Genomic DNA, 107,439 nt, shown 5'->3' with positions numbered 1-107,439 from the left:
ACGAGATCGGGGTGCGTCTGCACCCGAAGACGATCGTCGGTGACGCGAAGGCCAAGGTCGCTTCGGCCGTGGACCAGAGCGCCGGCCGGGCGTTCGTCGCGGTGAACCGGACGGTGTCGGACGTGAAGGCGCAGTTCGTGTCGGAGGACGGCGCTCCGCGTCTGGAGCGGCTCGTTCCGGTGGCGCTGGTGGCCGTGGGCCTGGTGGGCCTGCTCGCGGTGTCGGTGCGGCGCCGGCGGGGCTGACCGGGCTTTTCCCCCTCCTGCGTGCACCCGTGGTGCGGGCGGGTAGGTTCGTGGCGTGAGCGAGAACCCCACGCACGAGAAGTTGCCCATTCGGATGCTGCACGACCGGGTGCTTGTCCGGTCCGACTCTCCCGAGGGTGAGCGGCGTTCGGGCGGCGGCATTCTCATTCCGGCGACCGCCGCGGTCGGCAAGCGGCTCGCCTGGGCCGAGGTCGTCGCGGTCGGGCAGAACGTGCGGTCCGTGGTGTCGGGCGACCGGGTGTTGTACGACCCTGAGGACCGCGCCGAGGTCGAGGTGCGCGGCGTCCAGTACGTGTTGATGCGGGAGCGCGATCTGCATGCGGTCGCGTCCGAGCGGGTCTCGGACGACTCGACCGGTCTGTACTTGTAGGCAGTGGGCGCTGAGGCCCGGTGACGGAGGTCACCGGGCCTTTTGGCTGCCCTTTGCTATCGTGGAAGCACCCCCGACGAGACGCGCCGTACCGGGTTGTTCGCAAAGACGACGCATTCCCGATGTATCGCGGTTTTCGCGTTTTCGTTCCGGAGGTGCCGTCATGGCGTGGGTTCTGCTTGTGGTCGCCGGTCTGCTCGAAGTGGGCTGGTCGATCGGTATGAAGTACACCGAGGGTTTTACGAGGCTCTGGCCCAGTGTGTTCACGGGTGCGGGGATCGTGGTGAGCATGCTGTTGCTGTCGCATGCCGCGAAGACGCTGCCGATCGGTACGGCGTACGGCGTGTGGGTCGGTATCGGTGCGGCCGGTGCGGCTGTGGTCGGGATGGTGGCGCTGGGTGAGCCCGCCACTGCCGCCCGGATCTTCTTCGTCTGTCTGCTGCTGGTCGCCGTCGTGGGGCTGAAGGCGACCTCCGGGCACTGAGGCCGGGGCGGGTCAGTCGCCCCGCCCGCCGTCCAGCAGGCCTCCGGCGGGTTGGCCGTCGCCACCGTCCCCGCCCCCGGTGTCGGTGGCGCCGCCGGTGTCCGTCGTACCGCCGCCGGTGTCGGTGGTGCCCCCGGTGTCGGTGGTGGCGCCGGTAGTGGCCGTGGTGCCGCCGGTGTCGGTGGTGCCCCCGGTGTCGGTGGTGGCGCCGGTGGTGGCCGTGGTGCCGCCGGTGTCGGTGGTCCCGCCGTTCGTCCGGCCGCCGTTCGTCTGGCCGCCCTGGGCCTGGTCCCCGGTCCCGGTGCTGGGGTCGGGCTTGTCGCTCGGCGGGGGTTCGGGCGTGTCGGTGTCCTCCTCCTCGGGCGGCGCCACCGGCTCCTCGGAGCCTTCCTCCGTCTCCAGGTCGAACTCCTGGATCTCCTTGCCCTTGAGCGCGGCGGCCGTGAACTGGCCCCAGATCTCGGCGGGCGCGCCTCCGCCGTTGATGCGGGGCAGGCCGAGCGCTCCGTACAGCGGTTTCTGCACGCCGGTTTCCGGGTCCTGGCCCATTACCGCGACGACGGTCGCCAGGTCGGGCGTGTAGCCCGCGAACCAGGCGGCCTTGTCCTCCTCGGCGGTGCCGGTCTTGCCGGCGGCGGGGCGGCCCGCGGACTGGGCGGCGGTGCCGGTGCCGCTCTCGACGACGCTCTGCAGGATGGCGGTGGTGGTGTCGGCGGACTCGCGGCTCACGGTCTGCTTGGCGTCCTGCTTGGGCAGGCCGATGTTCTGCCCGTCCTTGGTGATCTTCTGGACCATCGTGTACGTGCCGTGTTCGCCGTGGTTGGCGAGGGTCGCGTAGGCCTCGGTCATGTCGAGGACGCTGGCGGTGGCGACGCCGAGTGCGATGGAGGGGTACGGGCTGAGGCCGGGGGTCTTGTCGGAGAGGCCGAGGTCGACGGCGGTCTGCCTGACCTTGGCGGGGCCAACGTCCTGGGCCATCTGCGCGTACACCGAGTTGATGGACTTGTCGGTGGCGGTGCGCACGGTGACGGAGCCGTACGAGCCGTCGTCCTCGTTCTCGGGGGCGTAGCCGGTCGGTCCGTCGGGGCCCTGCACCATCCGCTTGTTGGAGCCGTCATAGACGGTGTTGGGGGTGATCGTGCGGCCGTCCTGGGTGGTGGACTCGTTCTCGACGGCCGAGGTGAAGACGAAGGGCTTGAAGGTGGAGCCGACCTGGTAGTCGCGGCGGGTGGCGTTGTTGACGTACTGCTTGGTGTAGTCGATGCCGCCGTACATCGCGACGACCTTGCCGGTGGCGGGGTCGATGGAGGCGCCGCCGACGCGCACATTGCGGTCGGCCTTGCGGTCCTTGCTGGTCTCGGACATCACCTTGTCGTCGACGGCCTTGGCGAAGGCGGCCTGGTTCTTCCTGTCGAGGGTGGTGGTGATGCGGTAGCCGCCGCCGGCCAGGGTCTCCTCGTCGATGATTTCGCTGTTGGTGAGGTAGTCCTCGACGGCCTGCACGACGTAGCCGCGCTGCCCGGAGAGGCCGGAGGCGGGCTTGGCCTTCTGCGGCGGGGGGAACTTCGTCGTGGCGCGGGCGGCGGGGCTGAGCCACTTCTCCTTGACCATGCCGTCGAGTACGTAGTTCCAGCGGGCCAGTGCCTGGGGCTTGTTCTCGGGGTGGGTCGCCACGTCGTAGGCGCTGGGGGCGTTGAGCAGCGACGCGAGGTAGGCACCCTGCCCGGTGTCGATCTCGTCGACGTTCTTGCCGTAGTAGGCCTGGGCGGCGGCCTGGATGCCGTAGGCGTTGCGCCCGAAGTAGCTGGTGTTCAGATAGCCCTCCAGGATCTGCCTCTTGCTCTCCTCGCGGTTGAGCTTGATCGCGATGAAGAACTCCTTCACCTTGCGGGTGACGGTCTGTTCCTGGCCGAGGTAGTAGTTCTTGACGTACTGCTGGGTGATGGTGGAGCCGGACTGCTTGCCCTTGCCGGTGACGGTGTTCCAGGCGGCGCGGACCATGGCTTTGGGGTCGACGGCCCGCTCCGAGTAGAAGTCGCGGTCCTCGGCGGCCAGTACGGTCCGCTGGACCGTTTTGGGGATCTGGGCGAGCTTGACGTTCTGCCGGTTGACCTCGCCGTCGCGGGCGAGCTGGCTGCCGTCGGCGTAGAGGTAGACGTTGCTCTGGGCGACGGCCGCGCTGTTGGCGGGCGGGATGTCGACGAGGTTGTAGCCCGCCACGAAGCCGCCGCAGAGGATCAGGCCGAGCAGTACGAAGGCGCCGAGGAGGAAGCGCCAGGTGGGGACGAGTCGGCGCAGGCCGGTGCGTTTGGGGCGCTTCTTCTTGCCCTTCTTCCCCGTCGGCTGCTCCTGCTGCTCTTCGGGGCCGGGGGTGGGGCCGGTGGCGGGGGCGGAGGGATCCCGGGGTGCCCAGCCCTCGGGCTGCTGTGGCTCGTCGCTCATGTCTCTGGAGACTCCCTGGCCCCGGCCAGAGGTTCACTCTCCGGCATAACGGTGTCGTATCGGGCGATTCACGTGGTACGCCCATAAAACACTGTCGCACCGCAGCTCCCGGACGCGACCACAATCCGGTCGCGGCGGCCGACCCCCTTGGGCTAGGGTCATGCGCTTTGGTGCCTGGCGGGGACGACAAAGGGTGAGGGGGTCGACGTGCGCTTGTACGCGGTGGTCGCCGCGGGTGGATTCCGACGCCATGCGACGTACCGGGTGGCGACGGCGGCGGGGGTGTTCACCAACACCGTGTTCGGCTTCATTATGGCCTACACCTACACGGCCCTGTGGGACCAGCGTCCGCAGCTCGGTGGATACGACCTCTCGCAGGCCGTCACCTATGTGTGGCTGGGGCAGGCGCTGCTGATGACGGCCGCGATGATGGGCGGCGGGTTCGAGGACGAGCTGATCGAGCGGATCCGTACGGGGGACATCGCCATTGACCTCTACCGGCCCGTGGACCTTCAACTCTTCTGGCTGGCAGGTGACTTGGGTCGGGCCGCCTTCCACCTGGCGGGGCGCGGCATCGTGCCGATGGCCCTCGGCGCACTCGCCTTCGACCTGTCGCTGCCCGCGAACCCGCTCGTGTGGGTGGCCTTCCTGTTCGCCGTGCTGTTCGGTGTCGTCGTCAGCTTCGCCATCCGCTTCCTGGTGGCGCTCTCCGCGTTCTGGCTGCTCGACGGCGCGGGCGTCGCGCAGATGACGTTCATCGCGGGGCTCTTCTTCTCCGGCATGGTGCTGCCGCTCAATGTCTTCCCCGGTGCGCTGGGCGAGGTGGCGCGGGCCCTGCCGTGGTCCTCGCTGCTCCAGGTGCCCGCGGATGTTTTCCTCGGCAAGTACTCCGGGTGGGGTCTGGTGGGGGCGTATGCCTTCCAGATCGGCTGGGCGGCGGCGCTGCTCACCGCCGGGCGGCTGCTCCAGACGGTGGCGACGCGCAGGGTGGTGGTCCAGGGTGGCTGATTCGCAGGCGGGGCGGCTTCGGCCGGGGCTCCGGGCGTACGGGCTGATCGCGTCGATGTGGATCCGCTCGACGATGACGTACCGGGTGTCCTTCGTGATGACCACCCTCGGGAACTTCCTCGCCACCGGCCTCGACTTCGTCGGCGTTCTGCTGATGTTCTCCCAGGTGGACCGCCTCGGCGGCTACACGCTGCCCGAAGTGGCCTTCCTGTACGGGACGTCCGCGACCGCGTTCGGCCTCGCCGACCTGCTGATGGGGTCGATGGACCGGCTGGGGCGGCGGGTCCGCGACGGCACGCTGGACACCCTGCTGGTACGACCGGTGCCGGTCCTCGCGCAGATCGCGGCCGACCGCTTCGCGCTGCGCAGGCTGGGGCGGATCACCCAGGGCCTGCTGGTGCTCGGGTACGCGCTGGCCGTGCTGGACATCGCGTGGACGCCGCTGAAGGTGCTGATGCTGCCGTTGATGATCCTCAGCGGGGCGGCCATCTTCTCGGCGGTGTTCGTGGCCGGGGCGGCGTTCCAGTTCTGGGCGCAGGACGCCTCCGAGGTGCAGAACTCCTTCACGTACGGCGGCACTACGCTCCTGCAGTACCCGCCGTCCCTCTTCGCGAAGGACCTGGTGCGCGGGGTTACCTTCATCCTGCCGCTGGCCTTCGTCAACTGGCTGCCCGCGCTGTATGTGCTGGGGCGCGACTACCCGCTGGACCTGCCGGTCTGGCTTTCTTTCACGCCGCCGCTGGTCGCGGTGGCGTGCTGTGCGCTGGCCGGCGTCGCGTGGCGGGCGGGCCTTCGTTCGTACCGGAGCACGGGGAGCTGACATACATGGGCACGGACTTCATCGAGCTCGACGGCGTCGAGAAGGTCTTCGACGTACGGCGCAGGAAGGGCAGGCTGCGGCGCGAGAAGACGCGGGTGCGCGCGGTCGACGGGATCAGCTTCTCGGTGCCGCGCGGCGAGATGGTCGGCTACATCGGGCCCAACGGCGCCGGCAAGTCCACCACCATCAAGATGCTGACGGGCATCCTCACACCGAGCGGCGGCACGGTGCGGGTCGCGGGCATCGACCCGTCGCGCGAGCGCACCCGCCTCGCGCAGCGCATCGGCGTCGTCTTCGGGCAGCGCACGACGCTGTGGTGGGACCTGCCGCTGCGCGACTCGTACCGGCTGGTGCACCGCATGTACCGGATCCCGGACGTGCGGTTCAAGGAGAACATGGCGCGCTGCGTCGAACTCCTCGACCTGGGGGAGCTGTTGGACGTACCGGTACGGCAGCTCTCGCTCGGGCAGCGGATGCGCGGCGACATCGCGGCGGCGCTGCTGCACGACCCCGAGGTGCTGTATCTCGACGAGCCGACGATCGGCCTCGATGTCATCTCCAAGGCCAAGGTCCGTGATTTCCTGCGGGACTTGAACGCCAAGCGCGGCACGACGGTCCTGCTGACGACACATGATCTGACCGACATCGAGCAGCTGTGCAAGCGCGTGATGGTCATCGACCACGGGCGGCTCGTGTACGACGGCGCGCTCGCCGGGCTGCACGAGGTGGGGGAGAGCGAGCGCACCCTGGTGGTGGACCTGGAGCGCGAGCTGCCGCCGGTCACGGTGGACGGCGCCCGGGTGATCAGGGTGGAGGGGCCGCGCCAGTGGCTGGCGTTCCCCGCGTCGGTGTCGGCGGCCCCGCTGGTCGCCGCGGTGGCGGCGAGGTACCCGCTGGTGGACCTGTCGGTGCGGGAGCCGGACATCGAAGCGGTGATCGCGAAGATGTACGCGGACCGCTCGGCGCTGTGACCATGACTGTGACTGTGGCCACGCGGTGGCTACTGTGACCGTATGACGAGTGGGCTGCCAGAGATGCGCGCTTCCGACGAGGAGCGCGAACGATTCGCCGAGGTGCTGCGCGAGGCCGTCGCCGAAGGGCGCCTCGACATGGAGGAGTTCGGTCAGCGACTCGACGCGGTGTACAAGGCGCGCACCCAGGGCGAGCTGATCCCCCTGATCCGCGACCTGCCCGCGGCCGGCATGGCCCCCGCGGCGCCGCTCGCCGACCCGTCGGCGGGTACGCGGCGGTCCTGGCCCGCCCGGATCGGCGGCGCGCCCACCTCCAAGGGCGCCATCGCCGTCTGGGGCGGCTTCGGCCGCCGCGGCACCTGGACGGTGGGCCGCAAATTCACCGCGGTCACGCTGATGGGCGGCGGCGAGATCGATCTGCGCGAGGCGAATTTCGAGGACCGCGACATCGTGATCCGCTGCTTCGTCCTGATGGGCGGCGTGAGCGTGGTGGTGCCGCCCGGCGTCGAGGTGGACGTCAGGGGCTTTGGCCTGATGGGCGGCTTCGGCGACGCGACGACGGAATCGGCCGATGAGGTGGCCCCCGGCGCCCCGCGGGTGCGGGTCACGGGCTTCGCGATGATGGGCGGCGTCGGTGTCGAGCGCAGGCTGACGAAGGCGGCGCGCCAGCGGCTCAAGGAGCAGCGCAAACAGCAGAAGCTCGCGAGGAAGACCGACCGCGAGATCGGGAAGGGCGAGCGCAAGGAGCTCGGCTGAGCGGGATGCGTCGCCGGTGCGGGCAGGGCCCCCCGCCCGGGGTGCGTCAAGAGTTACCGGGAGCGGCGGAGGCGCGGCGGTGTTGCGTGAAGAGGGGGCGCCCCGCCCGGACCGCTCCCGCACCCGATCGGGTCGCCGTTCACGCGTCGGGCGAGGTCGGCGATGACGCGGCGTCACAGCTGCGCCGGGGCGGTGCTCCTGCTCAGTGTCGCCGGGTCGAAGGCCATGCCCATCCGGCGGTAGCCCGCGTCGCTCGGGTGCAGGTGGTCGCCCGAGTCGTACGCCGGGAGCAGGCGGTCGGGGGCGTACGGGTCGCGCAGGGCGCGGTCGAAGTCCACCACCGTGTCGAAGATGCCGCCCGCCCGGATCCGGTTGTTGACGGCGTCCCGCACCGCTTCGAGCTGGGGTGTGTGCACGCGGGTGCCCTCGAAGGGCATCAGGGTCGCGCCGACGACGCGCAGCCCACCGGCGCGTGCCTGCCGCGCCAGTTGTTCCAGGGCCTGGGTGATCCGGGCGGGGTCCGCCTCGTGCGGCGGGCGGAGTATGTCGTTGATGCCGAGGGCGATGACGACGGCCTTGGCGCCGGAGCGGGACAGGACGTCGCGGTCGAAGCGGGAGAGCGCGCTGGGGCCCGTACCGTCCATCAGCAGGCGGTTGCCGCTGATGCCCTGGTTGAGGACGCTGTAGCGGCCGTCCAGGCGGTCGGCGAGCACGTCCGTCCAGCGGCGGTTGGCGCCCGCGGTGGAGGTGACGCCGTCGGTGATCGAGTCGCCGATGACGACGACTGCGCCCTGAGCCTTGCCGCTGAGGACGTCGACGGCGGTGAGGTAGCGCCAGTACGGCGTCTGACCGGCGTGCAGGTCGCCGAGGACGTCCTGGGTGCGGTCGCCCTCCGCGATGTACGACGTCTGGCGGGCGCGCGGGTGGTGCGTGGCCGGGCCGCTGGGCGTGGGGGAGTACGTGGTGACCAGCAGGTCGGCGTCCGCGGGGACCCTCAGCGGTGCCGCGTCGCTCAGTGCCTGCCCGCCCGCCGGGATGATCACGGTGGGGGAGCCGCCGAAGAGCAGCCGGCGCATGGTGCCGGTCGCCGCGGTCGGGGCGCCGGGGGTGGCCGCGACGGCGATCGACGCGTGCGTGATGCGCAGCGGGCGGGTGCCGTAGAGGTTGGAGAGGGTGATGCGGGCGCTGGTGCCGCCGATGCTGGTGTGTACGACGTTACGGATGGAACGCCCGGGGAAGCCGTTCTCCGTGCCGGGTTCGGCGCTGGCGGGCGCGGTGGCCCAGGTGCCGATCCAGGTGCCCGAGTTGGCGGGCGCCGCCGAACGCAGCGGCGTACGGGGGCGGGGGTCCGCCTGGGTGTCCTTGCCGGCGCTACTCAGCGTCGCCCCGGCGAATATGGCCCCCGATACGAGGACCACCACCGCGGCGAGCGCGGCGAGCAAGGCATAACCGTTGCGCTTGGTCATGCTCGGTCTATCTCCTCGGGCGCAGGGAGCCCGAGGCTCCATTTGATCTCACTCCATGATGCGCCATTGCACCTTCTGTACAGACGCCGGGAACTTGAAGTGCGTTCCATGAGTAGGGCAGGTAAGCAAAATATGTACGAGTGGGCGCGCGCACGGCGGACGGGTGGGGCGGATGGATCGCAGTAAAGCGGAACTTGCGGATATATCGGGCATGGAAGGTGCGAACAACATCAACGACATGGCTGATATGGACGAAATGGCCGACATGAGCAATGCTGCCCGCCCCGCCGCTCCCTCACCCCTGCCCCCATTCGCCTACAGCGCGGCGGACGAGGAGAAGCGTCAGGGCGTACGCCGCATGAAGGCGATGGCCACCGGGCTGCTGGTGCTGGTCGCGGTCATCTACGTACTCGCGACCTGGGCGAAGAACGAGGGCGTCACAGGCTGGCCCGCCTATGTCGCCGCGGCGGCCGAGGCGGGCATGGTGGGCGCGCTCGCCGACTGGTTCGCCGTCACGGCGCTCTTCAAGCGGCCCATGGGCCTGCCCATCCCGCACACCGCGATCATCCCGAACAAGAAGGACCAGCTCGGCGCCACCCTCGGCTCCTTCGTCGGGGAGAACTTCCTCTCCGCGGACGTCGTACGGGCCCGCCTGCGCGGCATCGGAATCGGCGGCCGGGTGGGGGCCTGGCTCGCCGAGCCCGCGCACGCCGACCGCGTCACGGCCGAGCTCGCCACCGCCCTGCGGGGCGCCCTGACGGTCCTGCGGGACTCCGACGTGCAGGCGGTCGTCGGCGAGGCGATCACGCGCCGCGCGGACGCCGCGGAGATCGCCCCGGGCATCGGAAAGGCCCTGGACAAGGTCGTCGCCGACGGGGCGCACCACCGCGCCGTCGACCTGATCTGCAACCGTGCCCACAGCTGGCTGGTGCTGCACGGCGACTCGGTGATGGACGCGGTGCAGGGCGGGGCGCCGGGCTGGACGCCGCGCTTCGTGGACAAGAAGATCGGCGACCGCGTCTACAAGGAACTGCTGCGCTTCATCAGCGAGATGCGCGACATGCCGGCCCACCCGGCGCGCGGCGCGATCGACCGCTTCCTGATCGACTTCGCCGCCGACCTCCAGTCGGACACCGAAACCCGCGCGAAGGTGGAGCGCCTGAAGTCGGAGATCCTGGGCCGCGGCGAGGTCCAGGACGTCATCGCCTCGGCCTGGTCCTCCGTACGCGCCATGATCATCTCGGCGGCGGAGGACGAGCAGAGCGAACTGCGCCTGCGCGTCCGCGCCTCGCTGATCTCCCTGGGCGCGCGCCTGGCGACGGACGGCCGGCTCCAGGCGAAGCTGGAGGGCTGGGTGGAGGACGCCGCGGTGTACGTGGTGACGACGTACCGCGGCGAGATCACGTCCCTGATCAGCGACACGGTAGCGGGCTGGGACGCGGAGCAGACGTCGAAGAAGATCGAGGCGAACATCGGCCGGGACCTGCAGTTCATCCGAATCAACGGCACGGTGGTGGGCGCGCTGGCGGGCCTGCTGATCTACACGATCTCGCACGCCCTGGGCGGCTGACCCACGCCGCCCCCACACAGAGACTGGGCGCGCGACCGCTGTCTTCCTGTTACAGCGGTCGCACGCCCAGCCAGGGGGGAGTTGCACCCCTTAGTACGTACGGCGCGCGGCGGGCGTTCAACTGCCGTTGCGCGCAACGGGATTCGGCACCTTCTTGGCCGAGCGCGGGGTAGTGGCCCTCGCTAGCCGTGGCGTACTGCGCCCACCGCCGCACCGTGGCACGCCCCGACCGGGTGCTGTCCCTCGACGCGACGTCGCGACCCGTGACCACCGGCGTCCACCCCACCAACAGCCCGCCAACAGCCCCTCAGCAGCCCGCCTGCGATGGCGCGGCGGCGCGCGCCGCGATGTGGCGGGACCACTGTCTCACCGCACGGTCGGCCCGTGGTTCCGCCTTGGAGTAGAGGACGTAACCGTCCCCGTAACTGCCACCCAGGTAGTAGCTGATGACGTACTGCTTGCCGGGGCGCAGCAAGTGGTACGTATGAGTGGCGCCGGTGGTCGTGTAGGCCCCGGCCCGGTCGAGTCCGACGGACTGGCCCAGTTCCAGGGTCCGTCCGGGGGCGCCCTTGAGATTCTTGTCCACGCGCACGTGGACGGTCTGTACGCCGCCGGGCTCGTCCGCCTCCTCTTCGAGGAAGTCGCCCTCGCCGGTGACGGTGACCAGCGAGAGGTACGCGCTTTCGGTGGCGACGTACGCCGCCCTGGAAAAATCCGGCGCGCACAGGGCGTGGGTCTGCGGGCCGGGTGAGCCGTCGTGCCACAAGGTGTAGCCGCCCCAGCCGGCGCCGGCCAGCACCGCGAAGGCCATGCTTGCGGTCACAAGTGCGTGGATACGCTTCATTTCTTCTCTCAGCCCCAGAGCTTGCTGTAACTGGTCTTGTCCACAAAGGTGGGGGCCTGCAAGGGCGCTTGCCGGGGCTGGGTGGTCCGCATGACGGACCGCACGTTCCGGGACTTGTGACACAGCCCCAGAGCGTGCCCGAGTTCATGCACGGCCACGGCGCGCCGGGTGTCCCTCGTGTTGAACGGCGCCCTGCTCAGCTTCCTGGTGTTGAAGTAGATGTGGTCGGTGCCGTTGGTGTGCCTCCATGTGCCCAGCGTGTTGTCGCCCCGGTACCAGTCGCGCCATTCGAGGTCCTTGGACGAACGCGCGTTGTCGGGCGCGATCCTGATGCGCTGCAGGAGCCCCCTGTGCCGGTACCACTTCCGGTGTGCCCAGGCCCGGGCGTCGTTGTACCGGGTGCTGTCCCCCCACCGCAGTTCGCGCCCGTCCACGCTGGAGACCGATCTGCGCTCCGTTTTTCCGGACTCGACGCACCCTGCCGCCGCTGCCGATGCCGCCGCGGCGTCCGGGCGCTCGAAGGCGTGGGCGCCCAAGGCGCCCGCCGCGACGCTCCCGCAGGCGGCTGCGGCGCACGCCAGCCGGACCAGAGTCACGCGCATGGACATCCCCGTCCTGTCATGGCAACCCCAAGGTTTGTCATTCGCTGCATCACGACCGGACCGTAACAAAAACTGGGACAAATCAGACAGTAACGCCCGAGACGGTAAAGCAAGCTTTACATGGTGTCGCCTATCTCATACATTCGCGATGTCAAGGTTGCTTAACACGAGAGCAGGGAGCAGGGGAGCAGACATGGCCCTCGAAGAGAAACGGGCCTGGATCATGGCCGTGGTCGCGGTCGCCGGCTACGCGGCCTACCTCGTCCTCATCCTCGGACGGGCCGGAAGCACCCCGCTCACAGAGGTGTCGTACGCGTCGCCGCTGCTGTGGTGCGTGGGCGCCGCGATCGTGGCGGCGATCGTCCTCAACATCGCGGCGGCGGCGGCCTCGCCCGAGGACGCGGGCAAGAAGGACGTACGCGACCGGGAGATCAACCGGTTCGGCGAGTACGTCGGCCAGGCGTTCGTCGTCATCGGCGGTGTGGCCGCGCTCTGCATGGCGCTGGCCGAGCTGAGTTACTTCTGGATCGCCAATGTGATCTACCTGGCGTTCGTCCTGTCGTCGCTCCTCGCGTCCACCGCCAAGGTGTTCGCCTACCGCAGGGGTTTCCAGCCGTGGTGAAGCCGACCAGGGTCACCAACTCGATCCGCACCCTCCGTTTCACGCACGGCGAGATGACGCAGGCCGAACTGGGCGAGCGTGTCGGCGTATCCCGCCAGACGATCATCGCCATCGAGCAGGGCCGCTACTCACCGTCCCTGGAGATGGCGTTCCAGATCGCCCGCGCCTTCAGGGTCCCGCTGAACGACGTGTTCCAGTACCCGGCGGGAGACGGCGACGGAGCCGATGCCGCTTCCGGCGCCGGGGGGAAGCCATGAGGGCGATGGCCCAGCACGGGCACGGCTCCCCGGACGCCCTGGAGCTCCGGAGCGCGCCCACCCCGCTCGCCGCCCGGACGAGGCCCTGCCCCAGGTCCACACCGCGGCCCTGATAGAGCCCCGCGAGCGACCCCGGTTATCGACAGGACGTACCCGCAGAGCGAAACCCGGTCGGCGACACGCGACTTGGGGGAGACCAGCGCCCGGCGGAAGGTGGTCACCACAGACGCCGGGGTCGTGAGCGGGGTCGCCGGGAGCGGGTCGCGGGGCGTGAGCGGGGTCGCCGGGAGCGGGGTCCCAACGGCGGGGCGACTGCGGACGCAATCCTCCACCTGGGTCGAAGAACGGGCCCACGAACCGGATTTGACCCGTTGCTGCGGGCCGCCCCGGGTTGGGATGGGGCGGGTCGCGGTGGGTCGTGATCCCCGCCCGGATCGTCCCAAGCTCGTAACTGCGGGTGATTGGCGGCGGCTTGCGGCGTTCACCCGGCATGCGTACTCGTACTCTCGCGCACCGCCTCGCGAATCACCCGCTCGTACTCGCCCAGGACGGGCTCGCGACGACGGGCCAGCTCCTGGCCCTGGGTAGCCCGTGGCCCACGATCTCCAACCGCTGCCGCCCGGACGGCCCGTGGCAGCGCGTGCTGCCGCGCGTGGTCCTGCTCGGCCCCGGATCGCCGACACCCCGCCAGCGCCTGCGGGCGGCGCTTCTGTACGCGGGTGAGGACGCGCTGCTGACCGGTCGGGCGGCGCTCGCGCTGTACGCGGTACGGGCGACGCCGCCACTGGCGCGGGTGGGCCCGGTGGATGTGCTGGTCCCCAACGCGCAACGCCCGCGCGGTCATTCATACGTACGCGTCCAACGCACCCGCCGCCCGTCCCGCAGGCTCCCGGTGCAGGGCCTGCCGTGTGCCCCGCTGCTGCGCGCGGTCTCGTGCGCGGTGCCGCGCCTGACCGGCCCGAACGAGGTCACCGCGCTGCTGGTGGAGGTGGTGCAGCGGGGGCGTTGCACGGTGGACGAGGTGGTGGCGGAACTGCGCGCCGCGAAGCTGGGGAACGCGCCGGGGGTCGCGATGGCCATGGAGGCGCTGACCGCCGGCGTCCGCTCGATCGCGGAGGCACGGGCCCGCGAAGCCCTGCGCGCGGGCGGCATCCCGGACGCGCTGTGGAACCCGACGCTGCGCACGCCGACGGGCGAATTCCTGGCCCGCCCGGACGCGTACTGGCCCCGCGAAGGGGTGGCGCTGGAGGTCGACTCGGAGGAGTTCCACCTGGGCCCCGCCGAGTACCGCGCCACGCTGCGCCGCCGCCTGCGCCTGGAGGCGCACGGAGTGGAGGTGGTCAGCGTGGCCCCGGCCATCGTCCGCGACCACCCGGCGGAGCTGGTGGCGGCGGTCGCGGCGAAGCTCCGGCGATGCGCGGGGCGCGCGGAGCCCCCGGCGGTGGCGGTCGAGCGGTAGACCGGCCCCAGCCGGGTGCGCCCCGCTGGACGCGCTCGGCCCGGACGCGCTCGGCCCGGGACGGCCTCAGCCTGGATTCGCTCGGGCTGCCCCGGCCTCGGCCCGGCTGCCCCGGCCTCGGCCCGGACGCCCCGGCCTCGGACGGCATCAGCGCGTGCTGAAGTCCCCGTGCTGGACGGCCTGCAGGAATCCGACCCAGGCTGCGTGGGGGACGGCGAGGCGGGGGCCGCCGGGGTCCTTCGAGTCGCGGACGGCGGTACGGGTGGCGAGTGCGGCCACCTCGACGCATTCGGTGCCGCTGCCGCCGCTGTACGAGGACTTGATCCAACGTAGGCCTTCGTGACCCATCACAGCTCCTTGGACACCTGGTTCAGGAGTGCAGCCGTCGAGTCGACGCCGAGCGACTGCGCTTGTAGGTACTCGAACGCCAACTTATAGCGTTCGAGTTCCTCGGGCTTCTCCATGAAGAGCCCGCCGCCAATGATGTCGACGTAGACCACGTCGAGTTCGACTGTTTGACCTGCGAGGATCACGAAGCTTCCGACGGCTGCCGCGTGAGCTCCGCTCGCGAACGGCAGTATCTGGATGGTGATGTGGGGGCGCTCAGCCAGTGCCAGCAGGTGCCTCAACTGGTCTCGCATGACATGTAGGCCACCCACCATGCGGCGGATCACCGCCTCGTCCATGACGGCCCAGATGTGGGGCGGGTCTTGGCGCTCCAAGAGCTCCTGCCGTTTCATGCGGACGTCGACCATGTGTGCAATCTCTTGCTCGGTGCAGCGCATCTCAGAGGCACGATGCACGGCCTCGGCGTATGCCCGCGTCTGGAGCAGCCCAGGGACGTACATGCACGAGTAGTGGTCCTCGCGTACGACCTCGTCTTCGAGAGTCAGCATGAGATTCATCGAGTTGGGGATGGGGTCGGCGAGAGACCGCCACCACCCGCGGATCTTCGCGTCCTTGGCGAGCTCGACGAGTGTGCGGCGCTCCTGCTCCGAGGCGCCGTACTCACGACAAAGGGCCTCAACGGCGGGCCATTTGACGGACCCGTCTTTCGTCTCGTAACGGCTCAGGGTGGCTTTGGAGATGCTGACGAGGGCGCCGGCATCCTCTAGCGAGAGACCTTTCCGCTCACGCAGTCTGCGAAGGTCAGCCCCGAGCTGACGCCTGCGTGTGGTCGGTCCAACTGCCATGTCCGCGCTCCTCCATGTCGATCTATCAGAGCGTGCACGGAGCGTGCCCATGCAGACAAGACGGCGTGCGCTGGGGGCGCGTGCGAGTGCCTGCACTCCATCAACTCAGAGATGAGAGTTCCATATTGAGAGTCTCACTGTCACGCTGTGTGTGAGGTTCATTGCACGATGAGATCGCGTTACCAGCGAGGGTGAGGGCTGTCGCCATGGATGTACGTCAGTGCGAGGTTCAACGGAAGTCTTGGGAACTGCCCTTTCTGGCGGAGGCGAGAGAAGTCGCGGCTCTGAGGCGCGTTATGGCGTTGCGGTTGAGGCTCTGGGGGCTTCCGGAACTGACGGACGCCGCCCAGCTCTGTGTGACTGAACTGGTAACTAATGTGATCACCCACGTCGGCTATGAGACGCCGACGACGCTCGCCGTCTCCATGGCCGGAACACGCCTCCGGATCGAGGTCCGCGACCCGGATGCACGTGCGCTGCCCACACTGCTTGCTGCTCTGGACGGTGACGAAACAGGTAGAGGGATGGCGATCATCGATGCGATCACAGATCGCTGGGGCGTCATTCTGCACGTGGACTCCAAGGTGACGTGGTGCGAACTGCCCACGTCTCTGGCTACCGCGTCAGGTCACACAGGTGGGGATCGGGTGTCCACGGTCGAGGCATTGCTGGCTCGCTACTGCGAGATGGTGCACCCCCGTGCTTGCTCGACGGGCCCACTGGGAGTGGCTGTTGCGGAGGAAGTGGCAATCAATCTGATCGCCGACCTCCTCCACTGGCTTCGGGCGCATGGGTGCGATCCAGATCAGGCGCTGGACGGCGCTTGGACGCACTTTGAGGCTGCAGAAGGGGGACCAAGCTGAGTTCCATGCTGCAACCCGTCCGGGGCGAGCAATCGTTGGGTTCCCTGTTCCGGCCAGGGGGAGAGGGCGTAGGCGAGTCCAGTGCTGGCCCCTGGGTCTGAGCTAGGGGCGGTACGGCCCTCTGCGTTCGCTGGACGGCACTCAGTCCCCGGCTTGTGGGTGAGGATCGCTTGCAGGGACGGTTCTGCCTGCCATAGCTTCAGCGCATGGGGATGCGGGAGCTGTTGAGTGAGGTTGTTGGCTCGTACGGAGGCAGCGGGGGTGTCTCTGAGGGGCGCCGCTTTCTGGGGAGCCTGGAGAAGAGGGATGACCTGCCGATCCCACGGGGGCTTCGAGGTAAGGGCTTTGGGGGGATGGGGAACGCCGCAGCCGCGCCGTGGTTCGGAATATTCGATCCCCGCATCAACCTTGACCCCAAGGCTGGCATCTATCTTGCGTATATCTACAGTGCAGATCTAGAAACCGTGACGCTAACCTTGCAGCAGGGCACGACTCGCCTAAAAAGAGCCTTGGGGCGAGGGGATAGGTTTCGTAGTCACCTAGAGCGAGAGGCGAGTCTCCTGCGCGGACTGCTTCCGGCGCCCTCTATTTCCGGATGGGTTAATCGCCCTTCTTTTCGCAGCGATGTTGAACGGCCTAGAGACTATGAGGCTGCCAGCGTGATTTCCCGCTGCTATAGCTTGCCCGATCTTCCGCTTGAGGAGGTGATTCAGGATGACCTTACGCACGCTGTCTATCTACTGCAACAGGTCGACGCGTCCCAACGAGTGTGGGAAATGCGGAGTGACGAGAGTTTGCGTGGAATAAATTATGAACCAGGTATGCATGGTGCAGGAGAGTCGCTCTCTGGGTTCAAGCCGAAGGATAGTGGCGAGTACATAGCTAATATTGTGGCGCAGCAGCAGGTCAGGCGAAAGGATCACGAGGCTGTGGTGGCAGACTTCGCCCCTTATATTTTGGGTAGAGGGTACGTTGCGACGAATGAGCGGGTTCATCCTAGGGATCTGACGCTACGCCGCCACGGATCCGCATTCGCGCCGCGCGAGGAATGGTTGGTCGAGGTTAAGGTTGTAAAGAACGGGAATCCCACAAGTGCTGTAAGGCAAGCAGTGGGGCAACTTCGTGAATACAGTTATTTCCTCTATCGGGAACGTCAGATTGAGACTCCGCATCTGATTGGATTGTTCAGTGCGGAAATTGGTGTTTACTCCCAGTACTTGGAAGATCAAGGGATTGCCTCAATATGGCAAACCGGTGACACCTGGGAGGGCTCATCGACTGCGGCAAAATGGAACATGGTTGACTGACTAGTCTCTATGCTGAGTTCTGGATGGAGCTTGTGCGTAAGTTCCCAGGTTTATTTTTCACCCTTGACTTGGACCCTCCGCTATTCTTGCGGCCACTAGTTTGCGATCTACGGATAGCTAGGGTCCGAGCTTGGCGCGTCTATTGGCGTTCAAAGTGGCTCTACGGCCGCTGCACCCCATGGCACCCCCGATAAACCGTCCCCGACCCGCACCAGCAAGGCGAGTTGCGTGCCGGCGGCCAAGGCGTTGCTCGGCCTCGCGCTGCCAGTGTCGTGGCGTACTGGGGGAGCAGGGGCGCCTCCGCCGGGGATGACTGCTCCGAGGCTGCGAAGGCTTCGTAGGACGGGACCGTGCCCGTCACGATGCCCAGGTTCAGCGTGCCCGTCGATGCCAGGTCGCGCAGGGACGACTCGACCGCCGCCAGGTGTGCTTCGTGCGAGGGGTACTCCGATGCGAGCGCGGGGTACGCCGTGAGGAGTTCGCGCAGCTCCGGCTCCGGCCAGTGCAGCATCGCCACCGGGAACGGGCGGGAGAGTGCCGTGCGGTACGTGCCCAGCTCCACGCGGAGGCGGGCGATCTCCGCCTGGAGCTCCGCCGGGTTGTCCGAGCCCAGGGCCCAGAGTCGTTTCGGGTCGTGCAACTCGTCCAGGGCGATCGCGCCGGGGTGGACGATGTCGGCCTGGGTGTCCCACTCGTCGTGCGGCAGGCCCAGCAGGCGGCGTACCCGGTGGCGGCCGGCCAGCAGGGACTGGGCCGTGTACGGGACCTCCTCGGCGGGGTCGATCAGCAGGTCCACCGCCGTCGAGAAGCACTCGTGGGACGCCTGGAGTTCGTCGTGCGACTCCAGCGCCTCCGCGATGATCTCCCACGGCGCGGCCTCGCGCGGGGCCGCGGCGCGGATGCCGTCGATGATCGCGCGGGCCTCCGCTTCGTGGCCGTACTCCCAAAGATTCGCGGCCTTCAGTGCCTTGACCAGGTAGGGCTGCTCGGGGGTGGCCGCGAGGAGGTTGTCGTACAGGGTGGCCGCGCGGGAGCGGTCGCCGGACAGTTCCAGGTGGGCCGCGGCCTGCAGGAGCAACGGCTCCTGGTCCTCGGGGTACTGCGCCGCGGTGCGCAGCAGTCGCTCGGCTTCGGCGGCGTGCTCGGTGTGGTCTGCGTGATCGGCAGGCGTGTCGGGGCGCATGCTCCACACCGTACTGCTGTGCGGCATGCCTGCGAGAGAGCGCACAGCGTCACAGCGGTGAGGTGTTCTGGCCAGGGCAGGGAGATCGTCCGTGGTTGTCTCCCCCGGTTATGGAGAGTTGGCGTTGATGGGCTTATCGTGCGCGCCGTGCGGAAGCAGAGGCGGATTTCGGTTGTGGTGCGGCGCACCTCCAGGGGGCGCGTCGCCGCCGCGCGCGGGCTGTGGGCGGGTGCGGAGATCGCGGTGACCGTCGGAGTCGTCGTGCTGCTCCTCGTCGTACATCAACTGTGGTGGACCAACCGGCAGGCCCGTGACGCCGCCGAACACAAAGTCCAGGCTCTGGAGCGGGAGTGGGCCACGGGGCAGGGAGCAGGGAGTGGTGAGGGCAGTGGCCCCGCGCCGGGCCCCGCAGCGGACCCTCCGGCGGAGTCGGAGGCGGGGGCCGGTGGTGAGAAGCAGGGCGGGGGCGCGCCCGGTGCTCCGCGCGCTGCTCGGAAGCCTGCCGCGCCCCGGTGGGATCAGGCGTACGCCGTCCTCCGCATTCCCCGCCTCGATGTGACCGCTCCCGTCGCGCAGGGCATCAGTAAGGACGGCGTACTCGACAAGGGGTACGTCGGGCACTATCCGCAGACCGCCCAGCCGGGCCGCCCCGGGAACTTCGCGCTCGCCGGGCACCGCAACACGCACGGGGAGCCGTTCCGCCGCATCGACCGGCTGCGTGCCGGCGACGAGATCAAGGTCGAGACCAAGGACGCGGTCTATACGTACGCCGTCGGCAAGACCCTCGCGCAGACCACCGCCCGGGACAGCGGTGTCATCGCGAAAGTGCCGCGCAGCAATCTCAGCCCCGGCGTCGGGTACAGCGAGGCCGGGTACTACCTCACGCTCACCACCTGCACGCCCGAGTACACCTCCAAGTACCGGCTCGTGGTGTGGGCGACGATAACGTCGATGCGGCCGCGCTAGCGGGGCACGGGTGCCACGCTGGCGCGCAGCGGGTGTCCGTTATGGTCCTGACGTGCTCAGACACCGTCCTCATCTGCTGTGGCTGCTCGTTCCGTATGTGCTGTTCCTGGGGGCCCTTCCCCTGGTGAACCGGGTGCAGCCGGTACTTTTCGGGCTCCCGTTCCTCATCGTGTGGCTTCTCGGAGCGACCTTGCTGACCCCGGTCGCCGTGTGGCTCGCCCGGCGCGGGGACAAGAGGAGGGGCACCGCGTGAACGCCGTTGTCGCCACCTCGATCTTCGGTGTGTTCATGGTGGCCACCGTCGCCCTCGGGCTGTTCGCGGTACGCGGGCGCGGTGCCGGGGGCGGGCTCGCCGAGTGGTCCGTGGGCGGGCGCAGCCTCGGTGCCGTCTTCATCTGGGTGCTGATGGCCGGCGAGGGCTATACGAGTTTCAGCTACCTGGGCGCCGCCGGTTGGGGCTACAACTACGGGGCGCCGGTGCTGTACGTCGTCGCGTACATGTCCTGCGGATACGCCGTCGGGTACGTCGTGGGACCCATGCTCTGGGCGTACGCCCGCAAGCACGGCCTCGTCGGAATCACGGACATGATCGCCCACCGGTACGGGCGGCCTTGGCTCGGTGCGGTGGTCGCCGTCCTCGCGACGGTGTTCCTGCTGCCCTACATCCAGCTTCAGATCACGGGCATGGGCGTCGTCGTCTCGACGATCTCCTACGGCGCCGTCAGCCTCAACTGGGCCTATTTCATTGCCTTCGCCGTCACCACCGGGTTCGTCGTGGTCAGCGGGCTGCGCGGCAGCGCCTGGGTCTCGGTGCTGAAAGATGTGCTGGTCGTCGCGACGCTGGGCTTCCTCGCCCTGTACGTACCGTTCCACTACTTCGACGGGTACGGGCCCCTCCTCGACCGGATCGTCACCGAGAAGAGCGAGTGGCTGACCTTTCCCGGACACGGGGACAGCGGGTTCGGACAGGTCTGGTTCGTGACCACGTCCTTCTTGAACTCGCTGACCGTGGTGATCTTCCCGACCACCGTCGCCGGGTACCTAGGAGCCCGTAACGCGGACGCGCTGCGGCGCAACGCCGTCTGGCTGCCCGCGTACAACATCCTGCTCTTCGTACCGATGCTCCTCGGCATGGCGGCGCTGTTCGTCGTGCCGGGCCTGGTGGGCGCCGAGTCGAATCTGGCGCTGTTCAAGCTCGTCGTCGACTCGCTGCCGGCCTGGGCGGTGGGGATCATCGGGGTCGCGGCCGCGCTGTCGTCGATCGTCCCGATGGCCGTGTTCATGCTGGTCATCGGGACGATGTGGGGGCGCAGCGTGCTCTCGCTCGTACCGCGGTGGAGCGGCAACGCGCGCCAGAAGACCGCCTCGCAGGTGGTGGTGGTCGCGTCGGGCGCGCTGGCGCTGCTCATGACGTACACCGCGCCGAACACCCTCGTACGGCTGTCCCTCATCTCCTACGAGGGCATGGCCCAGCTGGTGCCGATGCTGCTGCTCGGTCTGGTGTGGCGGCGGCTGACGCTCGCGGGCGCGGTGAGTGGGCTCGTGGTGGGGGTGGGGGTGGTCTGCGCGCTGGTCTTCAGCGGGAACGATCCGGTGTGGGGGACGAACGCGGGGATCGTGGCGCTCGCGGGGAACCTGGTGGTCGCGTTGGGCGTCAGTAAGTACGGGCCCCGGGACCGCGACGAGCGGTCCGACGCGGAGGTGCTGGCATCGGATCCGGGACCTGACACCGACTTGGGTCACGCCCCGGGCGCGGCCTCCGCCGCGGGCGCGAAGGCCTGAAAGCGCCACAGCGTGAAGGTGCCACGGCCTAGAGATGCCACGGCGTGTGGGTGGCACGGCCTGAGGTGCCACGGCGTGCGGGTGTGACGGATCCCGCAGGGTCCGTTGTCGGTGGCGGGCGTTAGCATCGGAAGACAGTTGTACGAGTCGGGGCCGGCGAGACGGCCGTGACCCGAGACGGCCGCGACCCGAGGGCCGCGGCCGGCGAGACGGACGCACAGGAAAGGGGGAGGCATGATCGGCTGTTCCACGCGGGTACTGCGTCCCCTCGGGCTTGTGCTCTTCCTCCTCAGCGAGATCCTGCTCGTCGAGAACGGCAGCTTCTCCGCCGCCGTCGCGGTCGCCGCCACCGCCGCGGCCGGTTCCGCGCTCACCGCCTGCGCCATCATCACCGCGCGCCGCGTGCCCGCCGTCCCGCTCACCCGGGTCCGTACGGCGATACGCGACCGTGAGCTGCGCACCGCGTTCCTGCCCCAGCGAGATCCGGACGCGCGCGGGCGGACCAGGCCCCGAGCGCCGGGGCGTCGTCTTGCGACGACCGCGTAGGGGCGCGCAGCTCATCACCCTCCTTGACCTCCTCGCTCGTGTGGAGCCGGAGCCGGAGCGCGCGTAATCCCGTACGTCCGTACCGCCCCCTCGTGGGTCGTCATGCCGAGCTTTCTCTCTTCCGGCACGACGAGACCCCTCGGAGGGCTCCCCATGACCGTTTTCGCCAGCCTGGTCGAACATCTCGCCGATCTGCTCAACCCGCTCTTCCAGGCCTCCGCCATGGCCGCCGCGATCGTGCTCTTCACCGCGCTCGTACGGCTCGCCATCCACCCCCTGTCGCGGGCGACGGCCCGCGGCCAGAAGGCACGCACCAAGCTCGCGCCGCAGGTCGCCGAACTGCGCAACAAGCACAGCAAGAATCCGGAGCGCATGCAGAAGGCGATCATGGAACTGCACGCCGCCGAGAAGGTGTCGCCGCTGTCGGGATGCCTGCCCAGCCTCTTTCAGATCCCGGCGTTCTTCCTGATGTACCACCTCTTCTCGAACCAGCGGATCGGCGGCGAGCCGAACTCCCTCCTCAGCCACAAGCTCTTCGCCAGCCCGCTCGGTGACCGCTGGTCCGACGCGCTCGCGGACGGCGGGGTCTTCGGGTCGCACGGGCTCGTGTACGTCGGCCTGTTCGTGCTCGTCGCGGCGGTCGCCACCTTCAACTACCGGCGCACCAAGCTCCAGATGGCCGCCAACCCCGCTCTTCCCGCCGTGCAGGGCGGTCAGCAGCTGCCGGGCATGGGCGCGATGGCGACGATGACCAAGATCATGCCGCTGATGTCCTTCGCGACGCTCATCACGGTGGCCGTGGTGCCGTTGGCCGCCGCGCTGTACGTCGTCACCAGCACCACCTGGAGCGCGATCGAGCGGGCCTACCTGTACCGGGACATTCCGGTCGGCGGGGCCGCGCTTGCTACTGCCGCGTAACAGTCCAGTCCGTGAACGGGGTCTTGCGGACTGGACCTTGACCTTGGAGGATCAGCCAATCCTCCGATGGCCGCACTCCATCGGCCGGGGCCGGGCGCGACAACTCGACCACTCGACCAGAGGAGACTGACCATGAAGCTGCTGCGGGTAGGAACAGCGGGAGCCGAACGTCCGGCGCTGCTCGACGAGGACGGGACGCTCAGGGACCTGTCGGGCGTCGTCGCGGACATCGACGGCGGCCTGCTCGCCGACGAGGCCGCCCTCGGACGGGTCCGCGCGGCGGCTGCCGCGGGTGACCTGCCGGTGATCGACGCGGAAGGTACGCGGGTCGGGCCGCCGCTCGCCGGGATCGGCAAGATCGTATGTATCGGGCTGAACTACCACGACCACGCCGCCGAGACGGGCGCGGCGATTCCCGCCGAGCCCATCATCTTCTTCAAGGCCCCGGACACGGTGGTCGGCCCCAACGACACCGTGCTCGTACCGCGTGAGAGCGTCAAGACCGACTGGGAGGTCGAGCTCGCCGTCGTCATCGGGCGTACGGCCCGCTACCTGGAGTCGGCCGAGGACGGCCTCGCGCACGTCGCGGGGTACGCGGTCGCCCACGACGTCTCCGAGCGCGAGTTCCAGATCGAGCGCGGCGGGACCTGGGACAAGGGCAAGAACTGCGAGACGTTCAACCCGCTGGGCCCGTGGCTGGTGACGGCGGACGACGTGCCGGACCCGCAGACGCTCGGGCTGAAGCTCTGGGTCAACGGCGAGCTGCAGCAGAACGGCACGACCGCCGAGCAGATCTTCCCGGTGGGTGAGGTGGTCAGGTACGTCAGCCGCTTCATGACGCTCTACCCGGGCGACGTGATCAACACCGGTACGCCGGCGGGCGTCGCGATGGGCCGACCCGAGCCGAAGCCCTACCTGCGCTCCGGCGACGTGGTGGAGCTTGAGGTGGAGGGGCTGGGGCGGCAGCGCCAGGAGCTCAAGGACGCGTGATCGCCTCCCGGTGAGGGGCCGTGGGGCGCCGGCCCGAGGGCTGAGCGCCCGGCGGCTCCCCGGGTGGGCTTCCTGGTCCGCAGAGCTCCCGAGCCGCCGGCCCGGCCCCGCTGACCATGGGGCCGGGGTCGGCGGGGCAGTGGTCTGACGCCCGTTGGTGGCCCCGGGTGCCGGTGGGAGAGCCGGGGCGTGTCAGAGGGAGTGGTTCCGGTGCCCGCTTGGGCGTGTTGGCGGAGAGTTATCTCCCGCTTTTCCCATATTGCTACGTATGACAAAAAAGACTTCGCTGCGCGCCCGGCATCAGCTTCCGGTCCATCCCGGCCGGGGCGACCGTCCTGGTCAACCTCACCGGTGACAGCCGCACCATCAGTACGTACATTGGCGCCCTGCCGCAGGGGCTGGCGCGAGCGGCTGCTGTGGAACTTCCCCGACGCCGGTACGGTGCGGCTGGTCGGCAGCGGCCAGTTCCAGGGCAGCGTTCTGGTGGGCGAGCCGGGCAGTATGACGACGGTGACGTTGCCGGGCGTGAACGGCAGGCTGTTCACCGTGGGATCGCTGACCCATTCCTCCGCGGGCGGAGGCGGCCAGGAGATCCACGCGTACCCGTTCAACGGGGATCTGCCGGGCTGTGACGACGCCACGCCGACACCGACGGAGCCGACGCCCACGGAGCCCACCCTCACGGAGCCGACACCGACGGAGCCGACGCCGACCGGGCCCACCCCCACGGAGCCGACGCCGACCGAGCCCACCCCCACGGACTCCACCCCCGCCACATCCACCGGCGGCTCGACGGGTGGCTCCTACGGCGGTTCCACCGACGGCGGCGGTGAGCTGCCCGACACCGGTGCCGACGTCTCGGCCGACGAGCTCATCCTGCTGGGCGCCATCTCGGCCGCGCTCGTCGCGGCGGGCACCGGGATCGTGCTGGTCACCCGGCGCCGCCGCGCCACGGAGGACATGCGGTGAGCGTTACGCCGTCATGCGTTCCAGCGCCTTGACGACCAGGGCGTGGTCCTCGGCCTGGGGCAGGCCCGAGACCGTGACGACGCCGATGACCCCCGCGCCCTCGACCGTGATCGGGAACGCGCCGCCGTGCGCCGCGTACACGTCGGGGTCGAGGCGCGAGGAGTCCTCGAACGTCGTGCCTTTGGCGCGAAAACGGGTGCCGACCAGGAACGAGCTCTCCGCGTACCGCTCCACGACGCGACGCTTGCGCTCGATCCAGGCGTCGTTGTCGGCGCTCGACCCGGGCAGCGCGCAGTGGAAGAGCTGTTGCGCGCCACGCCGGATGTCGATCGCCACCGGAGCGTCGCGCTCGCGCGCCAGCTCCACGAGCAGGCTGCCCAGGGTCCAGGCGTCCTCGTGGGTGAAGCGGCTCAGAGTCAGCCGGCGCTGCTGCTCCACGAGTTCGGCCACGGAGGGGTTGGACGGGTCGGCGGGGCCGGACGTGCCGGGCGGGTTGCTCATGCGGAAGCCTCCGTGCTCGGCGTGTTCCGGGTGCTCTGGGTGTTCTCCGTGGGGATCTCCACGGAGACGCCCTCGCGGGCCGAGTGGCGCGCGGCCTCCAGGACGTCCAGCGCCGCGGCTGCCTGCTCGGCGGTGACCGGGGGAGCGGAGCCTTCGCGCAGGGCGGCGGTGACGGCCGCGTAGTACGCCGGGTAGTCGCCCGGCAGCGTCGGGACCGGGGTGCCGCCGCCGGTCAGTGGGGAGTCGCCCGCCCCCAAGTGGCCCCAGAGCGACTCCGGCTCCTCGCCCCAGTTCTCGTCGACGGCGGGGCGCCTGCCCTCGCGGAGCGCGGCCTCCTGCGGGTCGAGGCCGTACTTCACATAGCCCGCGCGCGAGCCGAGCACGCGGAAGCGCGGGCCGAGCTGGGCGGTGGTGGCGCTCGCGTACAGGTGGGAGCGGACGCCGTTCGCGTGCGTGATCGCGATGAACGTGTCGTCGTCGGCCTCGGCGCCCGGACGGCGCACATCGGCCTCGGCGTACACGCGGACCGCCGGGCCGAAGAGGACCAGCGCCTGGTCGACGACATGGCTGCCCAGGTCGTACAGCAGACCGCCGATCTCGGTCGGGTCGCCCGACTCGCGCCAGCCGCCCTTGGGTTGCGGGCGCCACCGCTCGAAGCGTGACTCGAAGCGCTGTACGTCGCCGAGCTCGCCGGCGGCGAGCAGCTGCTGGAGGGTGAGGAAGTCGTTGTCCCAGCGGCGGTTCTGGAAGACGGAGAGCAGCAGGCCGCGGTCCTTGGCGAGCGCGGCGAGCTCGCGGGCCTCGGCGGCGGTGCCGGCCAGCGGCTTGTCCACCACGACCGGCAGGCCCGCCTTGAGGGCTGCGGTCGCGATCGGGACATGGGTCTTGTTGGGGGACGCGATCACGACCAGGTCGAGCTCGTCCGCGCGGGTCCACAGCTCGTCGGGCGAGGCCACGAAGCGCACGTCGGGGAACTCGGTGTGGGCCTGGTCGCGCCGCCCGTCGTTCGAGGTGACGATCGTGTCGAGGGTGAGGCCCTCGGTGGCGGCGATGAGCGGGGCGTGGAAGACGGAGCCCGCGAGGCCGTAGCCCACGAGTGCGACGCGCAGCGGGGCGCGGGTTTCGGTGCCAGGAGCGATGCCGGTGCCAGTCATGCTCCCACTTAAACAACGCTGTTGCCAAAGGGCAAGCGCGGGAGACAATGGGGCGGTGAACAGGAGTAATACGGGCGTAAATCTGCCGGGGCTGCGCAGCCACAACGCGGCGCTGGTCCTCGACCTGCTGCGGGCGGCGGGACCCGACGGCATCAGCCGCCTTGAGCTGGCCGAACGCACCGGGCTCACGCCGCAGGCCGTCAGCAAGATCACCGCCCGGCTGCGGGCCGAGGGGCTGCTCGCGGAGGCGGGCCACCGCGCGTCGACGGGCGGCAAGCCGCGCACGGTGCTCCGGCTGGTGCCGGACGCGGGGTACGCCGTGGGCGTGCATCTGGACCGGGACGAGCTGATGTCGGTGCTGGTGGACCTGACCGGCGAGGTGGTGGCGGTGCGCCGGGCTCCGCTGGACTTCGGGGCGGGGGTGGAGGTGGTGGTCGAGGCGGTGGTGCGGGAGGTCGCGGCGCTGGGCTTCCCCCGGCTCGGCCCCACCCCTGAGCCGGTGCCGGCACCGGGGGCGGGAGGAGAAGTGGGGGCAGGCCTTCGGGCGCCCGGCGCCGGAGCAGGTGGCGCGACCCTCGCCCCGGCCGGGCCGGACGGCGCCGGGGTTACCGGGGCCGGCCCCGCCCCTGAGCCGGGGCCCGGTCGCGCTGCCAAGGCCCCCGAGCCCGTTGAGCCCAATCCCAATCCCGTCCCCGCCCCCACCTCCGCCCCTGGGAAGTTGCTCGGGGTCGGGGTGGCCGTTCCCGGGCCGCTTGATCATGGGCGGGGGGTGTTGCACCGCGTCACCGGGTTTCCGCAGTGGGACGGGGTGCGGCTGCGGGACGTGCTGGCCGAGCGGCTCGGGCTGGCCGTCGTGCTCGACAAGGACACCAACGCCGCCGCCCTCGGGCTCGCCCTGCGCGCCCGGCCCGCCGCCGGGGAGTCCTTCGCGTACCTCCATCTCGGTACGGGGCTCGGCGCCGGGCTCGTCCTCGGGGGTGCGCTCCATCGTGGTGCGCGCACCGGCGCGGGGGAGTTCGGGCACCAGACCGTGCAGCTGGACGGGCCCGTGTGCGGCTGCGGTGGGCGTGGTTGCATCGAGGCGCTCTGCCTCGCCGCCGTCGCCCGCGGCGACATCGCCGAAGCCGCGCGCGTCCTCGGGACCGGGGCGGCCAACCTCGTCGGCCTGCTCGACATCGACCGGGTGCTGCTCGGTGGCCGGGTCGTCGCCGCGCACGAGGGCGAATTCGTACAGGGCGTGGGCGACGTACTCGCCGAACTGGCCCGGCGCGAAGGCCGATCGGCGGTCGTGCCGGTGGTCGCCGCCGGTGATGGCGGTCGTGGAGTCGCTTACGGAGCGGCCCAGTTGGTTCTGGCTCCCCTCTTCGGCCGCGTGTGAGCCGACCGTGGGAGCCCCTGGGCCATCGGGTGGGTTTCTCCGGGCGGCCGGGGGTGCGTGGGCGTGGCGTCCCCCGGCCGGTCACGCGCGCGTGGCAGGGTCTCGGCCCATGACCGGGTGACACCGGCCGGCCCGCCCGACCGCTTCGCGATCTGAAAAGGCCTCACCATGCGACTGCGCAGCGCCCTTGTCCTCGGAGTCACGGCAGCCATGGCCGCCCCGGTGGCGGTCGCCGTCGCGGCGGATGCCCGGACGGCGGCCGGCAGCACGGCCTACGTGACGCAGAGACAGGCGCAGGCGCAGAGCCGAGCGGAAACCCAGAGCCAGGCGCAGGGCCGACTGCCGAGCCGAACGCGGACACAGGCCGAGGGGCGGACGCAGCCCCACCCCCAGCCGCAGCCCCAGCGCCCGCAGTGGCGTGTCCCGCCCGCCCCCTCCTGCGGCGATCCGTCCTCCGCCGGGTTCCCCATCGACACCCGCATCCACGGCGGGCCCGCCACCTACCGGCCCGGTCACGGCTTCGAGGCCTGGTACGTCGATCTGGCCAACACGACGACCCGGCCCTGCCGGAACATCCACCCCGTCGTCGTCCTCACCGACCGCGCCCGCACCCTCGACCCGGCCCAGATCCGGCTGGAGTTCCACGACCCGGCCGCGGACCGCTGGCACCCCGTCCGTTTTGAGAAGACCGACGAGGACGAGCTCGTCGGAGCCTTCGACGACGGCTTTCCCGGCTTCGCCGTCCCCGCGGGCAAGACCGTGCCCGTGAAGGTCAGGCTCGCCTTCACCGCCGACGCCCTCACCGGCCAGGTCGTCGCCAACGCCGCGACCGTCCAGCGGCAGGGCGACGACGGCGACTGGGTCGGCGAGTCGAACGACTACCGCTTCACCATGGCCGCCGCGATCGGTGACGAAAGCAGCAGCGCCGGTGACAGCGACACCGACAGCGGCAGCGGCAGAGACAGTCACAGCAACACCGACAGCGGCAGCGGCAGAAACAGTCACACCGACACCGACACCGACACCGACACCGACAGCGGCAGAGACAGTCACAGCAACAGCGACAGCGGCAGCGGCAGAAACAGTCACAGCGACAACAACCGCGGCGACGGCACCGGCTTCGCGCAGCCGCCCTCCTCGCTCGCCAAGACCGGCTCGGAGCATCTGCTCGGGCTCGGGGTCACCGCCGGCGTTCTCCTCCTCCTCGGCGGCGGTGCACTCGTGGTGGGGCGCAGGCGTTTCCGTACCGGGAGGTACTGAGCAGTCGCCCCGCCGCCCTCCGGAAAGCGGTGCCCGCGTCGCGCCGGCCGAGACACCGGCGGCGACGCGGGCACCGCTGCGTTCAGCGGGGGACCGGGGACGAGCGACATCGCGCGTTCACCCTGTCGTTCGTCTTCGTCTGCGAGCATCCATCCGTGGACTACCCGAACGCGCACGACCAGATCCCTGGCGCACCGATCCGCTCCGGCATCCCGGAGCACGGCCGCATTCCCAAGTACTACGTCGTCAAGGCGCATGTCGCGGCCCTGATAAGCGAGTTGGGCGAGGGCGGGCTGCTTCCCACCGAGCGGGACCTCGCCCTGCGGTACGAGGTCTCGCGCGAGACGGTCCGCCAGGCGCTGCGCGAGCTTCTCCTGGAGGGCCGGCTGCGGCGCCGCGGGCGCGGCACCGTCGTCGCCGGGCCCAAGCTCGAACAGCCCCTCGCGCTGGCCAGTTACACCGAGGGCGTACGCCGCCAGTCCCGCAGGCCGGGTCGCCATCTCATTGGTCTCGACCGCTTCCCCTGCCCCGAATCCCTGGCCGCCGAGGTCGGCGCCGAACCTGGCGAACCGGTCTGGCACCTGGAGCGTGTGCTGCTCGCGGACGACGAACGGGTCGGTCTGGAGAGCACGTATGTCGCGGTCTCCCGGGTGCCTCGCCTGGACACCGACTTCGAGCCCGACTCGTCCTTCTACGCGTACCTCCGCGACCGGGTCGGTGTGTCCTTCGGCGAAGCGGACGAGCGCATCGAGACGGTCCTCGCGACCCCCCGTGAGGCCCTTCTCATCGGCACTCCGCCGGCCCTGCCCATGCTGTTGATCCACCGGCTCTCGCGGGATCTCGCGGGCCGGCCGCTGGAACGGGTGCGCACGCTTTTCCGGGGCGATCGCTTCAGCTTCACCGTGCGGCTCGGCAACCAAGGGTAGGTCACGGAAACGTAACGGGTCTGGTCCATCATTGGGTGGCTGTTCACCTCGCCGTTGCTGCGCGGATCGTTGCGTGCCATTCGCCCCGAGGAGCGTTGCCGCCGTGAGAGTCATAGTTGTTGGAGCCGGCGTCGTGGGAACCATGCACGCCTGGCATGCGGTGGAACGCGGCCACGAGGTCGTACAGATCGAGCGCGAGAGCGAGGCGCGCGGCGCCTCCCTCCGCAACTTCGGCCAGATATGGGTCAGCGGGCGCGCGGGCGGTGAGGAGCTTCGGACCGCGCTGCGCGCCCGTGAGCTGTGGGAAGGCATCGGGGAGCGGGTGCCGGGCCTGGGCTTCCGGGCCATCGGTTCACTCACGCCCGTCCGCAACGAACTGGAACTGGCCGTCGCCGAGGCCGCGTTGAGCAGGGCGGACGCCGCCGACCGCGGGTACAAACTGCTGACGGCCGACGAGGCGCGGGGCATCAATCCGGCCCTGCGCGGCGAGTTCACCGCCGCGCTGTGGTGCGAGCGGGACGCGGCGGTCGAGCCGCGTACCGCTCAACTCGCCCTCAAGGAAGAGCTGCTGGCGTCCGGGCGGTACACCTACCTCGGTGGTCGCGAGGTCCGCGAAGTCGTGGGGGAGAACGCGGTCCGCGACGACCACGGCGACCTGCACACCGCGGATGCCGTGGTGCTCTGTCCGGGCGCCGCGCTCTCCGGCCTCGTCCGCGAGCTCGTGCCCGATCTGCCCGTGCGCCGCGTCCGCCTCCAGATGATGCAGACCGAGCCGCTCGGCGAGGCGCTCACCACCTCCGTCGCCGACGCGGACAGCTTCCGCTACTACCCGGCGTACGCGAGCGAGGCCCTCGACGCGCTCAACGCCGGACAGGACCAGACGCCGACGGCCGCCGCGCACAAGATGCAGCTGCTGATGGTGCAGCGACGCGACGGCGGACTGACGATCGGCGACACCCACGAGTACGAGCACCCCTTCGCCTTCGACGTCGTCGAGGAGCCGTACGAGCACCTCACCCGGGTCGTCGAGTCCTTCCTCGGCCGCCCGCTGCCGAAGATCAGGCACCGCTGGGCCGGGGTGTACGCGCAGTGCACCGACAAGAGCCGCGTCGTCCACCGCCAGCAGGTGCGCGACGGGGTGTGGCTGGTGACCGGGCCCGGCGGGCGCGGCATGACCTGCTCGCCGGCGATCGCCGAGACAACCGCGAACGAACTGGGCTGGTGACGCACATGAACCAAGCACGTCCGACGAACACGACCGGCACGGGCGACCGGATCGACCCGATCAAGCTGGTCGTCCTCGACATGGCGGGCACCACCGTCGCCGACGGCGGACTGGTCGAGCAGGCCTTCGACGTGGCCGCCCAGCGGCTCGGCGTCGAGCCCGGGTCGGCCGACCACGCCGAGAAGCTCACCTATGTACGCGCCACCATGGGCGAGTCCAAGATCTCCGTGTTCCGGCACCTGTTCGGCGACGAGATCCTGGCCCGCCGGGCCAACACCGCCTTCGAGGAGGCGTACGGCGAGCTCGTCGGCGCCGGACACATCGCGCCGCTGCCCGGCGCCCGCGAAGCCGTCGAGAAGCTGCGCGCCGAGGGTCGCACCGTCGCCCTGAGCACCGGGTTCGCCCGCGTCACGCAGGACGCGATCCTCGCCGCGCTCGGCTGGCAGGAGCTGGTCGAGCTGACGCTGTGCCCGGCCGACGCGGGGCGCGGGCGGCCGTACCCGGACATGGTGCTCGCCGCGTTCCTGCGGACCGGGGCGGCCGACGGGGTCCGGCAGATCGCGGTCGCCGGGGACACGTCGTACGACATGCTCAGCGGCGTACGCTCCGGCGCCGGCGTCGTCGCCGGGGTGCTGACGGGTGCGCACGACCGCGACCAGCTCGCGGCGCACGGCGCGACCCATGTGCTCGACTCCGTCGCCGAGCTGCCCGGGCTGCTGGCGCGGGAGGGCCGGTGACCAGCGGCATACGCTTCGACCGGGTGTCGGTCGCGTACGGCGCGAACACCGTCCTCGACTCCCTGGACCTCACGGTGGAGCCCGGCGAGGTGATGGCCCTGCTCGGTCCGTCCGGCTCGGGCAAGACCACCGCGCTGCGGGCCGTCGCCGGATTCGTCCGGCCCGTGTCCGGGCGGGTGTTCATCGGCGACCGCGATGTCACCGCCCTGCCGCCGCACCGGCGTGGCATCGGGATGGTCGTCCAGCAGTACGCGCTCTTCCCGCACTTGAGGGTCGAGGACAACGTCGCCTTCGGGCTGAAGGCGCAGAAGGTGCCCAGGGCGGAGATCCCGGCGCGGGTCGCCGAGGCGCTGGAGATGACCGGCATGGCCGCGTACGCCAAGCGGTATCCGCGTGAACTGTCCGGCGGCCAGCAGCAGCGCGTCGCCATTGCCCGCGCGCTGGCCATCAGGCCCGGCGTCCTGCTGCTCGACGAACCGCTCTCCGCGCTCGACGCGCAGCTCAGATCCGGCATGCTGGCCGAACTGGCCCGACTGCACCGGGAGTTGCCGGACGTTTCCATCCTCTATGTCACGCACGACCAGGTCGAGGCGCTGACCCTCGCGGACCGCATCGCCGTCATGGACAAGGCGCGGCTGCGGGACTGCGGGACTCCGCAGCAGCTGTACCGGCGCCCCACCACCGAGTTCACCGCGTCGTTCGTGGGCAACGCGAATCTGCTGCCGGTCACCGTCGGCGCGGGCAGTGTGAGCTTCGGTGGCCAGGACCTGTTGGTCGCCACCGACGAGGCGGCGCCGGGCGCCACGGCGACGCTGTGCGTCCGCCCGCACCTGGTCGGGCTCGGCGACGGCCCGAACGCGCTGCGGGGCACGATCACCGAGGTCCAGTGGCGCGGCGCCACCCACCGGCTGTACGTCGACGTGGCCGGCCACCGGCTGAAGGCGGACCTGCGGGAGCTGCGGGAGACGCCGGAGCTGGGCGCCGAGGTCACAGTGCACTTCGCGGCCGAGGACGCGGTGCTGCTGGGGGCGGGGGTCTCGGGTGGCTAGCACCGACGCGATGCGGTGGGTCCCCGGCGCCGCGCCGCCCACCGACTCCCCCGAGTCGGGACCCGCACGGGCCCCGCAGGACGCGAGCCGTGCGGGAACCGCCCTCGGGGGGCCGGGCGCCGACGAAGGCCCGCGCCGCCAACTTCGGCGCTGGGTATGGGCGTTGCCGCCCGTCGTCTTTCTCGCGCTCGTGTTCCTCTACCCCCTCGCCCTCGTCGTCCAGCAGTCCTTCACCCCCGACGAGGGCGGCGTCTCCGTCGAGCCGTACGCCGAGGTCTTCGCGTCCGAGGCGTTCCGCGACGCGCTCGCCACCACCGTGTGGCTCGCCGTCGGGGCGACCGTCGGGTGCCTGGTCCTCGGATTCGTACTCGCCCTCGTCATCGCGTTCGTGCCCTTCCCCGGCGGTAAGGCCGTCGCGAAGTTCATCGACGTCTTCCTGTCCTTCCCGTCCTTCCTCATCACTCTCGCCCTGCTGTTCATCTACGGCAGCGTCGGCATGGCCAACGGCGTCTGGACCGACGTCACCGGCGCGGCCGAAGGGCCCTTCCACTTCCTGACCACGCCCTGGGGTGTCCTGCTCGCCGAGATCACCTACTTCACGCCGTTCGTGATGCGTCCCCTGCTCGCCGCGTTCTCGCAGCTCGACACCGCGCAGCTGGAAGTCGCCTCGTCACTCGGCGCCAGGCCCGCCCGGATCATCCGCAAGGTGATCCTCCCCGAGGCGCTGCCCGCCCTCGCCGCGGGCGGCAGCCTCGTCCTCGTCCTGTGCCTCAACGAGTTCGGCATCGTGCTGTTCACCGGCGCCAAGGGGGTGACCACGCTGCCGATGCTCGTCTACGGCAAGGCGATCCTCGAATCCGACTACCCGGCCGCCTGCGTCGTCGCCGTCGTCAACATCGCGATCTCCGTGGGCCTCTACACCGTGTACAAGACCATCACCCGGCCATCAGAAGGGCGCCGTCGTGCTGGTGCATAGCCGAACGGGAAAGTGGGCGGCCCAGGCGCTGTTCCTCGTCCTCTTCCTCCCTCTCTTCGCGCTGCCTCTCCTCGTCATCGTCGCCGCGTCGTTCTCCACGAACTGGTCCGGCGCCTTCCCCTCGGGCCCGACCGCCGAGCACTACGCCTCGGCCGTGCGCGGCGACTCCCTCCAGGCGCTCACCACCAGCCTGGTCACCGCCGTCACCGCGAGCGTGCTCGCGCTGACCGTCGGCACCTGGGCCGCCCTCGCCGGCGCCGCGCTCAACAGGCGCGGGAAGCGGGCGCTGGACGCGCTGTTCATGCTGCCGGTGGCCGTGCCGTCCGTGGTCGTCGGCCTCGCGGTGCTCGTCGCGTTCTCGCAGCCGCCGGTGCTGCTCAACGGCACCCGCTGGATCGTGATCCTCGCGCACACCGTGCTGGTCACGGCGTTCGCCCACCAGTCGGTCTCGGCCGCCATCCTGCGTCTGGACCCGATGTACGAGAACGCCGCCGCGTCCCTGGGCGCGCGTCCCTCGTACGTGCTGCGCAAGGTGAAGCTGCCGCTCCTGCTGCCGTCGCTCAACGCCGCCGCCGGGCTCTGCTTCGCCCTGTCCATGGGCGAGTTGAGTGCCACGATGATGCTCTACCCGCCCGACTGGATGCCGCTGCCCGTGCAGATCTTCACGGCCACCGACCGCGGGTCCCTCTTCACCGGCTCCGCCGTCGCCGTGGTCCTGATGGCCACGACGCTGCTGGTGCTGCTCGCCGTGTCCCGGATCCGCACCAAAGCCTCTTACCGCTGACCACCGCTGGGAGTACGAAACGTTATGCGTCGCAACCTCAAGCCGATCGCCGCCGTCACCGGCAGCCTCGCCCTCGCCGCCTCACTCACCGCGTGCGGCGGATCCTCCGCCGCGTCCGACGAGAAGATCGTCACCGTCTACAGCGCCGACGGCCTCAAGGGCGAGAGCGGCGACGGCTGGTACGACCAGGTCTTCAAGGACTTCGAGAAGAAGACCGGCATCAAGGTGAAGTACGTGGAGGGCGGCTCCGGCGAGATGGTGCAGCGCGCCGTCCGCGAGAAGTCCAACATCCAGGCCGACGTGCTGGTCACCCTGCCGCCGTTCATCCAGCAGGCCGACGCGAAGGGCCTGCTCCGGGCGTACCGGCCCAAGGGCGCCGACCTCGTCGGGGCGGGCAACAAGGCCGCCGACGGGAAGTGGACCTCGGTCGTCAACAACTACTTCGGGTTCATCCACAACAAGAAGGAGCTCAAGGGGGACGCGCCCAAGACCTGGGAGCAGCTGCTGGACCCCGCCTACAAGGACAAGCTCCAGTACTCCACGCCCGGCGTCGCGGGCGACGGCACCGCCGTCGTCATCAAGGCCATGCACGACTTCGGCGGCAAGGAGCCGGCGATGGAGTACCTGAAGAAGCTCCAGGCCAACAACGTCGGCCCGTCCTCCTCCACCTCCAAGCTCGCGCCCAAGGTCGACAAGGGCGAGATCCTGGTCGCCAACGGCGACGTACAGATGAACTTCGCGCAGTCCAAGTCCATGCCGAACCTGGGCATCTGGTTCCCGGCGAAGGACGGCGCCAGGCCCACCACCTTCGCGTTGCCGTACGCCGCCGGTCTGGTCGACAAGGCCCCGCACACCGAGAACGGCAAGAAGCTCCTCGACTTCATGCTGACCGAGGGTGCGCAGCGGCAGGTGAGCGGGATCGGCGGCGGCTTCCCGGCCCGCACGGACATCAGGCCGACCGACGCCAACGCCATCGAACTGGCCAAGCTGATCAAGGGTGTTGAGATCTTCGAGCCGGACTGGAAGGACGTCGGCGCCAACCTCGACGACTACATCGACGCCTGGAAGTCGGCCACCGGCAGCTGACCGGTAACCGTTCGGCCAGGCTTGCCTGCGAGGGTCTGGACCGGACGCCGCTATCACGCGAAGGTAACGGGTCTGGTCCAGGCGCGCGTCGGTGCACGTCTTCGCACGTCGATGCCCGTCCCCCATCGCCCCACCCGACTGGAGAGTGACATGTCGTCAGGCATTTCCCGGCGCGCCCTGCTCATGGGCGCCGCCGCCACCGCCGTGGCAGCCGCGGCAGGCCCCCTCGCCACCGTCTCGCAGGCCGCGGCCAGGACCCCCAAGGTCCTGGTGATCGGCCTGGACGGCGCGATGATCAACAGAATCAAGGATGCCGACGCACCCCACCTCGACGCTCTGATGGCGAGCGGCGTCACCGCTCCCAGCAGCATCTACACCAACCCGATGGCCCCCACCTCGTCCGGGCCCGGCTGGTCCACGCTCATCACCGGGGTGTGGCCCGACAAGCACAAGGTCGTCAACAACGAGTTCACCGGACACAACCTCGCCCAGTACCCGGACTTCATGACCAGGATCGAAGCGGCGAAGCCGGCCCTGTCGACGTACGCCGTCGCCTCCTGGAACCCCGTCACCGACACGATCTTCTCCTCGAAGGTCGACACCCGGGTCTCCACGCCGGCCGCCGAGTACGACGCCGGAACCACCTCGCGCGCCGTCGCCCGGCTCAAGACCGCCGACCCCGACGCGGTCTTCGTGCACCTCGACAACGTCGACCACGCCGGGCACGCGTCGGGCGCCGCCAGTCAGGCGTACCTCGACGCGCTGCACGGGGTGGACACGCAGGTCGGCGCGATCGTCGCAGCCGTCAAGTCCCGTGCCACGTACGCCGCCGAGGACTGGCTCGTCATGATCACCGCCGACCACGGGCACACCGACGCGGGCGGCCACGGCGGCTCCTCCTGGTCCGAGCGACAGACCTTCCTCATCGCCTCCGGCGGCGGCCTGACCGCCGGAACCACCCGCCACGACGTCAAGATGCCCGACGTCGCCGCCTCCGCCCTCGCCCACCTCGGCATCGCCATCAGCCCCGCCTGGGGGCTCGACGGCCGCCCGGTCCAACAGCCCACCACCGACGCCTTCGACGCCCTGCGCGCCAAGCTCGGCAAGGCCGTCGACGAGACCGGCATCGGCTCCGACGTCATCGGCTTCACCCACACCCCGCCGCCCGGCTGGTCCGTCGACAACACGGCGATGGGCACGGGCGGCGTCACCGAGTGGCGCGGCTGGTCCTTCACCACCGACGAGTTCTGGACGAAGGCCCAGCGCGACCAGCAGCGCGAGCTCAACATCAGGGCCCGTGGCGTCTTCGCGGTCGCCGACGGCGACGAGTGGACCGACAAGGCCGTCACGGGCAGCTTCGACTCGACGCTCGTCAGCCCGGCCTTCCCGGTCACCGCGGGCGGCGCCGCGACCCTCACGTACACGACGTACTACCGGCACGAGTCCCCGCAGAAGGGCGAGGTGCTCGTCTCGTACGACGCGGGCACACCCGCGCCGGTGAAGACGTACACCGCCGACGCCCCGTCCAGGACCGAGACCATCGCTCTGCGGGTCCCGGCGGGCGCCTCCACGGCCCAGGTGCGCTTTCGGTACACCGGGGGCAACAACTGGTACTGGACCGTCGACGGGGTCAAGATCACATCGGGCTGATTAAGGTAGGGGCGCACGGACGGTGTGGTTCGGGCGCCCCTACTCAGCGTTATCGCGTACGGCAGGAGTCCGGCACATGGCAGAGCGCAAGCCGATCGAATCATGGCTCACCGACATGGACGGCGTTCTCATCCACGAGGGCACGCCCATCCCTGGCGCCGATGCCTTCATCAAGCGGCTGCGCGAGTCCGGCAGGCCGTTCCTGGTGCTCACCAACAACTCCATCTACACGGCCCGTGACCTGCACGCCCGGCTGGCCCGGATGGGCTTGGACGTGCCCGTCGAGAACATCTGGACCTCGGCGCTCGCCACCGCGCGGTTCCTGGACGACCAGCGGCCCGGCGGCACGGCGTACGTCATCGGTGAGGCCGGTCTGACGACCGCGCTGCACGACATCGGTTACGTCCTGACCGACCACGACCCGGACTACGTCGTCCTGGGCGAGACCCGGACCACCAAAACACACTTCGCCCTGACCTGCGGGTTGTCGCCCTCCGTGAGACCTAGACGACCAGCGAGTCACGAACACGGAAGGCCCTCCCAAGGTACCGGGAGGGCCTTCTCTGTATCTACCGGGAAGATCAGATGCGGTCGACGAGATCCGCGATCGAGTCGACGACAGTGGTAGGTCGGTACGGGTAGCGGTCGATGTCCTTCCGCCCCGTCAGCCCTGTGAGAACGAGGAAGGTCTCCATGCCGGCTTCCAGTCCGGCGAGAACGTCCGTGTCCATCCGGTCGCCGATCATCGCGCTCGTCTCCGAGTGCGCGCCGATCGCGTTCAGGCCGGTCCGCATCATCAGCGGGTTGGGCTTGCCAACGAAGTACGGCTTCTTGCCGGTCGCCTTCGTGATGAGCGCGGCCACCGCACCCGTGGCCGGAAGCGCACCCTCGGCGGACGGGCCGGTCTCGTCAGGGTTCGTGGCGATGAACCGAGCCCCGTTGTTGATCAGGCGGACGGCCTTCGTCATCGCCTCGAAGGAGTAGGTTCGCGTTTCGCCCAAGATCACGAAGTCGGGCTCGTGGTCAGTGAGGATGTAACCGATGTCGTGCAGGGCTGTGGTCAACCCGGCCTCGCCGATGACGTACGCGGTTCCGCCGGGGGCCTGGTTGTCCAGGAATCGCGCCGTCGCGAGGGCGGATGTCCAGATGTTCTCGACCGGCACTTCCAGGCCGATGCGCGTCAGTCGGGCGTGGAGGTCCCGCGCGGTGTAGATCGAGTTATTGGTCAGAACCAGGAAGGGCTTACCGGACTCGCGGAGCTTCTTCAGGAAGGCGTCTGCGCCGGGGATGGGCACGCCCTCGTGCATGAGCACGCCGTCCATGTCGGTGAGCCAGGATTCGATCGGCTTGCGCTCTGCCATGCGTCCGGACTCCTGCCGTAAAGGGGTATCTCGTCAGGCGATCATTTCACGCCGCACAGGCAATCGAACCTAGGGACCATCGACCCTTGACGATTGGTAGGTGCGTCCGATAAGCGGACACGGATACTCGGTAGTAGGTCACGGGCGTGTGGCCCACTTCACAGATTTAGGTGCATCCTAAACGATTAGGGCATAAATCGATCTTCGAACACATGATTGGATTTCCGGAAGTAAAGATTCCGTTAAAGGGGGGTCCGCCCATGAACCGACGCGACGAGGCGTCGAAGGATGAGATCAGCACTCATCCCATTGGGAAGCTCCTTGCCATACCCGTCCGGGGTAGGTCCGATCGGAAGCTCGCAATCGCAACGTGGTGTGTCCTCGCGGGCGTCACGTTCACGTGCCTCACCATGAGGATCAGCCTGCAAGATCGGGAGCCCGCTCCGAAGCCCAAGGAGAAGCCGCACGGCACGGAGGTCAACGACGCCTTCAAGGCCGCCCCGGAGGCGGGTTACTACCCGACGTACCTCGACGGCGGAGGCGGCATCGCAGGCGTCCCGCTAACGGAGGAGCAGCGCAAGGCGGTGATCCGTGAGGCGCAGCGACGCGGACTGTCGGCTGCGGATGCGTACGCGCTCGCCTATGGCGACGGAGCCGTAATCCACGTCCACCCAGACGGCACGGCGCATGTCCACACCGAGAAGGTCGTTGTTCCGGATGGCCCCGTCTATGCGAAGGCGGGGCGTGCCGAATCTGGCAGCGTCGCGGCGTCGAGCGGCGGGGCCGCCCAGGGCGTGAAGCCCGAGGGGGCGGCGTCGGGCCCGGAGAATGCGGAGGACGAGCCCGCCGGCACGGAGAAGGCGAAGAGCGGGAAGGTCAAGGACGAGAAGGCCGCCAAGAAGGAGAAGAAGGCTGGCAAGGGCACCCAAAGCCCGTCAGGCAGCGCCTCTCCCGCAGGCGAGGGGTACTACCCGACCACCGGCAAGAGTCTGTATGAAGAAGACGAAGGGGCTGGGCTGAAGACCGTCCTCCCGCCCGCGCTGGAGAAGGTGGTCGACGCGGCAGACGTCTTCACTGAGTGGCTCCGCGCTGCGTCTCCCGGCGAGGCCGTAGTGAGCGGGCCCGTACAGAGCGCCAGCCGCATGTCGCTCAAGATCGAGGCGCCGATGATGGCGGACCTCACGGTCACGACCACGATCGAGGCACCCCTCAGCGCAGAAGCCGCGGTGCAGCCGGTCGTGAGCACCGTCGTCACGGACACGGAGACTGGCGAGGTCTTGGCCGAACAGCGCCCAGAACGCTGCCCTAACGCCGATGCGGTATCCAGCTTGGCAATCGAGCAGGTCGTAGATGCGGTCACGGAAGCGCGCGAATAATTCCGCAGTGGTCATCCGTTCGTGTAGCTCAACCATGCATCGTCCGAGATGAATTGGCCCTAGACTCGTAGCCACTCCACCAGAACCCGAGAATGGATTCGCCCAGGATGGCTCAGGTCGCTCGGCAAGGCAGCAGGATCGTACGGATTAAGAATCCCACGGCTCCGAAACTGGCGCTCTCGCTTCGGTCGGCAGATATGCCCAGGGATAACCTTGAGGATGACGCGATCATCAAGGGGGTGCGCTACGACGGTACGCGCTTCATCGGCTTGGAGGTGGAGGCTCTTGAGGCTGAGGGGAGCGTCTTCGAGAACTCCCGCTTCACGGGAACTCGCCTGACCAGAAGCCAGTTCAGCGACTCGCAGTTCACAACTTGCGACTTCGCCGAGGTGACCGCGCAGGACGTGTCCTTGATCCGCTGCACCGTAAGCGGCAGCCGGATCACGGGCTCGTCATGGAAGTCGGGGACGTTCCGGGACGTGCGAATTGAGGGATGCGTGATTGCTCCTGCGATGTTCCGGCACATGAAGCTGTTCAGCGTCGTATTCAGCGACTGCAAGATGGTCGGCGCGGACTTTCAGTCGGCCCACATGCACAATGTGCGGTTCGAGAATTGCGACATGACCGGAACGCAATTCGCCAATGTGCAGATGGGCGCTGTTCGTTTCGAGAACAGCACCCTCATTGACGTTGGCGGCGCAGCGAGTTTGAAGGGGGCAACCGTTCAAGGCCCAGGGTCGATGGAGCTGGCCCTGAGCCTTGCGCGGGAGGCGGGGATCGTCTTCGAGCCGTAGCCCGTCAGGCGGCGATGCTGGGCCGGTAGCCCGCGTACTCCGGACTGGAGATCGCGCGGGCTACGAGGTCGAAGTCGATGCGCTCGCCGAACTCGCACAGCTCGTCGAGAAGCATCTGTCCGTACTCGTTGAAGTGCCGGCGCTGCTTCTTCAGGTCTTGGCAGGCGTCCCGGAGCGACTCGGTGTAGAGGTCGACCAGCATGGTCACGCCCTGATGGTTCTGCATGAACATCAGGGGGACCGTCACCACGGCGGCGTGGAACGCCTTGTCGAGCGGACGGCGCTGGCCGATCTTCACGGCCGACAGGGCGCGGTACTCGTCCGATTCGAGTTCGCTGGACGGGAGGTTGAAGGTGCCGTACACCTTGTCCCCCACGAAGAGGTTCAGGTGCATGCCCTCGTGCACGAGGCACATGGCGTAGTCGAGCAGGTCCCACTCCGGGCCGGGGCTCATGACGACGAGTCCGGGGACGTGAGAGGCCGAGCCGCCCCCGTCGACGCCGGAGTTGAGGATCACGAGGTCGGTGATCAGTAGGTCGACAATGCGGCGAAGGTCGGGGCTGATCTCCTGGATGAGATCCAAGGCCGCGGTGACCTGGTTGTCCCAGTCCTCACGTGTCGGTCCATCCGTGGGGCCGGCGCCCTTGAAGATGTGTTCGAAGATGCCGTTGGCGGTGCAGTACTTCGCCCAGGGCCCGTCCTCGTACGTGATCGAGATGCCCTCACCGTCCACCGGCATGGGGCGGAAGCTCGGGTCCGAGATGGCTGCGCGGTACGCCGCGTCGAGTCCTTCGGCGTCGGGGTACGCGTCCGTCACGGCGTGGATCAGGCGAGCGGTGTTCTCGTAGGTGTGGCCGATGTTCATGAAGTGCACGATGGGCCTCCTTTGGAAGTGACCAGGGGGCGTGCGCCCGGAACGGAAGACCGCTCCGGGCGCACTGAAGGGGGTCAGCGCGTCAGCGCATCGCGGGGGGTTAGGAGACCCAGCCGCCCATCATGCAGCTGTTGGCGTCCTCCTGGGACCGCTGGACGGACGCCTTCACGCTGGAGGCCAGCGCCTTCGGGTCCTCCGCGACGGCCGCCACGAGGCTGACCAGGGCGGTGCGGGGCATGGCCTGGGTCTCGGCCGGGTTGGCCTGGATCGGGCTCATGATGCTCCTCCTTGTTGGAGTTGAGTCGTGCCTGCACTTGCCAACCCACCTCGATCGGTCCGACGAGGACTGCCGGTCGCGGTGGGGTTCTGCCTCCGCCCCCGAGGATGTGCACTTGCGGGGGAGCCGTGCGGTGGGCACTCGGGGGCGGAAGATCATCGGTTGACGGCCCAGAAGGCCCAGCCCCAGAGCAGCGAGGTGGCGATCATCAGGGCCTGAAAGACCCACTGACGCCAACCGAGTGGCGGGCGACGGGCTTCGGCTCGGCGAGGATCGCCACTACCAGAGCGGCGCCCACTGCCAGCACGGTTAGGACGTAAGCCACCTGCTGGGCCTTCGGGCTCACGCGACATCGGCCCCGATGCCCTGGGCGTAGATCCACAGCAGGCGCCGAGTCACGGTGGCAACCTCGCGGAGGTAGCTGAAGGCACCGAATGCCGGCGTTGCGGCCGTGGGGCGCTGCGTGAGTTCCAGCAGGTTGTACGCCTTGCTGAACTGCTCCTGAACGACGGGGTCAGTATCGGCACCGAGTTCCTCGGCCAACAGGATGTTGAGGTGGCCGATGATGCGGGTCGTGGCGGCGTCGATCTCCACGCGAGTGGAGGTTCCCTGCCGCATCAACAGGGCCGTGTCGGTGCTGTCGGATACCACCTCGATGTCGATCGGCCTGCCGTCGATATCCGGGGTCTCGGGTTCTTCGGTCACGGTGGACACCACCACGCATCTCCCCTCGGTACCGCATGAGGTGCGGATTCCTTGGCTGCTCGGTTCGGAGCGAACGTAGAGCGGCGGCCGGTCAACTCTCAAGAAAATTGCGCCAGTTTGCGCGAACCGGGTTGACCCGCGTCGAACGGCAGCCCGAACATCGAGGTGTCGCGCAAACTCACGCAAGGCCGACGACAGGGGTCAGCTCATGAAGCTACGGTTCCTTGGTAAGAACTCCCAGGGCGGCGAGTGCCCAACCCTCTACGCCACCGACCGTGACACGTACCTCGTCCAGGGATGGAGGATCTTCGCGCAAGACCTGCTGATACAGCTCACCATTCCGGAAGGCGAGACGGCCGTCGAGGTACCGACCGAGCTGTTCGAGCACCTGGAGAAGGATGGGCTCCCTGCTGGGGAGTTCAGGCGCCTGGAGGACCCCCTCATGGTCCTCACGCCTGAGGGCACGTATGTAGTGCAAGGTCGCGAGGTCACCGATCCCGAGGCCCTGGCAGTGATGGAGATTCCTGACTACGAGACCGTGGTCGAGGTCCCCAAGGCCGCGATCACCGCCCTACTGGAGGGACCACGTGGAGCTGATCACCAGCGCCCAGCGCAACCAGCTCTTTGACCGCCTCACGCATGACGCCTTTCACCTGGAGCTGAGGGACGACTATTCGGTGCCCGGGGAAGGAGGCCCGTTCGAGCGCTGGAAGCGTGGCGAAGTGGACAACTCGTTCATGGAGCCGTGGACGGACCTCGTCACCCGGGTCACTGGCTCTGGGAAGACCATGCGAAGAGTTCGCGTCGTAAGGCAGCCGCACAGCCCGTACATCCAGTGGGAGTACGAAACCGCCCACGTAAATGAGGAAGCGGGCGAGGAAGTTCGCTGGCTCCCTCGCAATCAGCTCCCCGAGAAGATGGCCTTCCCCGTGGAGCGCAACGATTGGTGGCTGTTCGACGATCGAAGTGTGGCCGTGGGGCACTTCGACGACGAAGGCCGCTTTCTGGGCTCAGAGGTGATCGAAGATCCCTCGGTCGTGGCTGAGTGCGTTCGCGTCAGGGACCTGCTCTGGTCCCTGGCCATCCCTCACCGCGAGTACAAGCCCTGACCCATCAGTGAGCACACAAGCACAAGAAACGCGCGAGGTGCTGGGTGCTCGGCTGCGTGGATTCCGGAAGGACGCCGGATTCGCGAGCGGCCGGGCACTCGCTCGCGTCCTCGCCTGGCAGGAGTCAAAGGTCTCCCGCATCGAGAACGGCAAGCAGAACGTCAGCGATGACGACATCAGAGCCTGGTGCGAGGCGACCAATCAGCAAGGGCACATCCCAGATCTGATCGCCACCGTCCGTCACATCGACGAAATGTGGATGGAGTGGCGCCGCCTACTCAAGGAGGGAGCGGAAGGCCGGCAGAAGTCCGGTCTACAGGTCTACAGGAAGACGAAGCTCTTTCGTATCTGGCAGCCCACCGTCGTATGGGGGACCTTCCAGACCCCCGAGTACGCGGAAGCCGTCTTCCGGCAGGTGGTCAGCCTCTACGAGATCCCTGACGATGCCGAGGCTGCAACGGCCAAGCGGCTCGAACGGCAGCAGTATCTCTACCGAGGAGACCGCAAGTTCAACGTGATCCTCGGAGAGCAGGCTCTCTACTCCAACTTCGGCGGACCGGAGGTGATGAAGGGCCAGCTCGACCGACTGCTGACGATGATCCGGCTGGCTCGCGTAAGCGTCGGGATCATTCCGCGCTCGGCGCCTCTGCAAATTTGGCCGGGCAACGCATTCTCAATGTTCGACGACAAGCTCGTGCTCGTAGAGACGTACTCGGCAGAGCTGACCGTGACCCAGCCCGGAGAGATCGAGACTCATACCAAGACCTTCGCGTTGCTCAAGCAGTCCGCGGTATACGGAGGCGAGGTCCGAGATCTCATTTGGGCCGCGTTCCAGCACTTCGACCGGATGCCGACCGCCCAAGGAGGGTAAGACCATGATCGAGCCGAACTGGCGCACCAGCACTTACACCAGGTCCGATAGCTGCGTAGAGGTAGCCGACAACGACCCTGCCAAGGTGGTGGTCAGGGACACGAAGTGGCGCGACCGGGCGATCGTCGGTGTCGACCCGGCGGCATGGGCAGTGTTCGTTAGCTTCGTCAGGCAGCCGGGCTGAGGACAACGAGCAGGGGACCGGCCGCTCGGTCCCAGCCGCGTCCGGCCTCGACCGCTTCCTTGCCGGCACCTGCTATCCCGTCACGGACCGGAGCGAGGAACGTCTCGCGGAAGTGCGTCTGCGCGCCCTCGTTCATGCCGCTCGCCGAGACTGTGGCGCCGACCTCCCGGTCCAGTACCGATGCAGCCTCGGTGAAGTCGTCGCCGGTCCACTCGTCTACGTGCTCGGCGACCAGCGCCCACGTCATCTTGAACGTCATACAGGGCATCCTACCTGCGGAAACGCCAAATGGGCTCCCTCCCGGCAGCCCAACTGGCCATGAACTTACGGCAGTTCGCTCTCTTCGATGAGCCGCCCCCCGACAGCAACTCCGTCACGGACGAGGAGCGTCAGGGGGCGGGCGACATTCTCTTCGCTCAGCGCACCTTCGAAGTGGGGCTCACCGAACTCGCTCCGAAGATTGCCCTCGTCCGGGTAGCCCCAGGGGTACACCGGATTGTTGGTGGCGCGGATGCGGAGTTCGCCATCGGCGGTGAGGACGACATCGCCCGGCTTCCAGACGCCGCCGAGGCTGGTGATCTTGTGCACGCGATCCATGTGGACATCATGCACGTCCCCACTGACACTCCTCAGCGCACGGGACAGGCGCCGGTGGAGCACTCCTCGTCGGTCGAGTCCTCGACTCGGTAAAGCTCGTAGGCGTCGAACTCTTCACGGGTGATCCGCTCGTAAGGTGCCTGCGGTCGCGTGCCGTCAACCATGATCGTGGTGCCCTTCAGGTGGGGGAGCCACTTCTCGACTACGTCTGCTGTCTCGTCGAGGTCCAGGCCCTCGGGCACGTTCGCGGTAAACGACACGGCGTTGTCCGCGTACTCCGCCTGGTACATGGCCTGGAAGGCGAGCATGTTGTCGAGGGTCAGCTCGTCGGCGGACTCGACCAGGGAAGTCGGGTAGCCGCGCGCCTCCACCTCCGCGACGAGCTTGTCCAGCGTGGGGAAGGTGACGACCATCGTGTTCCCGGAGGCGTCGTACACACAGGGCTCGACCTCGTACCCCTCGGCCTTGAACTCCGCGACCCTCGCGGCCTGGGCCGGGTCGGCGACGGAGAAGCGGACGCGCCGCAGGAAGGTGCGGGCATAGACGGGGTGGATGCCCTCCGTCACTCCGGGGAGCTTCGCCACGGTGCCGGTAGGCGCCACGGTGGTGACCTTGACGGGCTCGGGTATCCGCAGCTCGAAGGCGTAGTCGCGGGCGGCCTGACGTACGGCGCGCTTCATCCGCCCGAGAAGGAGACGGAAGCGGGTGTGTGCCGGCGCTTCCGAGTAACGGATGCCCTGCTTGGCGAGGAAGCCCTGCACGCCCATGTGGCCCACACCAATGCGGCGCTGTGCGGCAAGGCGCTCGGCTTGTTCCGCGTCGTTCACGTCGCCGTACGTTGCGCGGACCAGAAAGCGGGCGATTAGCTCATGCGCCCGCTTCAGGCCGTTCTCGTCGTACGCCTCATGTCCGTCGATCACAAAGGCGTCGAGGTTGACGTGCCCGAGGTTGCAGTTCTCCCACGGCATGAGCGCGATCTCGCCGCACGGGTTCGTGGCGATGACCTCGTTCGGCTCGCCGACGTTCGACAGGTCGGAGTGCCAGTAGCCGGGCTCACCGTTGGCGAGCATCCCCTCGACGACCTTGCGGTGGACGAGGCGGGCCAGCTCGGCGCCGCCAGGACCGAAGTCGTCGAACCGCTCCCCGGAGAGGTACTCGACGAAGTCATTGTCGATCTCGACACTGATGTTGGTGGTCCAGTGCTGCGACGGGTCCTTCTTGCAGTCGAGGAAGTCCTCGATGTAAGGGTCTGCCCAGTGGCAGATCGCCATGCGGGCCGAGCGCCGGTTGCCTCCGGAGACGACGCACTCGGCGATGGCGTGGTCGATCTCCATCGCCTCGGTAGGCTTGAGGTGCCGCGTGTTCGTGCAGTCGAAGCACAGGCTCCCCGAGCAGTACCCGAAGCAGAACTCGCGGCGGGAGACGTTCGACAGGACGCGGCCGATCTCCTGCATCATGCGGCCGAACGGGGCCGGGCCGCTGGCGGCGCCGCCGAAGGTCTTCAGGCGGGCGCCCTTACCGCGAACACGCGACACGTCATAGACGCGGTCGGCGTGCTTCACCTCGTCATCGGTCATGAAGGTGTCGATCAGGTCCGTCATCGCGGAGGCCCAGCCCTCGCGGGAGTCCTCGACTTCGAAGGCTCCGGCCCAGTCGGAGTCGTAGGCGTCGGACAGGATGCCCGCGGCCGTCATGTCCTCGTAGTCGGGGTGCGACGGGTCGCACACGATGTGCACGGTCAGGGCCCGGCGGGGTGCGCCGTATGGCTCCAGATATTCGGAGCTGTAGTTCGCGCCGACGCCGCCCCCCTCCATGAGCCTCATGAAGCTGAACTCGAAGTGCCGGCTGAGCTTGTCGCCCCAGCCCGAGACGTGACAGTTGAAGAGGTACTGGCGGCCCTTGACGCCGCTCGCCCACAGGTGGCGGCCTGCGGGCAGGATCGCGAAGCGGTCCATGGCCGTGACCAGCTCGGCGTGCTCGGTCCGTACGTCGTCGCTCCAGTCCTCGGCGGGACCGTAGACGAGGGAGAGGTTCCCCTCGGCGACGCGGCGCACGGTCTCGGGCCAGGTCTCGCGGGAGCCGTCCGGCTTCGTGCGGCTGTAGGTCCGCTCGTAGACGGTCTGACCGGTGGGGCCGAAGGGCACAGCGGGGGTGGTGCTGATGGTGATGGGGGTCTCCTTTGAGATGGGGGTGTTGGTCACTGGATCGCGATGCCGAGACTGTCGAGGCGGGAGAGGATGAGCCGGGCGAGGGCGGACAGCATCTCGGCCTGCGAGGTTGACTGGGCCGTCAGCTTGTCGACCTGGCCCTTCACCTCCGCCTCGGTGTCGAGGGCCAGCGTCAGGTAGCTGTCGTTCGTGGAGACGTCTCCGGCGAGAAGGAGAGACAGGCCCGTGACCGTAATCTCCAGTGCAGTCCGGTTCTGCGTTTCGTCGATCTGGCGGTTCTCGTCCTCGTTGTACGGGCGGGAGACGACCGAGCCGTCCTCCTGGCGCTCGTAGTAGGTGCGGGTCTGGTCGTCCCAGAACTCGTAGTCGTTCGGCCCCATGCCGGGCGGAGGCTCGACGGCTGCCGGTCCCTCGGTCGGGTTCTCGCTCACGCTGCACACTCCAAGTCGTCGTAGCTGTCCACGTATTCAGTGCCATTGAGGTGGGCCGCGAGCTTGCCCACGGCCCTTTCGAGGCGGTACCGGACGGCGCGGTCGGTGACCGTCTCGCGGGCCGCTATCCGCCTGTCGTCCCAGTCGAGGGCGAACCGCATGAACACGGCCCGTCGCTCGACGCGGGACAGGGGAGCTGTCGTCCAGCCCGTTCGGATGTCGGCGAGGTGGGCGAACAAGGTCCCCGCGGACTTCTTGTCGACGGTCCCCTTCGGCATGTCCGCATCCGGGGCCGTGGGGGTGCGGATGCCGTACGCGGCTTCCACGTCCCACACGGCCGGAAGCAGGTGCTCGACGAGGCGCCGGTCGTACCCGCTCACACGCGCCCCCGCTCGGCCGCCTCGCAGGCCGCCTCGTAGGAGGTGTGGCGGATGCGCCGCTTGGCTTCCGTCTTCACCCGGTCGACCAGGTCCAGGACCAGGCGGTGATAGAGCACACCGAGGCCGAGCGAGGGATCGGCCAGGCACTCGTTCACCATGCCGGGCTTCGTCGCCAGGATGATGAGCGCCTCTTGCCGGGCGTCCTCGTACTCCATCGTCAGCGTGTCCTCGTAGCCGTCCGCGATACGACGGGCGGCACGGCCCGCGAGGGCCACCACGGCGGGCAGGTCGAGGACTCGCCAGTCGGCCGGGGCCGTCACCGGATCACTTCCTTGACCGGCACGGCCCCGTCCTTCGTGACCATGACCATCAGGCCCGGCGCCCCGCGCGTGCCCTTCAGGTGTCGCCACCACGTCGACTCGGACTCCATCGCCGGCACCTGGATGAACGTCCTCGGGCCGTCCGTGTCGACGAACTCGTGGTGCAGGTGACCGGCCAACAGCACGTCGGCCTGGTGCATCGCCGATGTCTTGTCGAACGCCTGGCCGCGCCACCACTCGAAGTGCTTGCCGGGCCGCCACTGGTGGCCGTGGGCGTGCGCGACGACTGTTCCCGAGCACTCGACGACGACGGTCAGTTCGTCCGTGTCCGGGACGTACACCTCGACGTGGGCGAACTCCTCGCCTGCCAGCGCCAGGGCCTCGCTCACCGAGATCAGGGCGTCCGTGTCGTGGCTGTCGTCGTAGCGGGTCGTTCCCTTTCCGCCCGGCCTCACTGCCTCGCCGTGATTGCCGGGCACGGCAACGACCGTCAGGCGACTTGCCATCGGTGCGAACCGGATGATCGCGTGTGCCATCAGCCGGCGGGTGAGGCGGATCTGTTCCGTGAGCGTGAGCTGAGTCCGCCACACGTTCGCGCCGCCCTGCGAGACGAAACCTTCGACGTGATCGCCGAGCCACGCCAGGTGGACGTGCTCGATGTCGAAGCGCTCCTGATACTCGGCGAGGCGATCGACTGCCTGGTCGATGCAGTGCATCGCCCGCGTGAGCGTTCCCGCGTAGCCGTCGCCGTCGATCTTGCCGAACTGCATGTCACCCAAGGCGACGATGAAGGCGAACTCGCCCTTCTCACCGCCCTGAACGAAACCGGGCGCCTGGTCGAAGAGGGCGAGAAGCTCGTCGATGTTCGGCCGCTCGACTACGGCCGGCACCTTGCGGCGGCCGAAGGAGAAGCGGGCGGAGACCCCCGGCTCACCGTTGGCCATGGTCCACTCGCTCGACCGGAAGCCGGTGACCTCCCACTCGGCAGGATCGAGCTGGTGAGCGCGGAGCAGGTCGGCCGCCGTCGACTCCGGGTCGATGCCCTCGGGGCCCCGGACGGTCACCTCGGCCGCGTCTCCCGACACCTCTATCTGACGGGTGAAGTCCTTGTCGGGGTCCGTCTGGCGTCCGGCGATGGCCGGTGCGGTCGGTGTCGCGAGAAGGTCGTTCAGCAGCTCAGTCTTGTTCAAACTTTACACTCCATCGCGAAGAGATCGGCGGTACGTGCGGATGGTGGATGCGCTCACGGTGTGCCCGTGCCGCCGCAGGACCAGGGCGAGGCGCTCGGCCGAGGAGCCGTCCAGCAGTCGGACGAGAACCGTCTCGCGCACGTCGGGCTCCAGCTCCTCATACAGGCGGGTGAGGGTCGGGCCAGGAGCTCCCGGCAGGGCCTCGCTCACTCGGTGCCCCCTTCCAGCTCGTCAGCTCGTGCGCGCAGGATCTTGACGGCCTCGTCCACCCCGAGCCCCGTGTAGAAGTCGACTCCCCACGGGTCCTTCGGCTCCCACGCGTCCAGCTCTGCGGCGGCCTGGCGGTAGTGCTCGGCACTCATCGCGGTGGCCGTCACTTGCCCTCCCGGTCGATCTGCGCGACAGCGGCCACGGCGAGCGAGCCCAGGCGGACAAGGCCACCGCGGATCTCTTCAGGCGTGCGCCCACCGAAGGCCGCGAAGGCAACCTCGATCGCCAGGCCATCGACGCCCAGCACCCCGACCTCCCCCCGGTCGGCGTTGATGATGGCCCACTCCTCGCCGCGCCTTCGGTAGGCGTCGATTCCCCGGTCCGGATGCACGCCGCCGACGAGATGGGCGGGCATCGGGCCCACGGTCTTCGCGGCTGCCTGCACCTCGGCCAGGACGGCAGCCAGCGGGTCGGCCGTTCGTGCCGGCGTCTTGCGAGGAGCGGTCTTCTTCGCGGTGGTCTGGGTCACTGTTCGTCCTCCTTGATCAGGCCGAGCAGGGCTTCGGCCCCCTCCTGCACGTAGGTCTCGGTCACGTCTCCGGCCCGCAGCCGCATCCCTTTCGCGGAACGCAGGGCCCGGCAGATGCGGGCGGTGAACTCGGCGCCGGCATCGTCGGGATCACCCCAGATCCGGACCCTGTTGAAGCCCGCGAGCATCCGCCTGTGGCGTCCCTGCCAGATGGAGGCGCCGGGGATGGCGACCGCGTGGAGGCCGAGCTTCTCCAGGATGATCCGGTCGAGTTCGCCCTCGGTCACCTCGATCACGCTGTCGGCCTTGTGGACGGAGCCGACGCCGTACATGCGCGGCGGGTCGTCCTTGATGGTGTTGTACTTGCCGTGGCCGAAGGTGCGGTGGTCGTGGTCTTGCAGGCAGCGGAACCGGATGGTCAGCGGGGCGTCGTTGCGGTCGAGGTAGGGGATGGAGAGCATTCCCCTGTACTTCTCGTGGCCGGGGAACGGGTGGTCACCCACGACGCCAAGCCGGTACGTAGCCGCCTCCTCGCGGCCGATTCCCCGGCCGAGGAGATACCTTGCGGCGTCCGCCGTAAGCGCTGCCTGATAGGTCGCGGTCGCTTCCTCCAGCATCTCGCGTTGCGAGGGAGAGAGAGGCCGCAAGGGCTCGCGCTCCGACAAAGTCTGTGCCTTCCTTTTCTATGATCAAAGTGAATGAGTCGCCGCCCCTGCTGCACGAGTGGCACTTCCAGAGCTGCCGGTCGGTGTTCCAGGAGAAGGACGGGGTCTGGTCGTCGTGGAACGGGCACGGGGCCATGCCCGTGGCGCGCTGGTCGTTGAAGTCGACGCCGTAGTGGTAGAGCACCGATTCGAGGGTCGGCTTCTCCTGGTCCTGGTCGTCGCTGTCGACACGGCCGAACCTCACGGCACCCGCCTGCCGACGAACCAACCCTTGTCGTCGTCGTATCCGAGTTCGTCGAGGCCCTGGCTGGTGGCCGTGCTCAGGTCGAACCGGCCCAACTCGACGATGAGCCGGTCGCGTTCGGCCTCTTCCTCGAACGTCACCGTGATCACGCGGTGTCCAGTCCGAAGTAGTTCTCGACCGTGGTCAGTACGAAGGCGTGGCGCCAGTTCTTGCCCCGGCGCTTGACGATGACGAGCGACTCCACGCGGGCCGGGTCGATGTCTCGGTGCTTGGCGAAGTTGAGGCGCTCGCGCTCGGCCTCGTCGAGGAAGGGGCCCGGCTCGAAGCGGGCGTTCTTCGTCTCGATGACCGTGAACAGACCGCCGTCCTCGCGGATGACGAGATCGCCTTCGTCCTCGGCGCCGGTCAGCCGCAGCCGCTCGACGTCCTCGCCCACAGACCGCAGGCCAGCGAGGAGTTCCGTCTCCCAGGCGGCACCCTTGCGCCGGTTGGCGCGGTTCCGTTCAGCGATCGTGGTCAATCTTTACACTCCCTGCTTCTGAAGGATGGCGGTCGGGGACCAGGGCTGTGCCGGCGGGGCTACCGGGGCGAGGCGTTCGAGCTTCGAGAACCGCGTTACCTCGGGGTGGCAGCGCATCGACGCGTAGCGCCTGGCTGTGGGGTCACAGGGCCCCATCCTTTGTTTGATCACTGCGACCCGGTACTCGTGCGAGTTCGGGTCCAGCGCCACGGAGAGGCTCAGCTCCGGTTTCTCTGACAACCCGCCCTTGACTTGATCGCGGGAAGGCGGTGCCCATGGGTCGGACTTGGCCTCCCACGATTTGTCGGAGGCGTGGTGCAGGACGATGACGGTCGCGCCGGTCGCGCGGGCCAGTTCGGTCAGGCCGCTCATCACGGCCATCTGCTCGGTGTAGTCCGACTCGGCGTTTTGGAAGTCCATCAGATTGTCGAAGACGAAGACGGCGGGGTAGTTGTCCCACAGCTCGACCCAGGCTTCGAGTTCCTCGTCGATCGCCTGCCACGTGATCGGCGAGCCGAACGAGAAGGTGAACGGCAGGCCCGACAGGGCGTTGAGGTACTCGACGCGGTGACGGCCGCCGGCACCCATGCCCGCTTCGACCATCTCGGTTGTGTCGCCGGTCATCATGGACGCCAGGCGGCTGCTCGCGGTGAAGGCCGACATGTCGGCGGAGAAGTACAGGGTCGGCAGGCCCATCTGTGCCGTCCAGTACAGGGCGAAGCCGCTCTTCTGCGTGCCGCTCCTGCCCGCGATCATGACCACCTCGCCATGACGCGGGCGGCATCCCATGCCGTACAGGGCCTCGAACGCCTCGACGCGCGGCAGTTCCTTGCCGGACTCGGCGTGCAGGGACAGCGACCTAGCGGGGGTCAGCACTGGGTATCTCCTCTCGGTAGACGACGCGGCGGATACCAACCGCCTCGATCAAGGTCAGGCAGGCCGGGCACGGCTTGCGGGTGACGTACAAGGTGGAGCCGGGAAGCTCCTTCGGGTCCGCGCGCTCGATCGCGTTCCTCTCCGCGTGGCTCGCGGCGCAGTTCGCATAGTCCGAGTCACGCGCACAGTCTTCGACGGACAGGCGGCCACGAGGGCAGTTGCCTGCCGTCGCGCAGCCGGGCACGCCCGCCGGCAAGCCGTTGTAGCCCGGCGACATGTCGCGCTTGTTGGCGTAGAGGACGACAGCTCCGACCTGGGCTCTCGTGCAGTCCGCACGTGTGGCCACGGCCTGAGCGATGCCCATCGCCCAGCAGTCCCAGGAGGGACGGTTCACGGGTCCTCCAGACCCGCGAGAGCGGGGGCCAGCCACGCGACCGGCCCCCAGCTCGTCGCGTGGATCAGTCGAAGGACGGGGCCTCGGCGACGGCGGCCTCGACGGCGGCCTCGCGCTGATCGGCGTAGTTGATGACCGCCTGGCGGGTGTTCGCGTCGGCGACGGGACGCCAGACCCATGCCGGGTACGCGCCCGGCCGCTTGGGCGGAATCTGGGCGAGGGTGACGATGGTCGCGCTGCCCACGAGCGCAGCGAGGTCGCGGGCGAGGAGGGTCTGCTCGATGCGCATCCCCTTGTTGATCTCGGGGCTCATGGCGTCGAGGGCGGCGCGGTCCTTGAAGACAGTCACGTCGCACAGGGCCGAGTCCTTCGGCCCGTTCGGGGTGGGGCGCTGGGCCTCGTAGGAGTTGACCTCGATCAGCAGGGCGGGGGCGTCCTTCACATCATTCGGCTTGAGCCAGCCGCCGCCAGCGGTCGCGATCTCGACGAGGTTCAGGGGCACTCGGTGTCTCCTTCAGTTCGGTAATAGGGGGTGGGCTCGGAGAGCCGGGGGGTGACGACCGCGCCCAGCGCGGACAGGGCCAGGACGAGGCAGAGGACGATGACGGGCATCGAGGCTCAGCCGGTCTTCAGGGCCCGGCCGCGGGCCTTGTAGGCGGTCATCACGGTGGGGTCAGCGAAGTGGGTCTGGTTCGCCGCCCACAGCTTTTGCAGGTCGGCCACGCTGGTCTGCTTCTCGATCTCGCCGAGAATCCAGGCGGAGCCGCTGCCGGTCTCGGGGTGTGACGGGGCGACCGAGGCAGCCGCCCAGGGATCGTCTGCGGGCGCCGCGCCTGCGGTGTCGTCCGGGATGATCCGGGCGTCGAGGATCGAGGCGATGTTTCCCTTGCCGTGGGCGAGGGTCGTTGCGTTGACAACGAGGTCGCTCAGCGAGAGATTTGTTACATCTTTACACTCGAACCCGAAGTAGTCGCAGAGCAGCTCGCGGACCTGCCTCACGGAGCCACGGAAGACTGCCCATGTGTCTTCGTAGCTTTTGCCATATTTGATGGTGATGCCGATCGATCCGTCCGGGAAGGACGTTACGAGTTCTGCCTGATCTGCCTTCACTTCACTCCCTCGGTTCTGGGTCAAACTTAACACTCGCGCCGGCGATTAGGCGACTCTCGAATTTGTGAGGCCGGTCACCCACGGGCGCATCGCGCCCTTCGTGCTGCGCATGGCGCGGATCTCGCGGGCGAGCTTGGCCGCAGCCCAGCCGACTTCGAGGTCCACCCAGTACAGGGTGCACTCGGCCGAACCCGCAGGCAGGTTGATGATGATGCCCCACTTCTGCGACACGTCGGGAAGGGCGTTGTACGCCTGCGCGGCTTCGTCCGCCGGCACCTCCCGCTTCTTCCAGGCGGCGAACGCCTTCTTGTCTGCGGGGTCCACGGGGAAGCGGCTGTAGTCGTACAGCTCGCCGCGTGAGTAGACGGCAAGCTGTGTCGCCATCTTGAGGCCGCCATACTGGACGCTGCCCGTCTTCAGGTCGCCGATGAAGCGGCCCTCGACCGGCTCGCCGTCCGGGCCCGGCCCCGCGTATTCGAGAAGCCGGTCGAACGTTCCGCCGGTGCCCAGCTCGGGCACGACGACGAACTCCTCTACCGCCTTCACATCGAACTCGACGGTTGCGCCCATGTAGGCGGCCATGTCGAGCTGGTCGCGTATGGCGGTGCCGGCGGGCAGCGGCTCGCCGCGGTCTACGTGCTCCGACAGGGTGTGAAGGTGCGTGCCCTTCTCCCGCTTGGCGTTCGCCCCGGAGATGTCCATGGCCTGATCGGCGAGGGTGTTAAGCCTGCGCTTGTCGTCGGGGTTCTCGGGGTCGAGCTGCCTGACCACGTCCAGCAGGGACGGGCGCTTCGCTGCCCCCACCAGGGTCATCCGCGACTTCCAGCCGGACAGGGCGGTCTTGTCTTCGATGCAGTCGATGTATGTCGTCGTGCGGGTGAGCGGGACGGGCTTGCCGCCCTGCTTGGGGATGACGAGCGGCCGGTCCCAGCCGTCGCGCGGGACTGTCGGTGCCGGCGTCAGGTCGACGATTCTCAAGCGGCGATCTCCAGGTCTCGGGCGGGAGAGAGGTCCTCGTCGAAGGGGTCTCCCGGTTCGGTGGGCACCAGCCAGATGCGGACCCTGCCGTCGTCGAGCAGCTCTGGCTCGTGCTCGTCTTCGCTCATGGGCTCCAGGTCCGCACCGCGCAATGCGGTGTAAACCTCGACCATCTGTGAGGCAGGGGTGTTCGGGTGAACGATCAGCGCGCAGTCCCAGGCTGTCGGGTCTCCCACCAGCTCAACGCCGGGCGGAAGGTTCGATTTGATACCGCTGAGCACGCTATCGGTCCTTGCGTGAGTGCCGTCTTCGTTGACGGCCAGGGCGTACAGGTCGGGGAGTCCTCCCTCATGCGGAACGTCTTCCTTGTCCCGCACGAACATGCACTTCGTGTCGCCGTACTTCGTCGGCCCTTCATCCGCGACCGGCTCGCTCAAGATCAGCGGCAAGGCTCGACCCCCCAGGTGTAAACATTGAACTTGCTGGCTTGTTTCTACGTGGCCGATGCACGCTGTGTCAACCGATGATCGCGACAGGTGTGCGGGCTGGAGTGGCAGGCTCCGCTTGTGCGCGAATGGTGAACGTCAGATGAACACACACTACTCATGCGCAGGTCAGGGGCGCATACGACTTGAGAACGAGAAAACCCCCGCCGAGATCCGACGGGGGTAGGGCAACCCTTCTGTGTGGGGAGGGCCGCCCGGTGTTCGAATGCACGTTCGAGTGTTCGGGTGTAGGCTCAGTCCCGAGCCTGGTTGCCGGTTTTGCGAGGGGGGTTACGGATGAGGTCGGAGTCTTCGGGCCTGCGCGGCACCAGGAAGAACCCCTCTTCGGTGTCGGGGTCATAGTGGACGACGAGGTCTTGCCCGTCCGCCTTGAGGCCCTTCTTCCAGGACTCCAGGCGCTTCTTGTCCCGGTCACTTACGGGGCGCCTAGGCTCCTCACCCCGTTCCAGGGCCGCATCCTCCTCGCGCAGCCGGGCCTCGATTCGGAGCATGATGGGCGGATATTGGTGCCTATGCTCTTCCTTCATCCTCCAGGGCAGCAGGTCGTCAGCCCTTAGGTTCCGCCGGTCGAGACCCCTTCGGCGCCGGAAGGAAGACCACATGGGGGCGGTCGTCACGATCCCGTACTTGTCCAGGTAGAGCTTCTGCATCTCGGGATAGGTCAAGCCGTCCTTGAACCACTGGATGACTTCCTGCTCATTGACGATCTTCGACGCGGGCATGTATCCACCTTGGGTGTTGGTCTGCGCTGTCCGCGCTCATCCCCCAGGATGACCCCGAACCTGTCTTGTTCGAGTAAAGATTGACCAACGACTAGTGATCATGTCAAGCTGAACCCGACAGCGAAGCTGATCCGCCGAGTGCCAGGTTTACGAAACTGCCTGGTCAGGCGCAACAAACAGGTGACCCCGGCGGTGCGCTAACACCCCGGGGTCCGGCACCAGGAGCTTCCACTCCCAATGCAGATCCATCGTATCCCGACGCATGAGCGGGACTTCGTGATCATCGCCAACAAGGCGATACAGGACCCGCGCATCAGCCACACGGCGCGCGGCATCCTCGCTCTCGTCCTCTCCCTGCCCAGCGGGGTCAAAGAGAACGTCCGGACTCTCTCGGACAACTACCCGCAGGGCCGATCCGCGGTGGCCAAGGCCGTCACTGAGCTGCGCGACTTCGGCTACTGGGTGACGAAGACCGCCCGCGACGACGAGTCGAACCAGATCGTCTCGTCTGTGGACGTGTACGAGCTGCCGAACCTGGCCTCTTCCCCGGTTCCCACACGCCCGGTCACCAGCCCTTCGGCCACCAGCAAGGCGGGCACGTCCCCTAACGGGGAAAAGGACTCTTCTAAGTACGGGAGAAAGAACCCTCCCAACCCTCCCGCCGAGGCCGAGCCTGCGCCGTCCGAGCTGGACGCCGACAAGGAGAGGGAGGGCGAGAGACAGAAAGACAGCAAGCAGGAGACCGAGGCCGCCCGCCTCCTTCGGCGCTTCGCTGCGATCGACCCTCGCCTCAAGCTCAACGAGCGCCAGGTCGGCAAGCTCGTCCCGTCCCTCGCTGACTGGCTTGACCGTGGCGCGACCATCGCCGAGATCACTGACGCGGTGACGCAGGGGCTTCCCCCGAAGGTCTACAGCGCCTCGAAGCTGATCGAGGACCGCCTCGACCGCAAGCGGCCCGAGCGCAAGCGCCAGTGGCGCAAGTACGCCGACTGCGCCACAGACGGCTGTGGCCGCCTCCTGCCTGCTGGCCAGGACTCCGGCATCTGCGGCGTCTGCTCGGGCGTCGAGCTGAGCGACTTCGCCCGCGAGCTGATCGCCGCATCGCAGACCGGTGCCGACCTGACCCAGCCGGAAGAGAACGGCTTTGTCGCGAACTACCGCGAGCGTGCCGCCGAGGCCCGCGCAGCCATGGTGCAGCCGTCCCGCGCCTGACGGCCCCCTCGAACTTTCTCCACTTTCGCACTGCCTCTGAAAGGCACAGCCATGTCTTCGTCTGCCCGTATGCCCCGGTACGCCTACGTCGTGGGCGGCCTCGTCCTCGCCGTCGCCCTGGCCATGTCTGCCCCCGGCGAGTACCAGCTCGCCCGCACCGCAGGCTGGAACAAGTGGGTCGCCGCCGGTATGCCGGTCTGCATGTCCGTGTACGCCGTCGTCGCGGTCTGGTTCACCGAGAGCCGGGCCAAGGGGGAGAAGGGCCGAGGGTCGGCGATAGCGGGTGCCGTGGGGGCCCTCGGTATGACCCTTGCCGGGCAGGTCGTCGCCCACTGGATTTCGGCGGGGTACATGACCTCCTCGAAGGAGCTGGTCGCCGCCGTCTCCGCCGTCCCTGCGGTTGTCGCCGGGCACGTTGCCCACATGGTCATCCGTGCTGCTAAGCCGGTGCCGGCGGGAGTGGCGGGGGTCGTCGAGGACCAGGCCGATGACGAGCACCAGGACCAGGAAGCCAAGCCGGTTCAGCCGACCCTCGACGGCGGGGAGCCCCCGGTCGACGAGGTTGCCAAGGCTCGCGCGCGGCGGCGTCCCGGCCGTCCGACTGCCAGCCTCGACGAGATCAGGGACGCCGTTAAGGCCCTGGCGGCCAAGGGCCAGGAGGTCAACGGCCCGAACCTGGCGAAGCTCATGGGCCGTGACCGGCGTACCGGCAGCCGCTACCTCCAGAGGCTTGAGTCCCCCTCTATGTGACAACTTCGACCCGCTGCCTCCTCGTGAGGGACAATCTCTACATAGAGAGTCACGCAGTGCGAGGGGGCAGCGGAGATATGGAACTAACGATCAGCGTGCGCATATGCGACCAGTGCAAGAGCAAGGACCGCCCTACGACCCGGTACACCCTCGCCCTTGCGGGCTCTGCCCCCCGCGAGCGTGACCTGTGTGAGGAAGACGCGGCACCGCTGAGGGCCCTTTTCGGTGACGACCTCGCCGCGCAGGGGCCTCCGGAGCTGGCTCCTCTCGAACGCGCGGAGGCGGCGATCCGTGCGGCGGCCGAGAACGTGACAGCCGAGGTGCCCGAACAGCAGGCGGCGCCGACAAGGAAGCCGCAGGCAAGGAAGGCGGCCGAGAAGGACAAGCCCGCCCGGACTTCGGGGCGCCGGTCCAAGACCCCCGTCATGACGATGGATGAGATCGAGGCAATGAAGGCCGGAAAGGCCGACGAGTCCTGAGACGACGAAAGCGCCCCCCTGCCAGCCCGTGAGGACTAGCAGGGGGGCATGCTTCACTCAGTGGCGTCCGAGTCCGGAGACTCGACCAGGCCGAGGGCGGTTGCGATCTGGACGATGACGGCCACTTCCGGCTTGTCGGCGTAGACGATGGCGCAGACGCTCACGATCACGCCGAGCGCGGCCAGGAACGCCCCGGCCCGCGAGCGGTAGCGGACGGGCAGCAGGGACAGGAGGCTGGGCGGCTTCGAGCCGGGCATAAGCATCTTGCTCATCGGCGGCCCGCCTGCTTCTGAAGTGCGACGAAGCCCTTCGGCCCGATCCGCGGGTCGTGCAGACCGCTGCGGTAGGCGGGGTTTCGGTCGTGGAAGCGGGCCACTGCCCGCTGGGTCTCAGGCCCGTAGAGGCTGGTCACGGCCCCGTTGATCGGGCCGTAACCGGCCTTGATGAGGAGCTGCTGAAGGTCACGCACCTGGGCGTGCTTGGCGCCGGGCTTCACGGCCGGGTTCAGCGCGACGATCTGCGAGGCGGGCTGCGGTGCCGGCGGCTGCGGCTTCGGAGCCTTGTCCTTCCATGCCGGGTCGGCCGACTTGATCCCCTCGGCGAAGGCCGGGTAGCCGTACCCGTACACGTAGGCGTCCGTGCGGCGGTGCTTCTTCTCGTACACGCCGTCGCCCTCGGGCGAACCGCTGGCGTTGGTGTTGCCCTCGATCGTGTAGACGTACGTGTCGTCGTAGTCGTAGACGAGGCCGGTGTGCGTCCCGCCGTTCTTGCCGAAGAACACCTGCGCACCGACCGCCGGATAGGCAGAGAACTGCTTGCGCTGCTTGAACCAGCTCACGCCGGTCAGGCACGACGCGGTGCGCGGGTAGAGGGCGGCGAGCCCGGCCTTCAGCGCGCACCAGGAGACGAAGGTCGCGCACCATGCCTGGAAGTCGCTCCACTCCAGGCCGGGGGTCTCGTTGCTGTACTTCTGGTCGTTGTTCCAGTGGCCGGACTTCCGGCCCTCCTGGTAGCCCTTCTCGGCACGTGCGATGCCGAGGATCTTCTGAGCCTGAGTGCTCAAGGGTGGTCCTCCTTCGGGACATGCGAAAGGCCCCGTCCGGTGGGGACAGGGCCTCGGGGTATGGGTCGTCTTACGGGGTGGGGGCAGAGGTCGAGATGTGGGTGTCGAGGCGCTCCGACACGGCGAGACGTTCGGTGCGCTCATGGGACAGATCGCCGCGCAGATCGCGGATGTCCCGGCTGTGCCGGACCTGTCCTTCAAGGACGCGATCGAGTCCCGCGATCACCTTGTCCAGGTCGTCTCGCAGGTTCGTACTGTGCGTGTTGGAGACCTGATCGCGGGCTTCCTGCGCGTGCTCACGCACCTCCGCAATGGCTGTCCCCTGGCGTCGCACCAGCTCGACCAAGACGCCGACAAGAGCTGCGGTGACCATGCCGCCGGCTGAGACGATTGCCACCTGAACGGCCGGGTCAAAATTCATCGGGACATGTCCCTGACGAGCTGCTCCAGACGCTCGATACGCTCGGCCTGGTCTTGCACGACCGACAGAAGCGCGACCCCGATCAGGTCGTAGCGCACGCTGTCGATCTGTCCCTCCTCGTCGCGGATGACGATCTCGGGAAGCGTCTCGTCGACCTCTTCGGCGATCAGGCCGAACTCGTCCCGACGTCCCTCGACCGTCTCGCCCTCGTCGTTCACGGTGGGCTTGCGGTCGTAGACGCGGGGGCGCAGGGACAGAACTGCATCGGGGTCGATGTCGATGTCCCGGATGTTCTCCTTGTAGCGCCGTGCGCTGGTGTTGCGGCAGAAGTTGTGGTTGCCGTCGACCCACACCGCGTACCAGGTGGAGCCTGTAGCGGTGTAGGAGTGTGGGCGGTCCGAGCCGTTGGAGCGGTGGATTGTGTCCCCGGACCCCAGGTAGCCGGAGTGGGAGTGGGAACTCGGCGTGAAGGTCGACGGCTTCGAGGTGATGCTGTCCCAGGAGTGCGAGTGAGAACTCGGGGCGAAGGTCGAGGGGATACCCGTCAGCTGCGACCATGCGTGGCCGTGTGCGCTCGGGGCAAAACTCGTCGGCTTGCCCGTGACCTGGCTCCAGTCGTGCGTGTGCGCAGTCGGGGTCATGGTCGATGGCCGGTCGCTGATCTGGGACCAGGTGTGCGTGTGGGTGGACGGCGTGAACGTGGTCGGCTTGCCAGACAGGTTGGCCCAGTCCACGGACGACAGCAGGGGTGCCCAGGCGGAGCCGGTCCAGTATTCCCACGAGTCCGTGGAGTTGTTGTAGCCGAGCTGTCCCAGTCGCGGGGACGTGGGGCGGGTGGCGGTGATCCAGGCGCCGACGCGGTGTCCCACAAAGGGGCGGCTCGCGGTGATGTCCCCGGACGTGATCGAGGTGACGCTCGCCGCGACCGTCACCGAGGCGAGGGCCATCTCGTAGATCCCGGTGTCCGTCTGCGTCAGGGCCGGGGGAGTGGTCGAGCCCGCGGTGCCGGCCTTCACGGCGAGGGTGATCGAGTTGGTTGCCGGGTCCAGCTTCAGGACAACGCGGTCGACGCGGACCTGAGTGCTGGCCGCTGCGATGGTCACGTTCTCTGTGGCCGTCGACTGCACCATGTGCCCCCGCACGAAGGCGAGGCCGGACCCTACGGTGAGCGTCATGCCGGTCGAGGCGCTCACGGAGAATCCAGACGCGCCGAGAGAGGTGACGACACCTGAGTCCTGGAACTCGCGGAACATCTGGGAGAACTGGGTCTCCGTGACGGCCTGGCCGTCGAAGGGGTAGGAGGTGATTGCCAAAGGGGGAGGCTCCTTAGAGTGCCGCGCCCGCATCCTCGACGACGAGCGTCGACAGGGAGCCCGGCAGGTAGCGGACCATGCCGTACGTTGCTGCGGCCCTGCGGGTGTTGAGCGTGACGCCGACCGTGACAGGTCCGGCCGGTGGGTTGTTGATGTAGCAGGTGAAGTCGAGGCCGCTCGCGGTGTTCGAGTCGTCGTCGTAGGTCGTGCTGAACACGTCAGCCGCGAGAGTGCTCGCCGTCGTGACCGTGGTTCCGGCGGCCCAGCGAACGCAGGTGTACGCGCCCTGCTTTGCGTAGCGGATGTTCGCGCTGGCGTTGTCGCCCGTGCCGTCCGTGTCGACGGCTGCGATCCTGACCGCGACCTTGTAGCACCGGCCCGCTTCAGCGGTGAACTGCTGTGTGTAGACAACTGCGGCCGTGTCGCCAACGTAGGCCGTGCTCGTGAGGTTCTGGATGGAGACGACGCCCTTCGCGGCCTTCTCGTTGTGCGCCGAGGTGCGCCACGTCGTCCAGCCCGCCGCGTCGTTGCCCGAGCGGGTCCACTCCTCCGTGACCGTGGGGCTCAGCCGAAGCCACGTCTGGTGCGCGAACGTGGAACCCACGGGATGAACGGTGCGCAGGACGCCGTACTTGCCGCCCGAGCCGAAGGCCCATCCGCCAGTCGCCGCCTGCGTCTCGTTCATGGTGAGGGTCGACACACCGAAGGGATACGCGGTAGGCAAGGAGGCCGAGGTGTAGTCCGCCGGCACCAGCTGATTATCGAAGCCGACCTGCCTCCAAGCACTCCAGCCCGATGACCGGTTGCCGCCGCGCACCCACTCTTCGTGCGTTGTCGCGGCGGCGTGCACGCGGCTCCACGTCTGGTAGGCGTCCCCGTTCGCCTGGCGTCTGGTGGTGACGAAGCCGTACTTGCCGCCGAAGTCCCAGCCACCTGCGGTGGCGTCCGCTGCCGTGAGGTACATGACGGTTGCGCGCTCGGGGTAGTCGTCCGGGACGCTGGCCTGAGTAAGCGTGCCTGCCGGCAGTTCCCGAGCCCCGGCAGGACTGGCTTCTGCCGTCCGTTCAAGCGAGGAGACGCGAGACTCCAGTTCCTTCGCCGCTTTCGCCTCTGCCATCGCAGGGTTGAGCGGGGTCGGATCGCCCAGCGTCGCGCCAAGGCGGTAGCCGTCCGAGTCGACTTTCAGGACCGTGCCCGTGACTACGGCAGTCATCTCCGACGTGCCCACGATGACGGACACCCTGTCGCCGAGGAACCAGTCACGCCCGAAGTCGAGTGCGCTGTCCTCCATCGGTACGGCCTGAGCCGCGGTGACCGTCATGCCGCCATCGGCAAGGGCTTCGGTGCCCTTCTGCGTCAGCTCGGCAGTGTCCGTGGAAGAGCGCTCGTCGATGAACGTCTCAATCCTGCGACCCCAGTCCGACTCGGAGGCAATCGAGTCTGCGTTGTCGACAGGAACGAACAGCCGGTTCGACCCGTCGCCGTCACCACCGACGATGACCCGGGTCTTCTGCGGAGTCGACACCGAGACTCGCTGACCGGCGAGCGTGTTGTTCACGACGCCGAGCCGGGCCTCCTTTGTACGGTCCTGCACCGCGTACGTCTCGAAGACGAGATCCGCACCGCGCTGCACCACGCGGAAGCCGAGGTTGGCAGACTCGGCGAGCTCCTTGCACAGCTCGCCGAGCTGCTGGAAGCGAGCCGCCTTGGCGACAGTCGCACCCCGTGCGCCGTTCGTGCCCATGATGAGACGGGCACGGCGCCGGCTGGCGGGGGCCGACGGCCCGCAGTTCGCGGACACGTAGGCATGCATGAGGGACTCGGCCGGACCGCTGCGCTCGTCGTAGGCGAAGTTCTGGCTGGCCGCATTCCCGTTGGAGGGATCGGGCCAGGCCAGCATGTCCGACAGGATGATCGTGTCGTCTACGCCCTCGACCTTCAGCGTGCCGAGCGGGTCCGTTGCCGTGGCAGCGCTCTCCGTCTTTGTCACCGGCCCCGAGAACAGAACGTCGCTGGGGCCGGTGACGATGATGCCGGCGCCGGGCGTCGCGAGGACGGCGGCAAGGGGGTGCTCCGAGTTGATGCTGAGCTTCCACGTGCCGACGTTGTTGTGTACGTCTTCCGCGTCCATGGTCAGAAGGTCGGCGGGGATTGCGCCGACGCGCGTCAGGGTCTTGTCGCGCACCTCGACGAGGAGATCCTCTTGACGCACTAGATCACCACCCACTTTCGGGGACGCCAGGAGCACACGATCCGCGAGGCGGAGGTGGTGTTCAGGAGAGAGGCCGTAACCGTCGAGGTGCCCGGCGGCACAGACCAGAAGCTAGGAGCGGGTGCGAGGTACCGGTACCAGTTCGCTCCAGTCACGTCGTCAAGAACGATGCCGGTGCCCATGTCGATGATCAGCTTCTTGCCGGCGACGATCGTTCCCGTCCAGTGCAGAACTTCGCCCGTGGGGCTGATTGCCTTGAAGTTGTCGCCCGGTCCGGTCACCTCCCAGACGGGGAACGCCGGCACGTCGCCTTCGTTGGAGAGCTGCACGTCGCCGATCGCCTGTGACGATGCGAGGGGCATCGACGACATCGACGAAAGGAACGGGGCGGCCGTGGCCCCGCCGATCGAGACCGTCTGCGCCGCCTCCGCCAGGAAGTAGGGGGAGGGGGCCCGGAGCGTGATGACGGTCTGCACGTCCCGTTCGCCTGAGCCGGGGTCGATATCGCCTCCGCCGGTCCACTGGACGGGGGTGGACCAGCGTGCGCCTTCGGCGTCGATGTAGGTCAGGGTGCAATCCGCGGCGAGTACCCGCGCGAGGCGGTTCACCAGCTCGGCGAGGTGCACCCTGTCCCGCCCCACGATGTCGAGGGGGATGTCGATGTCACGGGGGAGGACGCGCCGCCCACGATAGGCGGCGCCGTCCCCCGCGCCTTCAAGCCACTGAACGGAGAGCTGGGGCAGGCCCAGGCCGGTTATCCCGGCGAGGGCCTGGAACCCCAGCCCGTTCTTCTCGAACCCATCCAGGTCCAGCCTGTCTGCGGCCGAAGCCAGTTCGAGCTTCACCAGCCGACCATCCTTGCCCGCGAGGCAGCCGAGAACAGCTCCTCCTCGGACGAGAGGGAGCCGCTGGCCGAGCCCGCGTAGTAGTTCAAGACCTTCGTCACGGACCGGCCGGACTCGGCCGCCGCCAGGCCGCCAGAGACAGCGGCCGTGACCTCGCGAGACGCCCCCGAGGTCGCGCTCGAAGCGAGCGCGTTGGTGGCGCGTTCGACGCGCCCCCGCTCATCCTGGACGCCCAGGCCGAAGCCCTTGCCGACGAACGAGCCGAGCTTCCGGAACAGGCGCGAGGGTGAGTGGATGTCCAGGGCCTGCTTGATCGCCTTGACCATCGCGTCAGCGATGCGGAGCATCGCCTTCTCGATCGCGCCTTGCTGCGCCTCAAGGCCCTTGACCAGGCCCTCGGCTGCCTTGACCCCGGCGTCGTACATGTAGTGCGACGCGGTGGACCCGGCCTTGCCGGCGTACTTCTCCAACTCCTTCTGCAAGGCGTTGATCTCAGCGACACCGGACGCGCCCGCGTTGGCAATGGCCTCGGCCGCAGCAAGCCCGGCCTCGGGACCAGCCGTAGCGATCTGGTCGAAGCTCTCGGCGTTGAGGCCCAGGGTCTTCAACCTCTTGAGCACATCGGCGAACTTCTTCGCCTGCTCGACCGCGTTCTTCAGTCCCGACGAGATCCCGGTGAACGAAGCGTCATCGATCTTCGTAACATCGCCCGTGCTGATGACCTTGTCCGCGATCGACTGCGCATAGCGGCTCGCCTCCTCGCGGAGCTTGTCGAGCTTGGCCTGCGCTGCTTCGAGCCGCTTAGACCCGGCCTCCCACTGCGCGGCCAGCTTCAAGAGCGCCGTCCGGTCCCGGCTAATACGGTCCTTCAGGCCCTTTGACGCATTCGCCGGGATCTTCGCAGTCAGGTCGTTGAGGGACTGCTTCACCTTGTCGTACTGAGACTCCAGGCCCTTGATCAGGCCCTGGATGATGAGCCGACCCGCGTCGTAAAGGAGTACGGCGTCCTTCGGAGCCGGACCCTTCCAGTCCTTGATCTTGCTCGTAAGGTCACCAAGCGTGCTCCTGACGGAGCCGATCATGCTCTTGAGTCCGTCAATCAGACCAGTGATGATTTTCCGGCCCGCGTCCATCAGGAGAGACTTTGCATCACCGAATATCTGCTTCACGTTCTGCGGCAGCTCACTGACGACCCGAACGCAGTCGGCGATCTTCTGAGAGAAGATCCGCTTAACTGCTTCCCACGCCTCAACCGCCGCAGACTTAATGTTCATCCACGTGTCTGAGAAGAACTTTTGAATCGAGCGGAGGGCTGCTCCGGGTGTCTCCTTCAAGGCGGCCATGAAGGATGAGAAGTTCGCCCGGATGGAACTCCAGAGCCCAGTAGCGGAAGTCTTGAGCCCGTTCCAGATGTTGTCCCAGAGGGTCTTTACACCCATCAGGATCTTCTTTCCGACACCGAGAATTCCGATGTTCAGGAAGATCATGAATAGGCCCTTGATGACATCCCACAGGCCGGACAGGAACGACTTGATTCCGTTCCAGACTTGCTGCAAGCCCTTGTCGAACATGCTCCAGTCGCCCGTGAGTGAGCCGACGAAGACGCCGATGATCACCTTGAAGTAGCCGACGATCATGTCCCAGACGCCCTTGAAGACGTTCCAGAGGCCGGTGAACACGTCGGCGACGCCGTTGATCGCCGCAACCAGGGAGCCGAGAAGGAGCCCAGCTATAAACTCGATCGCTGGCGCCAAGATCGGCATCAGGAAATTCACGACCTGAAGCAGAGCATTAAGGAACGGCTGGATAGCTTCCATGACAGCCGAGAAGGCTTCCGAAATCAGAGGCAGATATTCGGCGGCGAGCGACTGCACTACGGGAATAAGTGGCAGAATCGCAGCCGTCAAAATCTGCATCAGAATTTCGATCACAGGCTGAAGTGCGGCAGACATTACGGCGAGTGCTGCTGAGATCAGCGGGATAATCGGGGCTAGCCCGGCGACGAGCGCCTCGATAAGTGGAACGCAGGCTTCGACTACCGTCATTATGAGCGGAGCGAGCGCAGCGACGATTCCCATCAAGCCTTCGCCGAGCAGTCCGATCAGAGGCTCGATCGCAGGGGCCAGCATTGTGAAAGCCTGCGAAAGTGGCGTCAGAACGGCAGCGACCAGAGGACCCAGCATCGCCAGGAAGGAGCCGACCAGGGTAAGAATTACGCCAAAAGCCTGGCCGAGGGGGGCCATGGCGGGAGCCAAGGCGTTTACCGCGACCTGAATTCCATCGAAAAGCGCGTAGACACCGGCGAAAACTTCCGGCTGGTTAAGCCCGGCGGCTATGGCGCCCATGGCCGTGCCGAGGATCGTGCCGACCTGCGGGAGGATTTCCGTCAGCAGGCCGACGAACTGCCCGAAGAAAGCTTTCACCTCGCCGCCGCCCTGCGCCGCCATGTTGGACATGGCCTCGTGGGCTGCGGTGAACAGGCCGACCATCTTCGCCTGCACGCCACTGCTGTCGATCGCCTCGTGAACCCCGGCGAGGGTCTGGCGGATCATGCCGAGGGTGGAGCCGCCAGCTTCGGTGGCCGCCCGGGAGATGCCGGCGAAGATGCCGCCCGTCTCCATCAGGATTCCGCCGAGGTCTTTGAGCGCCTGTATGCCCGCGTCGATCTCCTCGCGGAGCCCGGACTCGCCCTTCTGGTTCAGCCAGTTAGACGCCTTCGTGGAGACATCCACGAACCACTGCGCGAGCTGGGGGAGGTAGCCCGCGCCGACCTCGCCTAGAACCTTGATGATGTTGGCGAAGGCGCCCGTGCCAGTGGTGGCGATGTCGATCGACTTGGAGAGGTCGTCGAACATGCCGCCCAGGGCCGGGGCCAAGGACGACTTAAGCGAGTCGGCGAAGCCGCCGAAGAACTGGCCGAGCTGCGTGGAGGTCTTCCCGAACCCTGCCGTCAGCTCGGGCAGGAGCGTGTCTATCAGTTCCCGGATCGGGGTCTTCGCGTGCTTCCAGAAGTTCTCGCTGATCAGATTCTGGAGCTGCGAGAGCTGCCCCTTGACCTGCGGCAAGACCTTGTTGAAATCCTTGAAGGCGGCGACGGTGGCGGCTATGCCGATCGCCATGCCGCCGAGAATTCCCGGCAGGGCAAGGGAAGTTGCGCCGATCTGAGCCAGGCTCGCCGACATCGTGAAGAGGTTGGAAGCCGCGGTGATGCCCCAGCCCGCGAGGCCCGCTATCGCCGTCGCCAGGGTGCCGATGATCGGCGCCGACTTGTCCAAGTTCCGGACCATGTTGCCCAGGCGCTCGAACACGTCGCCGAGGACGCGGGCACCGGAGAGAGCTTGCAGCATCGCCGCAGCGGTGGCCGCAGCCGACAACTTGACGCGCGGGATCAGGTCTACGAAGCGGTTCCGAGTGAGGACCGCCATGTGCGCGATGGTGGCCATGACGCCGGTACGCGACAGCTCCGGCTCGATCTCGGCCTTGAGGCCGTCGATGCGGTCCTGAAGGTCGTCGATGTCCCGCTTGGCCTTCTGCGCGGCAAGGGCGTCCAGCTCGGGCGTGACCTGTGACCGCAGGGTCCGCATCTGCTCGAAGGCCGCTTCGAGCTGACGCTTCACCTGCGCGACCTTCTGCTCGTCGAGCTTCGGTCGGATCTGGATGGCGTCGAGCTGGTCTTGGATTTCGCCGGCAGCCTGAAGAGCTGCCGCGCGGGACTCCGCGACGAGGTTCCCCTTCGCCTCTTCCAGGGAGTCGCGGTCGAGCTTGACCTTCAGCTCGGTTTCGGCGAGGCGCTGCAACTCGCGCTCGATGGCTGCGACAGCGGCCTTGACCGAGGACTCGCTCTCCTGGTCGACCTGGAGCTTGACGTGCCCGATCTCGTCGAGGCGCTCCTCGAACAAGTCGATCGCCGCGTTCAGCGACCCCTCGTTGAGGTCGATCTCGATGTCCGTCTCACCGATCGCCACGAGCGCGGCCTTAACCCGCCCGATAGCCGCCAGAACGGAGCCCTGGTTGTCGAGGTTCACGCCGAGGCGCAGATCGGACAGCTCGGCCTGCGCCTGGCGCTGGGTCCTGCGGGCTTCCTGTACGACCTGGCGGCCGGTGGCGGAGAAGGTGATCCGGTGCTGGTTCGCGCGGGACTGGTACTCGCGTACCGCCCTCGTCACCTCGCCGGACATCCCGGCCAGGTCGAGCTTCGTGTAGAAGCGGATCTTGCGGGTGTCGGTCTTCTTGTTGTCGGCGTTGATGGCCCGTACGGCTTCGAGGACATCCTTGCGGGCACCGGTCGCATCAGCCTTTGTGCGAATGGTGATCGCGAGATCGTTCTCGATCTTTTCGAGCTTCTTCTTCAGGTCTTCTTTGAAGCCGGACGTATCCGGCATGACCTTGACCGCAACGCGGCCGACAATCTGAACATCCGACACCGGCTTACCTCCGCTGGAAGTGCTTGTAAATCTCCGCGACGGAGCGCGGCTTCTTGGCCTTCTTCTTCTCGGCCTTCTTCGCCTGCGGTCTCGGGTACTGCGGGATTTTTGGGGCCTTGCCCTTGCCCCACTGGCCGGTGGCGCGGGTGTTTTGATTAATTGAGTCGAAGAGGTCGGCCGACAAATGCCGGTCCTGACCCCAGCCGAAATGCTCACGGCCGCCAGACGCGAGGGCGACGGTAAGGCAGGTATCGGGAAGCCTCTGCACGAGCAGAAGGACGAGAGCGGGAGAAGGGCCCCGGCCTGCGATCACCTCGGACAGGTCAATTCCGAAGTGGAAAAGCAGATCCGGGTAAAGGCCCTCTCCGTACTCGTCGATCAGCCCTGCGAGGCCGAGGCTTCCCCCACCTGAGTGCTCTCGCCGTAGTGGCCGAAGATTTCCGCGAGGATCGCGAGGTCGCCGTCCACCTCGTTAAGGAGGTTCTGTGCTGCCTTCTCGGACGCGGCGATGGTAAGAATGGCCTCCGACAGAAGCTCAGCCTGGTCGGATTCCTCCTTGCCCATCTGCTCCTGAAGGGACATCAGCACATCGCGCCGGGCCTTGGGCAGGCGCAGCGGGTTGAGGAGCCGTACCGTGTCGTCGCCGACCTGAATATCAGTGCTGCCGTACTTGCGCTCCGCGGCGGCACGGATGTCGTCAAGAGAGAAAGAAGCCATGGGGTTGCGGACCTCCGGAAAGAAAGTGGGAAAAGGGAGCGGACCGAGAGTGAGAAGCCCGGCGCGGGCGGGTCCGCAATGCGCCCGCGCCGGGAGTTGGGGGGATCAGGTGGCGGTGCCGGCGGCCCAGACCGTGGTGTTCCAGTACGCCTTCGAGCCGTCGCCGAGGTTCACGTGCTGACCCGTGGTCCACTTCGTGGTCGGGGTCGCGATCACGCCGGCCAGCGCGGCCAGGTTGGCCGGGACGACAGCGCCTTCCGGAGTGAAGGAGCCCGGAGATCCAGCAGTCGCGCCGGTCGCCAGAACCCCGCCCAGGGGCGTGATCGCGTACGTCCAGGTGTTGTTTCCGTGGACCATGGGCTTGACGCCGATCGGCAGTCCGGCGAGAGACTCTGTGTCCGAGATCGCCATGTCGTCAGCCCGGTAGACTTCCGCGCGAGGAGCGTAGAAAGCGAAATGATTGTCGCCGTCCACGAATACCGCGAGGAATGCGGACTGAGTCGGCTCGGGGTTGGTCGGGACACCAACGGAACCGTCGGGCAGAATCGGAGCGTTGGAACCGAAGTAGAGCTTCAGGCCAGCAGTATCAAACTGCTGCAAAGTGAAAGTCATGGTTTCGGTTCGGGCGCTGTACTTCGTGCGGAGAGACTTGTTCTGAAGGCTTCCGATTGTGGTCGCCTCGCCACCCTCGGAAGTGATTCCGAAGATGTCTTCGAGGGAGGTGTGACCGACGTTCTGCCACGGACTGAGTGGCGTCAGAAGGTCCGCCGGCATGGTCGTGCCGACAGGGGCCGTCAGGTAGTTGCCACTGCCTACGACGAGGGTGGCCAGGTCATTGATCGCCAAGAGGCTGAATCCTTACTCGCGCACGCAAAAGGCCCGGCACCCCGCGAATGGGGTCCGGGCCTTGCGTGTTGGGAACTGTCAGGGGGTGTAAGGGCGAGTCCGCGGCTTGCGGATCTGCACGTCGTAGATCGACTCGTAACGCCATACGCCCGTAGGGAGGTCGGCGTACTGGACCGGGCCGGTAGCCGTCGCCCAGTCGGTCGCTCGTCTCGGCGCGGAATTCAGATCCACGCGGATGATGTGGCCCCGGCGGGGATAGACCTTTTGATTCAGCCAGGCATTCCGCAGGACGACGCGCACGGCCTCGGAGAGGATCGCGGCGTCTTCGTCGCCATTGGGGTCCGGCACGAAGCAGTTGATGACGACGCGGGCCGCATCTGTGAAGCGGGTGTCGCCCTGCCATTCACCCCACGTCGGGTCGCGGCGGACCAGGACGAGAGGGAACTCTTCGTGAAGGTCAACCAGCGACTTCACCCGGACTCCGGGGAGGCCCTCGCGAAGTACGGCGAGAAGGAGATCCTCAACCGGTGACAGCTCTGCCATGGCCTTGATGTGGTCGGGGAGTCCTGCCATCAGTCGAGGTGCACCTTCCCCTTCCGCTTCTTGGGGAGGTTCGCGGCGCGGGCCAGGATGAACAGGCCGTCAGCCGCCGGGATGATGTCCAGGTAGGTCTGACCGTTCTTGTCCTTGCGAACGATGAACTGCTCAGCACGGCCGTACTCGATCGACAGGGCGGCCTTCTTGCCTCGCTCGTCGTCGAGAACCACGTACTTGTCGACATCGCCGTCCACCACGTCGATGGTGGCGTGGCCTTCCTGGCGGTGCTGGAGAAGCAGAGCCTCGGCCCGCGCAGCGATCTCGAACCGCGCCTCGTCGAGCGCGTCCTGCACGCCGGGCAGGGTGGCGATGTACCTCTCCAGCTTGAGTCGGCCCACCTTGTCTTCGATCTTCGCCATCAGGGCCGCTCCCGTATGTCGATGCTCCAGTGACGGGTCCGGCGGGAACCGTGGTGGTAGGCGGGCGGCGTCGCGATGTCCCACATGCGGCCCTGGTACTCGACGCGGGACCACAGGGTGACGCCCTCGACATGGGCGTCCACGATCATGCGAGTGACGTTGATCTGCTGCTGGCCGGGAACCTCGGCCTTGCCGCTGCGCTGGGGGATGAAGGCGGCCTTGACGGTGACGGGGTTGCTCTCGTCCACGGCGATGACCGTGTTGCCGCGCCGGTCGACGGTCTCGGTTGTCCGCCACACGCGCGCGGTCTGGCCTCGTCTCCGTTGCACGCTCACCAGGGGCCCTCGTTCCCGAACAGGGGGAAGGGCGAGGCGGGGGAGTAGTCGACGGGTACGAGCCCGCTGGTGTCTGCCCGCTGCGGCTTCGTGCCCCAAGCGGAGACGACCACGCTGGTGATGCCGCGCTTGCGGCCGGCAAGCTCCTCCAGGAGCCGGATCTCCTCACGCGTGAAGTAGACGCTGCCCGCGTCCCGGCCATGGGCGTCTGACCAGGCGAGCGTCTCGTCCCCGGCCCGGCTCTGCGTGTAGCCGTTCGGGTTGCGCAGGTACCTCGCCGCGGCCTTCAGGACCAGCGTTCGGACGAGGCGGGGCGGGGTGGCCTCGGGCCAGTCGCGGCCATAGGTGGCCGCAAGGTCGGAGGCGTCTTCCAGCGCCCCTTCCGCGATGCGCAGCTCGTCCGCGTCCGGCTCCCAGTCGAGACGGCCCTTCAGCTCGTCGAGAGTGGCGTAGGCCATCGCTCGACCTCCTTTCCGAAAGGCCGGCAGGCCGCGCTCCCTGGTTGTTCCAGGTAACGCGGCCTGCCGTCTCATCAGGCGTTGGCCGGGTCGGTCTCTGCCTTCATGCCGGTCGGGGTCCACACCTTCGCGTCGGAGACGCCGGTGATCACGGCCAGCTCGGACGCGGCAGCCGGGTAATCGGACTTGCCGTCGAGCGTGAGCCTGATGCCGCGCACGAAGTGCTCCTGAGTGGAGACGATCTCCTTCTCGTTGACCTTGTCCCAGCCCACCAGCACGTCAGGGACGCTCCGGAAACCGGCGTAGGTGTTCACGACGGAGCGGTCCTGCATGTAGAGCGGGTCGTAGTCGCGGACCCACCGCAGGGCGATCGACTCGAAGGAGGTGGTCGCGCCGTACGGAACCGACTGCGGCACAGAGGGGGCACCGGAGAGGAAGATGAAGCCGGACGAAGTGAAGGCGTAGGCCGCGTCTGCCGGGATGGTCTGGTCGACGACGATGTTGAAGCCGAAGCGCTGGCCGATTGAGGCGGTACGGAGCGCGGTCTCGGCCTCGGAGTCACCGACGTTCTGCGCCAAGTTCAGCTTCTCGTCGCTCAGGAGAGCCGACTCGAACTCGGTACCGACCAGGAGGTAGCGGCCTTCCTTCGGGGCGTGGAAGGCGTTGAGCACGCGGCGGGCCTCGATGAGGGCGCCGCGAAGGGCCTGACCGGCGTTGCCGATGGTGACGTTGTACGCCTGGCTGGTCAGCATGTTGACCGCCCGGCGCTGAAGACCGCGAGCGATGGCCTTGGACTGCGGGCGCAGGAGCTTCGACCAGTTGTCGATGTCGAAGTCGTTCTGCTCATCGGTCAGCTTGACGGCCGAGTAAACGTTTCCGCCGAAGGTCACAGCGAGGGTCCGCTCCGCGTACTCGTCGAAGACGATCGGGTTGGAGCGGTCGTTACGCCACGCGTAGTCGTGGAACGGCAGGATGCCTTCGACCTTCATGGAAATGGTGTCGTTCTCGGCGCCCTTGAACTGGTCGACGCCCTGCTTGGTGAACAGGTTGGGAATGAGAAGCTCCTGCTCCAGCATTCCGACAGCCGCGTTCACGAGCTTCTGGGGCTTGACTACCTGGTGCTGTGCGGTGGGCAAGGGTGCTACCTCCGGGGGGCATGAAAAAACCCCCGGCTGGTCAGCGCGGGGGTTGAGTAAGGGGGGTCATCGGGGGCGCTAGAAGCGCCTGGTGCGCCGCGCGAGCTTGCGCGGGTCCATCTCTCCGTCGTCCTCGTCGGACGGGTCCAGCCCGCCACCGAGGGCAGGCGGAGGCACAGGGGTGAGAAGCGACTGAAGGGCCTTGGCGTCGGCTTCCAGCTCCTCGGGAGTCGTACCGCGCAGCCGTCCCGCCAGAGCCTCGGGCAGGTCGAACTTCCTGGCCACCGTGGCGACGACGAGCGAGTGCTCCAGCTCGGCGTTCTTGGCCTTCACGTCAGCAAGGGCGGCCTCGAAATCCTCCGGGCTCTTGGCGCCGGACAGCTTCGTCTCGGCGTCCCGCAGTCGCGTGCGGTAGCCAGCGGCCTCGCCTCGGACCTTGGCCAGCTCCTTGCGTGCCCAGTCGGGCAGCGCCTCTTCCTCGCTCGTGGGCTCGCCGCCGGCACCGCCCTTGTCGTCCGGCTTCTCACCGGGCGGGGCTACCTCGCCAGCAGGCGGGGCGGGCGGATTCTCGGCCGTGGCCTCGGGCTTCTCTTCGGGCACTTCACGCCTCCGGGGTCGTGTCAGTGGGGGGCCGCGCCTCCTGGGCTGCGGCTCTGTGCTGCTTGCGGATGAACCGGCGCCAGACGGTGATCGCGTCCTTGCCGGTGTGGCCCTTCGTGACCTGTGGCCACAGGGCCTCGTACTGCCGCGACAGGGCGGTCAGCTCGCTCGACTGGTACTGATCCCGGTTCCAGACCGGCATCGCGTAGCAGTTGCAGTTGTCGTGGTAGCGGTCGCCGTCGTTGAACGTCGCGGACTCGCGGCTCTTGTAGACCGGGCCTCGGCTGATCAACATGGCGCACCAGCCGCACGGGGTTCCCGTCCGCGACAGGCGTACATAGCCGAGGGCCCGCCGGTCGCGAGACATGTGCGCCCAGTTCGATGACCGGCCGCCGTTCATTGCGACACGGGCTGCGGCTGCGGCCTGCTGGGAACCCGCCTGGCGGTGGGCGTCGTCGGGGTCGGCGTCCTCGACGGTTAGACGACGGTCGAGGTTCGCGGGGCCGAGGGCCTCAAGCACGATCCGAAGCTCGGCCTCGGCCTCGCGCTCGATCCGCTCCTCTTCCTCGCGGAGCCCTTCCAGCTCCTCGACGAGAATGCGGTCCCAGTCGGGCTCGTCCTCCTGGTCGTCGCTGTCGGGACCGGGATCGTTGCTGGGCGCCTGGCCCGGCTCGTCCTCGCGGTCTTCCTCGACGACCGGAGCGGGCGAGGCTTTCCCGTTCTCGACGGTCGCGGCCTCACCCACCGGTTCAGCCGGCGGGCGGTAGGAGGCCGCCAGTTCCGCGAACTCCCGCCGAAGGTCGGCCAGCGTCACGTAGGTGGGCTCCGGGTGATAGGGGTCAGCCGTTGTCTTCCCGGTCTGGAGCGCCCGCGCGAGCCTGTAGTAGGCCCGTGCGAGATCACGCGACTGGCGTCGCCGCCCCATGACGAGCGTGATGGCCCGGCGCAGCCAGGAGCCCGCCGTAGCCGCTCGCCTGTCGATCGGAACATCCGCCCACAGGGCCATCGCCTCAGCTGTGGTCTTCGCTCCGACCTGGGTCAGCGCAACATGGAAGGCAGCCGAGACCTCGTCCGTCTCGGCCTGCCTCTTCGTGCGCGTCACGCTGCCGCCGGAAGCGATTCCGCGGCGACCGGTTCAGCGGTTGCCCGCGTCAGCGCGGAAGCGAGCTGACCGACGGAGTCTTCCTCCTCGGCAAGCTCGTCCCACTCGTCCAGCTCGGTCTGAGTGACCTGCGGGACACGCTTCCACAACCCCTTCGCCGGGATGCCGAGCTGCTCGCGCAGCTTGCCCAGCGCGTCAGCGGCCTGCGCAAGGGAGCGCTGCTCCATGTCACGCCACAGGACTTCGCCCGTGAAGTCGTCAGCCGCCGGCAGCTCTTCGAGTTCGGCTGCCAGCCTGAACACCCTCTCCCACGCTTCGCCGAACAGGGTCCTGAACTCCTGGATCTTGCGGCTCAGAGCGGTCTCGGCGGCCTGAAGGGCCTCGGCCGAAAGGTTGGCTATCTGACCCAGCAAATGATGAGGGGGTACCTGCGCGCACGCACTGAGGTGCCGGATGCTCATGTCGATGCTCTCGATGAACCCCGACAGGGGGGTTTCGTCGAGGCTTCCGAAGCGAACGTCCGGGTCCTCCGCGAACAAGAATCGCTTCGCGTTGTGGTTGATCGGCAGGGGGATCGCGTTGCCCTGGGCGTCGTAGACGATCTCGCCCGTCTCCAGGTCACGCTGGACTGGCGGAGCCATGCCCGTAGCCGTCCTGACCTTCACCGAGGCGTAGGTCTGGGCGACGAGGAGATCGAACACGGTTTGATTGATCCGGTTTTGCAGCGGGATCATCGGCTCGACCACACCGACCGTTCGGCCTTCGAGGTCGACCGACGCGGCGAATCTCGTGACCGGGCATTCCGAGGCGCCGTGGCGCTTGCCGTTGCCGACACGGACGCCGTCTTCGTCGTCCAGCGCCTTGAACGTGACCCCGTACTCGAAGTGGCTGTCCCACATGCGGGCCCGGCCGGGCTTGTCACCCGAGGGCCAGGCCGTCACGGTCACCGCGGAGTGCGGGGTGTCATCGTTCGCAGGGTCCTCGTACAGTGCCGCTGTACGGAGCGCACTCAGGCCCTTCGTGAGGACGAGACCCTTCACGCGCTCAGTCAGGGTGAAGGCGTGCCCGTACGTCAGCGCACCCTTGTAGACGGCCGACTGCCGTGCGTCGAGGCGGGACCGCTGCCAGTGCCGCCACTGCGGAGAAGCGAGGTCCGTCGCCGCGCCCTGGCCCTCGTCGTCACCCGCGCGGTAACCGTCCACATAGAGGGCTTGCGCTGGTGTGTTGACCAGGAGCGGGGTCCAGTTCGAGACGGCCCTCTTCGCGAGGAGCCGGTACTCGTCGTCCGCCATCGCCGGCATGTACGGATCGTCGTGCCGCCCGTGAAGGTAGTCGTCGATCCGGGTCAGCCGGTCCTTGTCCCTGCTGAGGATGGCGAGGAGCTGCACCGCAAGGGCGGCAGGCGTGGGGTCGGCCATGGTCTCACCACCCTTGGGTCATTGTTTACACTGCTACAGGAAGAAGCCCCGGCCGGTCCGCTTGCGGACCCGCTTGCCTCGGGCTCGGAGATCGATGAGGGCCTCGTGCGCGAGCATGAGCGCCGCGTACAGGTCGACCTTCTTCGGGGACTCGCGGCTCTCCTTGCCGAAGGAGAGGCCGAAGTTGTTGCTTCGCCGCCGCGCGTTCAGCACGTGCCGGCGCAGCTTGCGGTCCCCGTCGTGAACGATCTTGCGGTCCAGAACCGAGCGAACGAGCCGCTCGTGCGCCATGGTCGAAGCCTTCAGGCTCGACCGCATGTCCCAGCCGATCGCGTCCTTGCCCGGCGCCTTCACGGCCAGGCCCTCGCCGTACGTCTCGGACCACTCGCTGATGTAGCTCTCCCAGAGAGCCACGTCGGCGTACATGCCCTGCACTTCGAACGCGGCGAACGCCTCGTGAACAGCAGAGTCGACCTGCGCTCGGGGGACTTCCCAGTCCTTCCCGGCCGGGCCGTCCGGCTTCTCCCACAGCCCCAGCACGAAGGCGCACATGTCGCTCACGCGGAGCGCCACCAATGCTGTGGCGTCGTCTCGGAGGCCGCCATCGAACCCGATGGTGATCTCGTCGCCGGCACGGAGCTGCCGGTCGTCGTCCCGCAGGACATCCCAGTCGGCCGGGGAGAACAGGGCGTCCTCGCTGGCCACGATCTGATTCAGCCACATCCGCCGCGAGCGCGACGGAGCGATCGTCGTGTCGAGGATCGACTGAAGGATCGTCTCGACGCGAAGCCAGCTGGCATCGCCGCGAATCTTCGGCAGGACGATCCGAATTGCCTCGGGCGTCAGGGGGGTTGCCGGGTGCGCCTCGATGCTGTCGTACATGAAGCCGATGTCAGCCGCGCGGCCTTCGAGGATCTTCTCGAAAGCCTCGCGCATCTTCTCCGCGACAGAGTCCTCGCCCGGCAGGTAGGCATTGGTGATTGCCAGATAGCGGCTGTCGCGTTTAGTCGCGTTGCCGTCGATCGTGGCGTACATCTTGTCGCCCGAATTGCCGAGAACCCAGTGATGGCTCTCATTGAGAACTACGAACGTGGACCGCTAAGGACCGCGCCCCTTCCAGGGCGCGATAACTACTTGTCACCGCCTCAAGGCGCTGACGGCCGCCGTTCGCACGCATCAGTTCGGCACCGGCCTTGATGCCGTACGTCTCGATGAGCCTGTCGCTCATGAGGCTCGGCATCAGAGTCATGGTGTTGCGGGTCTGATCGCGGCTAACTGCCGCTACCTGAACCCATGCCTGCGGGTGTGGAACTCCGACCGGCTGTCCGTTCTCATCCCAATGCGAGAAGCGACTCGGTCCTACGAACTCAACGAGGCTGATGACGGCAAGGAGGGGGTCCTTGCCATTCAACCCCAGCCCTTGAGGCGCTGGAGAACACCTTTTCGGTAAACGAATCGACCGTTCTCGTCGACCGCGTACCACCAAAGCGTCCAGCGCAATTGCTCGCGAGTGAAGCGCCAGGGCCCGCCGTCCTCGGCGCGCAGATATTCCGCGCACCATCCGGCGACCTGCCACCCGAGCGTGTGCTCGGGCAGCAACCAGGACCCGTCCGGGGCCTGCTGCCATGTGGGGCCGAGGAAGCTCGGCTCCAGGGCGTCAATCTCTTCTGCTGTAAGGGCTGAAATGGGACTCACCTCCCCTCGGTGATCGGTCCGCCTGGCGTAGGCATTGACCTCACTCGGCGAGTCCGAGGTCCTTCTTGTAGTCAGCGATGGCGAGCACGGCCGCGGACTGCTGTTCTGGCTCAGGCTCGTGCAGCTCGACACGCACGCGGCGCCGGTCGCCCTCGGCGACGAGCAGCCGCTCGAATGCGCTGTAGATGGTCTGGAGCATCTGGCCCGACCTCTTCCCCGACTTCTTGTAGAAGGAGAGGTCTTCGCAGAGGGAGTAGGCGAGCGCCCAGTCCGAGTCCTGGTAGAAGTCGGCCTGGCCGCTCGACTTGAGCGAGTCCCACAGGCGCTTCGCGATGGGGTGCCAGGAGCGATCGGCGTTCGGGATCTTCGTGGGCCTGGCGACGCCTCGCGTCACAGGCTGCACGTCTCCACCCTTGCGCTCGCGCGGGCGGGCGAGGTCATCCTCGCGGTTCGGCACAGGGCCGGGCATAGCTCACCTCCTAACCGATCAGGCCGGGGTGAGCCTCCGTCCTGCGGAACTTGCGGTCGTTGCGTCGCCGCTTCGCGGCAAGAGCGAGGGCACCCTCGCGTGAGGACTTGGCCTGGTGATGAAACCCGCAGAGCGCTCGAAGGTTGGTCTCTCGATGGTCATCACCAGGCACGATGTGGTCCACGTCGGTGGCGAGTTCCTCGCACCGCTGCCCATACTGATCACGGGAAGTGCAGCGGTTACCGTCCCGCCGGAGCACGCGGAGTCGGATACGCGGCCAGTCGGCCGGCAGGCGTTCACGCCTGTCTGAGGAAGCCCAGTTCGGCATCACGCCCCCAGGTCGAGAAGTGCGGCGAACGCCGTCGATGCCTGCTGGGGGACGACCCCGTTCCCGAGGGTCTGGAGCTGCTGTCCGCGCGTGAGGCCGGGGATCGCGGTGACGTGTCCGAGGGGGAGGCCCATGAGCCACTCGACCCACTCGGCCGTGACGCGGGGCCCGCCCTTACGCCCGACCTCTGTGGGCGGGGGAGCGGCTCGTCCGGTGACGCTCTCCCACTGCCGGATGGAGGGGAGGTACTCGCCCCACCAGTGGGCGGGGGAGTGCGGACCGTCGACCGCGGACTCGGGTTGCCGGCCTTCCCGGATCGCTTCCGAGTAGGGGAGGAGGTAGCACACCTCGTCATCGAGGGTCGGCCCGTGGCCGCCAGCTCGGCGTTCGGCAGGCGGCCGGGCGCCGCCGTTAGACCCCAGGTTCGAGGTCGGAGTCTTCAGGGGTCGCGATACAGAACCACCGGTCACGGAGGTGAGGGGCTTGAGCTGCGGTAGCTCGTACGCACACCCACCGCGCGCTGTACCCGATCTCGGCCAGGTCACCGAGGACGACGTTGAGGCCGCGCGTCCGGAGATTCGAGACGTTCTCCAGGAAGACGAGCTTCGGTCGAATGACGCGAATCGCGTCAACGACGTTGACCCAGACTCCAGAGCGAGTGCCTCGAATTCCAACTCGGTTCCCCGCAATCGAGATGTCCTGGCAGGGGAAACCTGCGGTGATCACGTCGACTAGGCCGACGAGCTGTGTCCAGTTGATCTCGCGGATGTCACCGAGGTTCGGCGCGTCCGGGTGCCTTTCGGCGAGGACTGCGCTCGGGCCTGGGGCACTCTCCGCGACGTACGCGATTCGCCCGCTTACCAGGGGAGCGACAGCCATTCCAAGTCCGCCGTACCCGGCACACAGTTCGAGGATCTTCAGGCGGACCCCCTACGCGAAAGCCGTACTTACGTGAACGCGTCTTCCTTTAGTCGGCCCCTTCGGGGCCCAGACTACAATTCACATATACGCAAATACGCAAGGCGTCTTCATGCTGGCGAGCCCCGAAGGGGCTCAAGTCTTGCAAGCCTCGCGACTTACGTACTTACACTTATAAGTCGCTAGTCGATCTTGATTCCGGAAAGACGAAACCTTGTGACTCCAGTCACACCTTCGGCGGCGCCCGCAGGGCGACGGCGATAGAGCAGCGGCGAAGGAGAAGTGCCGCCCGAAGGGCGGACAGCGTGAAGACGGCAAGCGGCTGTGCGGCCGGAGGCCGCCCCTTCGCGAAGACTCCTTACGGCCAGCGGCAAGGCCGCCGGGTCACCTCGGGAGGACACGAAGGCGCCAGATAGGTGACATCCGGCAGGCGGTTGCGTGTGGCCTCGGCGCAGCAATGCAGAATGCTTTCAGCGAACCTGATCACGGCAGGCTGCCATCCGGCAGAGCCCTGGGAGCCGGAGGCGCACGACCAGTGGCGGCGAACACCGATACCCCTGCCAGTGGACGGCACCCGGGAGCCGAACTCCGCCGGCTCCGAGAGGCGAGCGGTCTGACCACCACGCAAGCAGCAGATCGACTGTTGGTGTCCCAGAGCAAGATCAGCAACCTGGAGAACGGCCATCGCGCCGCCAACCCCCGCGATGTGCGAGACATGTGCGCGCTCTACGGAGTGACGGACCAGCAGGTCATCGACTCTCTGATGCGGGCCGCTGAGGAGACATGGGGCCGCAGTGCCCGTCATCGCTGGCAGGCTCACTTCGGTCGATGACCCGAATGAGAAGGCTTCATTCGCGTGCAGTGCAGACGGACTCGCTATAGGACCTTCGCACCGCCGCTGACCTGCATAAATGTGCGGCGCAGGGGCAGCCGTGGGGCCGCCTCGTCGACCTTGGAACCGTGGCGGAATCCGAGCTGCTAAGACGTGGCGGCCGGGAAAGCCTCGCCGAATGGGTCATACCCCCACCCCCCGGCCCATGACTGGTCAATGCGGACATGGCATCCTCTTAGGCGCACATCAGGCAGATATCCACAGTTGTGGATATCAACTGCATCACAGCGCATAGGGGCACGTGAGTAGCGGATATGCAGACAAGAGACAGAGCGCCACGTAAGGCCATAGAGCAGTACGCACATGGCAATCCATCGCACAGCGGGCGCGTACGCACGCGCGTAAGAGGCTAAGGACTCCAGCCCTCCCCAGCGGGGCACGGTTGCGGTGCACCCTGGGCAATGTGTTAAGGTGTAGCCACATCGCACCGAACGGACCGGCAACGGGACGGACGGAACGACACGCACAACCGGCAAGACCGCAGCTCACAACGGGGTTGCGGAACAGCCCGGGGATAGTGTTAAGATGTAGCCACATCGAACGGACCACGGTCCGGGGGATCGCCAGGCCAAGGGTCCTGGCGGTAGGACATGGGAGTGCCTACCGCTGACCAGGCCGAATGCGAAACTCCACACGGTGGATGGTGTAAAGTTGGAACCAACGCCGAGCCAAACGGGTCGGCGAAACTCTCCGGCTAGTGTAAACTTTGAACCAGCCGGTTCCGAAAGGTAAGGCCACATGAGCGAGTTCGTCTTCTCCGACCGCGATCGGCAGTACGGCAAGGTCGTAGGGCTCAAGCGGGCGGATGACGACTTCCGGTGCTACCAGTGCGTCGACTTCAGCTTCTACGAGCGGGAGGTCACCGCACGGGATGCAGGGGAGAGGTGCACCTACTGTGCCGGCCCTGTGTTCCTCACGGTCGAGGGCATCGCTGCGATCGAACGGCCGAAGCGTCAGGTCAGCCTTGCGAAGACTGAGGTCCAGCGCTTCCCCCTGCTGACCATGGCCTACAACCTGGGCCGTCGAGCCGAGGACCTGGCCATCGCTCTCGACCGGGCCAACCGCGTCATAGCCCAGCAGGCCGCCGAGATTGACCGCCTGAACGGCATCCAGCCCAAGACGGAAGAGGAGTTGGAGGTCATCTTCATCGCGGTCGACCTCAACGCCCAAGTGTAAACATTGACCCTATCAAGGCGAAACGCCCTGCGGTCCCACCGTCCCCCTGGTCTGGGTGCGGTGGGGGGTGTCGGCGGGAGGTTCGGTGCCTCCCCCCTGACGAGCCAGCCCGTCAGCCATCCTCTGAATTGCGAGGTCCCATGAGTGCGAAGGTTGTCGCCCCGAGCGACGCGAAGTTCAACCTGATGCTGGTGATCGGGCAGCCATACAAGGGCGTCCCCGGAGCTACACAGACCACGTACGTGCAGGAGTACCTCTCCGAGGAGCCGGACGACATCGAGCTGTTCGTGCCCGATGGGTGGGAGCTTCTCGAAAACGAGTCCGAAGAGATCATCCGAGGCGCTCATGACTGCGAGTGCTGCGGAATGCACATCATGAACGCCCATGAGTGCGAAGCCTGCCGGAACGAGGACTGCGACCCGGCCAACTCGTGGCACTGCTTCACGAGTTACTGCGACGGCTCCGGCTGCGCCTTCGAGGGCGAGTGCGAGCCGAGCCATGAGGTCCGGGTCTGGCGCGAGAACGGCGACCTGGTGGGCCTGTGGGAGGTCCAGGCAGAGGGAACCGGCCGAGTTCTCGTGACACAGCGCGAGGGATACGAGCGTGACGCCGAGTCCCGTTTCACCTCGCTGTGGTCTGCCTGGCAGTACGCCCAGGGCTGCGCCGAGATGCACGCCAAGACCCTCCGCGACGAGTGCGAGTGCGGCGAGGACGACTGCGGCGTCCTGCACCCCCACGGGATCTCCGTCCAAGAGGTCACGAGCAACTCAGACCTCGCTCGGGCCTGACCTCTCCCGGCCGCCCCTGTCCACACAGGGAGAGGAGGGGGGCGGCCCCATCGCACAAGGACGCCACATGTCGATCAAGCACACCCCGAGCCACGAGCCCGCCTGGGTCGGCGCTCTCCGCGAGCGACTCGCCGACTACCCGGCCAAGATCCACATATCCCACGACGGCACGACCGGGCGCCTCGCCCTGGACTTCCTCGTCGTCACCCGCAGCCAGCGCAACAAGGGAGTCGGCACCGCGATCATGCGGGCCCTGGCTTCCGAGGGCGACCGGCACGACGTGCAGATCGCCCTCACGCCCGTCGCCGACTTCGGAGGCAGCGTCACCCGCCTGCGCACCTTCTACCGCTGCTTCGGCTTCATCAGCAACCAGGGGCGCGGCAAGGACTACTCGACGAAGCACACCATGCTCCGCCGCCCGGTCGACCCGTCCGCCAAGTTCCCGACGCTCCGCAAGCTCCTGACTCTCTGACCCCTACGGAACCGAGGAACACATGCCTAAGGACTGCGACTTCTGCAACCTCGCCGGCACAGCCCGATGGCTCTACATCCTGCCGGAAGACCGTCCCGTCGTTGGCCTCGCCAACGATGCAGGGGAAGCGATCATCTTCGACGACGACGGCCGGTGGCACGCCTGCTTGGGCTGCGCCCCACTCGTCGACCGTGAAGACATCCCCGGTCTCCTTCAGCGAGCCGAGCGGCACATGGCCAACGCCTTCCCCGAGATGTTCGGACCGGCGGCCGACGACACCTGGAAGACCATCTCGGCAGCCCGGTACGCCGCCGTGATGGCACCCGGCACCCGCAAGCAGCGGATCTAACCCCCAGCGCAAAGGCGAAACCTCCGAAAGGAGGTCGGCGGTAGGCGGGTCCTACCCCCTGACGAGCCAACCGGCGTCAGCCCGAAACGGAAGAGGACACATGATCACCGCCACCCGAGTGCAGCCCCGCGTCTGGATCGGCTGCCTCGCCTGCTACAACGCCGGTCGCCTGGTCGGCGACTGGTACGAGGCCGACACTGCCGACCTTGTGACCCCCGACGACCTGCACGGCAGATCGACGAGCCACGAAGAGCTGTGGGTGATGGACCACGAGGGATTCTGCGGAGCGCTGGACGGCGAGTGCTCGCCGGATGAGGCGGCCGAGATCGCCGAGGCCCTGGCCGAGCTATCCGAGCACGAGGCCGCCGCCTTCGCGACCTGGGTCGAGGTGTTCGGCGAGCAGTCCGAGCGCACCCACTGGGTCGAGCACTTCAGGGACCAGTACCGCGGATTTCACCAGAGCGAAGCGCACTTCGCCCAGGAGTGGGCCGACGACACCTGCGACCCCGAGGACAAAGAGCGCATGACGCGCTGGCCCTTCAACGAGATCGACTGGGAGCGCGCATCCCACGAGCTGTTCACCGGCGGATTCCACGCCGAGCGCGTTGCCGGCGGCGTCCACGTCTTTCTTCCCCTCTAACCGTCCAACTCGCAGAGATAGGTGTAAACATGGAACCGACGACCGACAGTAAGACGCTTGCCAAGATCAGGGCGATCCTGGCCAAGTCTGAGGACCCGGCTGCCACCCCCGAGGAAGCACAGGCGTACTTCGCCAAAGCCGCCGACCTGATGTCCAAATACGGCATCGAGCGAGCCATGCTCGCCGAGATCCGGCCGGACACCGACAAGCTCTCCGATCGGGTCGTGATCGAGAAGGGCTCGTACCTCCTCGACCGCGTCAACCTCCTCATGTCGATCACTGAGGCCCTCGGCGGCCGGGCCGTCCGATGGCGGATATACGACCGGGAGACCGGCAAGTACGTCCAGAGGGTCAAGCTCTACGGCTACGAGTCCATGCTCGACCGCGTCGAGATGCTCTACACCTCCCTCCTCCTTCAGGCGTTCAACGGCATGAAGCAGGGTCGCCCCCAGCCGGGAGAGTCGACGACCGCCTATCGCAAGACATGGCTGTCCGGCTTCCGCGCCACCGTCAACGCGCGGCTCAGGCAGGCCGAACAAACCGCAGTCGAGGAAGCCGTCCGGCAGATAGGCGGACGCTCGGCCGAGCTGGTAGTCGCCAGCCGCGAAGAGAAGATCCTCGCCGTCTTCAAGGCCCAGCACCCCAAGATCCGCACCTCCCCGATGCGCCGCCTCACCGGCTCCGGCTGGCGCCAGGGTGCCGAGGCCGGAAGACGCGCAGACCTCGGCACCGCGCGCCTCGCGACCTCACGCCAGGCACTCGCCTCCTGACCTCCCAAACATCACCGGCCGCCCCCTGCACACAGGGAGAGCGGGGGCGGCCCCCACCTCGGAAAGAGGCGCATATGAACGAGCAGATCCAGGACTTCGCCCGCAAGGTGCTCGCGATCACCCGAGAGGTTGAGCGAGAGGACTACGACCCCGGCACGCAGGAGTGGTACACCCTGCTGAACCTCTCCCAGACCGCTGCCCGGCTCGTCTACGCCCTGCCGGTCGAGATGCTCCCGCCGGAGGAGGTCCGCCCCGTCAGCGTCTACGAGGAGCGCCTCCTCGACGAACTCCTCGGCATCCTCGCCGACCTGGAGCGGAGGGAGGGCTAGTGCAGGACGCCCCCTACGACATCGTCACGGGCTCGCTCGTCGCGGTGCTGACCCTGACCCTCCTCGGGCACCTGGGACTCCTTGTCCACGGACAGTGGGACATCCGGGTGAGCGGACAGTTCAGGTCCTCGTGTGCGGACAGCTGATCTCCCTGTCCGGTATGACTATTTGTCCCTCGGTCGGGCTCAGGCCAACGGGGTGACACCCTGGCCTGTGGTGGCTTGGGTGAGCCGAAGCGAGGAGCCCTCGGTGAGGATGATGTGGGCGTGGTGCAGGAGCCGGTCGACGGCCGCGGTCGCCAGGGTTTTGGGCATGATCGAATCGAATCCCGAGGGGTGCAGGTTCGAGGTCACGATCACCGAGCGGCGCTCGTATGCGGCGTCGATGACACGGTAAAACGCTTCGGCGGCGGCCTGTCCGGACGGGAGCATGCCGATGTCGTCGACGACGATCAAATCGCACCGGGTGATCTTCGCGATGGCCTTGGTGACGGTGTTGTCGACGGTGGCCCGCCCCAGGTGGGTGGTCAGCGATTCCAGGGTGAACCAGGCGACCTGCATCCCGGCGTCGATGGCCTTGTGGGCCAGGGCCTCCGCCAGGTGGCTCTTGCCCGTCCCCGACGGCCCGGTGACAGCCAAATTCTCCGCGCGGCCGATCCATTCCAGGGTCATCAGTGCGTGCTGGGTGGGCAGCGGGATCGAGGAGTCGGCTTCCTTCCAGGACTCGAAGGTCTTGCCGGAGGGCAGGCCGGCCTGGCGGTGGTGGTTGCGGCGGGTGGCCTCGTTGCGGCCGTGGGCCTCGGCCTCCAGCAGGATCCGCACGACCTCGGCGGGGTCCCAGCGTTGGGCCCGGGCGGTGGCCAGTACGTCGGGGGCCGCCGCGCGGAGGTAGGGGAACCGCATCCTTCGCAGCACCGCGTCCAGCTCGGCCGGGATCGGCGGCGCGAGAGGCGCGGGCGGGACCGGGGACGGGGCGGGGATCAGCTCGGGCGGATCGATGACGGCTGTGGTGGCCATGGGCAACTGCCTTTCCTTGCTGGATGGTTCGGGACTGTCCGTTCCCGGGCCGCTTCGCGGCCCGGGAACGGGGGATCAGGTGGCGGGGCGGCCGAAGTCGGACCAGGCGCCGGTGCCGGGCTGCGCGGAGTGTGCCTCGTCGGCGACGACCAGGTCGGCGGGGCGGGCGGCCTCTTTGCGGTGCTGGACGATGGACATCAGGTCGCCCTCGGCGAAGCGCCGGTTGATGGCCGCCAGTCCGAGTGAGAGGTCGACTTCGGCGGTGCCGACCAGGGCGGCGAGCTCGACGGCGCCCGCCATCTTGACCCGGATCCGGGTGGTTCCGGCCGCGGCGGCCTCGATCAGCCAGGACTTCGCCCCGGGGCCCAGTGCCAGGAAGGCTTCCTCGGCGTCGTTGCCGGGCTTGACCTTGGGCGGGCGCGGGGACCCGTCCATCTCCTGGGGGTGGTCGGGGTAGTGGGCGGTGTCGATGACCGGACGCCCGGGCAGGGCGATCTGGTGCCGGGCGACCTCGGCCAGGCCGGCCGGGCCCTGCATCCACTCGGGGCGGTGGGCGAGCTGGGACAGGTCGCAGACCACGACGAGCTCGTCGCCGTCGACGCGCACCCACGCTTCCTGGCCGACCAGTCCGGGCGGGGTCGAGTAGCGCACCGACCCGAAGCGCACCGTCTGGTCCCGCAGCACCTGCCTCGACTCGCCCAGTGCGAGGGTGTGCGGGCCGGCGGGCAGCGCGTGCAGGCGGGTGCGCTCGATGTCGAGCATGGTGGAAGGGGCCCGGCCGGTCTCACGGTGGACCCGGTTGTTGACCTGTTGGCAGAAGATCGCGCAGGCCCCGCGCAGTTCGGCGAACGAGTCGTAGGCGGGCCGCAGGTTGGCGTCGGTGGGCACCAGGTCGGCCTTCGCGACGCGGACCGTGGCCTCGCTGCCGCCCTTCGATTCGGGGTCGAACGGCACACACGTATGTACTTGAAGGCCGTAGTGCCGTCCCGCGGCCACGATTTGGGGGTGGCGGACCGCGACACCGGCGACCCTGTCGATGGTCACCGTCTTCTCGTTGTCGGTCAGCGCATAGGTCGGCACTCCGCCGATCGCCCGCAGCATCGAGTCGACGCAGGAGATCAGCGTGGGCAGGGTCCGGTCCCAGACCGGGATCACCACCCGGAACCTGGACCAGGCCAGCCATGCGCAGAACAGCAGTGTCACGCGGGGCGCACCGCCGCCGGGACCAGGGACTTTCGGGCCCCATCCCCAGTCGAATTGGACCCACAGCCCCGGCTCGGTGATCCATGGGCGATACGTTCTGCGGTGCCCTGCGTCCCAGCGGCCCTTGGCGACCGCCACCGCCCGGCGCGTGGTGCGTTCATCGCCGGTGAACCCCAGCAGCACCAGGCGCTCGTGGAGCTTGTCCGCGCGGGCCTTGCCTTGCGAACGTTCCACCCATTCCTCGATCTTGGGAAGGAACGGGTCGATCAGCTTCGGCCGCATCACCGGTGCGTCAGATGGCTGACCGGTGTCCCTCATCCGTGCGTACCTGCGGACGGTCTTCGGGTCGACCCCGGCCAGTTGGGCAGCCGAATGCGCACACCCGGTGGCGTCCAGGGCCTCGTAGATTTCCATGATCTCCCTGCAAGACTTCTTCACGGTCCCTCCGGCGCGGTCCAGCTCGTTGTCCTCACACCAGCGAGCAAACCCCCGGAGGGATCACCAGTTCGGTACCTGGGTTCGAAAACACACGAACGGCCGTACCGACAGGGAGATCAGCTGTCCGCCAAGCGGGATCCAAAATGTCCGCCTACAAGGATCTTGCGCTGTCCGCTCTCACTCCTCGGCGTCCTGGCCTGACCCACGCAAGAGGCCGCCTCTCCCCACAGGGAGAGGGGAGGGGCGGCCCTGCCCGAAAGGCTACCCGTGATCACGATCACCTGTGCCGAGTGCAGCAAGGCCCCGTTCGGGGTGACGGTCTCCGGCCTCTTCCGCTGCGACCACTGCGCCTCCGAGATCACCGCCCGCGACCTGGTGCTCGACCCCGGCGAAGTCTGGGCCGTCGACTCCGCCGGCACCCTCGGCTACCTCCCCGCCCCCGACCATCTCTGACCCGAGGACTCCCCATGAAGAACCTTCGCGACCACATCGACCTGACCGACGAGAAGCGGCAGATCGACGCCGACATGAAGCACGCCGTGACCTTGGACTTCGGCCCGTACCTCGGCTACCTCGGCGCCTACGGCCAGACGCTCGACCGCATGGCGGGCGAGTACCGGCAGCACGAGATTGCCCGCCGAATCCTCACCGAGTACGCCGACGAGGCCCTCGACCGCGCCAACGGCAACTGACCCACCCCCCAACTCCACTGAAAGGCACGGCACATGACCGCCCCGCTCCTCTCCTCCTTCCTGCGCCCCAACCCACGCAACCTGGAAAGCCTCCAAGCGGCCTGGGCCCGCATGCTCGAACTCGGCTACGCCACCCGCGCCGAGCCGGTCGACGAGCCCGAGGGGTGCACCCGCACCCGGTGCGCTGGAGTCCACGAGGGCTACCCCGGCAGTGAGCACCGATGGGCCCTGTACTGCCTGCTGTGCGCCGTCGACATCGAGGTCTTCTACAGCCACATGCGGGACCGCAAGGGCAAGAACCCGGCGCCGCCCCGCCGTCACAAGGGCTGCAAGTTCTCCGGACCCAGCCGCGCGCAGGCCCGCGCCGCCCGCTACGCCGAACTCGGCCTCACCCTCCCCGCCTGGGACGCCGACGCCCTCGCCCACGCCGCCTGAGCCACACGAAGGAGACCAAAGTGTCTGACGACGTACTCGCCACCACCGATGACGGCCGCTTCCGCGTGCGCCTGGTCCTCGACGAGCACCCCACGAACCCCCGCACCGACGACGAGACGCTCGTCCACGTCATCACGATCGACACCCACCTCGGGCAGTACCACCCCGTCGACAAGGACGGCGGCCCCCTCGCCCACATCTGGGAGCGCCTGAAGTGGAACCGGTGGACCGCGTCGACATCTTCACGCGCTACGTGGCTGCCTACCACGGCGGGATCGTGCTGGAGTCCAGCCCCGAGAAGGGCCCGCGCTCTCTCTGGTACATGACCGGCGAAGAGGTCATAGCCCTCGACTGCGGTCTCCTCACCGAGGGGTACGTCGAAGCCGAGATGGAGGAGTACGAGGCATGGGCCACGGGTGACGTGTGGGGCTTCGTGGTCGAGGAGCGCGTCGGATGGACCCGCGACGACGCCCCCGACGAGTCCATGGAGACCTGGGAGTACGTCGACTCCTGCTCCGGCTTCTACGGCGGCACGTACGCCCGACAGCAGGCGCGCGAGGCCCTCGCCTTCTACGCCAATCGTTCCGTCGGCTCCACCGCGGCCTGAGCACCTCGACCCCATGGCCGCCCCTACCCACACAGGGAGAGGGCGGGGGCGGCCCCACCAGAGAAAGCGACACCATGACCACCACGCTGAACCTGTCCTTCGGAGCCGTCCGCGTTGAGCAGATCGACGGCCCCGAGAACAAGTCCTGGATCACCGCGTACGAGCTGACGGGCCCCCGAGTCCGCGGGACGGTCGAGATCGGCCCTGAGTACGACGAGCCGATCATCGGCGACTACCGCCGAGAGGTCCCCAACGAGAGCGACTGGGAGTTCCTCCCTTCTGCCTTCTGCGTGGCTTACGGCCAGAGCACATGGAACCGGGGCGGCGCCTCGGGAAGTCTGAACGTCAACGGCTCGCGGCTCGCCGACTGGACCATCGTGCGCACGAAGTCCACGCCGGACTGGCGGTTCTCCGTCCGCCGCAAGCAGACCGGTATCGGTGAATACCCGGCCCCCGCCGGCACCGTTGCCAGGACGCGCGAAATCGTCGAGGCGCTGATGTTGCTCCACCGAGAGAACGAGGCCTTGGTGCGCGAGAAGGCCGTAGCGTACGCGCGGTCCAAGCAGACGACCCGCCTCGCAGACATCGTCAAGGAGGCCCGCGAGGTCGACGAGCTGCTCCAGGTTCTCAACACCCGCGCCGGACAGCTCACGATGCGCCGCATACAGATGAGCGGCCCCGCCTTCGAGAAGAACCTGGCCGACCTCAGCCCGACCGCAGCGTGAGTCACCAGCTCCGCCAGCGCCCGGAAGGCCGACTTCAGTGCACCCGCTGTCGAGCGGCCTTCCGGGACCGCGAGAGCGCCAACCGCTCGCGCTTTACCTGCCCCGGCGAGCACCTCGCCCACGGTCTCACCGGCCAGCGCGAACACCTCGTCTACCCCACATGGGCCCGAGATCGCACCTGCGCAGGCTGGGGCTGCGACGAGCCCGACCCGCAGCACTGGCACGGCCCCGACCCGCTGTGCGACTGGCCAGGCTGCGACCTGTGTCTCCACGACTGCGACTGCGACGTGTGCGAGGGACATGTGCGCGCACCCGGCCTGAACCGACTGAACGACAGCCACGAAGGATGAACAACATGAGCACCTCGATCACCGATCTCGAGTCCGCCGGCACCGCGGAACCCGGCAGCGAGCCCGCGCCGCTCGTCGGCCTCGCGGGTGCCGCACGCTCAGGCAAGGACACCGCTGCCGAAGCACTCCTCAGCGCGGGGTGGCAGCGAAAGGCGTTCGCCGACAAGGTCAAGGACATGCTCTACGCCCTCGATCCGGTCCTGAGCGCGAAGGAGTACGCAGAGGGTGTGACCAGCCTCCGCTACGAGGTCGACGGCTACGGGTGGGAGACCACGAAGGACGTGTATCCCGAGGTGCGGCAGTACCTCCAGCGACTCGGCACAGAAGGCGGCCGGGCAGTCCTCGGCGAGAACGTATGGGTCGACGCCCTCCTTTGCGACCGCGAGACCTGGGGCCCCACCGTCATCACAGACGTGCGCTTCCCGAACGAGGCAGACGCGATCCGCGCACGCGGCGGCCTGGTGCTGCTCGTCGAGCGCCCCGGACAAGATCCCATCGCCCATGCCGGGCACACCAGCGAGAACGCCCTCGCCGGGTACGAGTTCGACGGAGTGATCCGCAATGACGGCAACGTGTGGGACCTCTACGTGAGTGTGAGGGAGGCCATCAAGGCGGCCGATGTAAACATGGAACACCGCTGTTAAGGTGAAGCCATGAGATTGACCCCCCGAAAGGAAGAGGTCGAAGCCATCAAGGCGCTCCTGGAGGACCCCACCTTCGAGAGCGCCGACCAGATGGCTAAGGCGATCTACAAGACATCCGCCGAACTCCTCCAGATGCGCGACCTGTTCGCCCTCGTCCACACCTGGAAGGACGGTCATCGCGGACTCAACTTCGGCCCCTTCGGTAGCGAGGCCGAGATCAAGACCTTCGCCTCGAAGATGGCCTTCGGCGGGACCGGCCGGGTCGTCAAGCTCTACAGCCCCGGCGTCATGTTGGCCAACGTGGACGGCAAGAAGGGATGGAAGGGGTACTGCTTCCATCCCGAATGCGGCCACGCCCCCTTCACCCACTCCCTTGCCGGCGCCGCCCGAGGCGCCTGCCATATCCCCACCTGCCCCTGCGGCAAGTTCCAGCAGAAGTAGCCACAGATACGGACATCAACATGACCAGCACCGACCCGGCCGGCATCCTCCGCACCCCGAGCGTCACCGAGGCCGAGATCGCCGAACTGCTAGCCCTACGCGGCAAGACGGCACGGGTATCCGACGGCTTCCTCATCCGCCTTGCCGCCCACTACACGAAGGCCGAGGCCGAAGGCGTCATCAACCCCGCCCGCCACTTCGCGGACTACCTCGGAGTGCAGCGCAACGCCGTACTCACCTACATGCGGATGGCCCGAAACCGCAGCCTCACGCAGACCCCCCGCACCTGAACAGTCGAAAGGACCAGCCCATGAAGACCGTCGAATTCCACATCTGCGAGTGCTCCGGCAAGCGGGCCTTCGCCGACGAGCGAGCAGCAGAGAAGGCGCTCGGCCGGGCCCAGGCCAAGCGTGATCGCTCCGCCGAACGTCGAGGCCAGCGTCGAGCCATCGACCGCGAGAACCGCGCCTACCAGTGCGACTTCGGCATGTGGCACCTCACGAAGCAGTCCCGCCGCTCCTACGAGGAGAACGCCGCCTACTACGCGGCCTGAGTGTAAAGATTGAACCAGAAAGGCCGTCGTGAACCTCAACCTCCGCTCCGACATGACCGTCCAGCTCGTCGACCACAACCTGTCGGACCAGGCCGTCGTGCGCGCCGCCCGCGTCTCCATGATCGGCCAGACCCACCAATCCCCCGACGAGGCAGCCGACCGCGAAACCGGCCTGATCAACTACCTCATGCGCGAGCGGCACGGCAGCCCCTTCGAGCACGGCGGCCTGACTCTCTACATCGAGGCCCCGATCTTCGTCTTCCGGGAGTGGCAGCGCCACCGCATCGCCTCGTACAACGAGGAGTCCGCCCGCTACCGCGAGCTGCGGCCAGCGTTCTACCTCCCGGCCGTAGGCCGCAACCTCGTCCAGGTCGGCAAGGCAGGCTCCTACCGCTTCGAGCCCGGCACGACCGAACAGTTCTCCACCGTTGACACCGAGCTGGTCACCGCTTACGAGACCGCTTACCGCTCCTACGAGCGGATGCTCTCCGCCGGCATCGCCCGCGAGATCGCCCGCGCAGCCCTACCGGTCGGCATCTACAGCTCCATGTACGTCACCATGAATCCGCGGAGCCTGATGAACTTCCTCAGCCTCCGCACCCACCGCGAGGACGCCGCCTTCGTCTCCAACCCTCAGCGCGAGATCGAGATGTGCGCTGAGAAGGCCGAGGCGATCTTCGCCGGACTCATGCCGGTCACCCATGCGGCCTTCGAGAAGAACGGCCGGGTCGCCCCGTGACCACCGAGGAGTGGATCGCCCGTGAACTCGCCAAGGCGCCCGCCCCCCGGCCCGAAGATGTCGAGTGGGTGCGCCAGCGGTTCCGGCTCGAAGCCGACGACTGACGCACCCCCCGCTCACTTCTTCCAGATGATCTCGATCAGGTCCGGCCGGAAGGCGTGGTTACCGCCGCGCGGCTGCTTCTTGATCACCACGGCCTCGATGAACCGCTGAATCACAGCGCGCTTCATCGGGGCCGTATACGTCTTCCACTCGCGGATGATCCGCTCAGCGGCCGAGGCGCCCGTCTGCGGACCCATCGCGTTCAGGCCCGCCACCTTCACGGACAGCTCGTTCTGCTTGGTCTCCAGGCGCTTGATCTCCCGCACGAACTCGCCGAGCGGGAACTCGCCCGCCTCGCGAAGCTGCCGAGCCTCGATCATGTCCGCCTCGACCTGGGCCAGTTCCGCGCGGGCCTTGATCAGTTCGGGGTCATCCAGCGCTTCGCCCGGCCGCGAGTCCTTCGCGAGGTTCATCAGGTGAGCCAGGAGTACGCGCTCGACGTGCTCCTCGACCGGCGGGCCGGATCGCGACACTCCGCCGCACCCGCCGTCCGCCTTCCGGCAGTAGTAGTAATAGCCGTACTTCTCATAGCTCGTCGTGCCTCGCGCGTAGTTCCCCGACTGCACGCCATGCCCGCACTCACCACACCGCCCGATGCGCGTCAGCTTCCGCTTCGAGACCGTCGAGCCCTTCTTGCGGCCCCGCCCCTCGCTCTTGCGTGACTTCAGCACGTCCCGGACCGCCCGCCACTCATCAGGGGTGCAGATGGTCTCCCACGTGCCGATGATCGGCGTGCCGTCCGTACGCTCAAGGAGCCACTCGCCGAGGTCGATCCTGCCTCGCCGCTCCCGCTCCGCCTGCGGCACGTAAGCCCGGTACCCGCAGAGTCGCGGATTCGTGATGATGTACTCAACGCTGGAGAACGAGATCGTCTCGCCGGGCGCGCTTTGGGGGCTACTGATCCCCAGCTCGACCCATTCGGCGTGGACTTCGGAGAGCAGCTTGCCGTTCAGGACATCGCGCTGAGCCTTGCGGATCAGCTCGGCCTCGAACGCTTCGACCTTCTCTCCGCCGTCCTGCCATCCGAACGGCCGCCGCCCCTTGTGTGGCTTTCCCTGCATCGCCTCGGCCTTCTTCTGCCGGGCGACCCGTCGCGCGGCGTCCGCCGAGAACTTGTTCGCGATCATCACGTACAGCCGGGCATTGAAGCGGCCGTCGTCTGTCGACAGGTCGTAGTCGCCGGCGGTCGTAGCGAACACCATCGGACGGCGGGCCGTCGCGTAGATGTCGATGAGCTGCTCCAGCTCGCGCGGCTGCCTCGTTATGCGGTCGATGTTGTAGGCCGCGATGCCTGAGATGACGGAGGTCTCCAGGTCGCTCACGAGTTCCCGGAAGTCCGGTCGGACCACCCTCCGTTTGTAGGCGGACAAGTCGTTGTCCACGTACATCCGGTGCAAGGTCAGATGGCGCCCCTTGACGAGGTCGTGCACGTCGTCCTTCTGGCGGGTGACGCCTTCCTCGCCGTCTCGGCCGTCGCCGAGTTCCCCTACGTCGCTGATGCGCGCGTAGCCGCCGACTACTATCCCCATGTGGACTCTCTCGTTCCGGTTCGGGGGCCAGAGTAATCGAACGATGTTTTGATCGTGCGGGGCGAGACCCGCACGTACAGCTTCGAGGCCCTCACCAAGGCGATCCGGCTGATCAACGCCGGTGCGCGCTTCATCTGCACCAACCCGGACGAGACGGGCCCCAGCGCCGAGGGCCCGCTGCCCGCCACCGGCTCGGTCGCCGCGCTGATCACCAAGGCGACCGGCCGTGACCCGTACTTCGCGGGCAAGCCCAACCCGTTGATGATGCGAACCGGCCTCAACGCCATCGGCGCGCACTCGGAGACCAGCGCGATGATCGGCGATCGGATGGACACCGACGTGCTCGCCGGTCTGGAGGCGGGCATGGAGACGTTCCTGGTGCTCACCGGCCTGACCGGGCCCGCCGACGTCGACCGCTACCCGTTCCGGCCCTCCACGATCGTCGACTCGATCGCGGACCTCGTCGAACGGATCTGAGCCCCGCACGACACCCCCGGGGCGCCCGTACGGCGCAGTGACGGGCCCCTGGGGATGCGGGAACGACCGCGGCCGTGGATCTTCGGAGTACCAGGAGGTTCACGATGCGTTCAGCTCTGCTCGCTCTGCGTGCCGCAGGAGTGGCCGCCGTACTGGTGGCCGCCCCGGCCACCGCGGCGTACGCCCACGATTCGGTCTCGATCCAGGTCACCCCGTCGACCATCGCACCCGGTGGCGAGGTGGAGCTGCGCGTCTCGGACTGCAAGGGCACCACCGGCGTCGCCCGATCCAGCGCCTTCAGCCGAGGTGAGGCCAACCTCAACGGCAAGGACGGACGCGAGAACCCGCTCTACGGGGAGGCGAGGATCAACTCGTCGATCGGCTCCGGCACCTACGAGATCAGCGTCGACTGTGACGGCCACAACCACCACAAGGTGGGCACGGTCACGGTCGTCCACCACCGGCCCACCCACCACTCCACCCCCGTCTCGCCCGTGTACGCGGGCGGCGGCGGTACGGCGCAGCTCGCTTCGGAGTCCGCCGAGGGCGGGGGCCCCGGCACCCGGCACACCGTGATCGGCCTGGTGCTCGCCGGCGTGGCCGCGGTCGCCGTGGCGTTCCGCAGCGTCCGCCGTCGCCGTACGGACGCGGACTGACGTGTCCGCCGACGACGCTCCCGCCGCGGGCCGCCCCGCCGGCTCCGGGCGGCTGCTGATCGGGATCGCGTGGGCGACGCTGCTGCTCGGCCTGTCGCTGTGGGGGCGTGGGCTCACCGAAGGACCCGGCGGCACCTCCGCCCCGACCACCGGCGACGTGGCCGCGGTCGGCCGCCCGCTGGGGGTGCCGCTGCCCCCCGCGCACGAGCCGCAGAAGGGCGCGCGTCCGCAACGCGTCGACGTGCCCTCGATAGGTGTGACGGCGCCCGTCGTGGAGAGCGGCCTCGACGCGTCCGGCGCCGTCGACCCCCCGCCGTACGACCGGCCGTCCACGGTCGGCTGGTACGGCAGCGGCACCCGGCCGGGCGCCGCGGGCGTGGCCCTGCTCGTCGGCCATGTCGACACGGAGAGCAAACCGGCCGTGTTCTACGGCCTGAGCGCCACCCGCCCCGGCGAGCTGATCCGGGTGACGGGCACCGACGGCTCGGAGCTGGAGTTCACCGTCGACGACGTCCAGGTCTTCACCCGCGAACGCTTCGACCCCCAGAAGGTGTACGGCCCCCGCCAGAGCGACCGGGCGGAACTGCGCCTGATCACCTGCGGGGGCACGTACGACAAGACGGCCCGCACCTACACGGCGAACGTGGTGGTGTCGGCCTACCTGACGGGGACGGGCAGCACCGGCAGGAGCTGACCGGGCCCGCGCGGCAGAGCCGGCGGGGAACTGGCGGCGACCGCCGGGGAGAGCCGGCCGGTTACGCCGTCACTCCCGCGGCCGGAGCCGTCGCCGCGGGCGCGCTGCGGGCAGCCGCCCGCAGACCGAGCGCGCCGAACACGCCGGCGAACACCGCCCACAGCAGGGCGTGCGAGGCCAGCGAGAGCACCCGGAAGTCCCACAGCAGCGTCGCCGCCACCGGAACCTCGTCCGGGTTGCCCGGCAGTGCGAAGAGGACCGCCAGGGTCGCGACCGCGGTGACGGCCACCGCGACCTGGCGCACCGGCACCGACCGGTCGGCGAGGCGTACGTACACCTGCCAGGCCAGCAGCATGCCGAGGATGCCGATCACGACGGCGGCCAGCCACAGCGACTGGCGATCGGTGACCGTGCCGGAGTCGCCGACGCCCGGCGGGTTGGCCGGGTAGCGCAGTCCGGGCAGCAGGGAGACGGCCACGAAGGCCGCCGAGCAGAAGACCAGGGCGCGTGACCACGGGCGGTCGCCCGGGGCGGTACGCCGGTTGATCAGCGCGTAGGCGACGGCGAAGAGCACGCCGAGCGCGAGGCCGGCGACCACCGCGGTGACCACCAGGCCGACATGCTGGGTGGTGCGGGTGAACAGTTCCTCGTGGTGCGCGACGGCCGTGCCGGCCGCTTCGTGCGCGTGCTCCTTGGCGGAGCGTGCCTCTTCGAGGCGTATCGCGCGGTCCATCAGCGGCTCGGCCAGGAGCAGCGAGAAGAGCCCGGCGGCAAGGCCGGCCACCCCGCCCGCCGCCAGAGAGCGTCCGAGCAGGGGGAGTACAGGTGTGGACATGGTGCTTACGGTCCCGATCAGTGGCAAGGGGCACCGAAGAGGTGCCGGCCGTCGTGCGAGAACTCGTGCAGGTAGTCGCCGGTCGCGGAGACAACGGTTCCGTTGTCCATGAAGACGGCGTAGAGCGCGACCAGGGCGATGATCGCCGCGGCGGCCAGGATCAGCCAGTCGCGGGTGCTGGTCGCGGCGGACGCTCCCGCTGCGGTGTCGGTGTGCGGCGCGATGTGCGAGGACATGCCGGTGAACCTCCTTCTGGGGTTTCCACGCCCCATGGCAGGAGAACGACGGGTCAGTTCCTGGCTTCCGTGCGGGCGCCGAGGCTGCCCGTACGGTCACAGTGGCGGGACCGCCCCGGAATGGCACCGGGTTCCTGTCCACCGTCGTCTCATTGTGTGGAGTTGTCATCGGGAGAGTCCCAGCCTTGGCCGGACACTGTCAACAGGGCCGAAGGGCGGCAGGCCGCCGATCGGCCCCCGGACACGGGCTACCTGGCCCGGTCGACGGCGTGCTCCCCCCGGAGCCGCCGACCGGGCTGATCCTCGACCGTCGGCGCACGGACTGCGGGAGAAGTCCGGCGCCGATGCGGGAGGCACAGAGAAATCGGGGGAGACTGGGGCCGGGGACTTGGGCCTGTACTCGCCACTCTAGAACGGACGCACGGATGTTCCTAGGGGCCGATTGACGCCAAGTCACGGCTCTGTGGCCCACGGTGCGCCATGGGTGCCCGCGGTCCGTACGCGCCGTAACAGCTGTCCCACGGAGCGCGGAGAGCTCCTGGCGCTGTGTACGTGTGTGTCAGGATGGTTTCGACCGGTTGTGTCCGGGGAGGCGCCGGGGGGTCCTCACACATTTCAGGTGCACCAAGGGGGAGTGGATGTACGGCAGTTACAGCGGCCGTCGGCGTGTGGGTGTCCGGATTGCCGCGGTGGCGGCGGTGGGGACCGCGCTGCTGTTGACGGGCTGTTCCTCGTCGGACGGTGACGGCGGGTCGAAGCAGGATCCTGTGAAGCAGCAGCCCAAGGGCAGCGATCCGTACTGGGTCAATCCGGAAGGAAACGCCGCCAAGCAGGTCTCCACGTACGCCAAGGACGGCGACGACGACAAGGCCGACCAGATCAGGAAGATCGCCGAGCAGCCCGTCGGCGAGTGGATCGGGCCGGAGAACGCCGAGGCGGAGGCCAAGGGCTTCACCGAGGCGGCGGCCAAGGCCGACCGGGACGCGCTGCTGGTCCTCTACAACATTCCGCACCGCGACTGCGGGCAGTTCTCCAAGGGCGGAGCCGCCGACGGCGACGCCTACCGCGGCTGGGTCGACCAGGTGGCCAAGGGCATCGGCGACCGCCGTGCCACGGTGATCCTGGAGCCGGACGCGCTGCTGCACCTGGTGGACGGCTGCACGCCACAGGAGTTCCACGAGGAGCGCTTCGACCTGCTCAAGGGCGCCGTCGAGCGGCTGAAGCAGCAGCCCGGGACCAAGGTGTACCTGGACGCGGGCAACGCGGGCTGGCAGTCGCCCGACGCGCTCTTCGACCCGCTCCAGCGGGCGGGCATAGCGCAGGCGGACGGGTTCTCGGTCAATGTCTCCAACTTCCAGAGCACGAGGACGAGCGCGGACTTCGGCAAGAAGCTCTCGCAGAAGATCGGCAACAAGCCCTTCGTGATCGACACCAGCCGCAACGGCAACGGGCCGTACACCGAGGGCGACCCCAAGGAGAACTGGTGCAACCCGCCCGGTCGCGCGCTCGGTGAGCCGCCGACCACCAGGACGGGCGACGACCTGGTCGACGCCTATCTGTGGGTGAAGCGCCCCGGCGAGTCCGACGGGGACTGCAAGGGCGCCCCGACGGCGGGCAAGTGGTACCCGGAGTACGCGCTCGAACTGGTCCGCAACACGAAGTAGCGGACCGCGCACATACGAAGTGGGGGGCGCCCGGCCGGGCGCCCCCCACTCGCTGTCCCAGCCGGTCCCGGGGCTACGGGACCTCGATCCAGATGCCCTTGGACGGGGTGCCCCGGTCGTCCGTGACGAACAGCATGTAGTAGCCGGACGGCACCAGCGCCCGGTTCTTCGGCACGGTGACCGAGATGCCGTCCTTCGTCTTCTTCAGGTCCAGCGCGACGGTGCGCTGGTCGGTGTCGGTGACATGGGTGACCGCGCTCGGCCGCATCAGCTTGGCGTCCTTGATGGCCGTGGCTTGCGCGGACTTGAACGTCGCCGTCCCGCCGCGCCGCACGGTCTTGGGCCCACCGGTGAGCGCCGGCCGCGCGTCCCTGAACAGGTACGGCGGGGTGTAGATCTCGACGCGCTGCTCGAAGACGCCGGGCCTGGTGTTGGCCTTGTCGGAGTAGAGCGAGTCGGAGCCGAAGATCATGACGCGTCCGTCGGGCAGCAGCAGCGAGCCCGAGTGGTAGTTGCGGCCCACCGCCGGGTCGGCCACCCTGCGGTACTTGTCGGCCTTGGGGTCGTACATCCGTGCTTCCAGCACGTCGGAGCCGCCGCGGCCCCGGTAGTCGTGCGAGCCGCCGGTGACCAGGACGCTGTCGTCGGGCAGCAGCGAGGCGCTCGGGTAGCGGGTGCCCTCGGCGAGCGAATCGCCGTCCTTGAAGCGCGGGTTGGGCTGCTTCAGGTCGACCAGCCGGGACTTCTCGCTGGACTTCTCGGACTCGCCGACCCCGCCGCCGCCGATGACCATGAACTTCTCGTCCTGGGCGGGAGGCAGCCGGACGGTGGCCGAGGTCTCCATCCTGTCCGGGTCGCTCAGGCCGGGGATCTTCTTGAACTTATTGGTCGCCAGGTCCCACACGCCGGGCTCGCGGCCCTCGTCGGCGGGCCCGTAGCCGGCGTTGGAGCCCGAGTAGAAGAGCTTGCCGTTGTTCATCAGGAAGATCGCCGGGTACGTCGGGAACTTCCGGATGACGCCGCTGTACTCCCACTTTTTGGTCTCGGGGTCGTAGACCTCGTCCTTGCCGGGGACGATCTGCCCGATCTCGTCCAGGCCGGACAGCGAGAGGACCTTGCCGTCCTTGAGCGTGGTCAGCGTCGGGTACCAGCGGGCCTCGTTCATCGGGTCGACGGTGATGTACTTCTCGGCGACCGGATCGAACTCGTAGGCCTCCTTGATGCCCTGGAAGTCCTTCTTGTCGAGCGCGAGCTTCTGGGCGATGCCGTAGACATTCTTGGCGTCGGTGCCCTTGAGGCCGTGGATGCGGTAGTTGTCCTCGGTGCCCGACTCGAACTTCTTGCCCGAGGCCCTGGCCTCGACATAGATCCGGCCGAGCCCCGCCTCCGTGCGCAGGAACCGGCCGGTCCGCGGGTCGAAGATCTTCTTGGCCTTCTCCACCAGGACCGGGTCCTTGGAGACGTACGTCCTGCCGTTCTTCTTGCCGGTGAAGATCGTGCCCGCGGGCAGCGTCTTGGGCGCGTCCGGGTCCTCGTTGTGGATGACCATCAGGCCGCCGGCCTTGGAGACGTCGCCCTGGAGCTTCTCGTAGCGCTTGGTGCCGCCCGCCACCAGGAGTTTGCCGTCGGGCAGTTGGGTGTGCCCGGCGCAGAACATGTCCTTGGGGGTGGGGATCATCCTGTACTTGTTGGTCTCGGGGTCCCACAGCACCGACTCGAACTTCTTGGCGTCGAAGTTCTTCTGGTTGTTGCCCGAGCCCGCGATCAGCAGCACCTTGCCGGTGTGCAGCAGGGCGGCGTGGATCGTGTTGATCCGGAACTCGGAGGGTATGTCCAGGAAGTCCCAGTGGCCGTTGGCGGCCTGGTACTCGGGCTTGTTGATCTTGTAGTCGTGGTACTGGTCGGAGCCGAAGCGGTAGAGCGCGGGCCCGTTCATCCCCGCCAGAGCTACCACCACCGCCGCACCGATCGCCAGGCGACGGGTGCGGCGGCTGGGTCGGTAGTTCATTTCTTACGTCCCCCAAGGGCGATCTGTATGGTCTGGTCGTTCGCTGCCCAAGTGGGCTTGTGCTGCGGCGGATGGGCCTCCGGCGGGGGACCGGCCGAGGGCTGCGCGGAGGGGGGTGTCGAGGACGGCGGCGCGGCGCGCCCGCGCTTCTTGTCCCGACGCATGCCGAGGCGCCAGGCGATGATCGGCGCCGCGGTGATCAGCAGGGCCAGCGTGGCCCAGGTGATCATCGCGGGGTGGTTGTGCCCGAAGTAGAAGGAGGAGCCGAGGGATCCGCCGAAGATCAGGATGAAGAACAGGTGGATGCGGAAGGTGCCGAACAGCGTGTCCGGACTGGACGAATCGCCCTTGGGCGTCACCACGAAGCTGGACTTGCGGCGCAGCGCGGCGTCGAGCAGCGAGCGCGCGTAGATCGGCGCGGAGAGCGCGGACATCGCCATGCCGGCCAGACCGCCGGAGCCCTCGGGCTCGTGCGGCGAGACATTGTGGCGGCGGTTCCAGATGTAGAGGCCGATCTGGAGCGCGGAGGCGTTGCCGTAGAGCATCATCCAGATCGCCGGGTCGATCTGCACACCCGATGCGCCCATGCCCAGGAACAGGGCGCAGCTGAGCGCCGCGAGGATCCAGTTCATGGCGGACATGGGGTAGAAGATGATCATCATCGTGTAGTTGAAGAGCTTGCCCGCGGGGAGCGTGCCGAAGCCTCGCCAGTACTGCTTGAGGATCGTCTCGTACGTACCGCGCGACCAGCGCAGCTGCTGGGTGAAGAAGTCGGTCCAGGCGGTCGGGCCCTCGCCGACGGCCAGCACGTCCGGGGTGTACACCGAGCGCCACTTGTTGCCCGTCGCCGGGTTCTTGGCGCGGTGGATCTCGAAGCCGGTGGCCATGTCCTCGGTGATCGAGTCGTACAGGCCGCCGATCTGCTTGAGCGTCCTGATGCGTACGGCGTTGCTGGTGCCGACGAACATCGGGGCGCCGTAGCGGTTGCCCGCGCGCTGGATCAGGGCGTGGAAGAGGAACTGCTGCGACTCGGCGGCCTTGGTCACGAAAGTGTCGTAGTTGCCGTAGACCTGCGGGCCGATGACGAAGCCGATGTCCGGGTCGCGGAAGTAGCCGAGCATCCGCTCCAGGTAGTTCGGCAGGGGCACGTGGTCGGTGTCCACCGAGGCGAAGATGTCGTAGTCGTCACCGTGCGCGTCGAGCCAGGCGTTGTAGTTGCCGTGCTTCGTCTTCGCGCGGTGCGGGCCCTTGGGCTGGTTCCACCTCGCGATGCCCTTGCGGGAGAAGTGGTGCACCCCGAGGCGCGCGCAGACGTCCTTGACGGCGGGGTCGTCGCCCTCGTCCAGCAGCCAGACGTGCATCAGCCCGCGGTGCCGGATCCTGACCGCGGCCTCCAGCGTCTTCGTCACCATCTCCAGCGGTTCCTTGCCGGGCACGAAGGAGGTGAGGAAGGCGACCTTGGTGCCGGACTCGGGCACCACGGGCACGGGGTCGCGGGCGACCAGGGTCGCGTGTGCGTTCGACAGGACGTTCATCGTGCGGAAGAGCTCGATCAGGCCGATCGAGACCAGCATGACGATGTCGAGGATCAGCAGCGTGTCGTTCTTCAGGTTCGGGTCGCGCTCGGTCCAGTGCGCGGGCTGCATCAGCCAGACGAAGAGCCCCAGCGAGAGCAGCGGCGCCGCGCCCAGGAGCAGGGCGGCGCGTATCCGGTGCGGCTCCTGGGAGAGCAGGGAGCGGTACTGGACCTTGTACGGCTTGGTCGCGTCCGGCTGGGTCAGCGGACCCGCGAGTCTGCTGTAGTGCTCGTAGTCGTATCGCGGCAGCGCCTTCTTGGCGCGCATGCGTGACCCTGGCGGCTTGAGCTGCGGGGGTACCCGAAGCTGAGCCGTCCGGGAAGGGTCGTTGTTGTGCCGGGCGCCGGATGGCGTCGACGTCATGAGTCATCCCCCCGCACGCATGCTGGCTGCGTGTTTCGTCGGTCGCTTCGCCCGACGCCGGTCCCCCTCGACCAACTCGGACGTGTGATTGGCCTGCCGTCATCCCTACAGACATAGGACGACAACCTTCCGGTTGCATGATGCCCGTCTCTATATCCGTTCATCAAAGGGGCCCCCACCCCTGTGTATTGACGGTCCCGCGTGGCTTCCCGAGTCTCCGGCCGCGTCCTCAACCGCTCGAACCGCGCGTCTCATGGGAGCCATTGGCTTCAGGACAGGGTCCACGACCCCCGCTGTGATCGCAAGGGTGATACAAGCTGTTTACCGGTCAAATCAGAGCTTTGGGACCGGGCTGTGACCTGGGCGCCATGAGAATGGAGTGGCTGGAAACGACTGGAGTCCCCTCACGCGAGGTGAGGGGACTCCAGTGCCGCGTGCGCCGTCAGGGACTCGAACCCCCGACCCGCTGATTAAGAGTCAGCTGCTCTAACCAACTGAGCTAACGGCGCGTGCCGACCTCTAGAACTTTACCCGAAGGGAGGCGATGCCCCGAACCAGCCGCGCCGTTTATGTCCTTTTAATTATCATTCGGACCGTCAACATGCATTTTGCCCCGACAGTTGAAACACTTATACCCGTGCACATGTGCAGGAATGACCCACGGGAGGGCAACCGCATGCAGACGCCGGTCTTCGAGGAGTACGAGCCCGCCGGTGACTGCGGCTGCGCGGGATGCGTCCAGCAGCGCCGCGCGGCGGCCCTGGGCCTGCCGGTCGGCGAGGGCGGACACCCGGCCGCCCACGGCGCCCGCCGCGCCCTGGTGCTCGCCACCGCCGCGGGCGTGGTGCTCGGCGGCGGCGGTGCCGGCGGAGCGGTGGCGGCGCCCGCCACCGGCCCCGGGCACGCCCCCGCCCGTACGGGCGCCGACCACGACCCGCCCGGCCCGCAGGGCGGGGCGGGCCCGCTGCACGGCAGGCCGTCCCGCCCCGTGCTGGCGCTCACCGCGCCCACCCTGCGGGCCGTCACCCGGGCCGAGATCATCAACCGTGCCAAGGGGTGGGTGACCGCGAAGGTCCCGTACAGCATGGAGAAGTACTGGTCCGACGGGTACCGGCAGGACTGCTCGGGCTTCGTCTCGATGGCCTGGAACCTCGCCGGCAACGAGTGGACGGGGAGCCTGGCTCAGTTCGGGACACGGCTGACCCGGGACGAGCTCGAACCCGGCGACATGCTGCTGTTCCACAATCCGGCGAACCCCAGCAACGGCTCGCACGTCACGATCTTCGGCGGCTGGACCGACTACACGCACACCTCCTACACGGCGTACGAGCAGTCCAGGCCGCACACCCGCGAGCAGGCCACGCCGTACGCCTACTGGAACAACTCCTCGCGCTATGTCGCGTACCGCTACAAGGGCCTGTCGGCCGGCTCGGGCGGCGCGCCGAGCTCCACCACCTACCCGGGCGCGCGGTCCTTCGGGCCCGGCGCGAACAACAAGCACGTCACCCGCCTCGGGCAGCTGCTCTCCGAGCGGGGCGGCGCGCACTACTACAAGCAGGGGCCCGGACCGCGCTGGGGCGAGTCGGACCGCGGTGCCACGGCCGCGTTCCAGCGCGCGCAGGGCTGGCGCGGCAAGGAGGCGGACGGGCTGCCGGGGCCGGGGACCTGGGGCCTGCTCGTCGGCGGCCAGGGCCGGGACATCCCGAAGGCGGGCGGCGCCGGTACGCCCGCCCCGGCGGCCGGGGCCTTTCCCGGCGCGGGGTACTTCAGGCCGGGCCAGTCGAACGTATACGTCGAGAAGCTCGGCAAGCAGCTGGTGAAGAAGGGCTTCGGTAAGCACTACGGGTCGGGGCCTGGCCCGCGCTGGACCGAGTCGGACCGGCGCAATGTCGAGGCGTTCCAGCGCGCGCAGGGCCGGCGCGGCGCGGCGGCCGACGGCTACCCCGGACCTCAGACCTGGAAGCGGCTCTTCGCATGACGGAGGCAAGGATGACACCCACCACTTCGCAGCAGCCGCAGGAGCCTCCGACCCCGGAGCGGGGCGAGCAGGGCGATCGGGACGTGCGGGCCGGGCAGGAGGCGCGGGCGGACCGGGAGCCGCGGGCCGGGCGGGACCCTCGCGGCGAGCCGAACGCGTATGGCGTGCGGGCCGATCAGAACGCTCGGGGCGAGCAGGGTGTCCAGGGCGTCCAGGCTGAGGCCGCCCGTCGGGCGCCCGTCATTCGCAACGAGTCCACCACCGAGATCCCGGTGCACCTGCTCTTCCGCGACGACACCGGCCCCACCGCCGTGACCCTGCCGCCCGGCGGTGGCGCGATGCTCAACCGCGGCCCCGGCACGGGGGACCAGCCGCGCACCGTGCGCCGTGCCACCGCCGCCCCCCGGCGCCCCGGGCCGGCCCTCGCGCCCGCCCGCTCGGCCCGGCCGGCCGCGCCAGCCGACCCCGGTCTCGCCGAGCGGCCCGTAGCCGCGCTGCCCGGCTGGGGCGCGGTCGTCGTGGGGACGGTCGCCCTCGCGGCGGGCGCGGCGCTGGTGTGGTGGACAGGGGTCGTACCGCCGCCGGCCGCCGTCCTCTTCGGGCTGCCGGTGCGCCCGTACAACGGGATCGTGCTCGGCATCTGGGCGGTGCTCGCCGCCCTGGTGGTCGTCGCGGTCCTCGCCTTCGGCGGCCTCGGCCGCGGGCGCGTCGGGTATGCCTGGGTGCTGTCGCTGTTCGGCGACTATCGCGGGACCGTGCGCCGCACCGGCCTGGTCTGGGTGAGCCCGCTGCTGCTGCGCCGCCGGATGGACGTACGGCTGCGGCACTGGCGCAGCGAGCCGATGCCGTCGGTGGACGCGAACGGGGTCGCGCTGCGGGTCGTGGTGCTGGTGGTGTGGCGGATCAGGGACACCGCGCGGGCGATGCTCGCCGTCGAGGACCACACGACGTATCTGCGCGAGCAGGTGGAGGCGGCGATGGCCCGGGTGCTCTCGCAGCTGCCCGCCGACGCCTTCCACAACGACATGCCGACCCTGCGCGACGCGGAGGCGGTCGGCGACGCGCTGACCCGGATGCTGGCGGCGGAGGCGGCGCCGGTGGGCATCGATGTCTTCTCCGCGCAGCCGACCCGGATCGAGTACGCCCCCGAGGTCGCCGCCGCGATGCAGCGCAGGCGGGTCGCGGCGCTCGACGCGCAGCATCGGGACAGTGTGCTGACATCGGTGGTGGACGCGGTCGACGACACCGTGACGCGGCTGACCTCGCGCGGACTCGTCGAACTCGACGACTACGAGCGCAAGGCGCTCGTGAAGGATCTGACGGTCGCCTTCTATACGGGACGTGCGGAAGGTTCGTGAACGTATCTGTGATTGGGCTGGACGCGCATTGGTCTAGACACAGCCAAGTGGCGTTAATACATTGGGACTTGGTCTAGACCGCACAACACGCGCGCAGCACAGCTCACGGAACTGCCCCCACGTTCAGGAGCCCAGTATGCGAATCAAGATAGGTGCGGCCGTGGTCGGCCTCGCGGTAGCCGGTGTGTCCTTCCTCGCCACCGGCAGCGCGACCAGCCATGGCTACACCGATTCA

At 68.1% G+C, this 107,439-nt stretch carries 131 protein-coding genes, 1 tRNA gene, 2 pseudogenes and 2 riboswitches (2 of these 136 running past the window's edge); of the genes and pseudogenes, 68 read left to right on the top strand and 66 right to left on the bottom strand.

The annotated features are described in order from the left end of the window. From ACLLJJ_RS12925 to ACLLJJ_RS12915, 3 genes are all read left to right on the top strand, one after another. Positions 1 to 245 carry the 3' portion of a DUF3618 domain-containing protein gene (locus tag ACLLJJ_RS12925; protein ID WP_434590122.1) on the top strand. The gene continues 76 nt to the left of window position 1, outside the view, so only the last 245 of its 321 coding nucleotides appear in the window; its start codon lies beyond the left edge, outside the window; it ends in the stop codon at positions 243 to 245. A gap of 55 nt (positions 246 to 300) precedes the next feature. Next, entirely contained in the window at positions 301 to 636 is a 336-nt protein-coding gene (locus ACLLJJ_RS12920; protein ID WP_434590119.1) for a GroES family chaperonin, read from the top strand. Positions 637 to 686: 50 nt separating this feature from the next. Then, positions 687 to 754: riboswitch (guanidine-III (ykkC-III) riboswitch) on the top strand. A 45-nt stretch (positions 755 to 799) separates the two neighbouring features. Further along, positions 800 to 1,120, top strand: coding sequence for a DMT family transporter (locus ACLLJJ_RS12915; protein WP_434590116.1), 321 nt, complete (start codon positions 800 to 802; stop codon positions 1,118 to 1,120). A 12-nt stretch (positions 1,121 to 1,132) separates the two neighbouring features. Here ACLLJJ_RS12915 and ACLLJJ_RS12910 read toward each other — a convergent pair whose 3' ends face one another. Continuing rightward, the gene (locus ACLLJJ_RS12910) at positions 1,133 to 3,562 is read right to left on the bottom strand and encodes a transglycosylase domain-containing protein (RefSeq protein ID WP_434590113.1); all 2,430 of its coding nucleotides are present in this window, start codon (positions 3,560 to 3,562) and stop codon (positions 1,133 to 1,135) included. A 207-nt stretch (positions 3,563 to 3,769) separates the two neighbouring features. Between ACLLJJ_RS12910 and ACLLJJ_RS12905 the strand changes: the two genes are divergently transcribed. Genes ACLLJJ_RS12905 through ACLLJJ_RS12890 form a run of 4 tightly spaced genes read left to right on the top strand, consistent with a single transcriptional unit; the run spans position 3,770 to position 7,117 of the window. Continuing rightward, positions 3,770 to 4,570 carry an ABC transporter permease gene (locus ACLLJJ_RS12905; RefSeq protein WP_434590110.1) on the top strand — a complete coding sequence of 267 codons (801 nt, stop codon included), beginning with the start codon at positions 3,770 to 3,772 and terminating at the stop codon, positions 4,568 to 4,570. Beyond that, a complete protein-coding gene (locus ACLLJJ_RS12900; protein ID WP_434590107.1) occupies positions 4,476 to 5,390 on the top strand; it encodes an ABC transporter permease in 915 nt (304 codons plus the stop codon). Before ACLLJJ_RS12905 ends, ACLLJJ_RS12900 begins: the two co-directional genes overlap by 95 nt. A 5-nt stretch (positions 5,391 to 5,395) precedes the next feature. Continuing rightward, positions 5,396 to 6,361: an ABC transporter ATP-binding protein gene (locus tag ACLLJJ_RS12895; RefSeq protein ID WP_434590104.1), complete on the top strand. Its 966-nt coding sequence runs from the start codon at positions 5,396 to 5,398 to the stop codon at positions 6,359 to 6,361. 42 nt (positions 6,362 to 6,403) lie between these two features. Beyond that, positions 6,404 to 7,117, top strand: a complete 714-nt coding sequence (locus tag ACLLJJ_RS12890; protein WP_434590102.1) for a DUF1707 SHOCT-like domain-containing protein — start codon at positions 6,404 to 6,406, stop codon at positions 7,115 to 7,117. A gap of 173 nt (positions 7,118 to 7,290) precedes the next feature. Here ACLLJJ_RS12890 and ACLLJJ_RS12885 read toward each other — a convergent pair whose 3' ends face one another. Continuing rightward, a complete protein-coding gene (locus ACLLJJ_RS12885) occupies positions 7,291 to 8,583 on the bottom strand; it encodes an SGNH/GDSL hydrolase family protein (RefSeq protein WP_434590099.1) in 1,293 nt (430 codons plus the stop codon). Between the two features lie 265 nt (positions 8,584 to 8,848). Here ACLLJJ_RS12885 and ACLLJJ_RS12880 point away from each other — a divergent pair, with 265 nt between their 5' ends. After that, positions 8,849 to 10,153, top strand: a complete 1,305-nt coding sequence (locus ACLLJJ_RS12880) for a DUF445 domain-containing protein (RefSeq protein ID WP_434600395.1) — start codon at positions 8,849 to 8,851, stop codon at positions 10,151 to 10,153. 307 nt (positions 10,154 to 10,460) lie between these two features. Here ACLLJJ_RS12880 and ACLLJJ_RS12875 read toward each other — a convergent pair whose 3' ends face one another. Both ACLLJJ_RS12875 and ACLLJJ_RS12870 read right to left on the bottom strand, forming a co-directional pair. Next, positions 10,461 to 10,976, bottom strand: coding sequence for a hypothetical protein (locus ACLLJJ_RS12875; protein ID WP_434590096.1), 516 nt, complete (start codon positions 10,974 to 10,976; stop codon positions 10,461 to 10,463). Positions 10,977 to 11,005: 29 nt separating this feature from the next. After that, positions 11,006 to 11,599 carry a matrixin family metalloprotease gene (locus ACLLJJ_RS12870; protein WP_434590093.1) on the bottom strand — a complete coding sequence of 198 codons (594 nt, stop codon included), beginning with the start codon at positions 11,597 to 11,599 and terminating at the stop codon, positions 11,006 to 11,008. Positions 11,600 to 11,792: 193 nt separating this feature from the next. On the opposite strand from ACLLJJ_RS12870, the gene ACLLJJ_RS12865 reads away from it, so the two are divergent. From ACLLJJ_RS12865 to ACLLJJ_RS12855, 3 genes are all read left to right on the top strand, one after another. After that, complete coding sequence (locus tag ACLLJJ_RS12865; RefSeq protein WP_434590090.1) at positions 11,793 to 12,221, top strand: hypothetical protein; 429 nt, start codon at positions 11,793 to 11,795, stop codon at positions 12,219 to 12,221. Next, entirely contained in the window at positions 12,215 to 12,478 is a 264-nt protein-coding gene (locus tag ACLLJJ_RS12860) for a helix-turn-helix transcriptional regulator (RefSeq protein ID WP_434590087.1), read from the top strand. Before ACLLJJ_RS12865 ends, ACLLJJ_RS12860 begins: the two co-directional genes overlap by 7 nt. A gap of 490 nt (positions 12,479 to 12,968) precedes the next feature. After that, positions 12,969 to 13,937, top strand: coding sequence for a hypothetical protein (locus ACLLJJ_RS12855; RefSeq protein ID WP_434590084.1), 969 nt, complete (start codon positions 12,969 to 12,971; stop codon positions 13,935 to 13,937). Between the two features lie 147 nt (positions 13,938 to 14,084). Here ACLLJJ_RS12855 and ACLLJJ_RS12850 read toward each other — a convergent pair whose 3' ends face one another. Further along, positions 14,085 to 14,285, bottom strand: a complete 201-nt coding sequence (locus ACLLJJ_RS12850) for a DUF397 domain-containing protein (RefSeq protein WP_434590081.1) — start codon at positions 14,283 to 14,285, stop codon at positions 14,085 to 14,087. Beyond that, positions 14,285 to 15,130: a helix-turn-helix domain-containing protein gene (locus tag ACLLJJ_RS12845; protein WP_434590078.1), complete on the bottom strand. Its 846-nt coding sequence runs from the start codon at positions 15,128 to 15,130 to the stop codon at positions 14,285 to 14,287. The genes ACLLJJ_RS12850 and ACLLJJ_RS12845 overlap by 1 nt, the downstream gene beginning before the upstream one ends. Positions 15,131 to 15,336: 206 nt before the next feature. Here ACLLJJ_RS12845 and ACLLJJ_RS12840 point away from each other — a divergent pair, with 206 nt between their 5' ends. Both ACLLJJ_RS12840 and ACLLJJ_RS12835 read left to right on the top strand, forming a co-directional pair. After that, complete coding sequence (locus ACLLJJ_RS12840) at positions 15,337 to 15,993, top strand: ATP-binding protein (protein WP_434600394.1); 657 nt, start codon at positions 15,337 to 15,339, stop codon at positions 15,991 to 15,993. A gap of 206 nt (positions 15,994 to 16,199) precedes the next feature. Further along, entirely contained in the window at positions 16,200 to 17,300 is a 1,101-nt protein-coding gene (locus ACLLJJ_RS12835; RefSeq protein ID WP_434590076.1) for an MrcB family domain-containing protein, read from the top strand. 160 nt (positions 17,301 to 17,460) lie between these two features. Here the strand turns inward: ACLLJJ_RS12835 and ACLLJJ_RS12830 are convergent, their stop codons facing one another. Next, positions 17,461 to 18,483, bottom strand: a complete 1,023-nt coding sequence (locus ACLLJJ_RS12830; RefSeq protein ID WP_434590074.1) for a YecA family protein — start codon at positions 18,481 to 18,483, stop codon at positions 17,461 to 17,463. Between the two features lie 138 nt (positions 18,484 to 18,621). Here ACLLJJ_RS12830 and ACLLJJ_RS12825 point away from each other — a divergent pair, with 138 nt between their 5' ends. From ACLLJJ_RS12825 to ACLLJJ_RS12795, 7 genes are all read left to right on the top strand, one after another. Then, positions 18,622 to 19,449: a class E sortase gene (locus ACLLJJ_RS12825; RefSeq protein ID WP_434590071.1), complete on the top strand. Its 828-nt coding sequence runs from the start codon at positions 18,622 to 18,624 to the stop codon at positions 19,447 to 19,449. A gap of 82 nt (positions 19,450 to 19,531) precedes the next feature. Next, the gene (locus ACLLJJ_RS12820) at positions 19,532 to 19,702 is read left to right on the top strand and encodes a DUF3311 domain-containing protein (RefSeq protein ID WP_434600393.1); all 171 of its coding nucleotides are present in this window, start codon (positions 19,532 to 19,534) and stop codon (positions 19,700 to 19,702) included. Beyond that, positions 19,699 to 21,231 (top strand): sodium:solute symporter family protein, encoded by a 1,533-nt coding sequence (locus ACLLJJ_RS12815; protein ID WP_434590068.1) that lies wholly within the window; start codon positions 19,699 to 19,701, stop codon positions 21,229 to 21,231. Before ACLLJJ_RS12820 ends, ACLLJJ_RS12815 begins: the two co-directional genes overlap by 4 nt. Positions 21,232 to 21,465: 234 nt before the next feature. Beyond that, positions 21,466 to 21,777 carry a DUF6412 domain-containing protein gene (locus ACLLJJ_RS12810; protein ID WP_434590065.1) on the top strand — a complete coding sequence of 104 codons (312 nt, stop codon included), beginning with the start codon at positions 21,466 to 21,468 and terminating at the stop codon, positions 21,775 to 21,777. Positions 21,778 to 21,930: 153 nt separating this feature from the next. Next, positions 21,931 to 22,695, top strand: coding sequence for a YidC/Oxa1 family membrane protein insertase (locus ACLLJJ_RS12805; RefSeq protein WP_434590063.1), 765 nt, complete (start codon positions 21,931 to 21,933; stop codon positions 22,693 to 22,695). Between the two features lie 132 nt (positions 22,696 to 22,827). Next, positions 22,828 to 23,685 carry a fumarylacetoacetate hydrolase family protein gene (locus tag ACLLJJ_RS12800; protein ID WP_434590060.1) on the top strand — a complete coding sequence of 286 codons (858 nt, stop codon included), beginning with the start codon at positions 22,828 to 22,830 and terminating at the stop codon, positions 23,683 to 23,685. 378 nt (positions 23,686 to 24,063) lie between these two features. Continuing rightward, positions 24,064 to 24,654, top strand: coding sequence for a choice-of-anchor A family protein (locus ACLLJJ_RS12795; protein ID WP_434590057.1), 591 nt, complete (start codon positions 24,064 to 24,066; stop codon positions 24,652 to 24,654). A 3-nt stretch (positions 24,655 to 24,657) separates the two neighbouring features. On the opposite strand, the gene ACLLJJ_RS12790 is transcribed toward ACLLJJ_RS12795, so the two are convergent. Further along, positions 24,658 to 25,155 (bottom strand): heme-degrading domain-containing protein, encoded by a 498-nt coding sequence (locus ACLLJJ_RS12790; RefSeq protein ID WP_434590054.1) that lies wholly within the window; start codon positions 25,153 to 25,155, stop codon positions 24,658 to 24,660. Then, entirely contained in the window at positions 25,152 to 26,309 is a 1,158-nt protein-coding gene (locus ACLLJJ_RS12785) for a Gfo/Idh/MocA family oxidoreductase (protein ID WP_434590051.1), read from the bottom strand. Before ACLLJJ_RS12785 ends, ACLLJJ_RS12790 begins: the two co-directional genes overlap by 4 nt. Between ACLLJJ_RS12785 and ACLLJJ_RS12780 the strand changes: the two genes are divergently transcribed. From ACLLJJ_RS12780 to ACLLJJ_RS12730, 11 genes and pseudogenes are all read left to right on the top strand, one after another. Continuing rightward, complete coding sequence (locus ACLLJJ_RS12780) at positions 26,308 to 27,687, top strand: ROK family protein (RefSeq protein ID WP_434590048.1); 1,380 nt, start codon at positions 26,308 to 26,310, stop codon at positions 27,685 to 27,687. The two genes, ACLLJJ_RS12785 and ACLLJJ_RS12780, sit on opposite strands and share 2 nt — an antisense overlap. A 168-nt stretch (positions 27,688 to 27,855) precedes the next feature. Beyond that, positions 27,856 to 28,947 carry an LPXTG cell wall anchor domain-containing protein gene (locus tag ACLLJJ_RS12775; RefSeq protein ID WP_434590045.1) on the top strand — a complete coding sequence of 364 codons (1,092 nt, stop codon included), beginning with the start codon at positions 27,856 to 27,858 and terminating at the stop codon, positions 28,945 to 28,947. A gap of 155 nt (positions 28,948 to 29,102) precedes the next feature. Beyond that, complete coding sequence (locus ACLLJJ_RS12770) at positions 29,103 to 29,873, top strand: GntR family transcriptional regulator (protein WP_434590042.1); 771 nt, start codon at positions 29,103 to 29,105, stop codon at positions 29,871 to 29,873. Positions 29,874 to 29,976: 103 nt separating this feature from the next. After that, positions 29,977 to 31,098 carry a TIGR03364 family FAD-dependent oxidoreductase gene (locus tag ACLLJJ_RS12765; RefSeq protein ID WP_434590039.1) on the top strand — a complete coding sequence of 374 codons (1,122 nt, stop codon included), beginning with the start codon at positions 29,977 to 29,979 and terminating at the stop codon, positions 31,096 to 31,098. 5 nt (positions 31,099 to 31,103) lie between these two features. Then, positions 31,104 to 31,835, top strand: a complete 732-nt coding sequence (locus ACLLJJ_RS12760) for a phosphonatase-like hydrolase (RefSeq protein ID WP_434590036.1) — start codon at positions 31,104 to 31,106, stop codon at positions 31,833 to 31,835. Further along, positions 31,832 to 32,884: an ABC transporter ATP-binding protein gene (locus ACLLJJ_RS12755; RefSeq protein ID WP_434590033.1), complete on the top strand. Its 1,053-nt coding sequence runs from the start codon at positions 31,832 to 31,834 to the stop codon at positions 32,882 to 32,884. The genes ACLLJJ_RS12760 and ACLLJJ_RS12755 overlap by 4 nt, the downstream gene beginning before the upstream one ends. 10 nt (positions 32,885 to 32,894) lie before the next feature. Beyond that, the gene (locus tag ACLLJJ_RS12750) at positions 32,895 to 33,860 is read left to right on the top strand and encodes a 2-aminoethylphosphonate ABC transporter permease subunit (RefSeq protein WP_434600392.1); all 966 of its coding nucleotides are present in this window, start codon (positions 32,895 to 32,897) and stop codon (positions 33,858 to 33,860) included. Beyond that, positions 33,847 to 34,644, top strand: coding sequence for an ABC transporter permease (locus ACLLJJ_RS12745; RefSeq protein WP_434590031.1), 798 nt, complete (start codon positions 33,847 to 33,849; stop codon positions 34,642 to 34,644). Before ACLLJJ_RS12750 ends, ACLLJJ_RS12745 begins: the two co-directional genes overlap by 14 nt. A 24-nt stretch (positions 34,645 to 34,668) precedes the next feature. Continuing rightward, positions 34,669 to 35,730: a 2-aminoethylphosphonate ABC transporter substrate-binding protein gene (locus tag ACLLJJ_RS12740; RefSeq protein WP_434590029.1), complete on the top strand. Its 1,062-nt coding sequence runs from the start codon at positions 34,669 to 34,671 to the stop codon at positions 35,728 to 35,730. A gap of 150 nt (positions 35,731 to 35,880) precedes the next feature. Further along, positions 35,881 to 37,380, top strand: coding sequence for an alkaline phosphatase family protein (locus tag ACLLJJ_RS12735; protein ID WP_434590026.1), 1,500 nt, complete (start codon positions 35,881 to 35,883; stop codon positions 37,378 to 37,380). Positions 37,381 to 37,456: 76 nt separating this feature from the next. Beyond that, positions 37,457 to 37,834 (top strand): annotated as a pseudogene (locus ACLLJJ_RS12730) (TIGR01457 family HAD-type hydrolase); the annotation flags it as partial. 127 nt (positions 37,835 to 37,961) lie between these two features. Here the strand turns inward: ACLLJJ_RS12730 and ACLLJJ_RS12725 are convergent. Beyond that, entirely contained in the window at positions 37,962 to 38,741 is a 780-nt protein-coding gene (locus ACLLJJ_RS12725) for an HAD-IIA family hydrolase (RefSeq protein WP_215147618.1), read from the bottom strand. 260 nt (positions 38,742 to 39,001) lie between these two features. On the opposite strand from ACLLJJ_RS12725, the gene ACLLJJ_RS12720 reads away from it, so the two are divergent. Both ACLLJJ_RS12720 and ACLLJJ_RS12715 read left to right on the top strand, forming a co-directional pair. Further along, positions 39,002 to 40,117 (top strand): hypothetical protein, encoded by a 1,116-nt coding sequence (locus ACLLJJ_RS12720; RefSeq protein WP_269288406.1) that lies wholly within the window; start codon positions 39,002 to 39,004, stop codon positions 40,115 to 40,117. Between the two features lie 107 nt (positions 40,118 to 40,224). Continuing rightward, positions 40,225 to 40,911 (top strand): pentapeptide repeat-containing protein, encoded by a 687-nt coding sequence (locus tag ACLLJJ_RS12715; protein ID WP_269288407.1) that lies wholly within the window; start codon positions 40,225 to 40,227, stop codon positions 40,909 to 40,911. A gap of 4 nt (positions 40,912 to 40,915) precedes the next feature. On the opposite strand, the gene ACLLJJ_RS12710 is transcribed toward ACLLJJ_RS12715, so the two are convergent. The 3 genes from ACLLJJ_RS12710 to ACLLJJ_RS12700 all read right to left on the bottom strand — a co-directional run bounded on the left by ACLLJJ_RS12710 (position 40,916) and on the right by ACLLJJ_RS12700 (position 42,767). Beyond that, entirely contained in the window at positions 40,916 to 41,776 is an 861-nt protein-coding gene (locus ACLLJJ_RS12710) for an aKG-HExxH-type peptide beta-hydroxylase (protein ID WP_434600391.1), read from the bottom strand. A gap of 109 nt (positions 41,777 to 41,885) precedes the next feature. Beyond that, the gene (locus tag ACLLJJ_RS12705) at positions 41,886 to 42,062 is read right to left on the bottom strand and encodes a hypothetical protein (RefSeq protein WP_215147610.1); all 177 of its coding nucleotides are present in this window, start codon (positions 42,060 to 42,062) and stop codon (positions 41,886 to 41,888) included. A gap of 342 nt (positions 42,063 to 42,404) precedes the next feature. Next, a complete protein-coding gene (locus ACLLJJ_RS12700; protein WP_434590021.1) occupies positions 42,405 to 42,767 on the bottom strand; it encodes a hypothetical protein in 363 nt (120 codons plus the stop codon). 208 nt (positions 42,768 to 42,975) lie between these two features. Between ACLLJJ_RS12700 and ACLLJJ_RS12695 the strand changes: the two genes are divergently transcribed. From ACLLJJ_RS12695 to ACLLJJ_RS12680, 4 genes are read left to right on the top strand one after another with little or no spacing between them, the layout of a single operon-like run. Continuing rightward, positions 42,976 to 43,395, top strand: coding sequence for a hypothetical protein (locus ACLLJJ_RS12695; protein WP_269288409.1), 420 nt, complete (start codon positions 42,976 to 42,978; stop codon positions 43,393 to 43,395). Further along, positions 43,355 to 43,876, top strand: a complete 522-nt coding sequence (locus ACLLJJ_RS12690; RefSeq protein ID WP_269288410.1) for a DUF6879 family protein — start codon at positions 43,355 to 43,357, stop codon at positions 43,874 to 43,876. The genes ACLLJJ_RS12695 and ACLLJJ_RS12690 overlap by 41 nt, the downstream gene beginning before the upstream one ends. A gap of 7 nt (positions 43,877 to 43,883) precedes the next feature. Beyond that, positions 43,884 to 44,747, top strand: a complete 864-nt coding sequence (locus tag ACLLJJ_RS12685) for a helix-turn-helix domain-containing protein (protein ID WP_269288411.1) — start codon at positions 43,884 to 43,886, stop codon at positions 44,745 to 44,747. A gap of 4 nt (positions 44,748 to 44,751) precedes the next feature. Beyond that, positions 44,752 to 44,931 (top strand): DUF397 domain-containing protein, encoded by a 180-nt coding sequence (locus ACLLJJ_RS12680; protein WP_269288413.1) that lies wholly within the window; start codon positions 44,752 to 44,754, stop codon positions 44,929 to 44,931. Here ACLLJJ_RS12680 and ACLLJJ_RS12675 read toward each other — a convergent pair. The 21 genes from ACLLJJ_RS12675 to ACLLJJ_RS12575 all read right to left on the bottom strand — a co-directional run bounded on the left by ACLLJJ_RS12675 (position 44,915) and on the right by ACLLJJ_RS12575 (position 56,771). Continuing rightward, on the bottom strand, positions 44,915 to 45,190 hold the full coding sequence (locus ACLLJJ_RS12675) for a hypothetical protein (protein WP_215147600.1): 276 nt from the start codon (positions 45,188 to 45,190) through the stop codon (positions 44,915 to 44,917). The genes ACLLJJ_RS12680 and ACLLJJ_RS12675 overlap by 17 nt on opposite strands. A 65-nt stretch (positions 45,191 to 45,255) precedes the next feature. Continuing rightward, entirely contained in the window at positions 45,256 to 45,528 is a 273-nt protein-coding gene (locus tag ACLLJJ_RS12670) for a hypothetical protein (RefSeq protein ID WP_269288414.1), read from the bottom strand. Between the two features lie 32 nt (positions 45,529 to 45,560). Next, positions 45,561 to 47,729: a ribonucleoside-triphosphate reductase, adenosylcobalamin-dependent gene (nrdJ, locus tag ACLLJJ_RS12665; protein WP_434590016.1), complete on the bottom strand. Its 2,169-nt coding sequence runs from the start codon at positions 47,727 to 47,729 to the stop codon at positions 45,561 to 45,563. Further along, on the bottom strand, positions 47,726 to 48,127 hold the full coding sequence (locus ACLLJJ_RS12660; protein ID WP_269288416.1) for a hypothetical protein: 402 nt from the start codon (positions 48,125 to 48,127) through the stop codon (positions 47,726 to 47,728). The genes nrdJ and ACLLJJ_RS12660 overlap by 4 nt, the downstream gene beginning before the upstream one ends. Beyond that, on the bottom strand, positions 48,124 to 48,507 hold the full coding sequence (locus ACLLJJ_RS12655) for a sigma-70 region 4 domain-containing protein (RefSeq protein WP_215147589.1): 384 nt from the start codon (positions 48,505 to 48,507) through the stop codon (positions 48,124 to 48,126). The genes ACLLJJ_RS12660 and ACLLJJ_RS12655 overlap by 4 nt, the downstream gene beginning before the upstream one ends. Beyond that, positions 48,504 to 48,827 (bottom strand): hypothetical protein, encoded by a 324-nt coding sequence (locus ACLLJJ_RS12650; protein WP_267843753.1) that lies wholly within the window; start codon positions 48,825 to 48,827, stop codon positions 48,504 to 48,506. Before ACLLJJ_RS12650 ends, ACLLJJ_RS12655 begins: the two co-directional genes overlap by 4 nt. Then, complete coding sequence (locus ACLLJJ_RS12645; RefSeq protein ID WP_269288417.1) at positions 48,824 to 50,017, bottom strand: hypothetical protein; 1,194 nt, start codon at positions 50,015 to 50,017, stop codon at positions 48,824 to 48,826. The genes ACLLJJ_RS12650 and ACLLJJ_RS12645 overlap by 4 nt, the downstream gene beginning before the upstream one ends. A gap of 3 nt (positions 50,018 to 50,020) precedes the next feature. Next, positions 50,021 to 50,227, bottom strand: a complete 207-nt coding sequence (locus ACLLJJ_RS12640; RefSeq protein WP_269288418.1) for a hypothetical protein — start codon at positions 50,225 to 50,227, stop codon at positions 50,021 to 50,023. Continuing rightward, positions 50,224 to 50,394 (bottom strand): hypothetical protein, encoded by a 171-nt coding sequence (locus ACLLJJ_RS12635; RefSeq protein WP_269288420.1) that lies wholly within the window; start codon positions 50,392 to 50,394, stop codon positions 50,224 to 50,226. Before ACLLJJ_RS12635 ends, ACLLJJ_RS12640 begins: the two co-directional genes overlap by 4 nt. Then, positions 50,391 to 50,756, bottom strand: a complete 366-nt coding sequence (locus ACLLJJ_RS12630; protein WP_269288421.1) for a hypothetical protein — start codon at positions 50,754 to 50,756, stop codon at positions 50,391 to 50,393. Before ACLLJJ_RS12630 ends, ACLLJJ_RS12635 begins: the two co-directional genes overlap by 4 nt. Further along, on the bottom strand, positions 50,753 to 51,370 hold the full coding sequence (locus tag ACLLJJ_RS12625) for a toprim domain-containing protein (RefSeq protein WP_434600390.1): 618 nt from the start codon (positions 51,368 to 51,370) through the stop codon (positions 50,753 to 50,755). The genes ACLLJJ_RS12630 and ACLLJJ_RS12625 overlap by 4 nt, the downstream gene beginning before the upstream one ends. Then, a complete protein-coding gene (locus ACLLJJ_RS12620; protein WP_267843770.1) occupies positions 51,252 to 51,605 on the bottom strand; it encodes a CHC2 zinc finger domain-containing protein in 354 nt (117 codons plus the stop codon). Before ACLLJJ_RS12620 ends, ACLLJJ_RS12625 begins: the two co-directional genes overlap by 119 nt. A 56-nt stretch (positions 51,606 to 51,661) precedes the next feature. After that, positions 51,662 to 51,814: a hypothetical protein gene (locus ACLLJJ_RS12615; RefSeq protein ID WP_269288423.1), complete on the bottom strand. Its 153-nt coding sequence runs from the start codon at positions 51,812 to 51,814 to the stop codon at positions 51,662 to 51,664. After that, positions 51,811 to 52,185, bottom strand: a complete 375-nt coding sequence (locus tag ACLLJJ_RS12610) for a hypothetical protein (protein ID WP_269288424.1) — start codon at positions 52,183 to 52,185, stop codon at positions 51,811 to 51,813. Before ACLLJJ_RS12610 ends, ACLLJJ_RS12615 begins: the two co-directional genes overlap by 4 nt. 3 nt (positions 52,186 to 52,188) lie before the next feature. After that, positions 52,189 to 53,061, bottom strand: coding sequence for an AAA family ATPase (locus ACLLJJ_RS12605; RefSeq protein ID WP_308296797.1), 873 nt, complete (start codon positions 53,059 to 53,061; stop codon positions 52,189 to 52,191). Continuing rightward, positions 53,045 to 53,455 (bottom strand): deoxycytidylate deaminase, encoded by a 411-nt coding sequence (locus ACLLJJ_RS12600; RefSeq protein ID WP_269288048.1) that lies wholly within the window; start codon positions 53,453 to 53,455, stop codon positions 53,045 to 53,047. The genes ACLLJJ_RS12605 and ACLLJJ_RS12600 overlap by 17 nt, the downstream gene beginning before the upstream one ends. A gap of 64 nt (positions 53,456 to 53,519) precedes the next feature. Beyond that, complete coding sequence (locus ACLLJJ_RS12595) at positions 53,520 to 53,957, bottom strand: hypothetical protein (protein WP_267843458.1); 438 nt, start codon at positions 53,955 to 53,957, stop codon at positions 53,520 to 53,522. Positions 53,958 to 54,073: 116 nt separating this feature from the next. Further along, a complete protein-coding gene (locus tag ACLLJJ_RS12590; RefSeq protein ID WP_434590007.1) occupies positions 54,074 to 54,565 on the bottom strand; it encodes a hypothetical protein in 492 nt (163 codons plus the stop codon). Between the two features lie 45 nt (positions 54,566 to 54,610). Continuing rightward, the gene (locus ACLLJJ_RS12585; protein ID WP_269288053.1) at positions 54,611 to 55,543 is read right to left on the bottom strand and encodes a hypothetical protein; all 933 of its coding nucleotides are present in this window, start codon (positions 55,541 to 55,543) and stop codon (positions 54,611 to 54,613) included. Continuing rightward, positions 55,540 to 55,992 carry a hypothetical protein gene (locus ACLLJJ_RS12580; protein WP_434590004.1) on the bottom strand — a complete coding sequence of 151 codons (453 nt, stop codon included), beginning with the start codon at positions 55,990 to 55,992 and terminating at the stop codon, positions 55,540 to 55,542. The genes ACLLJJ_RS12585 and ACLLJJ_RS12580 overlap by 4 nt, the downstream gene beginning before the upstream one ends. Before the next feature lie 290 nt (positions 55,993 to 56,282). Continuing rightward, the gene (locus ACLLJJ_RS12575) at positions 56,283 to 56,771 is read right to left on the bottom strand and encodes a hypothetical protein (protein WP_269288058.1); all 489 of its coding nucleotides are present in this window, start codon (positions 56,769 to 56,771) and stop codon (positions 56,283 to 56,285) included. Between the two features lie 237 nt (positions 56,772 to 57,008). Between ACLLJJ_RS12575 and ACLLJJ_RS12570 the strand changes: the two genes are divergently transcribed. The 3 genes from ACLLJJ_RS12570 to ACLLJJ_RS12560 all read left to right on the top strand — a co-directional run bounded on the left by ACLLJJ_RS12570 (position 57,009) and on the right by ACLLJJ_RS12560 (position 59,212). Next, positions 57,009 to 57,983, top strand: a complete 975-nt coding sequence (locus tag ACLLJJ_RS12570; RefSeq protein ID WP_434590001.1) for a hypothetical protein — start codon at positions 57,009 to 57,011, stop codon at positions 57,981 to 57,983. A 51-nt stretch (positions 57,984 to 58,034) separates the two neighbouring features. Continuing rightward, complete coding sequence (locus ACLLJJ_RS12565; protein ID WP_269288063.1) at positions 58,035 to 58,733, top strand: hypothetical protein; 699 nt, start codon at positions 58,035 to 58,037, stop codon at positions 58,731 to 58,733. 77 nt (positions 58,734 to 58,810) lie between these two features. Continuing rightward, positions 58,811 to 59,212, top strand: coding sequence for a hypothetical protein (locus tag ACLLJJ_RS12560; RefSeq protein WP_269288064.1), 402 nt, complete (start codon positions 58,811 to 58,813; stop codon positions 59,210 to 59,212). Positions 59,213 to 59,265: 53 nt separating this feature from the next. Here ACLLJJ_RS12560 and ACLLJJ_RS12555 read toward each other — a convergent pair whose 3' ends face one another. From ACLLJJ_RS12555 to ACLLJJ_RS12440, 24 genes are all read right to left on the bottom strand, one after another. Continuing rightward, positions 59,266 to 59,484, bottom strand: coding sequence for a DUF7439 family protein (locus tag ACLLJJ_RS12555; RefSeq protein ID WP_215147556.1), 219 nt, complete (start codon positions 59,482 to 59,484; stop codon positions 59,266 to 59,268). Then, positions 59,481 to 60,275 carry a CHAP domain-containing protein gene (locus ACLLJJ_RS12550; RefSeq protein WP_269288068.1) on the bottom strand — a complete coding sequence of 265 codons (795 nt, stop codon included), beginning with the start codon at positions 60,273 to 60,275 and terminating at the stop codon, positions 59,481 to 59,483. Before ACLLJJ_RS12550 ends, ACLLJJ_RS12555 begins: the two co-directional genes overlap by 4 nt. Before the next feature lie 70 nt (positions 60,276 to 60,345). Then, a complete protein-coding gene (locus tag ACLLJJ_RS12545; RefSeq protein ID WP_269288070.1) occupies positions 60,346 to 60,696 on the bottom strand; it encodes a DUF2746 domain-containing protein in 351 nt (116 codons plus the stop codon). After that, complete coding sequence (locus ACLLJJ_RS12540) at positions 60,693 to 62,009, bottom strand: tail fiber domain-containing protein (protein WP_269288073.1); 1,317 nt, start codon at positions 62,007 to 62,009, stop codon at positions 60,693 to 60,695. The genes ACLLJJ_RS12545 and ACLLJJ_RS12540 overlap by 4 nt, the downstream gene beginning before the upstream one ends. A gap of 13 nt (positions 62,010 to 62,022) precedes the next feature. After that, complete coding sequence (locus ACLLJJ_RS12535; protein ID WP_434589995.1) at positions 62,023 to 64,221, bottom strand: siphovirus ReqiPepy6 Gp37-like family protein; 2,199 nt, start codon at positions 64,219 to 64,221, stop codon at positions 62,023 to 62,025. Continuing rightward, entirely contained in the window at positions 64,221 to 65,066 is an 846-nt protein-coding gene (locus tag ACLLJJ_RS12530; RefSeq protein ID WP_269288077.1) for a phage tail domain-containing protein, read from the bottom strand. Before ACLLJJ_RS12530 ends, ACLLJJ_RS12535 begins: the two co-directional genes overlap by 1 nt. Beyond that, positions 65,063 to 69,490: a hypothetical protein gene (locus tag ACLLJJ_RS12525; protein ID WP_434589993.1), complete on the bottom strand. Its 4,428-nt coding sequence runs from the start codon at positions 69,488 to 69,490 to the stop codon at positions 65,063 to 65,065. The genes ACLLJJ_RS12530 and ACLLJJ_RS12525 overlap by 4 nt, the downstream gene beginning before the upstream one ends. Positions 69,491 to 69,494: 4 nt before the next feature. Continuing rightward, on the bottom strand, positions 69,495 to 69,674 hold the full coding sequence (locus ACLLJJ_RS12520) for a hypothetical protein (protein ID WP_434589990.1): 180 nt from the start codon (positions 69,672 to 69,674) through the stop codon (positions 69,495 to 69,497). Positions 69,675 to 69,868: 194 nt separating this feature from the next. Further along, positions 69,869 to 70,207 (bottom strand): phage tail assembly protein, encoded by a 339-nt coding sequence (locus tag ACLLJJ_RS12515; protein WP_215147546.1) that lies wholly within the window; start codon positions 70,205 to 70,207, stop codon positions 69,869 to 69,871. 105 nt (positions 70,208 to 70,312) lie between these two features. Then, positions 70,313 to 71,053 (bottom strand): hypothetical protein, encoded by a 741-nt coding sequence (locus ACLLJJ_RS12510; RefSeq protein WP_215147544.1) that lies wholly within the window; start codon positions 71,051 to 71,053, stop codon positions 70,313 to 70,315. A 78-nt stretch (positions 71,054 to 71,131) separates the two neighbouring features. Further along, a complete protein-coding gene (locus ACLLJJ_RS12505) occupies positions 71,132 to 71,626 on the bottom strand; it encodes a hypothetical protein (protein ID WP_215147542.1) in 495 nt (164 codons plus the stop codon). Continuing rightward, positions 71,626 to 72,009 (bottom strand): DUF5403 family protein, encoded by a 384-nt coding sequence (locus ACLLJJ_RS12500; protein WP_269288084.1) that lies wholly within the window; start codon positions 72,007 to 72,009, stop codon positions 71,626 to 71,628. Before ACLLJJ_RS12500 ends, ACLLJJ_RS12505 begins: the two co-directional genes overlap by 1 nt. After that, positions 72,009 to 72,308: a phage head-tail adapter protein gene (locus ACLLJJ_RS12495; RefSeq protein WP_269288086.1), complete on the bottom strand. Its 300-nt coding sequence runs from the start codon at positions 72,306 to 72,308 to the stop codon at positions 72,009 to 72,011. The genes ACLLJJ_RS12500 and ACLLJJ_RS12495 overlap by 1 nt, the downstream gene beginning before the upstream one ends. A gap of 32 nt (positions 72,309 to 72,340) precedes the next feature. After that, a complete protein-coding gene (locus tag ACLLJJ_RS12490; RefSeq protein ID WP_215147538.1) occupies positions 72,341 to 72,802 on the bottom strand; it encodes a hypothetical protein in 462 nt (153 codons plus the stop codon). Between the two features lie 74 nt (positions 72,803 to 72,876). Beyond that, a complete protein-coding gene (locus ACLLJJ_RS12485) occupies positions 72,877 to 73,938 on the bottom strand; it encodes a hypothetical protein (protein ID WP_251065183.1) in 1,062 nt (353 codons plus the stop codon). A 78-nt stretch (positions 73,939 to 74,016) separates the two neighbouring features. Beyond that, the gene (locus tag ACLLJJ_RS12480) at positions 74,017 to 74,538 is read right to left on the bottom strand and encodes a hypothetical protein (RefSeq protein ID WP_269288091.1); all 522 of its coding nucleotides are present in this window, start codon (positions 74,536 to 74,538) and stop codon (positions 74,017 to 74,019) included. A 1-nt stretch (position 74,539) separates the two neighbouring features. Continuing rightward, positions 74,540 to 75,640, bottom strand: coding sequence for a hypothetical protein (locus ACLLJJ_RS12475; protein WP_269288093.1), 1,101 nt, complete (start codon positions 75,638 to 75,640; stop codon positions 74,540 to 74,542). Beyond that, on the bottom strand, positions 75,637 to 77,058 hold the full coding sequence (locus ACLLJJ_RS12470; protein ID WP_434589983.1) for a phage portal protein: 1,422 nt from the start codon (positions 77,056 to 77,058) through the stop codon (positions 75,637 to 75,639). The genes ACLLJJ_RS12475 and ACLLJJ_RS12470 overlap by 4 nt, the downstream gene beginning before the upstream one ends. 33 nt (positions 77,059 to 77,091) lie before the next feature. Next, positions 77,092 to 78,093, bottom strand: a complete 1,002-nt coding sequence (locus ACLLJJ_RS12465) for a terminase (RefSeq protein WP_434589980.1) — start codon at positions 78,091 to 78,093, stop codon at positions 77,092 to 77,094. A gap of 37 nt (positions 78,094 to 78,130) precedes the next feature. Further along, on the bottom strand, positions 78,131 to 78,286 hold the full coding sequence (locus ACLLJJ_RS12460; protein ID WP_434589977.1) for a hypothetical protein: 156 nt from the start codon (positions 78,284 to 78,286) through the stop codon (positions 78,131 to 78,133). 179 nt (positions 78,287 to 78,465) lie between these two features. Next, positions 78,466 to 78,753, bottom strand: a complete 288-nt coding sequence (locus tag ACLLJJ_RS12455; RefSeq protein ID WP_269288098.1) for a hypothetical protein — start codon at positions 78,751 to 78,753, stop codon at positions 78,466 to 78,468. A gap of 40 nt (positions 78,754 to 78,793) precedes the next feature. Beyond that, on the bottom strand, positions 78,794 to 79,222 hold the full coding sequence (locus ACLLJJ_RS12450) for a hypothetical protein (RefSeq protein ID WP_269288100.1): 429 nt from the start codon (positions 79,220 to 79,222) through the stop codon (positions 78,794 to 78,796). A gap of 327 nt (positions 79,223 to 79,549) precedes the next feature. Further along, positions 79,550 to 79,897: a DNA (cytosine-5-)-methyltransferase gene (locus ACLLJJ_RS12445; protein ID WP_269288102.1), complete on the bottom strand. Its 348-nt coding sequence runs from the start codon at positions 79,895 to 79,897 to the stop codon at positions 79,550 to 79,552. Between the two features lie 64 nt (positions 79,898 to 79,961). Beyond that, entirely contained in the window at positions 79,962 to 80,429 is a 468-nt protein-coding gene (locus ACLLJJ_RS12440; protein ID WP_269288104.1) for a DNA cytosine methyltransferase, read from the bottom strand. A 496-nt stretch (positions 80,430 to 80,925) separates the two neighbouring features. Between ACLLJJ_RS12440 and ACLLJJ_RS12435 the strand changes: the two genes are divergently transcribed. The 9 genes from ACLLJJ_RS12435 to ACLLJJ_RS12395 all read left to right on the top strand — a co-directional run bounded on the left by ACLLJJ_RS12435 (position 80,926) and on the right by ACLLJJ_RS12395 (position 86,030). Beyond that, positions 80,926 to 81,300, top strand: a complete 375-nt coding sequence (locus ACLLJJ_RS12435) for a helix-turn-helix domain-containing protein (protein WP_331284318.1) — start codon at positions 80,926 to 80,928, stop codon at positions 81,298 to 81,300. 798 nt (positions 81,301 to 82,098) lie between these two features. Further along, positions 82,099 to 82,536, top strand: coding sequence for a hypothetical protein (locus ACLLJJ_RS12430; protein WP_269288106.1), 438 nt, complete (start codon positions 82,099 to 82,101; stop codon positions 82,534 to 82,536). A gap of 140 nt (positions 82,537 to 82,676) precedes the next feature. Then, positions 82,677 to 83,324, top strand: a complete 648-nt coding sequence (locus ACLLJJ_RS12425) for a hypothetical protein (RefSeq protein ID WP_269288108.1) — start codon at positions 82,677 to 82,679, stop codon at positions 83,322 to 83,324. A gap of 67 nt (positions 83,325 to 83,391) precedes the next feature. Then, complete coding sequence (locus ACLLJJ_RS12420) at positions 83,392 to 83,796, top strand: GNAT family N-acetyltransferase (RefSeq protein WP_434589971.1); 405 nt, start codon at positions 83,392 to 83,394, stop codon at positions 83,794 to 83,796. Positions 83,797 to 83,818: 22 nt separating this feature from the next. After that, on the top strand, positions 83,819 to 84,145 hold the full coding sequence (locus ACLLJJ_RS12415; RefSeq protein ID WP_434589968.1) for a hypothetical protein: 327 nt from the start codon (positions 83,819 to 83,821) through the stop codon (positions 84,143 to 84,145). Positions 84,146 to 84,245: 100 nt separating this feature from the next. Then, positions 84,246 to 84,785: an antirestriction protein ArdA gene (locus tag ACLLJJ_RS12410; RefSeq protein ID WP_269288114.1), complete on the top strand. Its 540-nt coding sequence runs from the start codon at positions 84,246 to 84,248 to the stop codon at positions 84,783 to 84,785. 29 nt (positions 84,786 to 84,814) lie between these two features. Beyond that, the gene (locus ACLLJJ_RS12405; protein ID WP_434589966.1) at positions 84,815 to 85,555 is read left to right on the top strand and encodes a DUF2786 domain-containing protein; all 741 of its coding nucleotides are present in this window, start codon (positions 84,815 to 84,817) and stop codon (positions 85,553 to 85,555) included. 74 nt (positions 85,556 to 85,629) lie between these two features. Next, positions 85,630 to 85,884 carry a hypothetical protein gene (locus tag ACLLJJ_RS12400; protein ID WP_269288117.1) on the top strand — a complete coding sequence of 85 codons (255 nt, stop codon included), beginning with the start codon at positions 85,630 to 85,632 and terminating at the stop codon, positions 85,882 to 85,884. Next, the gene (locus ACLLJJ_RS12395) at positions 85,884 to 86,030 is read left to right on the top strand and encodes a hypothetical protein (protein ID WP_434589963.1); all 147 of its coding nucleotides are present in this window, start codon (positions 85,884 to 85,886) and stop codon (positions 86,028 to 86,030) included. Before ACLLJJ_RS12400 ends, ACLLJJ_RS12395 begins: the two co-directional genes overlap by 1 nt. 39 nt (positions 86,031 to 86,069) lie before the next feature. On the opposite strand, the gene istB is transcribed toward ACLLJJ_RS12395, so the two are convergent. Together istB and istA are read right to left on the bottom strand one after the other, a co-directional pair. Next, positions 86,070 to 86,900: an IS21-like element helper ATPase IstB gene (gene istB / locus ACLLJJ_RS12390; protein ID WP_267719259.1), complete on the bottom strand. Its 831-nt coding sequence runs from the start codon at positions 86,898 to 86,900 to the stop codon at positions 86,070 to 86,072. 75 nt (positions 86,901 to 86,975) lie between these two features. Next, the gene (gene istA, locus ACLLJJ_RS12385; RefSeq protein ID WP_283472000.1) at positions 86,976 to 88,517 is read right to left on the bottom strand and encodes an IS21 family transposase; all 1,542 of its coding nucleotides are present in this window, start codon (positions 88,515 to 88,517) and stop codon (positions 86,976 to 86,978) included. 291 nt (positions 88,518 to 88,808) lie between these two features. On the opposite strand from istA, the gene ACLLJJ_RS12380 reads away from it, so the two are divergent. The 12 genes from ACLLJJ_RS12380 to thyX all read left to right on the top strand — a co-directional run bounded on the left by ACLLJJ_RS12380 (position 88,809) and on the right by thyX (position 93,727). Further along, positions 88,809 to 88,994 (top strand): hypothetical protein, encoded by a 186-nt coding sequence (locus tag ACLLJJ_RS12380; RefSeq protein ID WP_269288119.1) that lies wholly within the window; start codon positions 88,809 to 88,811, stop codon positions 88,992 to 88,994. A gap of 14 nt (positions 88,995 to 89,008) precedes the next feature. Next, positions 89,009 to 89,233: a hypothetical protein gene (locus ACLLJJ_RS12375; protein WP_269288121.1), complete on the top strand. Its 225-nt coding sequence runs from the start codon at positions 89,009 to 89,011 to the stop codon at positions 89,231 to 89,233. 33 nt (positions 89,234 to 89,266) lie between these two features. Beyond that, the gene (locus tag ACLLJJ_RS12370; protein WP_269288123.1) at positions 89,267 to 89,668 is read left to right on the top strand and encodes a hypothetical protein; all 402 of its coding nucleotides are present in this window, start codon (positions 89,267 to 89,269) and stop codon (positions 89,666 to 89,668) included. Positions 89,669 to 89,688: 20 nt separating this feature from the next. After that, the gene (locus tag ACLLJJ_RS12365; RefSeq protein ID WP_434589959.1) at positions 89,689 to 89,994 is read left to right on the top strand and encodes a hypothetical protein; all 306 of its coding nucleotides are present in this window, start codon (positions 89,689 to 89,691) and stop codon (positions 89,992 to 89,994) included. Continuing rightward, a complete protein-coding gene (locus ACLLJJ_RS12360) occupies positions 89,991 to 90,275 on the top strand; it encodes a hypothetical protein (RefSeq protein ID WP_434589957.1) in 285 nt (94 codons plus the stop codon). Before ACLLJJ_RS12365 ends, ACLLJJ_RS12360 begins: the two co-directional genes overlap by 4 nt. Positions 90,276 to 90,349: 74 nt before the next feature. Further along, entirely contained in the window at positions 90,350 to 91,000 is a 651-nt protein-coding gene (locus tag ACLLJJ_RS12355; RefSeq protein WP_269288127.1) for a hypothetical protein, read from the top strand. Beyond that, positions 90,997 to 91,350, top strand: a complete 354-nt coding sequence (locus tag ACLLJJ_RS12350) for a hypothetical protein (protein WP_269288129.1) — start codon at positions 90,997 to 90,999, stop codon at positions 91,348 to 91,350. Before ACLLJJ_RS12355 ends, ACLLJJ_RS12350 begins: the two co-directional genes overlap by 4 nt. Positions 91,351 to 91,355: 5 nt before the next feature. Beyond that, on the top strand, positions 91,356 to 91,994 hold the full coding sequence (locus ACLLJJ_RS12345; RefSeq protein ID WP_434589954.1) for a hypothetical protein: 639 nt from the start codon (positions 91,356 to 91,358) through the stop codon (positions 91,992 to 91,994). 9 nt (positions 91,995 to 92,003) lie between these two features. Further along, the gene (locus ACLLJJ_RS12340; RefSeq protein ID WP_269288133.1) at positions 92,004 to 92,435 is read left to right on the top strand and encodes a hypothetical protein; all 432 of its coding nucleotides are present in this window, start codon (positions 92,004 to 92,006) and stop codon (positions 92,433 to 92,435) included. Positions 92,436 to 92,455: 20 nt separating this feature from the next. Next, entirely contained in the window at positions 92,456 to 92,725 is a 270-nt protein-coding gene (locus ACLLJJ_RS12335; protein WP_269288135.1) for a hypothetical protein, read from the top strand. Positions 92,726 to 92,745: 20 nt separating this feature from the next. Continuing rightward, complete coding sequence (locus ACLLJJ_RS12330; RefSeq protein WP_215147501.1) at positions 92,746 to 92,988, top strand: hypothetical protein; 243 nt, start codon at positions 92,746 to 92,748, stop codon at positions 92,986 to 92,988. A gap of 52 nt (positions 92,989 to 93,040) precedes the next feature. Further along, complete coding sequence (thyX, locus tag ACLLJJ_RS12325; RefSeq protein WP_269288144.1) at positions 93,041 to 93,727, top strand: FAD-dependent thymidylate synthase; 687 nt, start codon at positions 93,041 to 93,043, stop codon at positions 93,725 to 93,727. A 116-nt stretch (positions 93,728 to 93,843) separates the two neighbouring features. On the opposite strand, the gene ACLLJJ_RS12320 is transcribed toward thyX, so the two are convergent. Then, a complete protein-coding gene (locus ACLLJJ_RS12320) occupies positions 93,844 to 95,358 on the bottom strand; it encodes a recombinase family protein (RefSeq protein ID WP_269288139.1) in 1,515 nt (504 codons plus the stop codon). 54 nt (positions 95,359 to 95,412) lie between these two features. Here ACLLJJ_RS12320 and ACLLJJ_RS12315 point away from each other — a divergent pair, with 54 nt between their 5' ends. The 3 genes from ACLLJJ_RS12315 (at position 95,413) to ACLLJJ_RS12305 (ending at position 97,185) form a co-directional block, all read left to right on the top strand. Further along, entirely contained in the window at positions 95,413 to 95,835 is a 423-nt protein-coding gene (locus ACLLJJ_RS12315) for an HAD hydrolase-like protein (protein ID WP_434589951.1), read from the top strand. Positions 95,836 to 95,939: 104 nt separating this feature from the next. Next, a complete protein-coding gene (locus ACLLJJ_RS12310; protein WP_434589948.1) occupies positions 95,940 to 96,491 on the top strand; it encodes a hypothetical protein in 552 nt (183 codons plus the stop codon). Position 96,492: 1 nt separating this feature from the next. Further along, the gene (locus ACLLJJ_RS12305; RefSeq protein WP_434589945.1) at positions 96,493 to 97,185 is read left to right on the top strand and encodes a class F sortase; all 693 of its coding nucleotides are present in this window, start codon (positions 96,493 to 96,495) and stop codon (positions 97,183 to 97,185) included. A 61-nt stretch (positions 97,186 to 97,246) separates the two neighbouring features. On the opposite strand, the gene ACLLJJ_RS12300 is transcribed toward ACLLJJ_RS12305, so the two are convergent. Together ACLLJJ_RS12300 and ACLLJJ_RS12295 are read right to left on the bottom strand one after the other, a co-directional pair. Next, entirely contained in the window at positions 97,247 to 98,020 is a 774-nt protein-coding gene (locus ACLLJJ_RS12300; RefSeq protein WP_434589942.1) for a CbtA family protein, read from the bottom strand. Between the two features lie 17 nt (positions 98,021 to 98,037). Next, entirely contained in the window at positions 98,038 to 98,256 is a 219-nt protein-coding gene (locus ACLLJJ_RS12295) for a CbtB domain-containing protein (protein WP_283515970.1), read from the bottom strand. Positions 98,257 to 98,289: 33 nt separating this feature from the next. Further along, positions 98,290 to 98,417: riboswitch (cobalamin riboswitch) on the bottom strand. Between the two features lie 477 nt (positions 98,418 to 98,894). Between ACLLJJ_RS12295 and ACLLJJ_RS12290 the strand changes: the two genes are divergently transcribed. Further along, positions 98,895 to 99,920, top strand: coding sequence for a glycoside hydrolase family 6 protein (locus ACLLJJ_RS12290; RefSeq protein ID WP_434589939.1), 1,026 nt, complete (start codon positions 98,895 to 98,897; stop codon positions 99,918 to 99,920). A gap of 73 nt (positions 99,921 to 99,993) precedes the next feature. On the opposite strand, the gene ACLLJJ_RS12285 is transcribed toward ACLLJJ_RS12290, so the two are convergent. The 3 genes from ACLLJJ_RS12285 to ACLLJJ_RS12275 all read right to left on the bottom strand — a co-directional run bounded on the left by ACLLJJ_RS12285 (position 99,994) and on the right by ACLLJJ_RS12275 (position 104,377). After that, the gene (locus tag ACLLJJ_RS12285) at positions 99,994 to 101,928 is read right to left on the bottom strand and encodes a galactose oxidase-like domain-containing protein (RefSeq protein ID WP_434589936.1); all 1,935 of its coding nucleotides are present in this window, start codon (positions 101,926 to 101,928) and stop codon (positions 99,994 to 99,996) included. After that, a complete protein-coding gene (locus tag ACLLJJ_RS12280) occupies positions 101,925 to 103,868 on the bottom strand; it encodes a glycosyltransferase family 2 protein (protein WP_434589933.1) in 1,944 nt (647 codons plus the stop codon). The genes ACLLJJ_RS12285 and ACLLJJ_RS12280 overlap by 4 nt, the downstream gene beginning before the upstream one ends. 435 nt (positions 103,869 to 104,303) lie before the next feature. Then, a tRNA-Lys gene (locus ACLLJJ_RS12275) sits at positions 104,304 to 104,377 on the bottom strand. 167 nt (positions 104,378 to 104,544) lie between these two features. On the opposite strand from ACLLJJ_RS12275, the gene ACLLJJ_RS12270 reads away from it, so the two are divergent. The 3 genes and pseudogenes from ACLLJJ_RS12270 to ACLLJJ_RS12260 form a co-directional block, all read left to right on the top strand. Continuing rightward, on the top strand, positions 104,545 to 105,846 hold the full coding sequence (locus tag ACLLJJ_RS12270) for a peptidoglycan-binding protein (RefSeq protein ID WP_434600389.1): 1,302 nt from the start codon (positions 104,545 to 104,547) through the stop codon (positions 105,844 to 105,846). A 227-nt stretch (positions 105,847 to 106,073) separates the two neighbouring features. Beyond that, positions 106,074 to 107,204, top strand: a pseudogene (locus tag ACLLJJ_RS12265) (SPFH domain-containing protein); the annotation flags it as partial. A 136-nt stretch (positions 107,205 to 107,340) separates the two neighbouring features. After that, on the top strand, positions 107,341 to 107,439 hold the beginning of the coding sequence (locus ACLLJJ_RS12260; protein ID WP_434589931.1) for a lytic polysaccharide monooxygenase auxiliary activity family 9 protein. 492 nt of this gene lie beyond the right edge of the window; the window shows 99 of its 591 coding nt (coding positions 1-99); it begins with the start codon at positions 107,341 to 107,343; the stop codon falls past the right edge of the window.

Origin of the sequence: Streptomyces sp. A5-4 (genome assembly GCF_051131715.1) — a bacterium.
Taxonomy (GTDB): domain Bacteria; phylum Actinomycetota; class Actinomycetes; order Streptomycetales; family Streptomycetaceae; genus Streptomyces.
Note: the sequence above shows the minus strand (reverse complement) of the source record. Positions and strands in the feature narration are given on the sequence as shown.

Excerpts from the sequence above, each read along its gene's own strand:
- ACLLJJ_RS12715 (WP_269288407.1), top strand. The coding sequence starts at position 40,225 with ATGGCTCAGGTCGCTCGGCAAGGCAGCAGGATCGTACGGATTAAGAAT.
- ACLLJJ_RS12725 (WP_215147618.1), bottom strand. The coding sequence starts at position 38,741 with ATGGCAGAGCGCAAGCCGATCGAATCCTGGCTCACCGACATGGACGGC.
- ACLLJJ_RS12890 (WP_434590102.1), top strand. The coding sequence starts at position 6,404 with ATGACGAGTGGGCTGCCAGAGATGCGCGCTTCCGACGAGGAGCGCGAA.
- ACLLJJ_RS12515 (WP_215147546.1), bottom strand. The coding sequence starts at position 70,207 with ATGGCTTCTTTCTCTCTTGACGACATCCGTGCCGCCGCGGAGCGCAAG.
- istB (WP_267719259.1), bottom strand. The coding sequence starts at position 86,900 with ATGGCCACCACAGCCGTCATCGATCCGCCCGAGCTGATCCCCGCCCCG.
- ACLLJJ_RS12465 (WP_434589980.1), bottom strand. The coding sequence starts at position 78,093 with ATGTACGCCACGATCGACGGCAACGCGACTAAACGCGACAGCCGCTAT.
- ACLLJJ_RS12895 (WP_434590104.1), top strand. The coding sequence starts at position 5,396 with ATGGGCACGGACTTCATCGAGCTCGACGGCGTCGAGAAGGTCTTCGAC.
- ACLLJJ_RS12545 (WP_269288070.1), bottom strand. The coding sequence starts at position 60,696 with ATGAATTTTGACCCGGCCGTTCAGGTGGCAATCGTCTCAGCCGGCGGC.
- ACLLJJ_RS12705 (WP_215147610.1), bottom strand. The coding sequence starts at position 42,062 with ATGAGCCCGATCCAGGCCAACCCGGCCGAGACCCAGGCCATGCCCCGC.
- ACLLJJ_RS12845 (WP_434590078.1), bottom strand. The coding sequence starts at position 15,130 with ATGGCAGTTGGACCGACCACACGCAGGCGTCAGCTCGGGGCTGACCTT.
- ACLLJJ_RS12500 (WP_269288084.1), bottom strand. The coding sequence starts at position 72,009 with ATGGCGAAGATCGAAGACAAGGTGGGCCGACTCAAGCTGGAGAGGTAC.
- ACLLJJ_RS12915 (WP_434590116.1), top strand. The coding sequence starts at position 800 with ATGGCGTGGGTTCTGCTTGTGGTCGCCGGTCTGCTCGAAGTGGGCTGG.
- ACLLJJ_RS12355 (WP_269288127.1), top strand. The coding sequence starts at position 90,350 with ATGACCACCACGCTGAACCTGTCCTTCGGAGCCGTCCGCGTTGAGCAG.
- ACLLJJ_RS12810 (WP_434590065.1), top strand. The coding sequence starts at position 21,466 with ATGATCGGCTGTTCCACGCGGGTACTGCGTCCCCTCGGGCTTGTGCTC.
- ACLLJJ_RS12680 (WP_269288413.1), top strand. The coding sequence starts at position 44,752 with ATGATCGAGCCGAACTGGCGCACCAGCACTTACACCAGGTCCGATAGC.
- ACLLJJ_RS12270 (WP_434600389.1), top strand. The coding sequence starts at position 104,545 with ATGCAGACGCCGGTCTTCGAGGAGTACGAGCCCGCCGGTGACTGCGGC.
- ACLLJJ_RS12470 (WP_434589983.1), bottom strand. The coding sequence starts at position 77,058 with ATGGCCGACCCCACGCCTGCCGCCCTTGCGGTGCAGCTCCTCGCCATC.
- ACLLJJ_RS12450 (WP_269288100.1), bottom strand. The coding sequence starts at position 79,222 with ATGCCCGGCCCTGTGCCGAACCGCGAGGATGACCTCGCCCGCCCGCGC.
- ACLLJJ_RS12400 (WP_269288117.1), top strand. The coding sequence starts at position 85,630 with ATGAACGAGCAGATCCAGGACTTCGCCCGCAAGGTGCTCGCGATCACC.
- ACLLJJ_RS12310 (WP_434589948.1), top strand. The coding sequence starts at position 95,940 with ATGCGTTCAGCTCTGCTCGCTCTGCGTGCCGCAGGAGTGGCCGCCGTA.
- ACLLJJ_RS12280 (WP_434589933.1), bottom strand. The coding sequence starts at position 103,868 with ATGACGTCGACGCCATCCGGCGCCCGGCACAACAACGACCCTTCCCGG.
- ACLLJJ_RS12335 (WP_269288135.1), top strand. The coding sequence starts at position 92,456 with ATGACCAGCACCGACCCGGCCGGCATCCTCCGCACCCCGAGCGTCACC.
- ACLLJJ_RS12870 (WP_434590093.1), bottom strand. The coding sequence starts at position 11,599 with ATGCGCGTGACTCTGGTCCGGCTGGCGTGCGCCGCAGCCGCCTGCGGG.
- ACLLJJ_RS12805 (WP_434590063.1), top strand. The coding sequence starts at position 21,931 with ATGACCGTTTTCGCCAGCCTGGTCGAACATCTCGCCGATCTGCTCAAC.
- ACLLJJ_RS12835 (WP_434590076.1), top strand. The coding sequence starts at position 16,200 with ATGGGGATGCGGGAGCTGTTGAGTGAGGTTGTTGGCTCGTACGGAGGC.
- ACLLJJ_RS12295 (WP_283515970.1), bottom strand. The coding sequence starts at position 98,256 with ATGTCCTCGCACATCGCGCCGCACACCGACACCGCAGCGGGAGCGTCC.
- ACLLJJ_RS12430 (WP_269288106.1), top strand. The coding sequence starts at position 82,099 with ATGAGCGAGTTCGTCTTCTCCGACCGCGATCGGCAGTACGGCAAGGTC.
- ACLLJJ_RS12460 (WP_434589977.1), bottom strand. The coding sequence starts at position 78,286 with ATGAGCGACAGGCTCATCGAGACGTACGGCATCAAGGCCGGTGCCGAA.
- ACLLJJ_RS12435 (WP_331284318.1), top strand. The coding sequence starts at position 80,926 with ATGCAGAATGCTTTCAGCGAACCTGATCACGGCAGGCTGCCATCCGGC.
- ACLLJJ_RS12360 (WP_434589957.1), top strand. The coding sequence starts at position 89,991 with ATGACCGGCGAAGAGGTCATAGCCCTCGACTGCGGTCTCCTCACCGAG.
- ACLLJJ_RS12415 (WP_434589968.1), top strand. The coding sequence starts at position 83,819 with ATGCCTAAGGACTGCGACTTCTGCAACCTCGCCGGCACAGCCCGATGG.
- ACLLJJ_RS12760 (WP_434590036.1), top strand. The coding sequence starts at position 31,104 with ATGAACCAAGCACGTCCGACGAACACGACCGGCACGGGCGACCGGATC.
- ACLLJJ_RS12320 (WP_269288139.1), bottom strand. The coding sequence starts at position 95,358 with ATGGGGATAGTAGTCGGCGGCTACGCGCGCATCAGCGACGTAGGGGAA.
- ACLLJJ_RS12505 (WP_215147542.1), bottom strand. The coding sequence starts at position 71,626 with ATGGCAGGACTCCCCGACCACATCAAGGCCATGGCAGAGCTGTCACCG.
- ACLLJJ_RS12300 (WP_434589942.1), bottom strand. The coding sequence starts at position 98,020 with ATGTCCACACCTGTACTCCCCCTGCTCGGACGCTCTCTGGCGGCGGGC.
- ACLLJJ_RS12850 (WP_434590081.1), bottom strand. The coding sequence starts at position 14,285 with ATGGGTCACGAAGGCCTACGTTGGATCAAGTCCTCGTACAGCGGCGGC.
- ACLLJJ_RS12720 (WP_269288406.1), top strand. The coding sequence starts at position 39,002 with ATGAACCGACGCGACGAGGCGTCGAAGGATGAGATCAGCACTCATCCC.
- ACLLJJ_RS12910 (WP_434590113.1), bottom strand. The coding sequence starts at position 3,562 with ATGAGCGACGAGCCACAGCAGCCCGAGGGCTGGGCACCCCGGGATCCC.
- ACLLJJ_RS12865 (WP_434590090.1), top strand. The coding sequence starts at position 11,793 with ATGGCCCTCGAAGAGAAACGGGCCTGGATCATGGCCGTGGTCGCGGTC.
- ACLLJJ_RS12420 (WP_434589971.1), top strand. The coding sequence starts at position 83,392 with ATGTCGATCAAGCACACCCCGAGCCACGAGCCCGCCTGGGTCGGCGCT.
- ACLLJJ_RS12785 (WP_434590051.1), bottom strand. The coding sequence starts at position 26,309 with ATGACTGGCACCGGCATCGCTCCTGGCACCGAAACCCGCGCCCCGCTG.
- ACLLJJ_RS12340 (WP_269288133.1), top strand. The coding sequence starts at position 92,004 with ATGAGATTGACCCCCCGAAAGGAAGAGGTCGAAGCCATCAAGGCGCTC.
- ACLLJJ_RS12490 (WP_215147538.1), bottom strand. The coding sequence starts at position 72,802 with ATGGCCTACGCCACTCTCGACGAGCTGAAGGGCCGTCTCGACTGGGAG.
- ACLLJJ_RS12370 (WP_269288123.1), top strand. The coding sequence starts at position 89,267 with ATGACCGCCCCGCTCCTCTCCTCCTTCCTGCGCCCCAACCCACGCAAC.
- ACLLJJ_RS12290 (WP_434589939.1), top strand. The coding sequence starts at position 98,895 with ATGTACGGCAGTTACAGCGGCCGTCGGCGTGTGGGTGTCCGGATTGCC.
- ACLLJJ_RS12735 (WP_434590026.1), top strand. The coding sequence starts at position 35,881 with ATGTCGTCAGGCATTTCCCGGCGCGCCCTGCTCATGGGCGCCGCCGCC.
- ACLLJJ_RS12425 (WP_269288108.1), top strand. The coding sequence starts at position 82,677 with ATGAGTGCGAAGGTTGTCGCCCCGAGCGACGCGAAGTTCAACCTGATG.
- ACLLJJ_RS12285 (WP_434589936.1), bottom strand. The coding sequence starts at position 101,928 with ATGAACTACCGACCCAGCCGCCGCACCCGTCGCCTGGCGATCGGTGCG.
- ACLLJJ_RS12775 (WP_434590045.1), top strand. The coding sequence starts at position 27,856 with ATGCGACTGCGCAGCGCCCTTGTCCTCGGAGTCACGGCAGCCATGGCC.
- ACLLJJ_RS12410 (WP_269288114.1), top strand. The coding sequence starts at position 84,246 with ATGATCACCGCCACCCGAGTGCAGCCCCGCGTCTGGATCGGCTGCCTC.
- ACLLJJ_RS12855 (WP_434590084.1), top strand. The coding sequence starts at position 12,969 with ATGCGTACTCGTACTCTCGCGCACCGCCTCGCGAATCACCCGCTCGTA.
- ACLLJJ_RS12675 (WP_215147600.1), bottom strand. The coding sequence starts at position 45,190 with ATGACGTTCAAGATGACGTGGGCGCTGGTCGCCGAGCACGTAGACGAG.
- ACLLJJ_RS12330 (WP_215147501.1), top strand. The coding sequence starts at position 92,746 with ATGAAGACCGTCGAATTCCACATCTGCGAGTGCTCCGGCAAGCGGGCC.
- ACLLJJ_RS12560 (WP_269288064.1), top strand. The coding sequence starts at position 58,811 with ATGGAACTAACGATCAGCGTGCGCATATGCGACCAGTGCAAGAGCAAG.
- ACLLJJ_RS12695 (WP_269288409.1), top strand. The coding sequence starts at position 42,976 with ATGAAGCTACGGTTCCTTGGTAAGAACTCCCAGGGCGGCGAGTGCCCA.
- ACLLJJ_RS12830 (WP_434590074.1), bottom strand. The coding sequence starts at position 18,483 with ATGCGCCCCGACACGCCTGCCGATCACGCAGACCACACCGAGCACGCC.
- ACLLJJ_RS12780 (WP_434590048.1), top strand. The coding sequence starts at position 26,308 with ATGCTCCCACTTAAACAACGCTGTTGCCAAAGGGCAAGCGCGGGAGAC.
- ACLLJJ_RS12570 (WP_434590001.1), top strand. The coding sequence starts at position 57,009 with ATGCAGATCCATCGTATCCCGACGCATGAGCGGGACTTCGTGATCATC.
- ACLLJJ_RS12405 (WP_434589966.1), top strand. The coding sequence starts at position 84,815 with ATGGAACCGACGACCGACAGTAAGACGCTTGCCAAGATCAGGGCGATC.
- thyX (WP_269288144.1), top strand. The coding sequence starts at position 93,041 with ATGACCGTCCAGCTCGTCGACCACAACCTGTCGGACCAGGCCGTCGTG.
- ACLLJJ_RS12740 (WP_434590029.1), top strand. The coding sequence starts at position 34,669 with ATGCGTCGCAACCTCAAGCCGATCGCCGCCGTCACCGGCAGCCTCGCC.
- ACLLJJ_RS12840 (WP_434600394.1), top strand. The coding sequence starts at position 15,337 with ATGGATGTACGTCAGTGCGAGGTTCAACGGAAGTCTTGGGAACTGCCC.
- ACLLJJ_RS12800 (WP_434590060.1), top strand. The coding sequence starts at position 22,828 with ATGAAGCTGCTGCGGGTAGGAACAGCGGGAGCCGAACGTCCGGCGCTG.
- ACLLJJ_RS12900 (WP_434590107.1), top strand. The coding sequence starts at position 4,476 with ATGCCTTCCAGATCGGCTGGGCGGCGGCGCTGCTCACCGCCGGGCGGC.
- ACLLJJ_RS12670 (WP_269288414.1), bottom strand. The coding sequence starts at position 45,528 with ATGGATCGCGTGCACAAGATCACCAGCCTCGGCGGCGTCTGGAAGCCG.
- ACLLJJ_RS12565 (WP_269288063.1), top strand. The coding sequence starts at position 58,035 with ATGTCTTCGTCTGCCCGTATGCCCCGGTACGCCTACGTCGTGGGCGGC.
- ACLLJJ_RS12345 (WP_434589954.1), top strand. The coding sequence starts at position 91,356 with ATGAGCACCTCGATCACCGATCTCGAGTCCGCCGGCACCGCGGAACCC.
- ACLLJJ_RS12790 (WP_434590054.1), bottom strand. The coding sequence starts at position 25,155 with ATGAGCAACCCGCCCGGCACGTCCGGCCCCGCCGACCCGTCCAACCCC.
- ACLLJJ_RS12375 (WP_269288121.1), top strand. The coding sequence starts at position 89,009 with ATGAAGAACCTTCGCGACCACATCGACCTGACCGACGAGAAGCGGCAG.
- ACLLJJ_RS12440 (WP_269288104.1), bottom strand. The coding sequence starts at position 80,429 with ATGGCTGTCGCTCCCCTGGTAAGCGGGCGAATCGCGTACGTCGCGGAG.
- ACLLJJ_RS12880 (WP_434600395.1), top strand. The coding sequence starts at position 8,849 with ATGAGCAATGCTGCCCGCCCCGCCGCTCCCTCACCCCTGCCCCCATTC.
- ACLLJJ_RS12750 (WP_434600392.1), top strand. The coding sequence starts at position 32,895 with ATGCGGTGGGTCCCCGGCGCCGCGCCGCCCACCGACTCCCCCGAGTCG.
- istA (WP_283472000.1), bottom strand. The coding sequence starts at position 88,517 with ATGGAAATCTACGAGGCCCTGGACGCCACCGGGTGTGCGCATTCGGCT.
- ACLLJJ_RS12710 (WP_434600391.1), bottom strand. The coding sequence starts at position 41,776 with ATGAACATCGGCCACACCTACGAGAACACCGCTCGCCTGATCCACGCC.
- ACLLJJ_RS12555 (WP_215147556.1), bottom strand. The coding sequence starts at position 59,484 with ATGAGCAAGATGCTTATGCCCGGCTCGAAGCCGCCCAGCCTCCTGTCC.
- ACLLJJ_RS12575 (WP_269288058.1), bottom strand. The coding sequence starts at position 56,771 with ATGCCCGCGTCGAAGATCGTCAATGAGCAGGAAGTCATCCAGTGGTTC.
- ACLLJJ_RS12885 (WP_434590099.1), bottom strand. The coding sequence starts at position 8,583 with ATGACCAAGCGCAACGGTTATGCCTTGCTCGCCGCGCTCGCCGCGGTG.